The following is a 112,609-nucleotide window of genomic DNA, read 5'->3' as shown; positions in this document are numbered from 1 at the left end:
AGCGCGACCCGATACTTCTCCAATACATCGAGATCGGGCGAGAAGCCTATCCCGACGGACTCGGGCACGACGATCTTCCCCCGCTCCGGCAACGGCGTCGCCACGCCGATCCAGGCCTCAGGTTCAACATAGAGAAACTCAAACAGGCCCGCATTGGCTGTTGCCGCCGTGAGCTGGACCGTGGCGTGATATCCCGGTCCGAAATAGGGTGAGTGCGGCATGATCGTTTTTCGGCGGATTGCCGCCGCATCGGCGACCTTCCTGAACTCACTGACACCGCCCACTTTCGTCACGCTCGGTTGCGGGTAATCGACCACTTCGATCAGGCGCGAAAACTCGACGGCCGTGCAGGCATTTTCGCCCGCCGAGAGGCCGACGCCGTGCGATTGCAGCGACTTCATCGTCGCATAGTCTTCCGGCGGGAAGATCGGCTCCTCCAGCCAGAGCGTGTCGAGGGATTTCAACTCAGGCAGGCGTTCATTGGCCTGATCGGTCGTCCACGTGCAGTTGACGTCGACTGTCAAGCGCATGGCCGGATCTATCGCCGCGCGGGCGGCCCGTATCTCCGGCATGGTCACTTCATGGAGCTTGAGTGTCCCGTACCCCTCCTTGCAGGCTTTTTCAGAGAAGCGGGAAACCAATGCGCTGTCGCCGTAGCGGACGAGGCTGGCATAGGCATCGATCGCCGGCTTCGGGCGGTCAGACAAAAGTGCGGCGAGCGAAGTGCCTTCCGCCTTGGCCTTCAGGTCCCACAAGGCGATATCGACACCGGACAGAGCGAAAATGGTGATGCCATAGCGGCCGAACAGCGCGAGCTTGCGCTGTATTTCGAGATTGAGCGCGACAGGGTCATCGATCGTCCGGCCGATGAGGATGGGAGCGATCATGTCGCGCACCGCATAGGCGACCGGGCGGTAGCAGAAATAGCTGAAAGCCTCTCCCCATCCCGTGAGGCCGATATCGGTCTCGACCTTCACCAGGACGATGTCGAGCGTATTCCAGCTTTGAGGCGTGATGCCAACGCCTGTTCCACCGTCGCGGAACGGGATACGCGCAATGATCGGCTCTATCGAGGTGATCTTCATCCTCTGCCCTACGACTTGAAGAGTCGGCCGATCGGCCCGACGAACTCGTTGTTGGCGAAATGCCCGCCGATGACGTGACTGCCGACGAGTTCGGGATTTTCAGGCGATTGCGCGAGAACATCCCCGGCAAACGTTTCGGCATTGTCCTGCGGCTCATAGCCCAGGCGGAACGCCGCGCTGTTGTCGAAGAACGTCCGCTCGTTGTTCGACACGCCATAGACGATTGAATAGCGCAGGTTGGGGTGCTCGAAGCCAATGCGCACGAGCTGCGCGAGATCCCTCCAGCTTACCCAAATGGACATCCGCCGGCGGTCCTCCGGCTTGTCATGAGCGCGTCCAATACGGATGCACAGGACCTCGAGGCCATATTTGTCGGCGTAAAGCGCGCCCACCTGCTCCCCGAACGCCTTGGTGAGACCGTAACGGCTGTCGGGACGCAGAATCGCATCGCTCCCGATGCGCCGGTTGCGCGGGTAGTAGCCGACCACGTGATGCGAACTCGCGAAGACAACGCGCTTCACGCCAACCTGTCGAGCCGCCTCGAAAACGTTGAAAGCGCCGCGTACGTTGCCTTCGATCTGCTGGTCGATCGCTGCGTCCGTCGTACAGCCCGCGAGGTGCAGGACGCCGTCGACGCCGGACATTGCGGCTTTCAAGAGCTCGAAATCGCCGATGCTGCCTTGCACCACATCGTCGGCCTCGGAGAAGCCATCCGTCCTCAGGTCCAGCAGGCGAAAGTCGAAATGGCGCGCCAATTCCCGCCTGATGCCCGTGCCGACTTCACCCGCCGCTCCAATGATCAAGATCTTCATTTTGCTCGACTGCCAATGCTGAGATGCAATGATCGCGAGGCCGAACACCCGTCGTTCGGCCTCGCGATTTCGATTACTTCAGGGCCGCTTCCTTGACTCCCGCCGGCAATTCGATGCCCTGGTACTTCTGGTAGACCTCGTTGAGGACGCCATCCTGCATGTTCTTCTTGATCCACGCGTCGATCCAGCCGCGAAGCGCATCCTCGCCCTTCTTCATCCCGATGCCGGCCAAGTTTGTACGCAGTGCGATCTTTGGCTCGAGGGCCCTGGACGGATTGCGCTTCTTGATCGTCTCGTTGAGACTTACGGATTGTGCGACGATGTCCAACTGTCCGCTCAGAATTGCAGTGACGGTTGTTGCTTCGTCATCGAAGCGGACGATTTCCACGCCCGCGGGCGCGACCTTCGTGAGATCAGTGTCCATGATCGTTCCTCGAGCGACCGCCACCTTCTTCCCGACCAGATCTTCGATCTTGGAGATGTTCATGCTCGCCAGAGCAGACACGGCGGTCGACGTTCCCGAATAGGGCAGCGAGAAATCGATGACCTTCTGGCGCTCCTCGGTGATCGTCATTGCGGCCACGACGATGTCCGCCTTGCCCGTCAGCAACAGCGGGATGCGATTCGCACCGTTAGTCTCCACCACCTCCATCTGGACCCCAAGATCCTTTGCAAGGAGCTTGGCCGTCTCATATTCCGAGCCGGTAAGCTGGAGATTGCTGTCCTTGTAGGACCACGGCGGCAACCCCGGATCGATCGCGACTCGAATCTTGCCTGCGGCTTTTATTCTCTCGAGCGCGTCGGCTTTTGCGACGTCGACGCTTGCCAAAAGCGGAAGCACGAAGAAAGCTGCGGTCATAAGGCGTCTGCTGATTTTCAATTTTTCCTCCCTCTTTAAATGGCGAACAACATTCGCTCAGAGATCGTGATCGACGAATGCCGCAAGTTCGGGCGTGGCCGGCTGTTTCAGTATGTCCGGACCGCCCATCTCGTGGACGCGCCCGTCGCGCATGTAGACGACCTTGTTCGCCACGTTGCGCGCGAACTGCATTTCGTGAGTGACGAGAACCATCGTCATGCCCTCACGTGCAAGACCTTCCATGACACGAAGGACTTCGCCGGTGAGTTTCGGATCGAGCGCCGAGGTCACTTCGTCGAACAGCATGAGCTTCGGCTGCATGGCGAGGCTTCGTGCGATAGCCACGCGCTGCTGCTGGCCGCCGGAGAGCTGCTCCGGATAGGAGGCTAGTTTCTCGGACAGGCCGACTTTCGCGATGACGGAGGCCGCAATTTCCTTCGCCTCGCTTTTCGAAAGGCGTTTGACGAGGCGCGGTCCCAGGGTGACGTTTTCCTCCACCGTCAGGTGCGGAAACAGGTTGTAGCTCTGAAATACGATCCCGACATCACGCCGGAGCTGATTGAGATCGACGTCCGGATCCTGCAAGGCATGCCCGCAGACGATCAACTCGCCGCCATTGATCTTTTCCAGGCGGTTCATGCAACGCAGCGCGGTCGATTTTCCAGACCCCGACTGGCCGATGACGGCGACGACTTCTCCCCGCTCCACCCCGAAGGTCACGCCCTTCAGGACCTGAAGCCCGCCGAACGATTTCTCGACGTTCCTGAGTTCAACGATTGGCGACATTGAGTCTCTTCTCCAGGGCACGTGATTTCAGAGATAGCGGATAGCAGATGAGAAAATACAGAAGCCCGGCGAGCCCGAAGTACAGGAACGGCTCGAACACCGAATTGTTGATGACCTTGGCGTTGTAGGAGAGCTCCGTGTAGCCGACGACCAGCGAGGACACCGAGGTGTTCTTGACGATGATGACGAGAAAGCCGACGGTCGGCGGCGTGGCTATTCGCAAGGCTTGGGGCAGGATGACGCGGCTCATCCGCTGCCAGCGCGACAAGCCGATGCATTCGGCGGCTTCCCACTGAGCCTTCGGAACGGACAGCAGGCAGCCGTACCAGATCTCGCCGAGATACGAGCTCGCGAAGATCGTCATTGCGAGTGTCGCGGCAACGAGCGGCGGCGTTGATCCGAAACCCAACAGGCTCGGGCCGAAGTAGCAGAAGCCCATCAACACGAGCAACGGAATGCCCTGCACGGTCTGTGTGTAGACGCCGGCCAGCGTTGAGATCGTTCGCACCGGTGAAATCCGCGCCAGGCTCACGATAAAGCCGACGATTCCGCCGAACAGGAACGTCAGGGCGCTCAAGACAACGGTGCCCAGAAGGCCATACACCAGAAAAATCAGAAACTGAGAGTTCATTTGCCGATCCCGTCACAAAGGCGTGCCAAGCTTGCGGCGACGCGTGAAGATCGCCAGGCCGAGCATGTGAAAACCGAGCCGCAGCATGCCCGTGAGCGCCAGATAGAGGGCGCCAAGCACCACGAAGACCTCGAAATTCCGGTAAGTCTGGCTCTGGACCCGGTTCGAGATACCGAAGAGCTCTTCGACACCTACCGCCGACAGAACGCTAGAACCGAGCATGAGCAGCACGTACAGGCTCGTGAGACTGGGATAGACCCGCTCCATGGCCGGGCGGAGAACGACGTGCAAAAATATCTGGGAGCGGGACAGGCCAATACACTCGGCAGCTTCGATCTGACCCGGCTTGATGGATTCGATACCCGCCCGCATGACTTCCGTCGTGTAGGCACCGACATTGACAACAAGTGCGATCACCGCCCCCACCATGATCGGAAGCTTCAGGCCGGCGCTCGCAAGTCCGAAAATCAGAAAGTAGCTCTGGATCAGCAGCGGCGTGTTGCGGATCACTTCGACGTAGCCACCGACGATTGTCTTCAACCATTGCGGCCCGCCCGTTCTGGCAACTGCGCAGAGGGTGCCGACCAGAAACCCGGCGATGGTGGCCCAGAATGTCAGGACGAGCGTCGTCCAGGCGCCGCGCAACAGCAGAGGCCAATAGGTCAAGACCGACGAAAAATCGAAGGTGTAACTCATCGCGAATGCCCCCCAGGGGCCGTCGCGGGCCAAGTCGCAGCCACGCAATACGCACTCTCTGCCTGCGGCATATACGCCACTGTCATTCCTCCCCATTTTTTTAACCATTTCCCATATTATGGGAAGTACGTCAAGGATGTTGAGTGCAGGCTGAAAGGGGGAAGCGGAATCGGCTCCACACCTCAGGTTGATAACCTCGTTAATAAGTTGATTTTATTGCTAGTTTCCGGAGCGAGCGAATTGACCGGCCAGACAGATTTCTCATGGGATTCAACTTGAAAGATCCATGTTGCGGGAAATAGGATCCCATATTGTGGGAATTTGAGAGCAGATGAAAGCTACGAAGCCGCCGCGTATCGCGACTGAAACCTGAAGTGGGTCAAATCGGGCGTCTCGGGCGTCACAGTATAGAGCGCCGGCTACCCGCGTCCTTTGAGTGCTGACGAGTGAGTGCTTCGAGCTCCGTCCAAGCGGCGTTAAAAAGCTTGCCACTTGCAACAGGCCCGCCTCAACTCGAACGCGCGATCACGGCAGCTTCCGCCAACCGACGAGCACAAGAAGCTGATTGCGATCTCACTGCCCTATGCCGACGCCACCACACACGTCGCTGCACCGACCAACATCAAGGCGTTTGCGGATCGCGAGAACAAACCGATTTCATCTCTTCGTACAGGGCCTCGGCGGCGGGTGACAAAGGCCGGTCCCTATAGCGAATTAAGGCGAACGCAGGAAAGATCAGGCTGGATAGTGGGTTCGTGGCAAGCCTGCGGAAGGGACCGTCGGCGCCAATAACGTCAAGAACCGACGCGCTAACGGCGCCGATGGCGCTGCTTTGCTTGACGGCTGCAAGCGTGACGAGGAGCGATGAACTGCTGAGCACTTGAGCAGGTCCCACTAGCTGTCTCGCACGGAATTCTGCTTCAACGCGCTGACGCAACAAGCTGCCGCTCGGCTCCATGGCCCATGGGAAATCGGCCATCTCCCGCAGCCCCACATTCGCCTGCCCCAGCAGCGGATGCTGCGCGTTCACCAGGAAGATGACCTCCTCCTCCTGAACGTCGTGAATATCGAACTGATGCGGATCGATTTCCATGGGAACGCGGGCGAACACAAAGTCAAATCGGCCCTCGATCAAACCTCGCACCAGCGGCTCGCTGGTGCCAACCTCCAGCGTTATCTTCGATCTCGCGTGCCGCTCCTGAAGGATACGGATGGCGCGCATCGCGTGATCAACCGCCGGCGTGGTTACGGCCCCGACGTTCACGATGCCGCCATAGCCCGATAACAGGTCCTGTATCTCTTCCCCTGCCTGGTCGAGTTCGGCCAACGCAAGCCTGGCCCGTCGGATGATGACCTCGCCTAGACTATTCGGGGTCAACCCCTTCCCCAGTCGCTCGAACAGAGCGGCACCGGTGATCTTCTCTATCTCGCTCAGGAGTCGCGAAGCGGCAGGTTGCGAGATCGACAGGAATTCCGCTGTCCTGGTCAGGTTTCGCGAACTTCCCAACGAAACAAGCAGGCGCAAGTGGTTGAACTTCAACCCCGCTTGAACAAGAGAGCGTCGTCGCGAGTCCCGTTTCGTTATCAAGTCAGCCTGAATCCATATCTTTCTCGATATGCCAAGGCATCTGATTGATATTGGACGGTCAAGCGTTTTCTTCCTGTCGGTGACGAAAATTCAGACCAAAGACATGCCGACAGGAAGAGATCATGTCACGAGCGCGAGCGAATGGCGCGGTCTTTCACAGCTTGCGAGCGAGCAAAAACCTGGCGCGTCATCCTCAGATCGCGCAAACGTCGGCCTGCCCTCTGGCCACTTGCGGGGCAGCGGTTTTCGATACAGCAACCGAGGTAGCTCGCTAGGGCAAGGCTTATCCGGATGCCGCATCGATGCCCTTGATTGCGCCGTTCGAACCGCGACGCGCTGCTTCGCCGATGAGGAGTTCGCCTTTGATCGCCATCGCTTGAAAACCATTGAGAGAGATCGAGTAAGGTTGTCGCGCACTCAAGCGCGCAACGGCGTCACGTCGATCTTGGTCTGAACGTCATCGGCGATCAGCTTGTTGCGAAGCGGATGCCCGAACAGCTCCTGCGAGACTTCCATCTCGTCTCCCGGCAACGCTTTGATCTGGGCGCCGAAGCTGAGAACGCTCGCTCCAAAGAAATAGACATGCACGTCGCCCGGACGACGGAAGCCCGCGTACTTGAAATGATGATGCTCGAGATTTCCGATCGTGTGGCACATATGGGCCTCGCCGGAGAGGAAGTCGTCGGCCCAGATTTCCTTGCCGTCTCGGAGGATACGCACCCTGCCCTCGACCTTTTCCGGAAGTTCCCCGATGAAGACTTCCGGCCCGTAGGAGCATTGCCGCAACTTGCTATGAGCGAGATAGAGGTAGTTGCGCTGCTCCATCACGTGATCGGAAAATTCATTGCCGAGCGCATAGCCGACGCGGATGACCTCACCGGCATCGCCGATGACATAGAGGCCGACGACCTCGCCCTCGTCGCCGCCGTCCTCGCCATAGGCGGGAAGTGTCAAAGGCTGTCCCGGAGCGACCACCCAGTCGCCGTCGCCCTTGTACGCCCACTCGGGCTGTACGCCGATCTTGCCGGGCGCGGGCTTGCCACCCTCCACGCCCAACTTGAACATCCGCATGGAATCGGAGAGGTCGTCGCTGTTGAGCTTGGCATGCATGGCGTCGCGAGACGCAGCGCTGCCGAGATGCGTCAGGCCCGTGATGCCGATGACGCAGCGCGCCGGGTCGGCATGATCCAGCGGCGGGAGCAAGCGTCCGTCCCGTTCCAGCGCCACGATTTCCACTTCATTGCCGAGGCCGCGATCGGCGATCAAATCGCCAACGGCGCGCTTAGCACGATGGGCGTCGAGCGCCAGATCCCGCACGAACTCGGTGTTCTTGACCACGCGCGGAGATGCTGCGCCTGGCAAGGTCACTGCAACCGCCCGGCTTCCGTCTTGTTGCTTGAACTGAATCAATCGCATGATCGTCCTCCAGAATCTTTAGTGGCTGTCGCGCGCAATGTGAGACCCGCGTTTTCCGACGCAGAAATCGAGATCGGCTCCGGTATCCGCCTGCATGACCGTCTTGGCGTAGAGACCGCCGTAGCCGCCGACGAGCGGTTTAACCGGCGATACCCATGCCTTGCGTCGCTTCTCAAGTTCATCGTCGCTCACATTCAGCGTGACGGACCGCGCGGACACGTCGAGCGAAATCGTGTCGCCGTTCTGAACGAGCGCGAGCGGGCCACCGTCGGCCGCTTCCGGGGCCGTGTGCAAGATAACGGTGCCATACGCGGTCCCGGACATGCGCGCATCCGAGATGCGGATCATGTCGGTGATGCCCTTCTTCAGGATTTTCGACGGCAATCCCATATTACCGACCTCGGCCATGCCGGGGAAACCTTTCGGTCCGCAGTATTTCAGAACCATGATGCAGGTTTCGTCTATATCGAGATCGTCCCGATTGATCCGCGCGTGATAGTCCTCGATGCTTTCGAACACGACGGCTCGCCCGGTGTGCTTCATCAGGTGAGGTGAAGCGGCGGACGGCTTAAGGACGGCGCCGCGCGGTGCAAGATTGCCGCGAAGGACTGCGATGCCGCCCGACTTCGTCAGCGCCTTCTCGGGTGGCAGGATGACGTCGTCGTTGTAATTCACGACGTCTTTCACGCCGTTCCAGATGGTGTCGCCGGTGACCGTCAGAGCATCCTTGTGCAGGAATCCCATATCGCCCACGGCCTTGATGACCACCGGCAGTCCACCGGCGTAATAGAACTCCTCCATCAGGTATTTGCCCGATGGCTGCAGATTGACAATCGTAGGCACGTCGCGGCCCAGCCGATCCCAGTCGTCGAGGGAAAGCTCGACACCGACCCGTCCGGCCAATGCCAGCAGGTGGATAACGGCGTTGGTCGAGCCGCCAACCGCGCCGTTCACGCGAATGGCGTTCTCGAAGGCTTCTTTGGTCATGATGTCGGACGGTTTGATGTCCTCCTTGACCATATCGACGATGCGACGACCGGAAAGTTGTGCGATCACGCGGCGCCGGGCATCGACAGCCGGGATCGCGGCGTTGCCCGGCAAGGTCATACCAAGAGACTCCGCGACCGATGCCATCGTCGAGGCCGTTCCCATGGTCATGCAGCTTCCGGGAGACCGCGCCATCCCCTGCTCCGCATCCATGAATTCCTCGAGCGACATCTCGCCCGATTTCACCATTTCGGAGAACTGCCAGATGGCCGTTCCGGAGCCGACGTCCTTGCCGCGCCATTTGCCATTCAGCATCGGCCCGCCGGACACCAGGATCGCCGGAACGTCGACCGAAGCAGCACCCATGAGAAGGCTCGGGGTCGTCTTGTCACAGCCGCCCATCAGAACCACACCATCGACCGGGTTGGCTCGGATCGCTTCTTCGACGTCCATGGCCACCAGATTGCGGAACATCATTGCGGTCGGACGAAGCGTGCTTTCGCCGGTCGAGAAAACAGGAAATTCGACCGGGAAGCCGCCTGCCTCATAGACACCGCGCTTCACGCGCTCGGCGAGATCGCGCAGATGAGCGTTACACGGCGTGAATTCCGACCACGTGTTGCAGATGCCGATAACGGGCCTGCCATCGAAGTTGTCGGCAGGAATGCCTTGGTTGCGCATCCAGGAACGATGCATGATGGCATTCTTGCCTGTGCCGCCGAACCATTCGTAGGAACGGAGACGGCGGGGCCATTCGGGTTTCTTCTTCACGTGGTTGCCTCCTCGTCGTGTTTCAGGATTGACGGGTCAGGTGACCCGTCGGATGTTCACTCAGCCGACCGCATCGGCGGTCACCTTGGGGGCCGCCTGGGTCGAGCGAACGAACCGCCCGCACCAGGCGGCGATCAAGACTCCCGACAGCGCCATGCTGACGCCGAGGAAGATCAGGCCGTAGTGGGAGGAACCAAGAGATCCGGAAAGGAAGCCGAGGATATAGGGACCAAGGAAGCCGCCGAGGTTCCCGAATGAATTGATCGAAGCGATACCGGCCGCGACAGCGACGCCCTTGAGGATCGCTCCGGGGAAGCTCCAGAACAAAGCGGATGCGCTCATACTGCCAGCGACGGCCACTGCCACCCCGAAAGTGGTGATCACGAGGTTGTCGTGGAAGAACGCACTCAGGATGAGGCCCGCTCCGGCTGCGATGGCAGCCCCTGCTGCGTATCTGTGCCGGTTACCTGCCCGCTCCGCATGCCGCGTAACGAGGAGCATCGCGACAATGCCGATCGAATAGGGGATCGCGGTGATGAAACCGATCTGCAGGAGCGAAGTGACCCCAGTGGCCTTGATGATGGTCGGGAGCCAAAAGTTCACTCCGTAGATTCCGATCACCAGGAGCAGATAAATCAGCGTCAACCCCCAGAGGACCGGGTGAGAGAACAGCTCCCTGAAGCTCGGATCTTCTTTTTCGCGGCTTTCCTCTGCGAGACGTCGCTTCAATTCGGTCTTTTCGTCCGACGCCAACCAACGGGCGTCGTCGATTCCGTTGCTCAGGTAGAACAGCAGGAAAACGCCCAATGCGACGGCAGGCACGGCTTCGATGATGAACATCCACTGCCAGCCATGCATGTGCGGAGATTGCGAGAAAGCCTGCATCAGGCCGCCGGAAACCGGCGCGCCAAGAATGAACGACACCGGTTGTGCCATCAGCAACAATGCCATGATCCGGCTGTGCATCGGCGACGTGTACCAATAATTGAAGTAGAGAATGATGCCCGGGAAGAAGCCCGCCTCCGCAACACCAAGCAGGAAGCGCAGCGTGTAGAAGGTCGTCTCATGCGAGGCACCGACCGCATTGGCAATCGGTCCGGTAAAGGCCATCGCGCCGGAGATGATCCCCCAGGTTACCATGATGCGCGCAATCCAGATTCGCGCGCCGATCTTGTGCATCAAGAGGTTACTCGGGACCTCGAAAAGGAAATAACCGAGGAAGAAGATGCCCGCACCGAAGCCGTAGGCGACTTCGGAGATGCCGAGGTCCGCGCTCATTTCCAGCTTTGCGAAGCTGACATTGACGCGGTCGACGTAGGAAATGACGTAGCAGACGATGATCAGCGGCAGAATCCGCCACGTCACCTTCAGATAGAGGCTGTCAAAAACCGAGCCATTTCCCCGCACAAGCGGCATGTCGTTTCTCCCCAGAGACATTGCTTAATTGCTGTTGCAAATCTGATAGGAAGAACCCTTTGGTGCGTCCAATATCAATCAGCGGGTGCGTTATATCAAAAACAATATGTGCGGATTCCGATGCAGACTTGGACTTCTGCTTCGGCAAGCGAGGCTCGCACGTCGCGCGCAATAGCCACTGACCAGGCTTGGAGCGGGCCCCGCGATCCGCGCAAGAGCTCGGCACGAAGCCACACCTTCCAAGGATATCAAAATTGATATCACGGGCCGAGAGCTTGGTATTGGACGCTGTCGTCCGCTTTGTGCAGATTCCAGAAAAATAACTCGGAAATGGGAGGAGCTCCGAAAGTTGGCGCTCAGTCGCGATCCGATCTCGCGCGACTGAACCGTACCGACTTCAGCTTCCTCCTTCGGGAGGTTTCATGATCGAATACACATTCGATTTCTCGGTCCTAAGAACCAACTGGTCCGACCTGCTGCTGGGCGCGTGGCTCACGCTACGCATAACGATGATATCGATCACCATCGGCATGGTGATCGCTGTCTTTGCGAGTTACCAACTCTGTCTTGGATCCCGAGCGGCACGCGCCTTTTGGACCGCTTACATCGAATTCGTGCGCAATACGCCGCTTCTCGCACAACTCTTCTTCGTCTTTTTCGGCCTACCATCCCTCGGCTTGCGCCTGGACGCGAACACCGCGGCAATCATTGCCCTCGCCTTCAACTTCACTGCCTACGCTTCCGACATCCTGCGATCGGGAATTGCGGGAATTCCCAAGGGACAGCAGGAAGCGGGTTTCGCGCTCGCGCTAAACCGCCGCCAGGTATTTCAGCGCGTGTTGTTGATGCCCGCCATCGCACTCGTGTACCCGGCGCTTGCGTCCCAATGCGTCCTGGTTCTCCTCGGCGGAGCCGTAATCTCCACCATCTCGGCCAACGACCTCAGTTCGACGGCAGCAGTTCTACAGTCGATTACGTTCAAGCCGTTCGAAGTCTATCTTGGCGTCACGGCGATCTACATCACGATGGCGCTTGGCATGCAGGCCACTCTCGACGGCATCGGACGCTTTGCCTTCACGTGGTCATCGAGGAACGCGAGATGACGCCATTTGGGATCGACCACTTCTACTATTTGCTTGCTGCAGCTCGGTGGACCGTCGCGCTGTCGGCGGTGGCCTTCATAGGTGGCGGCGTGCTTGGCGCCGTGCTCATGCTTTTGCGCGTGCAGACCGTCAGCCGCTGGCTACGACTCGCGACGTTCACGGCAATGAGATTGCTCCAGGCCACCCCGCTGCTGATGCAGTTGTTCCTGCTGTATTTCGGCCTCAGCATCGTTGGATTTGACCTGAGCGCCTGGACCTCGGTCAGCATTGCGATGATCCTCTATACGGGCGTCTTCCTGGGAGAAATCTGGCGTGGCTGCGTCGAGGCTGTTCCACGCGGCCAAACCGATGCCGCCAACGCACTCGCATTGTCCTGGATCCAGCAAATGCGGTACGTCATCCTGCCTCAGGCGGCCCGCATCTCCTTCGGCCCTACCGTTGGTTTCCTCGTCCAGGTCGTCAAAAGCACGTCGCTGGCTTCGATCGTGGGATTCACGGAGATCATTCGGGCAAGCCAGATGATCAACAATGCGACATTGCAGCCACTCACGGTCTACGCCTTTGTGATGCTGATTTATTTCGCACTTTGCTGGCCTTTGTCTCTTCTCAGTCGATACCTCGAGAAACGTACCACGACGCCGCACCGCGCGCCCGCGGCCTCGGGCCGGCTGCTGAAGGCTCGGCTCTCGTCCGCCACCTGATCTGGCTAATCCGCAACCCGAACTTGAGGAGATCCCGTGTCCGAAGAACATTATGCGGTTGCCGTTCACGATGTAGGAAAGTGGTACGGTACCCTTCATGCGCTCAAGAGCGTTTCCTTCAATGTGAAGGCTGGCGCACGCCTTGTGATCTGCGGTCCTTCAGGATCTGGCAAATCGACGTTGATCCGCTGCGTCAATGGCCTTGAGGACTTCCAGGAAGGCTCCATCACCGTTGACGGCTTCATCCTGGACCAGGAGAAGAAACATCTGAATGCCGTTCGTCAGAACGCAGGCATGGTATTTCAGCAATTCAACCTCTTTCCCCATCTCACTGTCCTGGAAAACTGCATCCTGGCACCGAAGCTCGTCAAAAAGCTTTCGGACAAGTCAGCTCGCGAAATCGCGATGAGCTTCCTGGAGAAGGTCAAAATTCCCGAGCAGGCGAACAAGTTTCCCGGCCAGCTATCCGGAGGCCAGCAGCAGCGGGTGGCGATCGCGCGGGCACTCTCGATGCAGCCGAAGATCATGCTGTTCGACGAACCGACGTCGGCCCTCGACCCCGAGATGGTGAAGGAAGTTCTGGACACCATGGTCGGGCTCGCCAAAGACGGCATGACCATGTTGTGCGTGACCCATGAAATGGGATTTGCCCGCGAGGTCGCCGACGAAATCATGTTCATGGATCACGGGGCGCTGGTCTTCTCAGGTACGCCGCAGGCCTTCTTTACCAACACCGACAACCCGCGCGTTCGAACGTTCATCGGCCAGATTACGCACTGAGCCCTCTCCGGATGGACATGTCATGATGTGGGACGGCCCGGGCGGCCTCAAGCTGAGACACCTCCGCCTGTTAAGCGCCATAGATACGACCCGGAATATGCATGCGGCGGCGGAAATGCTCTCGACTTCGCAGCCCGCCGCATCGCGCTTGCTGTCCGAGATCGAGCGGATTGTCGGGGAGCCGGTCTTTGTCCGCCATCCGAAGGGACTGACGCCGAATGTCTACGGCGAGATCTTGATCCGGCGTGCGAAATTTGTGCTGGCGGAGATCAGGCAGGCTTCGAAGGAGGTGGCTCAAATCAAGTCTGGCCTCGGCGGCGTGGTCTCCATTGGAGCGCTGACATCGCCCGCGGTCGGCGTCGTCGTCGACTCCGTCTTGACTTTTCAATTATCGCATCCGTCGGTGCGCATCGACTTCGAACACGACATCAGCCCGCCGCTCGTCCGAGGGCTTCTGGACGGAAGGCTCGATTTCGTATTGAGCCGCGTGCCGGTCGAGGTCAACTCCGACGCCCTTCGATACGTGGAGGTTGATTCTGAAGAGTTTATCTTTCTGGTCCGAAAACACCATCCACTCCTGACGGCGCAACAGCCCTCCTTGAAAGACGCTCTCGACTATCCATGGATCCTTCAGGCTCCCGGCACCCTTCTGCGACAACGGTTCGATGCTGAGCTGCATGCCCGCGGATTGAAAACGCCCGGGTCCATCGTCAATACCTCATCCGTGCTCTTTGGACTGGCCCTTTTGTCCCGGAGCGACAGCATCGCGGTCGTCAGCACGCAGGTTGCGGACCTTTTTTCGTATACTGGTCAATTTCAACGTCTGTCGAATCTGCAAGACGAGCCGCGGCTCCTCTTCGAGCCCTTCGCTCTGATAAGGCACCGATATCGAGACTTGTCGCCGCCGGCCCAGGCGCTTTTCGACGTCGTCGTAAAATCGATCTCCACCAGCAAGACCATCACTTCGCAAGAACGCGCGAGCGCATGATGACCTGGCGAAAGCACGCTGCGATATCAGAGTCGTCATCGCCACGGTCGAAGATGATATTAGATGTCACAGTTCGTTTTGCTAATTTGAACGCAAGATGACGCATCTACAACAAGAGGAGTACAGCATGGATACCCGCCCCACACCGGACAACTCCTCCAAGATCGGGGACAAGGTCATCTTCAGAACGGAAGGCGAGGCATCCTTCTATATCCCCTCCAATTCATTCCGCTACAAGCAACGGGAAGTGCCGACGCACCTCTTCGAGAACGAGCTGAACGAGATTTTATCCGACGACAAGACGAACCGCGTGATCACGCTCGATCTCTCCGGAGAGATGGAGATCGACTATCCGGCAACAACGCCCAATCTGCTTGCTCGCTACATCAGGATCGCTGCCGGCTCCCACGAGGCACTCGCGGTAAAGGCGGCCAGCGAGATCTACTATGTTCTCAGGGGCTCGGGTCTTTCGAAATCTCGCGACACCTCATTCGAATGGAAGACCGGTGACGTATTCATGTTTCCGGCCGGAGATGAAACCGTCCATCGCGCCGGTCATGACGGTGCGTTGCTGCTCCAATTGACCGATGAACCCGTGCTGAGTTTCGCAGGTCTCGCTTCAGCCTCCCAAGCGGATGCGGTTATCAAGGCGGCCTACTTCCCGGCCGAAGGGATCGATCGATATCTGCAGGCTGCATATGATCGAGCGGATGATCCCGATGAGACGGCAAAGACCGTCGTGCTCGTCACGCGGCAAACCGAGAAGCTGCGAACGACCACTCCCTGGATTACAACCAACATCAACACGCTTCCGGCTGGAGCCGATCAGAGAGCCCACAGGCACAATTCCGCTGCGCTTACGCTCGTCATCGATGGCGAGGGCGTCTATTCGAAGATCGATGGCGTCGACGTGCCATGGCAGAAATTCGGCGTCATGGTCACCCCGCCGCAAGCGCTGCATTCACATCACAATCGCGGGCCGCGCATGATGCGGAGCTTCGTGATGCAAGACTCCGGCATCTACTACTATTCGCGGACCGTCGGCTTCCGTTTCGACGACTGACCGCTCGAACATCATTTTCGCGGGGCACGCTCTGCCTGCGAACAACGGTTCGCTCCGCTCTCGTCTATCGACCCCTTGGGCGGGGCCAAATTGGGAGAGAAACATGACAAAATATTTTGGAAGGGCGGTCGCTGCGGCGATCGTACTGCTCGCAACTGCTGTCGTAAGCGATGCCAACGCACAGAGCCTCCAGGACATCAAGTCCAAGGGCAAACTTCAAGTCGCCATGGACACGACCTATCCACCCTACGCGTCCATGGGAGCCGATATGAAACCCGTTGGATTCGAGGTCGAGCTCGCAACATCAATTGCGCAGGGCCTCGGAGTCGAGCTCGAAATTGTACCGGTGACATCGACAAACAGACTGCCCTTCCTGCTCACGAAGAAGGCGGATCTGCTGCTGTCGACCGTGACGATCAATCCGACGAGAGCAGCACAGGTGATGTTCACGAATCCTTATACCAATGTCGGCTTCGACATCATCGCGGAAAAGACGAAGTCGATCAAATCTTCCGCCGACCTTGCCGGTCTCAAGGTCGGTGTCATCCGCGGCGGAGCGGCGGATCCGCTCTTGGCGGCGATCGCCCCCAAGGATGCGACAATTGTACGTCTCGACGACGTATCGGGCTGCATGCAGGCGCTCATAGCCGGCCAGGTGGACGCCATTACCGAGGGGTCGCTCCTGCCCGCGAAACTCAACGCGTCCGCGAAAGCCGAGAAATACGAGAAGAAATTTGCCCTCGCCGAATCGCACCTGGGGATGGCGGTTAGGCCCGGCGCATTCGAATTCCTGCATTGGCTGAACACGTTCCTGTATGTCTCAAAGCAGAACGGGCAGCTTGCTGCCCTGCATGAAAAGTACATGGGATACGCGTTGCCGCAGCTTCCGACGTTTTAATTGGCAACTGGCTGGGGGCGGTCTTGGAATCGGCGACTGATCGCCCGATCAAGCGGCTTGCGCTGCAACAAACGGCAGGTTCCCGATGTCTCGACTTGCCACCAGGGGCATCGCTACTCTTCGGCGAAAATACTGACGTGACGCGATCACCGCGGATCCGCGAAGGCGCGCAATTGCGCGCCTTCGCCACGACGTCATTTTGAGATCTTCGGCAAGCACCACCCAAGCTTCGATGGGATGTACTCGCTGCAAGTACTACGCTTAAAGCGATCGGCAACGGCGATGGTGCTCGCTCGCGGTGCTGTCCTTCTTAAGGCGCGACAGAAGCGATTTCTCTCCTTCGGCTGGGCTATCGGCGAACTCTCCCGCAGGGACCGGCTGCTCGACTTCCTGGTCGAGCGCCGCGGCAAAGCGCCGGATGGTGCTCTGGCTCCAGCGCTCGTGGGAGGTCAAGAACCAGCTGGCCGTTTGGAGTAGCGGCCGATCATAGAGGATCGGTCCCTCACCCTTGGGGAGTTCGCGCATGCACTGTCCCACGAGCCGGCTGGCCTCACGCTGGTAATCGGCGATCGTTTCAATGCTCTTCTGGGCTTCCGCGAACATGGGTCCGTCATCACGTTAGTCGATACGACCCAAGATCGATTCCAAAGCTTCAAGCCGCAACATTGGGGAGAGCCCTGAATGAGCTGTTTGCACCTTGCCGAGCGAGAGCGGAAAACAGTGTCGCGGGCGGGTAGAGCCCGCTTTTCAGCGAAAGGAGACCAAATGCCCCCTATCCAGGGATATGAAGCGACCGTCGAGGCCGCTAAGCGCGCGCTTGAGGCAGCGCAGAACGCGCTCGCGCGGGTGAGGGTGGGATTTTCAAGGATTTACGGGGAATGTGGTAGCGGGGGGCCGACTCCCCCAACTCCACCCCCCAAAATCACTGGGGTTTTCACTACACGCCGCCAAGGTAGCCTAGCACAAACACCCGTCAAGTCACGTTCCAGCGGCCCCGATCGGGGCCGTTTCCTTTAGGTAGTGTCCGACATGACTGAGACTACAAACGGGGGCCTCCCGGAGGCCGCCGCAAAACGCGTTTCCCACGATGTGCCGCCGCACGAGCAAATCGCGGACTGGATCGAATCCACCGACACCGACTTGTCGGCCGCCGCCGACACATCTGAGCCGGGCGCCGGGCGGGAGGGAGAACGCGGCGATAGGAGCGCCGTGGATGAGCCAAACGCGTCGCCGCGCTCTGGGGGCTTCGACGTTGAGGAAATCAACCGTAGCTACGCCGTGGCCATTTGGGGTGGTAAAACCGTCGTGGTGAACGAACAGGCTGGCGGCCCGGTCAATGACCGTGTGCGGGTGATGTCGTTCGAGTCTCAGAGTTTGTGGTTTGCGAACACATCCACGGAAATCAGGGGCTCGGACGGTAAGATTCGGGCTGTTACCTGGGCACAGGCTTGGCAACGGCACCCCGATCGCCGGCAGTATGAGGGGATCGAGTTTTTCCCAAATCCGGATGGCGCCAAGGGCACGCCGAACTATCTCAACTTCTGGCGCGGCTTTGACGTGATGCCATCGCCGGCAGGCGGAACGTACAAAACCTTTCGTGACCATCTACTCAATCAGGTGTGCGACAGCGATCCCGAGCTTTTCAAGTACGTGTTCGGCTGGATGGCGCACATCGTCCAGCGCCCGCGAGAGCGGCCCGGTACGGCGCTCGTGCTGATCGGCCGACGGGGAACGGGAAAGAGCAAGGTCGGTGAAGTGCTGGGATCGTTGTTTCCGGCGCACTACTTTCAGGTTGATGACGCTCGATACATCACCGGACAATTCAATGAGCATATGGCGAGCTGCTTGCTGTTGCAGGCCGAGGAAGCGATTTGGGCTGGCGACAAGGCAGCCGAGGGACGGCTCAAGGGCTTGATCACGAGCGAAACGCAGATGATTGAGTCCAAAGGCGTCAATGCGATCCGTATGCGCAATTTCGTTCGTGTGATCATGACGTCAAACGAAAGTTGGGTTGTGCCCGCAGGCATGGACGAGCGCCGGTTTGTCGTTCTCGACGTAAACCCTCGGTGCGCCCAAGATCACGCTTATTTTGCCGAGATGGATGATGAATTGGACAAGGGTGGCCGTGAGCTATTGCTGCACGACTTGCAGACGTTCGACCTGTCTCAGGTGAACCTGAGACATCTCCCGCAAACCCAAGCGCTGCTTGAACAAAAGATTCGGTCACTAGATACGATCGATGACTTTTGGTTCAATCGCCTTCACGAGGGCGGCGAGTGGCCGAGCCGGATCGTGTGCGAACAGTTGTACACGGAATACCTCAAAGCCATCGGTGTTGGTCGCAAACGTGGCACTGCCGAGTTTGGCAAACGCCTCGCGAAGCTTGTGCCTGATCTTCGCAAAATTCGACCCGCAATGGAAACTGAGCCCGGCGTGATGAAACGTGTGTGGTGTTACGAGATGCCGTCGCTTGACGAATGCCGCGCGGCATTCGACGATCTGGTCGGCCAGCCTGTCCCCTGGCCGGCGCTTCCCGCGGGAGAGGGCGAGCGAGCGCAGCAGTCGGCTGATGATGTCGTTCCGGTCTAGGTGCGTCCAAGGGCGTCCAAGCTGTTGAAAATTCAAAATAGCCTGCAAATTACGGCACGCGTCCAAGCTGTCTAGGGAGTCTAGGTCGCGCGCGCGTAGGTGAAACAAGCCGGTCGGTCTCAGACTTGAGGCCGGTTTTGTTTTTACCTCAACCTCTCAAAGTCCTTGGACTCCTTGGACACCCTAGACCAACCCGCAAAATCATAGACGTTTCTCGCAGTCCGAGTGCCTTGCCGGTGCTTGGACTGCTTGGACATGCCTACAGAGTATCCAATGGCCAAGTTGACCAAAGACCAAATCGAATTCGCAAAGTCGATGACTATCAAACAGCGCCACGTTCTGCGGGCGCTCGCGATCTATCCGAATGGGTGGTTCATGAGCGTGAGCGAGCGCGCCGATCCGGAGTTGCGCGAGCTATTCAGGCACCGGCTCGTGCAATGCCATCATGTGTGCGCGACCGGCGGTCTTCCGTCATGGGGCGTCACCGAGTTTGGGAAGCGCATCGCTGACCGTCAGGCGAAGGGCGTCTACTAGACGGGCGGGTCCTTCCCGGGCCCCCACCCCCTACGGCCCAAGCGCGCCCCAAAAAGTCACCAGCCACGATTTTTGAATCCTGGGTTGACACGGTTGACAAGTTGTCAACCGGGCGCGCCGCTAACTCTTTGAAAGGAAAATCGAAATGGGGACTATCCTAGAGGCTCTTGCCGTCATCAAGGGCAAGGACGCAACCGGCAACGCGTTCGATGCGGTGGCGCAGAAAATTGCGCGCATCAGCCGCGCCGCGAACGCGCTCAATCGCGATGTGCAAAAGCAACTCAGCCTCGCCGCCGGCGCCCAGGCCGCTGCAACGCGGATGGAACGCGCCTCCTCAGTGCTCGGGCGTGGCGCCAAGATCGCCGCCGGCGCCGCTGCCGCGTATGGCGGCGGCCATGCTGTTGCGGCCGTGGCGCGCGAGACCGCGCGCGTGGCCTCCGACCGCGCCCACGAGGAAACCCGCATGGCGGCCTCGGGCATGACGGCGGACGAGATCAAGGAGGCCGGCGAGCTGGCGGCCAACATCTCGAAAAAATACCCCTCGCTGTCGCAAACCGAGATCATGCACACCGCGCGCAACGTGCGCTCGATGGTGGGCACATTCGAGGAGGCGAGCAAGGTGCTTGAGCCGCTGGCGCAACTGCGCGTCGTCGCGCTCGGGGCGCATCCCGAGCACGCCGCCGAGCTGAACGAGGATTTCGACAAGCTCGCCAAGGGTATGGAGATCAAGGGCGTCACCCAGGACCTTGCTAAGTTCAACCATTACATTGACGGCATGTCCAAGGCGCTCAACGTGTTCGGCGACACGCTCAGGCCGACCGACTATTACGAGATGTTCAAATATGGTCGCGCGGCGACCAATGCCTTGAGCGATGATTTCATGCTCAAGACCGCGCCGACGCTGGCGCAGGAGTTGGGTGGCTCGTCGGCCGGTAAGGCGCTGTCGAGCTTCTACACCCAGTTCGTCGGCGGCAAGATGTCCAACAAGGCCTTGGAGCAGTTGCAGCAATATGGCCTGATCACCGATCCGTCGAAGGTGATCAAGACATCAACCGGCAACGTCAAGGGCGTGTTGCCGGGCGCGATCGCCGGGCAGGAATATTTGCAGCCGGGCGCGACCGATCCCTATGCCTGGGTCAACAACGTGTTGATCCCGGCGCTCGCCAAGAAGGGCGTCACCGATCCGGCGAAAATCCAGGAGGTGATTGCCGCGATGGCTTCGCAGCAAACCACCGCTCAAATGATGTCGATCTTTGCAACTCAGCAATCGCGCATCATGAAGGATCAGCATCTTGTCGAGGGCGCCGAGGGCGTCACGGCCGCCGATCGTTTCCAAAAGAACGATCCGAAGGTGATCGCCAAGTCGATCGGCTCGCAATTCGACAACCTGTTGAGCAACACCGCCGCGCCGATGATGCCGGCGGCCAATACTGGCATGAATTGGCTGTCGAGCGGTCTGTCCTGGGCCGCAGAGCACGCCAAGGAGAAGCCGGGGCACATGGCGGCCGCCGGCGGTTGGCTCGCGGCGATGTCGGGTGCACTCGGGACCGACGCCCTCAGGGCGGGCGCCGGGAGCTTCGGTTTCGGCGGTGGTTCGAATTGGATGTTGAGCAAGGTGGCCGCCTCAATGGCGCCGATGCTCGCGATCACACAACTCGCAAGCGATACTGTTACAGACGGCGACATCGAACGCCTCAAGCGGTACGAGGCCGGTCCGCGCTATCGGTTCGATCAGTTGAAAGAGATCGACGATAGTGAACGCGCGGCCGACATCTACGGCCACGACGATCCCACCTATGATGCGCAACTGAAGGCGCGCAACGCCGAGAAGCGGGCGCGGCTGGAAAGCGAGCTTGCCGGCATGGGCTATGCCGGGCCGGACGTCGGCCCGCGCTATGCCGGCCAGGGCGCGCCCAACTGGACGGTTGACGATATTCGCAGGGCAACCGGCATCGGTTCGACCGGGCCTGCCAAGGCCGAGGTCGTCGGTAACGCCACGCTCGACACCACGGTCACAGTGAAGCCGAGTTCTGAATTCTGGGCGACGGTCGAGCAGAAGATTAACAACGCCATCAACGCGTTTCGATCGACCAATGCGCCAAGCTCGGGCACCTCGGGCTCAACTGGCCGATCGATGCCGGAAGTGGGGCCGCCGCAGTAGCACACCACAGGGCCCCTAGGCTTCACAGCCGCGGGCGGGCATGCGCCGAAACAGTATGGCCGCCCCCAAAGCAGCCCAACACGTGGAAACGGCGGCTTAAGCGAAGTCCGGTCGCTTCTCCAGTATTGTTTGGCGGACGGCAACCACGATCGCGCCGGCTGTGAAGCCCTTGCCATCGGCGAGCGTGCCCTCGTACGGATATCTCATGTCCACAAACGCCTCGCTACTTGTGGCCATGGCCTCATCGAAGGTCTGTGTAGGACCGAAAGTGAGGGGTTTGTATAGTTCACGGATGCGCACCTGCGTTTCCGCCGTGAGGAGCCCGAAGAGTTCGATAAGCCGGTGTTCGCGCTTGTAGGTGTTACCGTCGATGATGATGAGCGCCTTTAGGTAAATCTCAAGCGCGATCGCGGCGCAGAGGACAGCGGGCCATATCAGTCCAGGCTGGTGGGCGGTCTGGCCATTAAGCGTTCTGCCGCCAGCTGCGTACAGATCGGCGAAGCCAAGCATCCTTTTGGGGTCGTTCGGTTGGCGGTCGTCGAGTTTGCTCATGCTAATGCTCCCCCTGCTGCAAGGGCAGACTGTGTAGCACGAGTCGGCTTCGGCATCCGAAGGCGTCCGCTCCCTCAGGGTGGCTCGTCAAAAAAAATTGCTCGCGAACCAGGAAACTAGCGCATCGCGCTAGTTTCCTAAGCCTTGTCGAGTTGCGTGGAAAGCTTGGATCGGGAATGGTTCTGAGCGTGGCAAACCGAGGGAGTCGCACATGACCAAGCATCACCGGCGCGTTCGAGCGGGCATTTTTGTAAATGAGGATACGGGAGCAAGAGGTTTGAGTTTCGTCTGCTTGCGCGGTTATTCGCACGAGGATATCGATGCTGAAATTGACCGTTTAATTCGTACGGATGTCGGCCGCTTTTGCGTCAGGTGGCGGGACCTTGAGATGTGGCGCGCCAGCCTGCACCTGAACCTTGCGCGCTCGCCGTCCGAGTCGCGTGACGAAAATCGCAACGCGGCATCGCGACGCGCAAAAACTGGAAACGCAGAATCACCTACAATCTAAGGAGTTTCTGCAATTCATGTAGGGGGTGTTTGACGGTGAATGCGCGCCCAATTCCACATTGATCTCAATGTTTTGTCTTCACACTGCCTAGCGGCGCCTTGCTCGCGCGATGCGAGCGGAAGCAAAATTACACAAAAGAATCGCCTGTTAAGCCTCTGTTACAATAGGTATTTTTTCAATACTTGGAATTAAATTCTGACGGGTGTCTTTGACTGGAAGGGAAGATCGAAATACCAAATATCCAATTCATGTAAGTTGCCATCAAAGGCCCTAGAACGTGAAAATCAAAATCGACATCGAAAAATTGGTGCAATGGACGATCCGTGATGAATTGCCGAAAGGGCAACCGGTCTCGGTTGACATCGGCTTTGCGATCAGGCGACGCCCCAGCCGCCCAGGCAGCATCGCGCGCAGCTTCGATCGGTTGCCCAATGGCGATACCGGTGGAATGGGCTATGTGCCGGGCGAACCGTGTGCCGACGCGTGGCGTGTGGCGGATGCGATCAATAGGCTTAATACTGAAGCGCGGTTTGTCGATCGCGTCGAGGTGTTAGGGTTGTTCGGCGAACTCGCCAGCATCGCGGGCGATGCCACAACCGCGATCCTGTCGTCAGTGTTCAATCCGCAAGCCCTTGTCGTCAGCAATGCTGCGCAGGGCAAGCGGCCCGACTGGCATTTTGGTGCGCCGACGCCGCGTCAAATGCTCGTGCCTACCAAAGGTCGGTCGCGTCCGTTGGTGTACGGCTTCGATGCCGCTGATGATCTCGTTGAGATGAAACGCAACGAGGGCCGTGCTCGCAAACGCGACGGGGAATATACGATCGAGATGTCGCCACGATCGCCGATCGAGTGGTGCGATCCATCACCGCTCGCGGTTGCCGAGGCGCGAGCTGAATACGTCGCGTGGCGCAAGGGGCTCGACGCGCTTGTGATCGACCTCGCCGGCAAGCTTGATGCGTTTGAGGCGCTGCCGCCGGCTGTCGCGCCCGCGCCGTGGCTGTCGTCACCGCCGGTCGTTTCGCGTGTGATTCAGGGACTGGGACGGTCGCAAGCGACTTTGAGAGATCACGCGGAGGAAAGCGCAGAAGCCGCTTAACCCTCCCGCCACTTCGTTTGGAGCCCGCCCACAACGGCCGGGCTTTTAGTTTAGCCGAATCGCTCCACGCAACCGCCGTTGCGTTGGGGCTTTTTTTTGGCCCGTTCGCCGCCACAACTACACATCAACAGAGGATACCATAGACATGCTGAAAGAATATTCACCGCACGCGACCGCCTACGCGGCGCGCTGTGAACCGCACACTCTGCGCAACTGGCGCACTCAGGGCCTTCTTGAAGGTCTCAGCGAACGGAAGGGAAAGGGGCACCTCTTTACCTTATCCGACGTCGCGAGGATCGCTGTTGCCGCGTTTATCGCTCGCAACGGCGCAACGTTGCAGGCGGCATTCGATATCGTCGAAAACCGCGGCCGCCTGATTGATTCGATCATTGCGGCAGAGCGAGACGTGTCGGGAGTCGGCGTCGATTACTTCCTGACCTTCGTGGTCGATCCCGACCTAAGTTTTCCGGCCAGCATCACCTCTGCACCGATCTCGAATATTGAATTCGATGGTGAGCCGGTCGGTGTGCTGCAAGTGAATGTCTCGCGCTTGATCCGCTCAGTGGCGGATCGCCTCAACACGTTCGAAGAAAACAGCGCAAAGCGCATCGCCTGATCAACTGCGCGGCGGCGCCCAAGCGCCGCGTCATACCCAACACCTCCAACCAAATTCCATAACGAGGGCACAGATCATGTCCGCGAACGATATCCCCTTTCTGATTCCCGCCGACATCGAGGAGCGATCACGCGAGACACATGCGCGTCTCGCCGCCGGCGAGGAGATGACCCCTGAACAGATTGCCGCCGCGCTGGGTCTTCCCCTCGAATTCTTCGCGGCCGCTGTTGCGGTCTATGCCGCGCTCATGGGGCGCAAGCCCGTTTTGATCGATCCGGCGATGGGGTCACCACAAGCGAAACTGAACTAGGAGTTCTAATGGAAAGTCTCGTTATCAACGGACAAATTTACCTCTACGGGGACGTTGGCGATCCCTGGGGGTGGGGCGACGGCTTCACTGGCGAGCAGGTCGCAAAAGCGATCGTCGAGGTGGGTGGAGCGGACATCACGGTTCGCGTCAACTCCGGCGGTGGCATCGCGACTGAAGGCATGGCGATCTACTCGCTCCTCAAGGCTCATCCCGGCAAGGTGACAATCGCGATCGATGGCGTTGCCGCCTCGGCCGCGTCGCTGATCGCAATGGCGGGCGACGAGATCGAAATGCGCACCGGCGCGATGATGATGATCCACGACCCGTCGGGGATCACGCGCGGGCCAGCGAAGGTGCACGAAGATGCCGCGGCCTTCCTGCACAAACTCGCGGACAACTATGCGTCGGTCTACGCGCTGCGCGCCGGTATGAGCGCGACGGACGCTCGCAAGCTGATGCTCGCGACAACGTGGATGACGGCTGAGGAGGCCGTCGAGAAGAAATTTGCCACAAGGCAAATCGACGAGCCGGCCGGGGCGATGGCCGCGTTCGATTATCGAATTTACGCCCATGCGCCCGAACGGATGCCTGTTCGCGTGCGCAATGATCAAACGCCGGTAGCAGCCATTGCCGCCGCAAACCTTGGAGTTATCAAAATGTCTGTGCCGAATCCCGCCGAGCCAAAACCCAAATCCTGGGCGGCCGGCTTCTACGCATCTGCCGGCTCTGCCGACATTGAGCTTTCCGTACTCAATGAGATTGTCGCCTCATCGGAAAGCCTCGATCAAGCGAAGGATGCGCTGATCGCCAAGTTGGCCGAGAAGCGCAATTCTGTGCTTCCGAGCCCGCAGTCGAGGGCCCCGACGCAGGGGAGCCCCGACTTTCTCGCCAAGGCCGTCGAGGGTGTGATCTTCGCTCGCATGAGCGGCACTGAACCTGAGGGCGCTTCCCGCGAATTGATGGCCAAATCTTTGCTCGAACTCGGCGCGATGTATGTGCATCAGTCGAGGGGTGAGCGCATTTCGTTTGCGAACCCAAACAACGTTGTCGATCGTGTCCTGATGTCCGGGGGCGCGAACAGCACGTCGGACTATCCGAACCTCCTGGTGAGCGCCTCTAACCGAGTCTTGCTGTCGGCATACACCGCTGCGGAATCCGAGCTTAAGAAAATCTCCAGGCGTCGCGATGCCGCTGATTTTCGCAAGCTGACGATGATCCGCCTGTCGGAGGCGCCGGCGCTCAAGTCGGTTGGCGAGGGTGAGGAGTTCACTCACGGCTCCCGGGCCGAAAGCACGCAGTCGTTCCAGCTTGCCACCTATGGGCGCATTTTCGGCCTGACGCGGCAGGCGCTGATCAACGACGATTTGCACGCGTTTGCTGACGCATCAGCAGCGTTCGGCCGCGCCGCGGCGAGTTGCGAGTCCGATCTTATCGCGGGGCTTTTCACTGCAAACAGTGGAAGCGGTGTCAATCTCGATGACGGCAGCCCGATCTACGGAACTGGCGCCACGCGATTGAATATGGCCGGCGCCGGCGCCGCCTTGAGCGTGACGACGCTCGGGACCGCCCGGCAGGCAATGCGCGATCAAAAGGGCCTGGATGGCGTGACGCCGCTGAACGTCGTGCCCAAGCATCTTGTGGTTGGCTCGGCGCTTGAGACCGTGGCCGAGCAGGTTCTCCACACCCTGTCTGCGGTGCAGGTTTCGGAGGTGAACCCGTTTGCCAACAAGTTGACCCTGCATGTCGAGCCACGGTTGCCCGGCAACGCCTGGCGCTTGTTCGCCGATGCGGGCGAGCTCCCGACCATCGTGATCGGCTATCTCAGCGGGACCAATGGTCCGGTTGTGACGCACCGCGAGGGCTGGGAAGTCGATGGCCTCGAGGTGAAGTGCCGACTTGATTTCGGGGCAGGGATCGAGGGTGCAAAGGGCACTTACTTGAATCCTGGCCCCTAACAACTTTGCCCGCCGCGCAAATTAGCGCGGCGGCGCACTCTACTGCATGCAAGCTAATCCTAGAGGGTGTCGCGGCCCATCCAATAGCGACAGCCGGCCTCCCCGCTTGCTTGCAGGAGTCATAGGGGACAAGGCCGGCAAGGCCGCACCTGTTTTTTCCACAGAAATCGCCATGTCCAAGAAACGTTCGGATCACACGATCGCGCGCGCGATCGGCGCTGCACGTGTATCCGCGCCCCATGACGATTTTCTCGCTATCGTCCGGGCGCTTGCCAAAAGGCACGCGCGCGAGGATCATGAGGCCGAGATCGCCCGTCACGCGTCCCAAACCGCGATCAGAGTAGAGCCATGATCCGCGCCGCCATTTACGCCCGATACTCCTCCGACCGTCAAAAAGATCGCTCGATCGAGGACCAAATTGCCATGCTACGCGAGATTGCCTCGCGTGAAGGCATGGCCGTTGTTACCATTTTCGAGGATCGCAAGGTTTCGGGCGCGGGCGCAGTCAACAGGCCTGGCTTCCAAGCTATGATGCGTGCGGCCGAGGCGCGGGCTTTCGATGTCATCCTCGGCGAGGATATGGATCGCCTGTTTCGCAATCAGGCGGACTATCACAATGCGAGTGAAAAGCTCGACTTCCTCGGCATCAAGATTCACACCGCGAGCGATGGGCACGTTACCAAGCTAAGCGGATCGTTGCGAGCCCTTATGGGCGAGGTGTTTATCGAAAACCTCGTTGTGCACACCCGGCGCGGCATGGAGGGTGTTATTAGAGACGGCCGCCACGCTGGCGGGCGGGCTTATGGTTATCGCGCCATCCCCGGCAAGGCTGGTGAGTTGGAGATCGTGGAGGCCGAGGCCGAAATCGTGCGGCGCATCTTCGCTGAATACGTCGCTGGCAAGTCGCCGCGCGACATCGCGCACGACCTTAACAACGCCGCGATCGTCCCACCGCGAGGCGCGGGCTGGAACGCCTCGACGATCAACGGCAATATGCAGCGCGGGCATGGGCTGCTGTTGAACGAAATCTATATCGGCCGGATCGTGTGGAATAAGGTCCGCATGATCAAGGACCCGACGACGAAGAAGCGCATCTCGCGACCTAACCCGCCGGATCAATGGCGCGTCGCCGAGGCGCCGCACTTGCGGATCATCGGCGATGATCTTTGGAAGGCTGCCCAGGCGCGCAAGATCGCGAACCGGCCCGAGCCGAGCGGCGAGCACGCACCGCGCCCGAACAAGCGGCGGCGCATGCTGACCGGTTTGCTTCGCTGCGGATACTGCGGCAGCGGCATGACCGCTGCCGGCGAAAAAAAGGGAACAGCTCGACTGCAATGTTCGGCGTTCCGCGAGAGTGGCCGATGCACCAACGGACGCAAGGTGAAGCGCGAGGATGTCGAGCATCTGGCGCTTGATCGGCTTTCCCGCGAGTTGGCCGAGCCGGTCTATCTCGTCGAGTACGTCAAGGCCTATAATGAGGAACGCAAGCGACTTGCGCGGGACGCAGGCAACGAGCGCGGCAAACTAGAAAAGCGCAAGGGCGAGATCGACCGCGAATTGAATAGGGCGAGCGAGGCTATCATTAAGCATGGCGTCGATCCGGCGCCGCTGGCGCCGGTGATGAACCGGCTCAAGGCTGAGCGGGACGAGATCGAGGGCAAGCTCGCCTCAATCGAAGCGAGTAAAAACGTGATCACACTGCACCCGGCCGCCCTGGAGCGCTACCGCAGGGATGTCGAGGAACTGGCAAGCCTCTTGCCCCGCCCCGATCTTAGGGATTGCGACGAGTTGGGCGAGTCTGTTCGCCGGCTCGTGTCGGCCGTGGTCATCACCGCGCCGGCGAACAGCGAAAAGCTCGAAATTGAGATCAAGGGGCGTCTCGACGAATTGCTGTCAATTCCGTCGCCGTTCTCTAGACGTTCTAGGGGGGTGGATTTGTTGGTAGCGGGGGAGGGACTCGAACCCCCGACCCCAGGATTATGATTCCCGTGCTCTAACCAGCTGAGCTACCCCGCCACAGGGCTCGCGGGGCCGAAACGGCCGATCTCGCGAACGCGCGGCATATAAGGAAGGGGGCGGCGGGCTGTCAAGCAAGGTGGCCGCCAGGGGCGCCCTTTTCGGCGCCAGACTCGGACGAGGGTCCGCCTCACCTTAAATTCGCGGCCCGTGCGCGTTTTGCTCTCCCCGCACGCGGGGAGAAGCGAAGAAAAGGAACCGGGCCTATTTCGGCCGGATCGTAGGATCGCCGCCGGGGCTGCCGGGCGGCGGGATCACCGGGGTTTTGCCGACATCCGGCGCCGGGGCGCGCATTTCGGGATCGACGCCTGTGGGCGGGCAGAGCACGCCGTCGGATTGTGCTAGCTTGTCGCCGAGAGGTTCCCGGGCCTGGCCGGTGGTCGAGCCATTCGGCGTCACCGTGCCGCGCGGGCGATCCGTCTGGGTCGGTGTGCAGTCGCTGGCACGCTGCGGAGGCGGCGGCGCAGTCGCCTGGGGCGGCGTCGTCGGACTGGGCGGAGCCTGCGCGATCGCGCTGCCTGAGGCAGCGATCACGAGGCCAGCAAGGATGAGTTTCGGTATCGTGCGCATGGGGTGGAAACGCGCCCCGGCGGGCACGTGTTCCAGCCAGCTGCGTTCACGATTTGCGGTAGCGGATCAGCGAAAAGTGCCCCATCGGCGGCATCGGGCGCCGTTCGGCGAGCGTGATGCCGCCGTGGCGCTTCTGCCAGTTGACGAGACGGTCCCAGGGAAACTCGGGGCGCCAGCCAAGGCGGCGCGCGAGCGGTGCAAAGGCGAGCTCGAACAGTTTTCGCGGTCCGCTCTCGGCACCGATATGATTGACGAGGATGAGCTCGCCGCCGGGTTTCAGCACACGCACGAATTCGTCGAGCGTGCCTTCGGGATCGGGCACCGCGGTGATGACATATTGCGCGACCACAGCGTCGAAGAAGGAACTGGGGAATGCGAGATTCTTCGCATCCATCACGCTGAGCACCTCGACATTGCCGAGCTTTTCCGCGCGCACGCGCGCCTGCGCCTTGCGCAGCATCGGCTCGGAAATGTCGACGCCACAGATTTTCGTCGAGCGTGAATAGTCCGACAGCGACAGGCCGGTGCCGACGCCGACGTCGAGGATACGGCCGCCGATCTTGTCGGCCTCCGCGATGGTCGACTGGCGTCCCGCGTCGAACACCTTGCCGAACACGAGATCGTAAACCGGCGCCCAGCGGCCGTAGGCCTTCTCGACCCCGGCGCGCGAGATATCTGCTGCCATGCCCCCTGCCCTGTAAAAATTCTAGCCGCGCACCGCTTCCGCGAGCGGCCGCGCCGCATCGCTTGCGACCTTCGCGGCCGCGCTCTGGATGAAGCCGCCGCCGAGCACGCGCGCCTGCCCCGATGGCGCGTCGTAGAATACGCAGGCCTGACCCGGCGAGACGCCCTCTTCGCCCGCAACCAGTTCGACCTCGTAATGGCCGTTGCCGCCGCGCAGCCATGCCGGCTGCGGCGCGCGGGTCGAGCGCACGCGCACGAACATCTCGAGGCCATTGCCGATGGTGCGATCGATATCGCCATCGCCGATCCAGTTGACGTCGCGCAGCACGATACGGTGCATCTTCAAGGCATCGCGCGGGCCGACCACGACACGGCGGGTCGCGGCCTCGAGCCGCACCACGTAGAGCGGCGAGCCGGAGGCGATGCCTAAGCCCCGGCGCTGGCCGACGGTGAAATTGGCGATGCCGTGATGCTGGCCGATGACGCGGCCGTCGAGATCGACGATGTCGCCGGGCTCCATCGCGTTGGGGCGCAGCCGGGTGATGATGTCGGTGTAGCGCCCGGTCGGAACGAAGCAGATGTCCTGGCTGTCGTGCTTGTCGGCCACGCTGAGGCCAAAGCGGCGGGCAAGCTCGCGCGTCTCGGTCTTGGTCATGTCGCCGAGCGGAAAGCGCAAATAGTCGAGCTGCTCGCGCGTGGTCGCGAACAGGAAGTAGCTCTGGTCGCGCTCGCTATCTGCGGCGCAAACCAGCGCGCGCGAGCCGTCGGCGAGGCCGCGCGAGGAGACGTAATGGCCGGTGGCAAGCGCGACCGCACCAAGCTCGCGCGCGGTCTTCAGCAGATCGCGGAACTTGACGGAGCGGTTGCACTCGATGCACGGCACCGGCGTTTCGCCGAGCGCGTAGCTGTCGGCAAAATTGTCGATAACGGACTCGCGAAAACGGTCCTCGTAGTCGAGCACGTAATGGGGAATGCCGAGCTTGGCGGCGACGTCGCGCGCGTCGTGAATATCCTGCCCAGCACAGCAGGCGCCCTTGCGGTGGGTCGCCGCGCCATGGTCGTAGAGCTGGAGCGTAATGCCGACGACGTCGTAGCCTTCAGCCTTCAGCAGCGCAGCCGTCGTCGAGGAGTCGACGCCGCCCGACATGGCGACGACGACCCTGGTGTCCTGCGGACGGCCTTCGAGATCCAGACTGTTGCGCATGGTTCCGGCTGCTGAATGCGACTTGCTTCGGAAGTGTTCCGCTGGCCCCGCGTTTACCGGCTGGGAAAGGGGCGGTCTCAGGGAACGGAAATAGTTCCACGAGATCCGACTTGCCCGGTCGAAAGCGGCTGAGAGCTAGTCTTTAATATAGGCCGTATTCCCGCGAAGCAATCGCAGGGGAGGCCTTCGCTACCCGCTTAGGGCAATTCTTGCCGGGAGGCAGAAATGGGCCGTATCTCCGAGGCCTTTTCCGGCGCCCTCGATATCAACCAAGTAATTGATTTTAATATACAAAACATCTTTTGGCCTGACTGGCCCGCTCCTTGCTCACCTCCTGTCCCGAGTTCATTGCAAGGGGCGTGTCCGTGGTCAGCGTGACGTCAGATGTAGCTGCAAGCGTGTCGGTCCAGACCGCACCGCCGAAACCTGCCCGCTCGCAGGGACCGACGGCGGACGACCAGTTCGGCGCGCTCGTCGACAGCAACACGGCGGCTGCCAGCAGTACGCCTGGCCAGACCTCGGATTCCGCACCGCGCCGCACCGACAACGCGTCCTCGTCCTCCTCCGACAAGGGCCCACGCGACACCTCGTCGACGGATTCCTCGTCACAGAGCAAATCGACGGATTCGACCGACAGCTCGACGTCTGCGACGACCGACACGCCGACCGATCCCGCCAAGGCGACCGACAAGACCAAAGGTAAGTCGGACGCCTCCACGAAGTCGACCGAAAAATCCGACGACAGCAAGGGCGACAAGACTGAAGATACCGACGGTCTCGCCGCGGCCATTCAGGCCGATCCAACGCAGGCAGCCGCAGCGCCCGGCGCAACGCCGGATACGAACGCCATCGTTGTCCCCGCCCCGATCGTGCCGGTCGATCCCAATGCGGCCGCAAGCCAGGCTGCCAGCAATTCAAACTCGCCACTGGCGATCGCAGCCGCCGGCATCGCCGCGAGTGCCTCGACCGCAGCGCAGATCACCGCGCCGTCGATCAAGACCGCCGCAACGGGCGACAAGACCTCGGCGACCGCTGATGCCGCCACTGCCGCCAAGGCCGCGCTGACGGATGCGGCCGCCACGACCGAGGCTTCGCCGACCGATCCAAAAACTGAGGGCGCGCTGACCGCCGCTGTGGCCCAGGCGACGCCCAAGACCTCGTTCAAGGCGGCGGCCACCACGCAGCAGAACACCGACGTTTCCGATCTCGGGCAGGATACGAGCAAGACGAGTTCGACCGGCACGACAGCCAACCAGGCAACGGCAAACGCAACCGCCACCACGGCTGCACATCCACAGGCCGCCAAGCCGCAGATCGAGGGCGGTACGGCCGAGGCCAAGGCCGACGTATCGGACAAGACCGCTCCGGCGGCCCCCTCCACGGCATCGACGCATGATCACACGGCCAGCACTCAGGCGCTGACGAGCACAACGGACACCAGCTCCCAGGCCGCCGCCGCGGTGCAGGCTCCGCAGACCACGACGACCTCGGTCGCGGGCGCATCGACGGCCACCCTGACCGCAACTGCGGCCACCGCGACCGCCGTGCCGATCAGCGGCCTGCCTGTCACGATCGCCGCGGCCGCGCGCAGCGGCAAGACGCAGTTCGATGTCAGCCTCGATCCCGTCGACCTCGGCCGCATCGACGTGCGCATCAACGTCGACCGCAACGGCCAGGTCACTTCGCATCTCACCGTCGAGAAGCCGGAGACGCTCTCGATGCTGCGGCAGGATGCGCCGCAATTGCAGCGCGCGCTGGACGATGCCGGCCTGAAAACCGGCAGCAACGGCCTGTCGTTCAGCCTGCGCGACCAGAATTCATCCGGTCAGAACTCGAGCAGCAACAACGACAACGGCAGCAATGCCCGCCGGCTGATCATCAGCGACGAGGACACTGTTCAGGCCGCGCCAGTAGGACGCGGCTACGGCCGCATGCTCGGATCGAGCAGCGGCGTCGATATCAGAGTGTGAGGAGTATTCGCTTAATGACCACCACGAATGCCGCCACCGCCCCTTCCGTCGTCTCTGGTACGACGCAGACGTCGTCATCATCGTCCTCCTCGTCGAGCTCGAGCCTGAGCTCGACCACGGGAACGACGCTCGCCGGCAACTTCCAGACCTTCTTGACGCTGCTGACGACGCAGCTGCAGAACCAGAACCCGCTCGATCCGCTCGACACCAACCAGTTCACCCAGCAGCTGGTGCAGTTCGCCGGCGTCGAACAGCAGCTCAAGACCAACGATTCGCTGTCCCAGCTCGTCACCCTGCAGCAGACCACGCAGGCAACGCAGGCGCTGGGCTTCGTCGGCAAGACCGCCGTGGTCGACGGTACCACCGCGACCATGACGAGCTCGTCGGCGACCTGGCACCTCAACGTGCCCTCCAGCGCCACGGTCGATATTTCAATCGCCAATTCCAGCGGCCAGACCGTGTTCACCGGCAAATACACCGCCGGTGCCGGCTCCGACATTCCCTTCACCTGGAACGGCCAGGGCAATGACGGCACGCAATGGCCGGACGGCAAGTACACGATCTCGGCGACCGGCAAGGACGCTTCGGGCAACAATGTCGGCGTTGCCGCGCAGGTCCAGGGCACGGTGTCTTCGGTCGACCTGACGCAGTCGCCGCCGCTGCTGACGATCGACGGCGACAGCTACACGTTGAGCCAGGTGAAGAGCATCGTCGCGACCAGCAGCAACTAAAGCCGCGCGCGATCGCCACACACTCGGTGTCATCCTGGCGTTCGCCAGGACGGCGTCGAGGGGCTTTGCGACACCGTGCGCGGGCCTCGTTTGTTAGTAAAGTATTTACGAAGTCCTCGCTTGGCGGGCTGAAAACGTGTTTTCAGCCTGCCGGGCCGATCCTGTTCCAGCCATTTTCAACGAGAATTGTATTGAACCCTTAGGCTTAGCCAATTTTTAAGCCGACCGGCGTAGGGTTACGGCGTGAGTTCAGTGGTTGAGAGTTTGTGAGTACGCCATGACAGAACCCCATCGCCCGAGGGTGAAATACGTCATCGGGCCGGACGGCAGCCCTTTGACGATCGCGGACCTGCCTGCACCGGGGACCAAACGCTGGGTCATCCGACGCAAGGCTGAAGTCGTTGCCGCCGTTCGAGGAGGCCTCCTTTCCCTCGAGGAAGCCTGCAGCCGTTACACCCTGACGGTCGACGAATTCCTCTCCTGGCAGTTTTCCATTGACCAGCATGGTCTGGCCGGACTGCGCACTACGCGCATCCAGCAGTATCGCCAGTAAGCGATCTGGAAATTCGCCAATTTGACGCAAATCGGCCTCGCTCTGCGAGGCCGATTTTTTTCATGTCACGACTTTTGTCCCACCTCTTAATCTTCGTTAACCATATCGAAACCATCCCCTAGGCAATAATTGCCCAGTCGGCTTGCCAGTTGCAGGCCGAATCTGGCGGGGCGATTGCTTGCAAGGTCTGTTGGACTTCCTGAAAGGTATCGGCGCCGCCCGGTTCGGGGCGATGATCGCGGTCACTGCCGCGCTCATCGGCTTCTTCGCCTTCGTCATCATGCGCGTGACCACGCCGCAGATGACGACGCTGTTCACCGACCTCAGCGTCGAAGATTCCTCCAGCATTATCAAAGACCTGGAACGCCAGGGCATCCAGTTCGAGCTGCGCAATGAAGGCACCATCATCATGGTGCCCAAGGACAAGGTCACGCGGCTGCGCATGAAGCTTGCCGAAGGCGGCCTGCCCAAGGGCGGCGGCGTCGGCTACGAGGTGTTCGACAAGTCTGACGCGCTCGGCACCACCAGCTTCGTCCAGAACATCAATCATCTGCGCGCGCTGGAGGGTGAGCTCGCCCGCACCATCCGTGCCATCGACCGCATCCAGGCCGCGCGCGTCCACCTCGTCCTGCCGGAGCGCCCGCTGTTCTCGCGCGAGGCGCCGGAGCCGTCGGCCTCGATCGTGGTGCGAGTCCGCGGCTCGCTCGAAGCGCAGCAGATCCGCGCCATCCGCCATCTCGTCGCCTCCGCCGTCAACGGGCTGAAGCCGCAGCGCGTCTCGATCGTCGACGAGGCCGGCCAACTGCTCGCCGACGGTGCTGCGACCGATCCGGAGCAGGCGGTCGGCGACGAGCGGCGCATCGCCTTCGAGAAGCGGATGCGCAAGCAGGTCGAGGATATCGTCTCCTCGGTGGTCGGCTCGGGCCGCGCCCGGGTGCAGCTCTCCGCCGACTTCGACTTCAACAAGATCACCCAGACTTCGGACAAGTTCGATCCCGAAGGCCGCGTGCTGCGTTCGAGCCAGACTCGCGAAGAGCAGAGCATGACCGCCGACAACAACGGCCAGGTCACCGTCAACAACGAGCTCCCCGGCAACCAGCAGGGCAGCGGCGTGGTCGCCAAGGACCAGAGCAAGAAGACCGAAGAAACCAACAATTACGAGATTTCCCGCACCACCAAGACCGAGGTGACCGAGGCCGGCCGGGTCAACCGCATCTCCGTCGCGGTGCTGGTCGACGGCATCTACACCAAGAACGACAAGGGCGAGCTCGCCTACACGGACCGCACCAAGGAGCAGCTCGACCGCATCGCCGCGCTGGTGCGCTCGGCGATCGGCTTCGACCAGAAGCGCGGCGACCAGGTCGAGGTCGTCAACCTGCGCTTTGCCGACGCGCCCTCGACCGCCCCGATCGCCGAACCATCGGGCTTCCTTGGCGCGCTCCAGTTCACCAAGGACGACGTAATGTACTTCGTCGAGCTCGGCGTGATGATGCTGCTCGGCCTCGTCGTGATGTTCATGGTGATCCGCCCGCTGGTGAAGCGGATCCTTGCCTCCGACGAGGTCGCGGCCTTGACCAGCGCGCTGAGCGCCCCTGCGCTGACCAACGAATCCGCTTCCGCCTCGGGCGGCGGCCACGCGCTGGTTCCGAGCGGCAACGCCACCACGAGCGCGATCGACGTCGCCACCATCCAGGGCCAGGTCCACGCCCAGTCCGTTCATCGCGTCGGCGAGCTCGCCGAGCGCAACCCCAATGAAACCGTCGCCATCATCCGCCAATGGCTGAGCGAACCGGCGAAATGATTCGAGAAGTGAACTGACATGGCCGCCTCCTTGCAAAACGCCAACTCGAACGACATCACCAGCGTGATCTCGACGCTCGCACAGCGCGCCGGTAACCGAGCCAAGGACGGCAAGTCCGAGGCGCTGGCAGGACCGAAGCGCGCCGCAATCCTGATGCTGGCGCTCGGCGAGCAATATGGTGGCAAGATCTGGTCGCTGCTCGACGACGAGGAGGTACGCCAGCTTTCCCTGGAGATGTCCACCCTCGGCACGGTCGAGGTCGACACGGTCGAGGACATGCTGCTCGAATTCGTCTCGCGCATGTCGGCATCCGGCGCGCTGATGGGCAATTTCGACGCCACCGAGCGGCTGCTGCAGCAATACCTGGCGCCGGAGCGCGTCAACGGCATCATGGACGAGATCCGCGGCCCTGCGGGCCGCAACATGTGGGAGAAGCTCTCCAACGTGCAGGAAGAGGTGCTCGCCAACTACCTGAAGAACGAATACCCGCAGACCATCGCGGTGGTGCTCTCGAAGCTCAAGCCGGAGCACGCCGCGCGCGTCCTCGGCATCCTCCCCGAGGAGCTCGCGCTCGACGTCGTCAACCGCATGCTGAAGATGGAGGCGGTGCAGAAGGAGGTCATCGAGAGCGTGGAGAAGACGCTTCGCGTCGAATTCATGTCGAACCTGTCGCAGACCCGCCGCCGCGACGCCCACGAGGTGATGGCGGAAATCTTCAACAATTTCGACCGCCAGACCGAAACCCGCTTCATCACCTCGCTGGAAGAGGAGAACCGGGAATCGGCCGAGCGCATCAAGGCCCTGATGTTCACCTTCGACGACCTCGTCAAGCTGGACTCCGGTTCCGCGCAGACGTTGATGCGCAATGTCGACAAGGACAAGCTCGCCGTCGCACTGAAGAGCGCCAACGAGGACGTCCGCAACTTCTTCTTCGGCAACATGTCCTCGCGCGCCGCCAAGATGCTCCAGGACGACATGGCGGCGATGGGGCCAGTCCGCCTGCGCGACGTCGACGAGGCGCAGGCGCTGCTCGTCAACCTCGCCAAGGATCTCGCGGCCAAGGGCGAGATCATGCTGACCAAGAACCGCGCTGACGACGAATTGGTGTACTGATGGCGGCGCCCGCGAAATTCCTGTTCGACAACGACTTCTCAGCGCCCGACCGGACGCGCGAGAAGGCAGCGAGCGCAGCCGAGATCGCGCAGAAGATCGCGGCCGCCGAGGCGCGCGCCTACCAGGCCGGTTTCGACGCTGGACAGCGCGAGGCCAAGGCCGAGAGCGACCGCCGCGTCGCGCTCGCCATGGAGGAGATCAACATCTCGGTCAGGGGCATCGCCTCGGGCATCGGCAATATCGAGGCCAGGATGGAGACCGAGGCGGTCGACGTCGCGGTCGCGGTGGCGCGCAAGCTGTGCGCCGACCTGATCGCCGCCGAGCCGCTCGGCGAGATTGTCGCGCTGGTCAAGGACTGCTTCTCGCACCTGGTCGCGACGCCGCACCTGGTCGTCCGCATCAACGACGCGCTCTACGAGAGCGCACGCGAGCGGATCGAGCGGCTCGCCAAGCAGAGCGGCTTCGAGGGCCGGCTGGTGATCCTGGCCGAGCCGGAGATTGCGACCGGCGACTGCCGGATCGAATGGGCCGACGGCGGTGTCGTGCTCGAGCGCGGTGCCATTCTCGGCAAGATCGATGAACTCGTCGGACGCTATATCGCGTCCCGCAAGGGGAACTAAGCCATGAGCGACACCGACGGGCAGGTCCCGCTTCCCGACCTCAACGGCCCGATGCCGCCGACCGGTACCGATGTCGGCTACAACGAGGACGAATACGCGGCCCGCGTCGCCGCCGACCTCGAGGCCGTGTTCGACGTGCCGGTGCAGGTCTCGGCCGTGCTCGGCCGCTCCAAGATGGACGTCGGCGAGCTGTTGAAGCTCGGTCCCGGCACCGTGCTCGAGCTCGACCGGCGCGTCGGCGAGGCCATCGACATCTACGTCAACAACCGCCTCGTCGCCCGCGGCGAAGTGGTGCTGGTCGAGGACAAGCTCGGCGTGACCATGACCGAGATCATCCGGACCGAACGCAGCTAATCAGGGAATGACGCGCGGCAGCGCGAACAGACGGACAGGAGACTGACATGCGGCTTCTCATCGTTGGCACACTGAAGGGCCAGCTCACCACCGCCACCAAGATCGCGATGGAGAACGGCGCCACCGTGACCCACGCCGAGGACCACGAGCAGGCGATGCGCGTGCTGCGCGGCGGCAAGGGCGCCGACCTGCTGCTGGTCGACGTCGCCCTCGACATCCGCGACCTCGTGATGCGGCTGGAAGCCGAGCACATCCACGCTCCCATTGTCGCCTGCGGCATCACCAACGACGCCCGCGCGGCGGTCGCCGCGATCCACGCCGGCGCCAAGGAATACATCCCGCTGCCGCCGGATCCGGAGCTGATCGCCGCCGTGCTCGCCGCGGTCGCCAACGATTCCCGCGAGCTGATCTATCGCGACGACGCCATGGCGCGCGTGGTCAAGCTCGCCCAGCAGATCGCGGGCTCGGACGCCTCGGTGATGATCACCGGTGAATCCGGCACTGGCAAGGAGGTGCTCGCGCGCTACGTCCATACGCGATCGGCCCGTGCCAAACGCCCCTTCATTTCCATCAACTGCGCCGCGATCCCCGAGCATCTCCTGGAATCCGAGCTGTTCGGTCACGAGAAGGGCGCCTTCACCGGTGCGGTCGCCCGCCGCATCGGCAAGTTCGAGGAGGCGACCGGCGGCACGCTGCTGCTCGACGAAATCTCCGAGATGGACGTCCGCCTGCAATCGAAGCTGCTACGCGCGATCCAGGAGCGCGTGATCGACCGCGTCGGCGGCACCAAGCCCGTCCCCGTCGACATCCGCATCATCGCGACCTCGAACCGCAACCTGGCCGAGGCCGTGCGCGAAGGCACCTTCCGCGAGGATCTGCTGTTCCGCCTCAACGTCGTCAACCTGAAAATCCCGCCGCTGCGCGAGCGTCCCGCCGACATCCTCGAACTGGCCCAGCATTTCGTGAAGAAATATGCCGAGGCCAATGGCGTGCCGCTGCGCCCGATTTCGGCGGAAGCGCGCCGGGTGCTCTCGACCAACCGCTGGCAGGGCAACGTCCGCGAGCTCGAGAACACCATGCACCGCGCGGTGCTAATGGCGCAGGGCGACGAGATCGGCGCCGACGCCATCATCACGCCGGACGGCGACCGCCTCGATGTCGCCAGAACCGCGCCGGCGGTGGCACACGCCACGATGGCGGCCGAGCAGGTGACGCGGGCGCTGGTCGGACGCACCGTCGCCGACGTCGAGCGCGATTTGATCCTGGAAACGCTGAAGCATTGCCTCGGCAACCGGACCCATGCCGCCAACATTCTGGGCATCTCGATCCGCACGCTGCGCAACAAGCTCAACGAATATGCCGACGGCGGCCTCCCGATCCCGCCGGCGGGCACGCCGGGCGAGTATCCGCGGATGCCGGCGATGGGGGCGTGAGGGGACTCCAACGACGATCGAAGGATGTGAATGCCCGGGCCAGTCCCGGGCATTTTCTTTTGGGTGCAAGGCAACCCGCGCGCCACGCGCGCAGTGTCGTCCTGGCGAAAGCCAGGACGAGACTGGGGTGAGACCGCGCTTCAATCACCGCCATCATGGCGGGGCCGCGTTCTCCGACTAGGTCATCGGTGCGACAGGCCCTATAAGCGCGGGCGAGAACCACCCGAGGTGACAATGTCTGAGGCTCAAATCATCGATTGGCTGGCATCGCAGAAGCAGGCGATGATCGACCTGTTGCGCGAGATCGTGAACATCGATTCCGGATCCTACGACAAGGCAGGCGTCGACGCAGTCGGCGCGCGGTTCGAGCGGCATTTTGCCGAACACGGCATTTCGAGCTGGCGGGAGCCGAACGGGACCTATGGCGACGCGCTTCATGCGACCGTGGCCAAGCCCGGCAGCAACGAAAAGCCGGTCCTCCTGATGGGGCATCGCGACACCGTGTTCGGCAAGGGCGAGGCGGAGCGCCGGCCCTTCACCATCAAGGACGGCCGAGCCTATGGCCCGGGGGTCGCTGACATGAAGGCCGGCCTCGTCATGAACGTGTTCGTGGCGACGGCCTTCCAGAAGTTCGGCGGCAGCCCGCATCCGATCAAGGTTCTGATCACCTCGGACGAAGAGATCGCCTCGCCCTCGTCGCGGCCGGTGATCGAGCGCGAAGGACGGTCCGCGCGCGCCGTCTACAATTCAGAGCCGGGGCGGCCGACCGGCAACGTCGTCACGAGCCGCAAGGGCGGAATCTTCATGCACCTGGCCGTCACCGGCAAGGCCGCGCATTCCGGTGCGAATTTTGCGGCCGGCGTCAGCGCGATCGGCGAGCTCGCGCACCAGATCGTCCATATCCATGCGCTGACCGATCTGTCCAAGGGGATCACCCTGAATGTCGGACTGATCTCGGGTGGACAGTCCGTGAATACGACGGCGCCCTATGCCGAGGGGCAGATCGATCTGCGCTATGTCGAGCCGAGAGATCGCGAGGCGGTGATGGCCGCGATCGAACAGATCGTCGCTACCTCTTACGTGCCGGGCACGAGCGCCACGCTGACGATCAAGGGGGAATTCGTGCCGGCGGTTCAGAGCGAGGCCTCGAAGACGCTGTTCGAAGCTTACCAGGGCGCCGCCCGCGACGTCGGGCTGACCACGCTCACCGGCGAGTTTTCCGGCGGCTGCGCCGATTCAGGCTTCACCGCCGCCGTCGGTACGCCGACGATCTGCGGCCTCGGACCGGTCGGCGGACTTGCACATACGCCGGAGGAATATCTCGAGATCGACAGCATCGTCCCACGCGCGCAGGCGCTGGCGCTGGCGATCTTGCGCAGTTGATGGTTGCGTAGCTAGCTCTCGTAGGGTGGGCAAAGCGCAGCGTGCCCACCACTTCTATCGCACCCTGGAGAGATGGTGGGCACGGCGCAAGAGCGCCCCTACAGCAGTGCACAACAGTCACGAATAGCTCGGCGCGTCGGGATTGCGGAAGATGTGGATGGGGTCGCCAGGTACGATGTGCCGGCCGGTGAACATCGCATAGGCGTAGAGCGCGAGATAGGCGATCGCGAGCGCGCCGACGGCGTAGAAGGCCCAGGTCGCAACGCGTTTCATGCCGGCTCCATCACCTCCTCCGGGAGGCTCTGGCGGCGCTTCTAGATCGAACGAAACGAAAAGGCCAGCCCGGAAGGCTACCCGGCGGTCAGATGACGCGCCGGCCCTGAATGGGAACACTGACCTCGGCGAGCCTCGCCGCATCCTCATCCTGATCGACTGCGACGTACTGTCCGTGCCAATAGGCCAGCGCCGCACTACGTGTCGAACTCCGGACATCGCGCACGCGGCCGATGACAATGCCATGCGAGTGACGCTCGACGATCTCCTCGACCTCGCAATCTAGCGCGGCCAGCGCGCCGGCGAGCAGCGGGACGCCGGTGACAGCCGTCACCCAGTCACTGGCGGCAAAACGATCGGCGCCCTTCAGCCCGCCCTTGCCGGCAAAGCGCTCGGCGATGTCGAGCTGGTCGGCGTTGAGGATGTTCACGCCGAAGGCGCCGTGACGCTTGATCAGCGGGAACGAGGAGGCGTCGCGGTTGATGCTGACGAGCAGCGTCGGCGGATCGACCGACAAAGACGTCACCGACGTCACCGTCATGCCGGTGATGTCCCTGCCGCGGCCGGCGGTGATGACGCTGACGCCACCGGTGAGATGGCGCATGGCGCCGCGAAAATCGGCGGAGGAGATGGTGGTATCGGTCATGATATGGCGGGCAATCACGTTCATGGCATGCTCCCTGAAATCAGGGCTCCTGTTATCTAGGTACGATCATCCGCCGAAAGAAGATGGCGCAGGATCGAGCCTTCGAGGCCCGCAAGCTCCACTGAGCCGCGCTCGCGCGGACGCGGAGCGTTAACCGTCACGTCATGAGCGATGCGGCCCTCCTCGATCACGAGCACGCGGTCGGCGAGCGCAACGGCCTCGGCGACGTCGTGCGTGACCAGGATCGCCGTAAAACCCTGGTCGCGCCAGACGCGCTCCAGGAGCCGCTGCATCGAGATGCGGGTCAGGGCGTCAAGCGCGCCGAGCGGCTCGTCGAAGGCGAGCACGCGGGGCTGGCTGACGAGTGCCCGCGCCAGAGCCACGCGCTGTTTCTGACCGCCGGACAGCACCGAGGGCCACTGGTCTCGTTTGTCGGCGAGCCCGACCTCGGTCAGCGCCTGCTCGGCGCGCGGATGCGCATCCGAGGTGGCACGATCACGCCCGAGGCCAACCTCGACATTCGAGAGCACCCGCGCCCAGGGCAACAGCCGCGGCTCCTGGAACATCACCCTGATATCCTCGGGCCGCGCCGCCTCGCCGAAGCTGATGGCGCCGGCATCGATCTTGTCGAGACCGGCGATCAGCCGCAGCAGCGTGCTCTTGCCGCAACCGCTCTTGCCCACGATCGCGACGAACTGACCGGCAGGGATGTGCAGATCGATGCCACGCAGCACCTCATTGTCGCCGAACGATTTGCGCAAGCCTCGGATGGTGAGCGACAGGCCGGGCTGGTCCTGACGCGCGACGCGTGCCTGCGGGGCGAAGCTGGTGCGCTCGGCGCGTTCAGTCTCGGGAAGGAGAAGGGCTGTCTGCATGTCAGTCTCAACGTTTCTGGAAGGCAGGGTGCCAGGCGAGCGTCAACCGCTCGAGCAGGCGCGAGGCGCTGTCGGCAAGCTTGCCGAGCAGAGCGTAGATCAGGATCGACAGCACGACGACGTCGATCAGCATGAACTCGCGCGCCTGCATCGCCATATAGCCGAGGCCGGAGGACGCCGCGATGGTCTCGGCGACGATCAGCGTCAGCCACATGATGCCGAGCGCAAAGCGGATGCCGACGAAGATCGAGGGCAGCGCGCCCGGGAAGATCACCCGGCGAAACAATTCGCCGTCGCTCATGCCGTAGATGCGGCCCATTTCGATGAGCTGAGGGTCGACGGTGCGAATGCCGTGCAGCGTGTTGAGATAGATCGGGAAGAACACGCCGAGTGCGACAAGAAAGAGCTTTGCGCTCTCGTCGATCCCGAACCACAGGATCACCAGCGGAATCAGCGCCAAATGCGGCACGTTGCGCACCATCTGGAGCGTCGTGTCGGTCAGTTTTGACGATAGCTGGGACAGGCCGTTGGCGAGACCAAAGGCAAAGCCGATGCTGCCGCCGATCAGGAAGCCGATCGAGGCGCGCCAGAAGCTGACCCAGATGTTGCGCACGAGCTCGCCGGAGAGCAGCAGCTTCCAGCCTGCCAGTGCAACGTCGCTCGGTGCCGGCAGAACCCGTGTCGGGACGAGACCGGCAACGCTGGCGATCTGCCAGACGATGATGATGGCGAGCGGCACGATCCACTGGATCAGGCCGTCGACGCGCGGCAGGCGGAAACTGCGCGGAAGGGGAATGCTGTCGATAAGGCTCATGACTGGGACACCTGCTTCTGCGGGCGGAAATCGCTGCCGACGGTTTCGCCGAACGGACCGCCGTTGAAGTGAAGCTTCGTCACGTTGCTCGGCAGCTCGAGCGAAAGCAGCGGGAACACCAGCTCCGCGAAGCGATAGGCTTCCTCGAGATGCGGATAGCCAGACAGGATGAAGGTATCGATGCCGAGATCCTGATATTCCTTGATGCGGGCCGCGACGGTCTGGGCGTCACCGACCAGGGCCGTTCCGGCGCCGCCGCGCACGAGGCCGACGCCGGCCCAGAGATTCGGACTGATCTCGAGCTTGTCGCGCCTGCCGCCATGCAGCTGTGCCATGCGCTGCTGGCCGACCGAATCCATCCGCGCAAAGTTCTTCTGCGCCAGCGCAATGGTCTCGTCGCTGACATGCTTGATCAGCTCGTTGGCAGCCCGCCAGGCCTCTTCATTGGTCTCGCGGACGATGACATGCAGGCGGATGCCGAAGGACAGCTTGCGCCCGCGCTGAGCCGCGACCGCCTTCACCTTGGCGATCTTCTCGGCGACCTGCGCCGGCGGTTCGCCCCAGGTGAGATATTTGTCCACGGCATCGACCGCGACGTCGATGCCGGCATCCGACGAGCCGCCGAAATAGAGCGGCGGCCGCGGCGACTGCACCGGATGGAACAGCAGCTTGCCGTCCTCGATACGGATGTGCTTGCCCTCGACGTTCACGGTCTTGCCGGCAAGCAGGTCGCTATAGACGTTGAGGAACTCGCGGGTGACCTCGTAGCGCTCATCATGGGCGAGGAAGATGCCATCACCCTTGTTCTCGACGGGATCGCCGCCGGTGACGACGTTGACGAGCAGGCGGCCGTTGCTGACGCGGTCGAGCGTCGCGGTCATGCGCGCGGCAACGCTTGGCGATTGCAGGCCGGGCCTGACGGCCACGAGATAGCGCAGCCGTTCGGTGAACGGCGCGACCGCGGAGGCCACGACCCAGGAATCCTCGCAAGATCGTCCCGTCGGCAGCAGCACGCCGTAATAGCCGAGCTGGTCGGCCGCCTGCGCGATCTGGCGCAGATAGTTGAAATTCACCTCGCGGCCGCCAATGCCGGTGCCGAGATATCGGCCGTCGCCATGGGTCGGCAGGAACCAGAGGATGTTGGCGTTACCTTGCTTGCTCATGACCTTGTTCACGTTCCTGGCTTCCGCGCCACGTCGGAAATCCTGATTGCCTTGGGGATCAGGTTGAGCGCGAAAAACGCGTCCGCAACCTGCTGCTGATCGGCGATCACAGAGTCGGTGATCGGCTTGATGCCGTAGGACTGGCGCTTGAGCGCCAGCTCGACCACGGGCACCGACAATCCGATCGACGGTGCCAATTGCTCGGCCACCGCGTGAATATCGCCCTTGGCCCAATCGTCGACCGAGCGCAGTTCGTCGAGCACGGCGTCGACGAGCTTCGGATTGGCCTCGATGAACTTCTTCGAGGAGAAATAGAACTGATAATTCGCCACGATGCCGCTGCCATCGGCGAGCGTCCGCGCCCCCGTTGCGGCTTCGGCTGCGGACTGGAACGGATCCCAGATCACCCAGGCATCGATCGAACCGCGCTCGAAGGCGGCGCGCGCATCGGCCGGCGCCAGGAACACCGGCTCGATCTCCGAATACTTCACGCCGGCCTTCTCCAGCGCCTTGACCAGGAGATAGTGCACGTTGGAGCCCTTGTTGAGCGCGACCTTCTTACCCCTGAGGTCGGCGACCGATTTCAGCGGGCTGTCCTTCGGCACCAGGATCGCCTCGCCCTTCGGCGCCGGCGGCTCATAGGCGACATACTGGATCGGGGCGCCGGCGGCCTGCGCAAAGATCGGCGGGGCTTCGCCAGTGTTGCCGAAATCGATCGCGCCGACATTGAGCGCTTCCAGCAGCGGCGGACCGGAAGGGAATTCCGTCCACACCACCTTGTAGCCTTCAGCCGCAAGCTTCGGCTCGAGCGTGCCCTTGCTCTTCAGCAGCACGAGCTTGCCGTATTTCTGGTAACCGATGCGGACGACCTTGTCCTGGCCGTAGGATGTGCCGACGGCAGCCGCCACGATGCCGAGCGACAGGACGATGGCCGCGATCACGCGTTGAACGATGCGCCTCATGTTCAGACCTTTTGAAATGGGAAGGCTGGTCGGCACGGTCAGGCTGCCGTGTTGCGCCAGACGATGTCGCGGATGGTGATGGGCTTCGGGATCAGGCCGAGCTTGTAGAAGCGATCGGCGACCCCCTGCTGGGTCGCGACGATATCGTCGGTGACGGGGCCGATCACGAAATTCGCGCGGTCAGCCGCGACGGCCTGGATGTCCAACGGGACGCCCGTGATCGCGGCCAGCGACTTGGCAACCTCGTCGCGGTGCTGTTCGGCCCATTGACCGGTCGCCGTCGTCACGTCGACGATCTGTTGCAGGATCGGACCATGGTTCTTCGCGAACTCGCGGTTGGCGATGTAGAAGGAATTGGTCTTGGTGACCTCGCGCGCGTTGATCAAAATACGGCCGTTCTGCTTGGTCTCGCCGATCGCAAAATAAGGATCCCAGACTGCCCAGGCCTCGATGCTGCCATTGGCAAAGGCGGGACCAGCATCCGGCGGCGTCAGATAAACCGGTGTGATGTCGGCGTAGGTCAGGCCGGCCTTCTCAAGTGTCTGCACCACGACGTTGTGGGCGCTGGAGCCCTTGGTGAAGCCAACGCGCTTGCCCTTCAAGTCAGCGATGGAGCAGATCGGCGAATCCTTCGGCACCAGAATGCCCTGGCCGTTGGTGATGGGCTGGCCTGCCGCATAAACGATCGCGGCGCCTGCGGCCTGGGCAAATACCGGCGGGGAATCGCCGACGGCGCCATAATCGACGCTCCCGACGTTCATCGCCTCCATCATCGGAGGGCCGGAGGAGAACTCGACCCATTTCACCTCGATGCCCTGGGCCGTGAAATGTTTTTCCAACGCGGCCTGCTGGCGCGTGATGACCAGCACGCCATTCTTCTGGTAGCCGATACGAATTTCCTTCAGCGCCCCTTGCGCGCTCGCGCGCGGCGAAAAGGCGGCCAATGCCGCTGTTCCAAGGGAGAATTTCAGGAAATTCCGACGCTGCATTCCAAACTCCCGACCGCGTGCGGCCGTGCATTCCATTGCGATGCGGGAATGATGGTGCGCCTTACGGAAGCTGTCGAGACACCTGGAAAAATAGCGACACGCGCACTGCGCTTGCGGCGATGCGCGTGATTAATCTTTCAATTGCCGAGGGGAATGCAGAGAGAATTTTTCCGCACGCCGATGTGAAATCGCACCCAGCCGCGCGCGTTCTCACGTGCTAGTGACTCCACCGCACCGGCAGGTTCAAGAGACCGCGGAACGCCCAGCCGCCGATCCGCACCGGTTCGTCATCGACGATCTGCAAGTTCCTGGCTTTCGCGAACACGGTCGGCAGCGCGACATCGGCGATCATGGCGCGCGAGGCCCAGGCGCCGGCACAGAAATGCGGTCCCGCGCCGAAGGCGACGCTCTTCGTCACGTCGCGGCGCACGTCGAATTCATCGGCTCGCTCAAAATGCTTCTCGTCGCGATTGGCCGAGCCGAACATCAGGAATACGCGCTCATCGGTCTCGAACGCGACGTCGCGGATGGTCCACGGCTTTGCGATGCGTCGCGGCGACATGCCGATCGGCGAGATCCAGCGGGCATATTCCTCGAAGGCCTGGAGCCAGGACACTTCGCCACGCCGGACAAGCTCGAACTGCTCAGGATGGGTAAGGAGCGCCCAGACGGTGCCAGCGATGGCCTTGCGCGGCTCGTTCTGACCACCGGAGATCGCCAGCTTGACGTTGGCGCGCACGCTCGGCATCGGCATGCCGGACGCCAGCATCACGCCCAACAAACTCTGGTCCGGATTTTTCTGCATGACCGGCAGCATGTCATCGATCGCCGCATCGATGCCGGCGGTCGCCGCATGGCAGCGCGCTTCCACCGCGGGATCGCCGGCATAGTTCGCAATGCCGTCGATCATTCCCCGCGACCAGGCGTCCATATCGGCAAAGCCGATATTGGTGAGACCGGTGATCGATTTCAGGCATTCGCCGGAGAACGGCAGCGCGAAGTCGCGCATGAAATCGATCCGCGTGCCCTGCTCGAGGCCATCGATGATGCGATCGGCGTGAGCCTGGAACCGCGCAGTCCAGTACTCCTTCACCGTCCTGGGCGAGACCGCCGGAAACAGCGCGCGGCGCTCGACCTGGTGCGCCTCGCCGTCCTTGCGCATCATGTTGTGGCCCATCAGCTTGTTCATGAGCCCTTCGGGCTGGTGCGAGGAGAACACGTCGATCTGCTTCTCGGAGATCGAGATGTCGTCGCGACTCACGAGCAGCGTCGAGCCGAGCTGCGGCACGAAGGCGATCGGCGCCTCCTTGCGCATTTTCGCAAGCATCGGATAGGGGTCGGCCCAGAACGATGCAGGGTCGATGTCAACGCGCGGCGCTGTGCTCAAGGCGGTCTTCCCTGTGTTCTCGTTTCCTCCAGGCCAGACTAGCGAAATCCGGAGCCGTCGTCCGTCCCTAGCGATAGGGACGGACGGCATCAGGACGCGTCGTCACAAGTCTGATGCTCGCTGCAAAGGATCGGCTAACCACGTTGCAATGACCACATGCGCGGGTGCATGGGAAGGTCAATCAACCAATGATAGCATGAATTTCCTTAGACCAACCAAAGGGAACTTCTGTGACTGGAATGACCAAGCCTCGCTTTCGGTTTATGTCCGTTGCCTTGTGGGTCATTCTCGTCGGCGCTCTCGTCGTTTTGTTTACGTTCACCGGCAGATCAAGCGGAAGCGGTGGTTCGCCACCCTGGGTGATCAGTCTGATCGTATCCTGGTTACCATTCTTGGTGCTGATGGGCATCTGGCTGTGGCTCTCGCGCAGGAATCTGCGCGGATCGTCCGGGACGAACTGGATCGATCTCTACGAGCAGCAGGTCGCCGAATCGCGGCGTACCAATGCATTGCTGGAGAGGATCGCAGCGGCTCTGGAAAAGCCGTCTGCGGGTTAGCTCGAACGCCGGCGCATCGCGGGGGAGGATATGCACTCAGGAATTTCCGCGCGTGTCTGGCTGATTGCCTTGATAGTTGCAACCGCCGCCGCTGTCAGCCGACCGGCGGCAGCCGACGATCGACAGACGTGTTTGAAAGGATCGAAGGAAGCCGCTGCCGCGACTATCGATGCCTGTACGCGCGCGATCCAAAGTGGAGACTACGGAGGTCAAGCACTGTCCGGCTTGTATCATGCGCGCGGCTGCTCCTGGTCGTGGACAAGCTTCGCCGATCGCGTCGAGCGCGCCATCAAGGACTACAACGAGGCGATCCGGATTGACCCGAAGGCCGTCGGCTCGCTGCTCAACCGGGCCCACATCTACAATCAACGGCACGACTACGACCGGGCGATAGCAGACGCCAACCAGGCATTCGAAGGCGGTTTGTCGGACTATGGAAAACGGGTCGGATACGGCGAGCGCGGCTATGCCTATCAAGCCAAGGGTGACAACGACCGTGCCATCGAAGACTATACAGCCAGCATCCAGCTGGACGCGAGCAACGAGGTCGCCCTCACGGCCCGAGGCTACGCTTACTTCGCCAAAGGCGATCTTGATCGCGCCGTCGCCGACTACGACCAGGCGATCGCGCTCGACCCGAAATATGCGCTTGCCTACTTCAATCGCGGACTTGCGTACGGGAGGAAGGGCGACCTCGATCGCCTCATCGCCGACTGTAGTCAAGCGATCGCGCTCTATCCGAACTACAGGGACGCCTACTTCAACCGCGGCTACGCCTATCAAATGAAAGGCGACCTCGACCGCGCCATCGCCGACTACGATCAGATGATCGCGCTCGATCCGAACGATCGGGACGCCTACAGCAATCGCGCCAACGCGTACCTGTCCAAGGGCGATTTTCGCCGCTCCATCGCGGATTTCGGTCAGGGCCAGGCGCTATTATGGCTTGCTGCTATTGTCTTATTAGCGGCAGCGGGCTGGCTTTATTGCAGAACAGGCTCGCGTGCGCGCGGACGGTGGTCCGGACGGACGATGATTGAGACATGCGAGCAAGACATCGTCGAAATACAGCGCAAGAACGCCGCCCTGGAGAGGATCGCCGCCGCTCTAGAGAAGCAATCGTAGGGTTAGCTCGGGTCCCGGACGTCTGGCCGCGTCGAAGTGTACCAGCTTTGCGCGACGACCGTCCGCGCCGCGATCATCGCACCAAAACACCGGCTATTCGTCGTGTGAACCGGCGGAATCCACGGCGTAGATCTCTCACCCTGAAGAGTAGAGCTATGGCCCATTCTGGCGTTCCCAGATGACGGAGGGTCTCCGCGGTCCCCTCATCCATTCTGTGCCGCATATTCAGGTCGGTATAGAGTGTACTTCCGTCACGGCACCAATCGAGCCTCTGAGCGATCTGTTCTCGCAAGGCCTCGACGCCCGACAGATGCCGGATAAAATCGAGCTCTCTTCCAATGCAGATACGTTCGATCCGTAAGCGGACGGCTTCGTCGTAACGAATGCCCCAGTTCTCGAGCCTCGCATGGGTCGCCTCATGGACGATAGCGGATGCGATCCACTCGACCGTTGTGCTTTCAGAGACGACGGCACGCTCGTCAAGCAAGCAGGCATTCAATGAATGCTGATAGCATCCAGCTCCGTGAGGAACCAACTGCACCCAAATTCGAGAAAGACTCGCCTTGATACGTCGGTAGTGAAGCGGAGCAGACCGTTCGATCAGCCGAAGCGCGGCTTCAACGCGTTGCAGGGCTGGCTCTGGATCATCCGATTGAGCGCTTCCGATCCAGAGGCCGTCGACAACGCGGCTTTTCGACAACCACAGCTCGATTTTCTCACCAAGCGAAGGTCTTCGCACTGAGGGGCCGCGAGACATGGTGACCAAGATCTCTTCCGACCAAGTTAGCATATCTCCAAACTGATACCGGGCCTCCCCTTCGGCGGGTTTAACGATTTAATTCGAACCCTATTGATTGCTTAAGCACGTCCGCTACGGATCAACAGACGGTCGTCCCGAAGGCCACACGTGTTCACATTCTCTTGGAAACAGAGATCCGCGCCCTTAGTTCAGGCCACTCGGGCCGGCGAGCAGGCGCAGCACGATCGCAAACAATTCATTCTGCGAGGAGATGCCGAGCCGCTCATAGGCACGCTTGCGGTAGGTCAGGGTCGAATGCCGGCAGATGCCCAGCGCCTGCGAGATCGCCTCCGAACTGAAGCCAAGCAGGATGCGACGGCAGATCTCCTGCTCGCGCGGGGTCAGCGCGGCGAGCGCGTCAGCGCGAACACCATGCAATGGCCGACGCCGGCCTGCCGGCGCAACGTGTCGATCAGCATGAGCACGTTACGCGCGTATTCGATGCGCTATGGCGCTGCTGAGCCGGAGCCCGTGCCAAACGGCGAGTTGCTCGCGACCCCCTACCCCGCCGCCACCTTCGCCGGCGCCACGTTGATCGCGAGCTTGCCGTAGCGGTCGGTGAAGGCTTGCGTGTCGATCTCCTCGAGTTCGATCTCGCCGCTCATCACGCTCCTCTTCCAGGCCTCCTGCTCCGGGTCGTTCTGGAACTCCGGCATCACCTCGCGCGCAAACAATTCGAGCGACTCGCAGATGTGCTCATGACTATTCTTGCCGGCCTGGTTGAGCAGGATCACCTGGTCGATATGGGAGGTGCGGAAGCGGCGAAGCTTTTTCCGGATCGTTTCCGGCGATCCGATCAGGCCGCCGCGCAGCGCGGCCTCCTGCGCTTCCGGGTTGTCGCGCTTCCATTTGTTGTACTCGTCCCACATGTTGACGGTGCCGGGCGCCGGCCGCTGGCGATTTTGCGAGGCGCCGTAGAAGCGTAGCGCGAACTGGAAGAAAGTGGCGCCGTCGGCCCGCGCACGCGCTTCCTCATCGGTCTTGGCGCACATGAAGAACGACACCAGCGCCATGTTCGGGTTGATCTCGTAGTCTGCCAATTTGTGCAGCCGCTTGGCCATCGCGTTGTAATAGGCATGCACCCAGGCGTGCGCGGCATCCGCACTGACGAACTGGAAGCCGAGTGCGCCAAAGCCGTGGCGGCCGGCGCGCTCGATGGTCGGAAGCTGCGAGCACGCCATCCAGAGGGGCGGGTGCGGCTTCTGCACCGGCTTCGGCACGACGTTGCGCAGGGGCATGTCGAAATACTTGCCGTGATGCTCGCAGCCGCCATCTCCAAACATCGGGAAGATCGCGCGCACCGCCTCCTCGAAGATCTCCTTCTTGGTCTCCATGTCGCGGCCGAACGGCTCGAGCTCGGTGATCGAGGCGCTCTCGCCCATGCCGAACTCACAGCGGCCGTTGCTGAGGAGATCGAGCACCGCGACACGTTCGGCGACGCGCGCCGGATGGTTCGTGGTGAGTTGGAGAATGCCGTGGCCGAGGCGGATCTTTTGCGTGCGCTGGCTCGCGGCGGCGAGGAAGGATTCCGGCGACGGCGAGTGGGAATATTCCTCCAGGAAATGGTGCTCGACCACCCAGGCGTGGTCGTAGCCGAGACGGTCGGCGAGTTCCATCTGCGTCAGGGCGTTCTGGTAGAGCCGAAGCTCGTCGCCCGCCACCCACGGACGCGGCAATTGCAGCTCATAGAAGATGCCGAACTTCATGACGCCTCTCCCGAGATTGTTTTTATTGCGGACATCTTATTGAGCGGGGCCGCCCTGTCCATGCCGGGTCAATTCCGCCCGACGGGAGGAGAGCACGGCGAACGCAAATTGCCGAAAACAACCCCATGCAAAGTCGCCGATAGCTTCCCGTCCCGCTCGTCGCAGCCGTGCGGCGAAGTGCCCGCAGACGCGAACCGTTGATTCAGATCAAGGCCAACCGGCCCCCGGATACCTACGGTGCGTGGAGGTAACGGCCCGGAAGCCGTCCGATTCCTGAATTTCAGAGAGACCGAATATGTCGGCCGCTGACGACACGACTGGGCGCGTGCGCCGCAAGCGCATGGAGATCTTTGCGTTCCTGTTCCTGACCGCGGTTGTGATGCCCGCCCTCGCGGTCGGAACGGTCGGCAGCTACGGGCTCGCCGTGTGGATCTACCAGATGTTCGCAGGCCCTCCCGGCCCGCCTCCCCCACATTGAATCCCCATAGCGAAAGATCGAGATCATGGCCCCAGCCAAACTCAACCGCCGCGCATTGATCACCGGCCAGGTGCTCAGCGCGGACCGCATCATCCCGCCGCCCGGTGGCGAGATCGCCAGCATTCTGGTGCAGGCGCGGCCCGAGCGCCTCGCCGAGCTCGAGGCCGACATCGCGGCACTGCCCGGCTGCGAAATCCACGGCCGCGATGCGCGCGGCAAGCTCGTCGTCGTGGTGGAGGCGCCGGATGCCGGCAGCCTGGGCGCCATGCTCAACGACATCCAGTCCATGCCGCACGTCTATTCCGCAGCGCTCGTCTTCCACGCCATCGAAACTGCCTGAGACCGCGTCGTAGACGCCGGGAGAACCGTCATGACCTCACCGAAGATCGACCGCCGCCAGATGCTGAAGCTGGAGGCCGCTGCGATCGCAGCAGCGGCCGCCGGCATGCCGGCACCGGCGCTCGCCGCCAATCTCGTCACCGAGCGCGACGACAGCGAACTGAAATGGGACAAGGCCGCCTGCCGCTTCTGCGGCACCGGCTGCTCGGTCATGGTTGCGACCAAGGACAACCGCGTCGTCGCCACCCATGGCGACATCAAGGCCGAGGTCAATCGCGGCCTCAACTGCGTCAAGGGCTACTTCCTCTCCAAGATCATGTACGGCCATGATCGCCTGACCCAGCCGATGCTGCGCAAGACAGGCGGCAAATATGACAAGAACGGCGAGTTCACGCCCGTGTCGTGGGACGAAGCCTTCGACATCATGGCCGAGAAGTGGAAGGACGCACTGAAGAAGCGCGGACCCAGCGGCGTCGGCATGTTCGGCTCCGGCCAGTGGACGATCTGGGAGGGCTACGCCGCCTCGAAACTCTACAAGGCCGGCTTTCGCAGCAACAACATCGACCCCAATGCGCGGCACTGCATGGCCTCGGCGGTTGCCGGGATGATGCGCACCTTCGGCATCGACGAGCCTGCCGGCTGCTATGACGACATCGAGGCCACCGACGCCTTCGTGCTGTGGGGCTCCAACATGGCGGAGATGCACCCCATCCTGTGGACACGCCTGGCCGATCGCAGGCTTTCCGCGCCGCACGTCCGCGTCGCCGTCCTCTCGACCTTCGAGCATCGCTCGTTCGACCTCGCCGATATCGGCATGGTGTTCGTGCCGCAGACCGACCTCTACATCCTCAACGCGATCGCCAACCACATCATCAAGACCGGCCGCGTCAACAAGGATTTTGTCACGGCGCATACCATCTTCAGGCGCGGGCAAACCGACATCGGTTATGGCTTGCGGCCCGATCATCCCCTTCAGAAGAAGGCGGCCGGCGCGGCGAAGGCCAACGACTCCACCGACATGAGCTACGACGAGTTCGTAAAGTTCGTGTCGGATTACACGCTGGAGAAAGCGGCGAAGATGTCCGGCGTGCCCCTCAACCGACTGGAGGCACTCGCCGAGCTCTACGCCGACCCCAAGACCAAGGTGGTCTCGTTCTGGACCATGGGCTTCAACCAGCACACCCGGGGCGTCTGGGCCAACAATCTCGTCTACAACATCCATCTGTTGACCGGAAAGATCTCATCGGCCGGCAACAGCCCGTTCTCGCTGACCGGCCAACCCTCGGCCTGCGGCACAGCGCGCGAGGTCGGCACGTTCTCGCACCGCCTGCCCGCCGACATGGTCGTGACCAACAAGGAGCATCGCGACAAGACCGAGCACATTTGGCTGCTGCCCGAGGGTACGATTCCCGACAAGCCCGGCTATCACGCCGTGCTGCAGAGCCGGATGCTGCGTGACGGCTTGCTCAACGCCTACTGGGTACAGGTCAACAACAACCTGCAAGCAGGACCCAACATCAACGAGGAAACCTATCCGGGCTTCCGCAACCCCGACAATTTCATCGTGGTCTCGGATGCCTATCCGACCGTGACGGCGCTCGCGGCCGACCTCATCCTGCCGACCGCGATGTGGGTTGAGAAGGAAGGCGCCTACGGCAATGCCGAGCGGCGCACGCAGTTCTGGCATCAGCTCGTCGCGGCCCCTGGCGAATCCAGATCCGATCTCTGGCAGCTCATGGAGTTTTCAAAACGTTTCAAGATCGAGGAGGTCTGGCCCGAGGAGCTGCTCGCCAAGAAGCCGGAATATCGCGGCAAGACGCTGTTCGACATCCTGTACAAGAACGGGCAAGTCGACAAGTTTCCGACCTCGGAGATCGAGGAAGGCTACGCCAACGACGAATCCAAGGCGTTCGGCTTCTACGTGCAGAAGGGACTGTTCGAGGAATACGCCGCGTTCGGCCGCGGCCATGGCCACGACCTCGCGCCGTTTGAGACCTATCACCACGAGCGTGGCCTGCGCTGGCCCGTCGTCAACGGCCAGGAGACCAAGTGGCGTTTTCGCGAGGGCAGCGACCCCTATGTGAAGCAGGGGACCGACGTGCAGTTCTACGGCTACCCCGACGGCAAGGCGCGCATCTTCGCGCTGCCCTACGAACCGGCGGCGGAGTCGCCCGACGATGAATACCCATATTGGCTCTCGACCGGCCGCGTGCTCGAGCACTGGCATTCCGGCACCATGACGCGCCGCGTGCCCGAGCTCTACAAGGCCTTCCCCGAAGCCGTCTGCTTCATGCATCCCGATGACGCGCAGGAGGCGAAGCTGCGCCGCGGCGACGAGGTGAAGGTCGTATCCCGCCGCGGCTACATCCGCGCCCGCGTCGAGACGCGCGGTCGCGACCGTCCGCCGCGCGGGCTGGTGTTCGTGCCGTGGTTCGACGAGTCCAAGCTGATCAACAAGGTGACGCTGGACGCCACCGACCCGATCTCGCTGCAAACCGACTTCAAGAAATGCGCCGTGCGCATCGAGCGGGTATGACCATGATGAAACGATCCGGAATCGTCCTTCTGGCGCTCGTCATTGCCGCGGGCGCGAGCTCGCTGACCGCGCAAACGGTGACCTCGGGCCTTCGCGGGCCGACCCCGCTCAACGACGAAGGGCCGGCGCCGCCGATGCTGCCGAACCGCAACACCTCCGAGAGGGAGGCGCGCAACTATCCGGAACAGCCGCCGGTGATCCCGCATTCGATCGACGGCTACCAGATCGACCTCAACAGCAACAAGTGCCTGTCCTGCCATGCACGCTCGCGCACGGCGGAATCACAGGCACCGATGGTCTCGATCACGCATTTCATGGATCGTGACGGCCAGTTCCTGGCCTCGATCTCGCCGCGGCGCTTCTTCTGCACGGAATGCCACGTGCCGCAGAACTCCGCCATGCCGCCCGTCAGCAACGACTTCACCGACATCGACACGCTGCTCTCGCGTTCAAGCCCGGGTGGCCGCAGATGACGACAACCGCCGACGATCCCAACGTAGACCCCAACGCAGATCCGAAGACCAAGCGCGGCTTTCTCGCGCGAAGCTGGGATTTCGCCCTCGAGCTGTGGGGCGTGCTGACGCGGCCGAGCACGGTGTTCGCATTGGGCACGCTCGTGCTCGCGGGCTTCGTGGCCGGCGTGATCTTCTGGGGCGGCTTCAACACCGCGCTGGAACTGACCAACACGGAGAAGTTCTGCACGAGCTGCCACGAGATGAAGGACAACGTGTTCGCCGAGCTGAAATCGACGATCCACTTCAGCAACCGCTCCGGCGTGCGCGCGACGTGCCCGGACTGCCACGTCCCGCATAATTGGACCGACAAGATCGCGCGCAAGATGCAGGCCTCCAAGGAGGTCTGGGGCAAGATTTTCGGCACGATCGACACCCGCGAGAAATTCACCGACCGCAGGCTCGAGCTGGCAGCTCACGAATGGGCTCGCTTCAAGGCCAATGACTCCCTGGAATGCCGCAACTGCCACAGCGCCGATTCCATGGACATCACCAAGCAGTCGCCGCGGGCCTCCGTCGCGCATCAACGCTTCCTTTTCACCGGCGAGAAGACCTGCATCGACTGCCACAAGGGCATCGCCCACCACCTGCCCGACATGCGCGGCGTTCTCGGCTGGCAATAGGGCAAAGCGCGATGTCATCGCGCTTTAGTTGTTGTTTGAGCATGATCTCCGCGCAAACGCGTTCCGCGCTTGTCGCGAGGGAAAACGGCTGCCCACTTTTCCGGATCATGCGCTCCCGCTTGAACCGGCGGGGAGAATGGTTAGTTTTGGGGACGGGCGAATCGATCGTTTTCGCCTTCCCTCAAGACGCAAATGCCGACATTTACCCCGCATCAGGATGCCGCCCTCAACGCCGTTGCCGACTGGCTCAAGGCAAAGCCCGGCCGAGGCGGCACACCGCCGATCTTCCGCCTGTTCGGCTTTGCCGGAACCGGCAAGACCACCCTGGCGCGGCACATCGCCGACGGGGTCGACGGCGAGGTCAAGTTCGCCGCCTTCACCGGCAAGGCAGCTCTGGTCATGCGCAACAAGGGTTGCGACAACGCCTCCACCATCCATTCGCTGATCTACCGCGCCCGCGAATCCGGCGAGGAGCAGCCGAGCTTCGAGCTGTGGGACGATGCACCGGCCTCGAAGGCGAAGCTCATCGTGATCGACGAATGCTCGATGGTCGATGCCGAACTCGGCCGCGATCTGATGTCGTTCGACTGCCCGCTGCTCGTGCTCGGTGACCCCGCACAGTTGCCGCCGATCCAGGGCGGCGGCTTCTTCACCAATACCGAGCCCGACGCGATGCTCACCGAGGTGCATCGCCAGGCGCAGGACGATCCGATCGTACGGATGTCGATGGACATCCGCGAGGGCCGCGAGCTCGAGATCGGCCGCTACGGCGAGAGCGAGGTGGTGTCGCGCAAGGAGCTCGATCCCGACCGCGTCATGAGCGCCGACCAGATCCTGGTCGGCCGCAACAACACCCGCCGCGCCTACAACATGCGCGTGCGCCAGCGCCAGAATATCGAGGACCAGTTTCCGGTCGCCGGCGACAAGCTGGTGTGCCTGCGCAACAACCGCAAGAAAGGCCTGTTCAACGGCGGCCTCTGGCGCGTCAAGTCGCGCAACACCTCGCGCTCGAAGTCGCGCATTCTCAGCATGCGGCTGTCGCCGGACGAGGATTTCGGCCACAAGGTCACGAAGGTCTCGGTGCGCGCCGATTGCTTCGAGGGCGGCATCGAGCAGATCGCCTGGGAGCAACGCAAGCCCTATGACGAGTTCGACTACGGCTATGTGCTGACCGTGCACAAGTCGCAGGGCTCGCAATGGGACGATGTCGTGCTGTTCGACGAGAGCTTTGCGTTCCAGGACAGCCGCGCAAGGTGGCTGTACACGGGGATCACGAGGGCGGCGAAAAGGCTCAGCGTGGTGGTTTGATCGTTTGATGAGGGAGTTTGTGGTAACGTCCCAGCGTCGACCTCCACTCGTCGTCCCGGGGCGCGCGAAGCGCGAGCCCGGGACCCATAACCACAGGATTGGATTTGGCGAAGACTCGTAACCACCAGCTCGCGCCGCAACTGCTCCCTGGGGTTATGGGTCCCGGCCTTCGCCGGGACGACATCGAATTTGGGACCGATGCCTCGTCCCATCGGCCACCGTCACTTCCCCGCGACAAAATAAAAATCCTCGCTGCCTGGCGGCGAGCCGTAGGTGAAGGGCTGCTGCACGTGCCTGGTCTGGAGCCAGACGTCGTCGCGGACGATGTCGAAGAGCTTGCGGACCTCGACGTTCGGTTGCCGTACGTCGCGGGCGAGCGCGAGCGCGAACGGGCTGTCGTTGCCGTCGCCATCCATCGCGGTCTCGCCATGCTTGGCGGCGTAGACCACCATGAAACCGACACTGGGCTCAATGTTGGAAAATCCCTTGTCGACCAGCTTGAGCGCCAGCGTGTGCTGCATGGTCGGCGCAAAGGGATTATCGCGACAGGCATCGAGGATCACGAGCCTCAGCTTGTGCGCGCCGCCGACCGCAGCGATCACCTGCTCCAGCGCCACGGCTTCGGTCTCCGCGTCCTTGTCGATCGCGAGCTTTGCATCGACCGGCACGAGGTAGTTCACGCCACCGATCTCGAAGCCATGGCCGGCATAATAGACCACGGCCCAATCCGCCTTCTCCGCATCTGCCGCGAAGCCGCGCAGCGTCTCGAAGAACTGGTCCCGGGTCAGATCGTTCGAGATCGTGACGGTCTGGAAGCCGACGTCGCGCAGCGCGCCGGCGATCAGCTTGGCATCACGCGGCGGATTGGCGAGCGCATGGACGTTGCGGTAGGCGCCGTTGCCGATCACCAGCGCCACACGGCGCAGCGTCGAGCGTGTCGAAGGCGTCTTGGACTCGAGCACGGCCAGGCGGCTTCGCGCGCCGGTGCGCGCCATCGCGACGTCGATCTCGTCGAACGGGGTCAGCGCGAAAGCGGCGGCGCGATAATCGGCGCGCGCCTGCGCGAGGTCCTGCTTGCGCTCGAACACCTGGCCGCGACCGGCATGGGCGCGGACGTTGTTCGGATTCATCTCGAGGATAGCGTTGTAGTCGTTCAGCGCGGAATCGAGGTCGCCCTTGGCGAGGTAGGCATCGGCGCGGTTGGCGAGCGCATACTGGTTCTTCGGCTGCTTCCCCAGAATGCTGTTGCAGTCGGCGAGCGCCTCATCGAAGCGCCGCATCGCGGCAAAGGTCACGCAGCGATGATTGGGAATCTGCAGCGCGTTCGGATCGATCTTCAGCGCGTCGGCAAAGTCGGCGAGCGCGCCCTCATAATTCTTCATGAAGGTCCGCGTCCGCGCGCGGTTGGTGTGACCGACCAGCAGATTGGGCGTGTATTTGATGGCGAGATTGAAATCGTCGAGCGCGCTCTGGAGCGCGCCCTTGCGCAGGTACAGGGTGCCTCGGTCGTTATAGGCGCCACCATAATTTGGACGCTTCTGCAGGGCGAGGTTGTAGTCAGCCATCGCCAGATCGTCCTGGCCCTTGCGCTGGTGGGCCTGGGCCTGGCCGTCGAGCGCGACCATGTTGTCGCCATCGGCGTCGCGCGCCGCGGCGAACGCGTCGAGGGCATGGTCGAAGTCGCGTTTGTTCAGTAGCGAGAAGCCTCGCACGGTCAGCGCAACTGACTTGTCCTTGCCGGTCACGCGATCCGAGCCGAGCAGATTTTCGCAGGCCGCGAACCGCGCCGGCAAATCGAGCTTGCGTTCGCGGCAAGTCTCGAGATCATCGCCAAGCTGGGGGTCGGCCAGGACGGCTGGAGCAGATGACAGCAGGACGAGAAGGATCAGGGAGACCACGCGCAGCATTTTCGTCGAACAAGCTCCAGCGCCACTCATTCTATGTCGGCACTCCAGGGCAGGGGTTCATCCCGGCCCGATTTTCGGTTCCGGCAGCGCCGGCATGCTTTCTTCACGGGCACGTGTCTGGCAGCGCGTAACATCCGGCCTGCAGGCTCGTATCTTGACCAGACCCGAATGCGGGCGTCGGCCGGGCTGTTCGCCCGGCCCCAACCACCCTAGACTGTCGCACCGACCGAACGAGGATCCGCCATGAGCCGACATTCCCTCCCTCTCCTCGCCGCCACCGCCGCGCTGGCGATGGCCTTCGCTGCGCCCTCATGGGCTGCGGAAGATGCGGTGGTGATCCCCGCTCCCACCGTCGACGCTGCGCCCGCGACCGGCATCCAGACCGCGGTCGTCGCCGGCGGCTGCTTCTGGGGCGTGCAGGGTGTGTTCCAGCACACCGCCGGCGTCGTCAACGCGGTCTCCGGCTATGCCGGCGGCACCAAGGCGACGGCCGACTATCACACTGTCTCGTCGGGCACGACGGGCCACGCGGAGTCGGTCGAGATCAAATACGATCCGAAGAAGATCTCCTACGGCAAGATCCTCCAGATCTTCTTCTCGGTCGTGCACGATCCGACCCAGCTCAACCGCCAGGGTCCCGACACCGGAACGCAGTATCGCTCGGCGATCTTCACCACCTCCGACGAGCAGAAGAAAATTGCGGACAGCTATATCGCGCAGCTCAACGCCGCCAAGGTCTTCAGCAAGCCGATCGTGACCAAGGTCGGCGCGCTGGATGCGTTCTATCCGGCGGAAGGCTATCACCAGGACTATCTGACGCTGCACCCGAACCAGCCCTACATCGCCTACAACGACATCCCGAAGGTCGAGAACCTGAAAAAGCTGTTCGCGGATAACTATATCGAGAAGCCGACGCTGGTCAGCGCCAGCAAGGTCACCAACTGATCGCAAAGTCACCAGCTGAGCGGGAGATCCATGCCCGACACCAAGTCACCAACCAACGAAACCAAGGTCACCAAGAGCGAGGAGCAGTGGCGGCGCGAACTGACGCCGATGCAATATGCGGTGCTCCGCGAGAAGGCGACCGAACGTCCCTTCTCGGGCGAGTATGAGCACGACCACCGCGCCGGCACTTACGTCTGCGCCGGCTGCGGCAACGTGCTGTTCGAATCCGACGCCAAGTTCGATTCCGGCTGCGGCTGGCCCAGCTTCACGCAGCCGGCGGTCGAGAGCCATATCGACGAGGAGACGGACCAAAGCCACGGAATGATCCGCACCGAAGTGCTGTGTTCAAAGTGCAGCGGCCACCTCGGCCATGTCTTCCCCGACGGCCCGGCGCCGACGGGGCTGCGCTACTGCATCAATTCGGCCGCGCTGAAGCTCAAGCCGAGATGATGGCAAGTGCCGGGTTCCGGTGTGGAACCCGGCAGCCGGATGTGCTTTTCTCTCCTGACGGTGCGGCCGGAGGGCGCATTCCGGCCGACCGTCAGGGAGGACGCCATGACCCTCGGAACCATCCTGATCATTCTCGTGATCATCTACCTCCTGGGCGGCATGTCCGGCCGGTTCGGCGGCTATGGCTATGGCATGGGCCATTCGGGCATGGGGATCGGCGGCGTGGTCCTGGTCGTGCTGATCGTGCTGCTGCTTCTTGGCAAGCTGTAAACCACGCAAGGCATTGAATTAACTAAACTTATTTCCATTGCGGGGCTGCCATGCGCGGATTCATCATCTCCGTTCGCAGGGGTCGCATTTTTGTCAAATCGGCCTATATTAGAGGGCGAAAAGGACATGGCCGCCCGGTTGCGGCCCTCGCTCAAAAAACCCCACACGCGCCTGAAACCGAAGAAGATCACGAGGTCTTTGACCATGCGTCCACTGCGTCCGTTCAACTTCAATACCTCCGCCGAACTTTTCCCCGCCGCGATCCGCAAGAAGAAGCGTGCGGGCTTCACCTATCGGCGGTTCGGCACCGCGGCCGAAGCCGTGCGCTTCGCGATCGAGGAATTGCCGACGGACTCGCTGAACGGCGCGTACCTCCAGGTCGAGGAAGCTCGCTTCGACCAGAACGGCATTCGCTCGCTCTATGAAAGCGAAGCATTCCCGCTGCCGCGCCGCCGCAAGCCGGCCGCGAACACCGACGCCGACGCGGCGTAAGCTCTTTTCATCCTCCGATGCGCAATGAGCGCGGTAGCCGAAAGGCTACCGCGCTTTTCGCTTTTGATCTCTCCCTCTCCCCGTTCTTACGGGGGAGAGGCGAAGAGACGAGCCTCACAAGCGCGGCTGCTTGTCCAGCCAGCGGCGCAACAGGCGCACGTTGCGCATGTTGGCGCGGAACATGACGTCGAAGGCATCGCCTGCGAACGGCACCATGCCGACCACGCCGTCGACTGCGACATTGCCCAGCATGCGCGCCGTGATGTACCAGGGCGCGCCCAGCGCGCGGGCCTCGCGCACCAGCCACAATGAGATCGCTGTGGTGATGATGTCGCCGATGACGGGGATGAGGCCGATCAGGCCGTCGATACCGTATCGGATGTTCGTGCCGGGCAGGATGAAGGCGACGTCGAGCAGCTTTGCGATCGCCTCGAGCCGCGCCAGCCGCTGCTCGCGCGTCAGCTTGCCGAAAGGGTTGGCGCCACCGAACTCGAAACCGAATTCGCGAAAACCCTCTCCAAGCGTCTCGGGACGGATCTCGCGGCCGTCCTGGTCGATGATCGGTCCGCGCGCCTCATCGCCCGAGAAGGCCGCGCGCGAGGTCCTCCCCGAACCGGGACGCCGCGTTGCAAGAATATCGTCGTCAGACATCGTCATTTGTCGATCGTCATCGCATGGGGCAAGGCCTGGAGCAAACGCGTACGCGCCGCTTCGGTTGCTGCGCCGCGCCCAAACGCCGCCCCTGCCCTCAGGTCGGCGCCGGAGCCGCTTGCGGCTCCTCGACATATTTATGCACGAGCCAGGACGAAATCACGCTCGGCACGAAACCGACGAGGCCATAGAGAACCCACTGCACCGCACCGGAATCCGCCCCGCGCGAGCCATAGGTGATGGCGGCGAGAATGAACGCGAACAGGCCGACCAGCAGCATCCGCAGTACCGGCCCGATACGCCTGACATGAAACAGGATGTCGTCGACCGCACCGATCATCAGCGACGGCAGGAAACCGAACAGATAGCTGTATTGCAGGGTCTTGAAGAACACCACGAACAGCTTGCCGACCTCGCTCAAATTGGTCTGGGCCCAATAGCCGGACTGGTAGGTCGTCGTCAGCAACAGCAGGAATCCACCGACAAACGGGCCCACCAGCGCAAAAACCAGATAGCGTTTCATCAAGCACCCCTCACCTCGAGACCCGCCCCGTTATAGCAGCGCCTTGAGAAGCTTGGATAGCCGGGTCGGGGCGGCCGGGGAACAAGTGGCAGGCCGAAGGGTTCTGTGAACGGCTCTCGCGTCATCCCTTTCCGGAGATTGGATTTGGCCATGCGTTGGACGACGACCCTTTTCCTGACGACGATCACACTCACCGCATCCGGCCTCGCAAGCCTGCCGGCGTTTGCACAAGGCCATGCCGGAACCCAGTCGGAGCAGCAGGCCTGCTCACGCGACGCCGAGCGCCTGTGTCGCAAGGATCTCGGCAATGATGGCGCGGTTCAGTCCTGCCTCCAGGCCAACCGGGCCCGGCTCTCGCGCTCCTGCCGGAAGGTGTTCGAGAGCCACGGCATGTGAGGCGCTTGCGGCGCCGCAAGCATGATCCGGACCCGGAGGGCCGCGTTAGCGCAAAGTGCGAAGCGGTTTTCCGAAAAGATCATGCGCAAACAAGAACTAAAGCGCGATGACCGTTCACCCTGACTCATCGCTCTTTGCGTCGGAGATGTCACCATGCTGCGCGATGAACAGCTCGCGATCCTCAAGGACATCAGCCAGTCCATTGCCTTCGCCGACGACCGCCATGGCGAGGTCGAGGAACTCATCATCGAAGGCTATGTCGTGAAGGACGGAGACCTCTTCGAGCTGACGTCCAAAGGCGTCACGGCGATCGAGGAGCATGCCGCGGCTCTCGCTGCTGCGCCCTCGACGCGCGCGTGAGGCGACGCTTGCCGTGACGAACGCGCAACAATCGTGAAATCGTTCACACGAAGCATTGAAGCTTCGCGGCATTCGCGCATAATTGAATCGGGGCGGCGCAGCACTTTCGATTCGAAATCTCAAGCGTAATCGAGCAACCACACCGGGGGCATCTCCTCGCGTGACGGATCTGACGTGCGGCAGCGCAAGCCGCGTGCGGCGCCTCCAATACACAAGCGGCCAACACCGCAAAATCCTTGGGGATGCATCTCACATGTCTAGCCACAGTACCGGGAAGATCGCCACTCTCGCCGCCATTGCCGCAACTGCCGCCGTGCTTCATGCCTCACCCAGCCTCGCCTTCTCATCCGAGGCGCAACAGATGTGCACCGGCGACGCCATGCGGTTGTGCGCCAGCGAAATCCCCGACATCTCGCGGGTCACTGCCTGCATGGTCCGCAACCGGCACCATGTCAGCCCCGGCTGCCGTGCTGTGATGGATCGCGAGGCCGCTGCCGCGCGCAAGCGGGAAGCCGCCGCGAACTGATCGCTCGCGCGCACTGCAAGTTGAGCGGCATCCTGCCGCGATCGACGCTATGCTGAGGCCCGGCCAAAAGAGCTGGAGCAACAGACATGGCGACGATTTTGGCGAGGATTTTTGCGAAGATCGCGGGTGGCCAGCGGCAATCCGTTATCCCGGCGAGCGCAGCCGCCCTGCTGGCGCTGATGCCTTGCGCGGCGCCCGCCCAGCAGGTCGGCGTCAACTTTCCGGATGGCCCCGGCAAGAGCACCGTGGTCGGCATCTGCGGCTCCTGCCACGATATCGGCCGGCTGACGGCAGGCTACACGCCCGAAGGCTGGCACACCGTGATCCGCATGATGCAGAATTTTGGCGCGCCGATCCCGCCGGACGAAGCCGCCGGGATCACCGACTATCTCATCAAGAGCTTTCCGGAACGGCCCCGCCCCGCAGCAGTGCTGATCGCCGGCGACACGCAGATCGACATCAAGGAGTGGCCGGTCGCGACCGAAGGCTCACGGCCGCACGATCCGCTGGCCGCCCACGACGGATCGTTGTGGTATTCGGGCCAGCTTGCCAACGTGCTCGGCCGCCTCGATCCCGCCACCGGCGCGATCCGCGAGTACAAGCTCAATCCGCAGACCGGGCCGCACGGGCTGAAGGAGGACAAGGACGGCAACATCTGGTTCACCGGCAATTTCGCCGGGTTGATCGGCAAGCTCGATCCGAAGTCCGGCGACGTCAGGGAGTACCGGCTGCCCGATGCATCGGCCAAGGATCCGCACACGCTCGTCTTCGACCACAATGGCATCATCTGGTTCACCGTGCAGGCGGGGAACAAGGTCGGGCGCCTCGATCCGACAAGCGGCGAGATCAAGCTCGTCACGCCGCCGACGGCAAATGCGCGGCCCTACGGCATCGTGGTGAACGCGAGGAACGCCTTGTGGTTCGTCGAGTTCGGCGCGCCGAAGATTGCGACCATCGATTCGAAGACCATGGAGATCCGTGAGTATCTGTTGCCGGATGCCGCCGCCCGGCCCCGCCGGCTCGCCATCGGTCCCGACGATGCAATCTGGTATGTCGATTTCGCTCGCGGCTTTCTCGGCCGGCTCGATCCGACGACTGGCACGGTGAAGGAATGGGCATCACCGAGCGGGCCGAAGTCACAGCCCTACGGCATCGTCTTCACCAAGGGTGCGGTCTGGTATAGCGAGTCCGCCGCAAAACCCAACACCATCGTCCGCTTCGATCCCGCAAGCGAAAAATTCCAGAGCTGGGCGATCCCCGGCGGCGGCGACATCGTCCGCAACATGGACATCGATCGCAACGGCAACCCCGTGATGGCCAACAGCCTCGTCAACAAGGTGGGGGTGGTGGAGATCGGCGGGACCACGCATTGATGGTCTCAGTCATTCCAGGTTCGCGTTTCGCGTGCACCGGAATGACGAGAGCAATGAAAGCGTGTTTAGTCCCCCCACTGCGCGAACGCGTCGTTGAACGCGCGCTCGCCGGGAGCGCCCTTCTCGATGGCGATGATGGCGCGGCGCTGGTTGGTGTAGACCAGCGGCACGTCGAACCAGGAGCGCTCCTTGAGGAGCTGGACGTTGCGCGCACGGTCGGCATCGACGTTGGAGAGGCCGACCAGGAAGAAGCCGTCGGTGACCTTGACGGCGAGACCCGCGAGCGGGGTGCCGCGCGCCTGCTCGTTCGACTTCATCAGGATGCCCGGCACGTTGGCCACGCCGCCACCGGGAAAGTCCGGCGGCAGGATGAACGTCAACTCCGCGGTGTGGCTTGCCGGCAGCGATGAATCGGTGTTGCGGCGGAACGACATCGTCATCTTGAACTTGCGGTCGGGAATGTCGATGTCGGCGCGTACGGCGACGTCGGCCTTCTGGTTGCCCGAGGCCTTGATCGGCTCGGTCCGCCAGACCACCGAGCCGACATATTGCTTGCCCTTGGGATCGGACGGATCCTCGTCATAGAGCACGACCTTCTGCGCCACTGGCGCTGCCGGCTGCTCGGTCGACGAGGGCTGGCCGACGCGATCCGGGATCTTCGGCTTTGGCGCCGGCTGCGACGCATCCTTCGGCGCCTCCACGACCTGCGTCGTAGCGGACGGCTTGAACAGGCCGCTCACGATCTGCACTGCCTGCTTGCCCCAGAGGATGCCGGCACCGACCAGGATCAGCACGATGCCGACGGCGATCGCACTCTTGAACGGGAAGGTGGAGCGACGTTTCTTGGTGTCGCGGTCGAGGACGGGGATGTGCGGGCGCGGCGCCTGCGGCCGCGGCGCGTAGCGCTCCGCCTCCTCTACCGACTCGTCATAGGAATACGGAACGTCCGGCGGCTCGCCGCCGCGGTTCTCCAGATTCGGCTCGAGCCGGTCGAATTCCGGCGAGGGTGACGGCACGTTGGCGTAGGTCCGGCGCGCGGCACGGTTGGCCTGCGCCGCGGCGCGGCCGAGGTCGTCGGCATCCGCGGTGATGTCGCGAAAGCCGCGAACGCCCGGCGCCTGTGACGGCGGTGGGGGACCTTCAGGCGGACGGCGCGATGCGGAACGATCGCGCGCTGCAGGCGGCTCCGGCATTGGAGGCGGCGGCGGTGCCTGCGGACGCGGAGGACGAGCCTGACGCTGGACGTCACGATCCCCGAGATCGTCCCCGCCAAGCGGGGGACGGTCATTGCGCGACTGCGGCGGCACGGCAGGACGCGCGGGCCGCGGTGCGGGCGGTGAGGCCGAAGGCGGCGCGGCAGGCGGAGCACCCTCGGCGGCGCGGGCGCTGGCTCGGCGGAAGGCATCGCCACTGCCGCTACCGCCCGCACTGCGGGCGCCGCCGCCGGGACGCGAGGCCTCACGGGCACGCTGGGCTGCTTCAGACTCGACCTTGCGGACGGCCTCTTCGAGCGACAACCGCTCGCGGGTGATCTCGGATTCGGAGAGCGGCGGCTGCACACTGCGGAGCTGCGCGATCAGCGCCGTGCGCGCCCGTTCATAGAGCGCGCGACGGCTTTCGCCGGGAGCATTGGGGTCCAGGGCGGCAATAGCGCGGGCGATCAGCGGATAGTAATCAGCCATTTCAACTCAACTATGCGCCTGTCCCGGTAAGATATCGTTAAGCCTCAAACGGGTTTTGCACCAGAATAGTATCTTCACGTTCGGGGCTCGTGGAAAGAAGCGCGACCGGGCAGCCCACCAGTTCCTCGATCCGGCGCACATATTTGATGGCCTGAGCCGGCAGATCCGCCCAGGAGCGGGCGTTCGCGGTCGGCTCCTTCCAGCCTTCGATGGTCTCGTAGATCGGCTCGACCCGGGCCTGCGCGCCCTCGCCGGCCGGGAAATGGTCGATCTCCTTGCCGTCCAGCCGATAGCCGGTGCAGACCTCGATCGAATCGAAACCGTCGAGGATGTCGAGCTTGGTCAGCGCCAGCCCGTTGATGCCGCAGGTCCTGACCGCCTGACGGACCAGCACGGCGTCGAACCAGCCGCAGCGGCGCGGGCGGCCGGTGTTGGTGCCGAATTCGCGGCCACGCTCTCCGATCTTGCGGCCGATCTCGTTGTCCTGCTCGGTCGGGAACGGCCCCTGGCCGACGCGGGTCGTGTAGGCCTTGCACAGGCCAAGCACGTAGCCGACCGCGCCGGGTCCGAGGCCCGCGCCGGTCGCGGCCTGCGCCGCCACGGTGTTGGACGAGGTGACGTAAGGATAGGTGCCGTGGTCGACGTCGAGCAGTGCGCCCTGCGCACCCTCGAACAGCATGCGCTTGCCTTCCCGGCGCTTGATGTCGAGCAGCCGCCACACCGTTTCGGCATAGGGCAAAAGCTGCGGCGCCAACGCGCTGAGCTCGGCGAGGATGGCCTTGCCGTCGAACTCCGGCAGATTGAGGCCGCGGCGCAAGGCGTTGTGGTGCGCCAGTAGCCGGTCGATCTTGTGCGGCAGCGTGTCGAGGTCGGCGAGATCCATCAGGCGGATGGCACGGCGGCCGACCTTGTCCTCATAGGCGGGACCGATGCCGCGGCGGGTGGTGCCGATCGCGGTCGCGGCGTTGGAGGATTCACGCAAGGCATCCAGCTCGCGATGCAGCGGCAGGATCAGGGTGACGTTCTCGGCCACGCGAAGATTGTCCGGACTGACCGCGACGCCCTGCGCCCGCAGCTTGGTGACCTCGTCGAGGAAGGCCTGCGGATCGAACACCACGCCATTGCCGATCACCGACAGCTTCTGGTCGCGCAGCACGCCAGAGGGCAGCAGCGCGAGCTTGTAGGTCTTGCCATTGATGACCAGCGTATGGCCGGCGTTATGGCCGCCCTGGAAACGGACGACGATGTCGGCCTGCTCCGACAACCAGTCGACGATCTTGCCCTTTCCCTCGTCGCCCCACTGGGCGCCGACGACGACAACATTGGCCATTCGCGGGTATTCCCTATGCAAGATTGCTCTTCAGTTCGCATGATCCTGGCGGAAAACCGGTGTCCACTTTTCCCAAGATCATGCCTGTGCCCAGCCCAATCCACGGCCGTGGCCGCTCGCATGCGAGGCAGCCAACCGGATAACGGAAGCAGCCTCTCTAGGCAAGCAAGAACGGGGCCTTTTCAGGGCCTAAAGCGCGATCCAAGCCTTTGATATCCCCTTAAAATCCGGAAAGGTTCGAGGCCGCACCGGCAAGCTTTGGAACCGTGGATTTGATACGCATCAACTACGCCGTTCGCCGGTCGCCTAAGGGATGGCTGTCACCTCCACCCCTTACCTTCTGCGGGTCGCAAGACCCTTTTCGGACATGCCGTGACCGAACCCTCGGGAAACCGGGCCAGCCAGTTCTGGCGCCTTTCAGCCGACGCGCTCGCCCGGCAGCTCGGCTGCGGCCTGCAGGGATTGACCGCGCATGATGCCACCGAGCGGCTCAGCCGCTTCGGCCCCAACAGCGACGCGCCGCCGCGCATCGAGGGCGCGATGCGTGCGATCCTGCGACGGCTCTTCGAACCCTTGTCGCTGATCCTCTTGGTCGCCGGCATCATCTCGATGCTGACCGGCGATGACATCGGCGGCCTGATCATCGTGCTGATCCTGACACTGTCGATCGGGCTCGACACCATCCAGGAAGGGCATGCGATCCGGGCCGCCGAAATCCTCCGCCGCTCGGTGGCGCTCAAGGCCGAGGTCAGGCGCGATGGCGCGTTCTGCCAGATCGACGTCGAGCAGGTCGTGCCCGGCGACATCCTGCGCATCCGCGCCGGCGACATCATCCCCGCGGACGCGCTGATCCTGGAGAGCACGGCCTTCACCGCCGGCGAAGCGGCGCTCACCGGCGAGCCCTATCCGGTGCAGAAGCGCGCTGGCGCCGCCGATGCTCAAGACGGCACTTCGAACGCATTGTTTCGCGGCGCGGTGGCGCAGACCGGCGAGGCGATCGCGCTCACGGTGCGCACCGGCCGCGATACGGTGTTCGGCGCCGCGGCCTCTGCACTCACGGAAGCGCAGGTGCCCTCGCCGTTCGAGCGCGACCTGCGCGAATTCGGCCTCGTCATCGCGCGCGCGACGCTGGCGCTGGTTGTGGTCGTGCTGACCATCCGCGTGCTGTTCGGCCGCCCGGTTCTGGACTCGCTGCTGTTTGCGGTGGCGCTCGCGGTCGGGCTGACGCCGGAGCTGCTGCCGATGATCACCACTGTGACGTTGTCGCGCGGCGCGCTGCGCATGGCCCGCCGCAAGGTGATCGTCAAACGCCTCGCCGCGATCCATGATCTCGGCGCCATGACCGTCCTGTGCACGGACAAGACGGGCACGCTGACCTCGGCCGAGATCACGTTGGCGAAAAGCCTCGATGCCGAGGGCAAGGAGCATCCGCGCGCCGCAAAGCTCGGCGCCATAGCTGCTGCGCTCGGCGGCGACCGCGGCTCGCTCGATGCGGCGCTGGTCGCAGGCTGCGCGGGCGCTGCGCAAGGCTGGACACTCGCGGGCCGCCAGGCGTTCGATTTCTCGCGGCGGTTGGGCTCGGTGCTGGCGAACGGCCCCGAAGGCGCGCTGCTGATCGTCAAGGGCGCGCCGGAATCGGTGCTCGAACTCTGCACGATCAACGACGACGCGCGTGCGGCCGCAATGGCGCGCGTAGGTCAGCTCGCGACCGAGGGGCTCCGCACCGTCGCCATCGCCTCACGCCCGTGGACGGGAGCAACGCGTGAGGTGGAGACCGAGGACGAGACCAGCCTCATCTTCGAGGGTCTTTGCGCTTTCGCCGATCCGCCGAAGCCGACCGCCGCCGCGGCTATCGCCGATCTCGCAGCGAGCGGCGTCCGGCTGAAAATCCTGTCGGGTGATGATCCCGTGGTGGTGAAGCGGCTCGCGGGCCTCGTCGGGCTGAACGCCGGGCGCGTGCTCTCCGGACCTGACATCGCCGAGCTCGGCGACGAGGCGCTGGCCGTGCGGGTGCAATCCGCCGACGCCTTCGGCCGGCTCGCGCCGGACCAGAAGTCGCGCATCGTGAAGGCGCTTCAAGCAAGCGGCGAGGTCGTCGGCTTCCTCGGCGACGGCATCAACGACGCGCCGGCGCTGAAGGCCGCCGATATCGGGCTGTCGGTCGAAGGCGCCACCGGCGTGGCGCAGGCCGCCGCCGACATGATCCTGCTCGCCTCGGATCTCGAAGTCGTCGCCGATGGCGTCGAAGAGGGCCGGCGCACCTTCGCAAACATTCTCAAATATGTCCGCATGGGCGCGAGCTCGAATTTCGGCAACATGCTGTCGATGGCGATCGCCTCCATCGCACTGCCGTTCCTGCCGATGCTGCCGACGCAGATCCTGCTCAACAACCTGCTGTACGATCTCTCCGAGCTCGGCATCCCCTTCGACCGCGTCTCGGCGCAGGCAACCGCGCAGCCGCAGGTGTGGAGCATGTCGCGCCTCGTGCGCTTCGCCGCGATCATGGGGCCGCTGTCGTCGGTGTTCGACTTCCTGACCTTTGGCGCCCTGCTTTACCTATTCAGCGCCACGCCTGACGAATTCCGCACCGCATGGTTCGTCGAATCCATGGCGACGCAGATCCTCGTGATCTTCATCATCCGCACCAATGGTCGCCCCTGGCACAACTGGCCCGATCCCGTGCTGTCGGCTTCCTCGCTGATCGCGCTCATCGTCGCGATGGTCGTGCCGCTTACGCCGGTCGGTGCCTGGTTCGGCTTCATCGCCCCGCCGCCGCTGATGCTGGCCGGCATCGCAGTCCTGGTTGTCGTCTATCTCGCCTGTGCCGAACTGTTGAAGCCGTTTGCGATCCAAGCGGGGCGTAAGACCTAGATTGCGGTTCCCCGCCGCATTGAAGGCGCGCATGGACGCGATGCGTCACGCCCCATTGATATCAGGCCGGTTTCCGTGTCTGTGGGCGAGCCGGATGCGAGCTGGCCCGGGTGCAGCCGGGTCAGACGCCTCGGTGCATGAACCGGGGCCATAACGATCACAATGTCCGCCGCCGATCAGACCACGCGCCTTGCCACACCCGGCCGGCACTGGATCGCCAACCAGCCTTATCTCCTGCTCAGCATCACGGCGCTGTGCTGGGCCGGCAACGCCGTTGTCGGGCGGCTCGCCGCCGGTCACATTCCACCGGTGACGCTGTCCTTCCTGCGCTGGTTCTTCGCCTTCCTGCTGGTGCTGCCGTTCGCCTGGAAACATCTGGTCAAGGACTGGCCCGCGATCCGCAGCAAGCTCGGCCTGATGATCGTGTTGTCGATCACCGGCATCGGCGCGTTCAACACGCTGCAATACTGGGCCCTGGAGCATACCCAGGCGCTGAACACGCTGCTGCTGCAATCGGCTGCGCCGCTGGTCGTGGCGCTCTGGTCGCTGATCATTTTGGGCGTCCGGCTCACGGTGATGCAGGCCCTGGGTGTTTTCATCTCGCTGTGCGGCGTGCTGACGATCCTACTGCATGGCGACCTCACCACGCTCTCCAACATCGAGTTCAACAAGGGCGACCTGATCTTCATGGTCGCGCTGGTGATCTTCGCGCTCTATTCGGTGCTGACGTTGAAGCGTCCTGCGATCCACGGCCTGTCGTTTCTCGCTTTCACCTTCGGCTGCGGCGCGGCGTGCCTCATTCCGCTTGAGATCTGGGAGTTGTCGGCCCGTCCCGTGATGAAGCTCGATCTGCCGAACGTTCTGACGCTGGTCTATGTCGCGGTGTTTCCCTCGACGCTCGCCTATCTCTGCTTCAACCGCGGCGTTGCGCTGATCGGCGCCAATCGTGCCGCGCCGTTCTTCCACGTGGTGCCGGTGTTCGGCTCGATCATGGCGATGATCTTCCTCGGTGAACTGCCGCAGGCCTTCCATTTCATCGGCTTTGCCCTGGTGCTGTCGGGCGTGTTCGTGGCCTCGCGCAAGCAGGCGACCTGAACGGCGCATTCATCCGAGCCGCCGCTCTCTTCCCTTCTCCCTTGCAAGGGGAGCGGGGAAGCGTCGATGTTCAACATATTGACCGTCAAAGCAGCCTGCCTGATCTCCGTTGCATTGTAGCATTGCGGCGGCAGGCCTTGTCGTGCACCAGCGATCCGGCGCAAGCTTCGTCACGAAACCAATGACGATCGCATCGCCCGCGCCACCGGCCTCGAATCCGGCCGGCTGGCTCAACAACCAGCCCTATTTGCTCCTGAGCCTGAGCTCGCTGTTCTGGGCCGGCAACATCGTGCTCGCGCGACATGTCGGCGCGCATGTGCCGCCGCTCACGCTGACCACGATCCGCTGGTTCGGCGTGTTCCTCATCCTGCTGCCGTTTGCGGGACCGCATCTGAGGCACGACTGGAAGGCGTTGCGCGCGCATCTGCCGCTGATGCTGTTCCTGTCGCTGGTCGGCTTCGCCTTCAACAACGCAATCTCGTTCTGGGCGCTGCAATATACCGAGGCGCTGAACGCGCTGCTGATCCAGTCGGCCGGACCCTTGTTCGTGGCACTATGGTCGCTGGTGCTGTTCGGCGTCCGCCTGACGGCCGCACAATTCGCCGGCATCGCAATCTCGCTGCTCGGCGTCCTCATCATCATCCTGCGCGGCGATCTCGCGGCGCTTGCCGGCATCAGCTTCAACCGGGGTGACGTCATGTTCGCCTCCTCGCTGGTGGCCTTCGGGCTCTATTCCGCCTTCATCCCGCGCCGGCCAAGAATCCATCAGCTCTCCTTCCTGTCGTTCACCACCTGCTGCGGGGCGATGATGCTGCTGCCGGCCGCAGTGTGGGAATTTTCAGCGGGCAACGTCTTGAAGCCGGATGCGACGACGCTGGCGACACTCGCCTACATCCTGATTTTCCCCTCGACTCTTGCCTATCTTTTCTTCAATCGCGGCGTGGCGCTGATCGGGCCGAATCGCGCCGCGCCGTTCTTTCATCTGGTGCCGGTGTTCGGCTCGGCGATGGCGATCCTCCTGCTTGGAGAACGGCTGCAGCTCTTTCATCTCGTCGGCTATGCGCTGGTGCTCGCCGGCGTCGTGATCGCGTCGCGGCAGGGCTCGGCGGTAAAGTGATTCAACGCTGCGGGCGCGCGGCCAGTTGTGACGCTCTCGTAGGGCGGGCGCCTTTTGCCCACCCAACGGATTCATCGCGGAAGTTACGCCGCCCGCACCTTGGCGAGGAAGCCGTCGACGGCGCTGCGCAGTGCGCCCGACTGGTTGTCGAGCTCGCGGGCATTCGACAGCACGTCGGAAGCTGCCGTACCCGTCGCCTCGGCCGCCGAGGTCACGCTGCCGATATGAGCATTGATCTCGCTGGAGCCGGCTGCGACCGACTGGATGTTGCGGGCGATCTCGCGCGTCGCCTCACCCTGCTGCTCGATCGACGCGGAGATGCCGGCCGTGATGTCGCTCATCTCGGCGATCGTCTGGGCAATGCCGGCGATCGCGGCAACCGCGTCGCTGGTCGAGGTCTGCATTGCCGCGACCTGGGCGGAGATTTCCTCAGTCGCCTTCGCGGTCTGGTTGGCGAGCGCCTTGACCTCGGAGGCGACGACAGCGAAGCCGCGGCCGGATTCACCGGCGCGCGCCGCTTCGATGGTGGCGTTGAGCGCCAGCAAATTGGTTTGCGCCGCGATCGAGTGGATCAGCTTGACCACCTCGCCGATCTTCTCGGCGCCGGACGACAGCACCTGCACCGTGGCGTTGGTACGCTCGGCATCGCTGACCGCCTTGCTTGCAACTTCCGTTGAGCGCGTCACCTGACGAGAGATCTCGTTGACCGAGCTCGACAGCTCCTCAGCGGCGGCCGCGACCGTGCCGACATTGCCGGACGCCTTTTGCGAGGCCGCGCCGACGGTGGCCGCACGCGCGCTGGCATCGCTCGCCGTCGCGGTCATCGACTGCGCCGTGGTCTGCATGCCGGCAGCAGCCGAGGAGACCGACCGCACGATGCCGTTGACGCTGCGCTCGAAGTCACTGGCGATGCCTTCCATCGCGCTGCGACGCTCCGCAGCGGCGCGCTCCTTGGCAACCGCCTCGGTCGTCTCGAGGTCACGGATACGAACGGCGTTGTCCTTGAAGATCTGCACGGTCGAGGCCATCGCACCGACCTCGTCGCCGCGGCCGACGCAGGGAATGTCGCCTTCGAGCTTGCCGTCGGCGAGCTCCTTCATGCGGGTGCTGAGCATGTTCAACGGCAGGCTGATGCTGCGGCCGAGCAGCCAGGCCACGCCGCCGGCGACGATGACGATGCCGAGCATGGACAGGCCGAGCAGCCAGTAGACCGGCCCCATCTTCTCATCGATATCCTCGAGATAGGCGCCCGTGCCGAGATACATGTCGAAGCCAGGGACCGCGACGGCATAGCCGAGCTTGCGGATCGGCTTCTCCTGACCGGGCTTCACATATTCATAGAACAGCAGGATGTCGCCATTGGTCTTCACGCCATCCATCAGCTCCTTCGACAGCTTGCGGCCGTTGGTCTCCACCTCCATGCGGTTCATGCCGATCTGCTTCGGATCGGGCGCGAGCTGCGTGATGCCGTCATAGGTCGTGCCGAAGAGATAGCCGGAGCCCTTGTCGTAGGTCATGGCGTTGCCGTAGCGGCGCAGCTCGGCCAGCGCGGCCTCCTTCGTCATCTCGCCGGCATTCACGCGCTTCATCAGGGTGGCTGCATAGTTGCGGGCCAAATCGACGATCGCCTTGGTCTGATCGATGCGCGCATCCACCATGCTGCGCTTCATCAGATATCCGGCAAGAACCCCGGAGATGCACAGCCCGAGCAGGGTGACGGCAACGAGAATGCCGAGCTTCGGGGCGATTTTCAGATTGCTCAACTTCACGGGGCGGCTCCGGCTACGAGGGATTACGGACACGCGAGTGCGTCGATCGAATTTGAATCAATTTTTAGTGTGGGACCCATTAGCAACTTGTTACGATGTCTCCGTAGAAGCCCGTAGAGGAACGCGAAAACCCGCAAGCGCCGCAGTCTGCGACAACCGTCGATTGTACGCATCAAGCTCGATTTCGCGTAAAAGACGCAAAGACCCGGCGCCCCAGGCCGGGTCAGACAACAAGAACCGACAAACCAAATCGGAGCAGGAAATGCCGAAATTCAGGGTGGTGACGCCGAAGGGCGCGAGCTTCACGGTGGCTGGAAGCGATTATTCATTCGAGCGCGAGGCGCTCGACCCGATCGACGCGGAGATCGTCGAGGCGCCGGCCAACGAGGCCGAGTTCATCGCCGCGGCCAGAACGGCTGACGCGATCTACGCCAAGGGCATCCCGATCACCAAGGCCATCATCGACGCGCTGGAAAACTGCAAGGCGATCACTCTCGGCTCCGTCGGCGTCGACAGCGTCGACGTGAAGGCGGCAACCGCCCGCGGCATTCCCGTGACCAACATCCCCGACACCTTCATCGAGGAGGTTGCCGACCACGCCATGATGCTGCTGCTTGCGGGCTTCCGCCGCCTGGTCGAGCAGGACCGGATGGTTCGCGAGGGGCGCTGGGCCGAGGGCCGGCCGGCACTTCTGAAGATTCCGCGGCTGATGGGACAGACGCTCGGCTTCATCTCCTTCGGCCGCGTGGCGCGCGCCGTCGCCAAGCGCGCCGCCCCCTTTGGCTTGCGGATGATGGCCTTTGATCCCTTCATTCAGGAAACGCTGATGTACGATCACGGCGTGATGCCGGCGACGCTGAACGAGGTGCTGTCGCAATCGGACTTCGTCTCGATGCACGCGCCGGCCCGGCCGGAGGTCCATCACATGCTGACCGAGAAGCATTTCCGCCAGATGAAGAAGGGTTCGATCTTCATCAACACCGGCCGCGGCGCCACCGTGGATGAGGAAAGCCTGATCAAGGCCTTGCAGGAAGGCTGGATCGCACATGCCGCGCTCGACGTGCTGGAGAAGGAACCGCCGTCGCACAACAATCCGCTGCTCGGCATGGAGAACGTCACCCTGACCGCGCACGTCGCCTCCGCTTCGGCACGGTTCGACGAAGCGCGCAAGCGGCGCGTGGGCTACGAATTGTCACTGGTGCTTCAGGGGATGTGGCCGGTAAGCTGCGTCAATCCGTCGGTGCTGCAAAACACTGCGCTGCGACGCTGGCAGCCCGTCAGCATGGATCGCGGTCCGAACAGCTAGGCCGGACAGGCGCCCTCGGATGAAATGGAGACGGTTCGCGTGAAAGAATAGACCAGATCGAAGACCCTTCACCGGCGATCAACGCCGGGAAGGGATAAAAGGGAGGAACTGATGAGGAACGACATCACCCGTCGTGATGCCTTGGCGCTGGGCCTTTCCGCGGCGGCGCTCGCCGCAACCAGCGCACCGGCGAATGCCCAATCTGCGATCAAGGCCGCCGACGTGCCGGCGCCCAAGCTGCCGATCGAAAAAGGCGCATCGCTAAGCATGCTGCGGCCCGTCCGCTTCGTCCAGGCCGACGAAGACGTGTTCCGCGCCAACGCCGCCAAATTCACCAAGGAGACCGGCGTCGAGGTCAAGGTCGATTTCGTCGGCTGGGAGGACATCAGCCAGCAGACCGCGGTCACCGCCAATTCCGGCGCCGGCCCCGACATCATCATCGGCTTCTCCGATGCGCCGCACATCTACATCGACAAGCTGATCGAGCTGACCGACGTGGCCGACTATGTCGGCAAGCGTTATGGCGGCTGGCTGCCGCTGGCGCTACGCTACGGCAAGAAAAACAAGAGCGACACCTGGATCGGACTGCCGTTCGGCGCCACCGCTGGTCCCCTGATCTATCGCAAATCGATCCTGCAATCGGTTGGCTTCGACAAGGTGCCGGAAGACCATGCCGGAATGCTCGACCTGTGCCAGAAGCTCCACAAGGCCGGCAAGCCCGCCGGCTTTGCGCTCGGCAACGCCAAGGGCGACGGCAACGGCTTCGCGAGCTGGGCGCTGTGGTCGCACAATGCGTCCCTGCTCGACGAAGATGGCAACGTCACCATCAACAGCAAGGAGACGATCGCCGCGCTGAACTGGGTCAAGCAGCTCTACCCGACCTTCATTGCCGGCACGACGTCGTGGAATGACGTCAGCAACAACCGTGCCTATTCCTCGGAGGAGATCTCGCTGACCGCCAACGGCGTCTCGCTGTATTTCTCGCTCAAGAACGATCCGGCGACCAGGGCGATCGCCGAGGACAGCGAGCATCAGTTGCTGCCGAAAGGCGTGGCCAAAGTCTCTCCGATGGCAGGCCTGACGCTGAACGCCATGGTGTTCAAGCACAGCCAGTACCCCAATGCCGCAAAAGCCTTCCTGCAATACATGCTCGAGAAGGACCAGTACGAGCCGTGGCTCAACGCCAACAGTGGCTACTGGGCACAACCGCTGGCGGCCTATGCCGAGGCTGCCGTGTGGTCGCAGGATCCCAAGGTGAAGATCTTCAAGAACACGATGAACAGCACTTATTACGACGGCTACAAGGGCCCGATCTCGACGGCGACCGGTGCCGTCAGCGCCGACTACGTGCTGGTTCAGATGTTCGCGTCCGTGGCGACCGGCGCTGCCACGCCGGAGGCCGCGGCCGCGGAAGCCGAGCAGCGCTGCAAGCGTTACTTCCGCCGGCAGAAGTAACGCCGAAAGAACGTCCGTCATTGCGAACGAAGCGAAGCAATCCGGAGCGTGTCCGCGGAGACAGTCTCGATTGCTTCGTCACATCGCTCCTCGCAATGACGGTGAGGTTACAGCCCAGAGCAGGACAACGCTCCAATGTCCGTGACCACGGTTTCCTCCCCCCTACTGGCTCACCGGCAGCCATCCTGGCTAATCCGCCTATTCGACTACAAGCCGCTCCTGATCGTGATGTGCCTCGCGCCCGCGATAGGACTGCTCGCCGTATTCCTGACCTATCCGCTCGGCCTCGGCATCTGGCTCGCCTTCACCGACACCACGATCGGCCGAAGCGGCGTCTTCGTGGGCCTTGAGAATTTCCAGTATCTGCTCACCGATCCCTTGTGGTGGAACGCGGTGTTCTACAGCGTGGTCTACACGGCCCTCGCGACGTTCGGAAAATTCGCGCTGGGCTTCTGGCTGGCGCTGCTTCTCAACAACCACTTCCCGTTCAAGAGCCTGCTGCGCGCGATCGTGCTGTTGCCCTGGATCGTACCGACGGTGCTCTCGGCGCTGGCGTTCTGGTGGATCTACGATCCGCAATTCTCGATCATCTCCTACCTGCTGGTCGACGTGCTGCATTGGCGCACCACCAACATCGACTTCCTCGGCACGCCCTGGCCGGCGCGCTTCTCGCTGATCGCCGCCAACATCTGGCGCGGCATTCCCTTCGTCGCGATCTCGCTGCTCGCGGGCCTCCAGACCATCTCGCCCTCGCTCTATGAGGCCGCGATGCTCGACGGCGCCAGCGGCTGGCAGCGCTTCCGCTACATCACCTTCCCGATGATGATGCCGATCCTCGCCATCGTCATGACCTTCTCGATCATCTTCACCTTCACCGACTTCCAGCTCGTTTACGCCATCACCCGCGGCGGTCCCGTGAACTCGACGCATCTGCTGGCGACGCTGGCCTTCCAGCGCGGCATTGCCGGGGGCGAGCTCGGCGAAGGTGCGGCGATCGCGGTCTCGATGATCCCGTTCCTGATCTTCGCGACGCTGTTTTCCTATTTTGGCCTCGCGCGGCGCAAATGGCAGCAGGGAGAGGCCAATGACTGACGCTGTCGCCCAACCGGCAGCCGTTGCGAACGCAGCGCCCGACACCATGGCCTGGGATTCCCGCGCGCGGCGGGTGATGATGATCTATCTGCCGCTCAGTTGCTTCGTGCTGATCCTGCTGTTTCCGTTCTACTGGATGGCGATCACCGCGTTCAAGCCGAACGCCGAGCTGTTGAACTACAAGGCACATAATCCGTTCTGGATCACCTCACCGACGCTGGTGCATATCAAGCACCTCCTGTTCGAGACGGCCTACCCGCGCTGGCTGAAGACGACGATGTTCGTTGCGATCGGCGCGACCACGCTGTCGCTGTTCGCGAGCACCCTGGCGGCCTATGCGATCGAACGCCTGCGCTTCCGTGGCAGCCCCTATGTCGGCCTCGGCATCTATCTCGCCTATCTGGTGCCGCCGTCGATCCTGTTCATTCCGCTCGCCACCGTGGTGGTTCAGTTCGGCCTGTTCGACAGCCCGCTGGCGCTGATCCTGGTCTATCCGACCTTCCTGGTGCCGTTCTGCACCTGGCTCCTGATCGGCTATTTCAAGTCGATCCCCTATGAGCTCGAGGAATGCGCGCTGGTCGACGGCGCCACGAGGCTACAGATCCTGCGACGGATCACGCTGCCGCTCGCGGTGCCCGGCCTGATCTCGGCCGGCATCTTTTGCTTCACGCTGTCCTGGAACGAGTTCATCTACGCGCTCGCCTTCATCCAGAGCGGCGCCAACAAGACGGTGCCGGTCGCGATCCTGACCGAGCTCGTCACCGGCGACGTCTATCAATGGGGCGCGCTGATGGCGGGATCGCTGCTCGGCTCCCTGCCGGTTGCGATCTTCTACTCGCTGTTCGTGGATTACTACGTGTCCTCGCTGACCGGCGCGGTGAAGGAGTAGCAGCTCTCTCCACCATCACGCCGTCAAGACGAAGTGAAGAGCGGCGGACCTGTCAGCCCGCCGGCACCATGACGATGCCCTTGTCCTTGGGCCAGCGCACGCGCCAGCCGAACTTGATCTCCTTCACTTCGCCGGGCTTGGCGTCGAAGGCCCATTCCATCACGCCGCGCTTGTCGCGCAGGTTGGTCGACGTGGGCGGCGTGGTCGCGGGCAGCATCTCGACCGCGATATCCTCGTTTTCGCTGACCGGAAGCTGGTCCTCGATCGAGATGCGGATTGGGAAATCGTGACCGTTGCGCACGGTGGTCCGGAACGAACGCGTATCGGTCTTTGAGGACGAGATCACGCCCGCCGTGCCTTCGTTCTGCCGGATCACCGAACGCTCGATCTTGATCTTGTCGTCGGCGCCGAAGCCGAGGCGGATCGCCTCGGTCCGCGCGGCAGTTGAGAACTTGCTGCGGCCGACGAACACGCCGTCGCGGAAGATCGCGACCTTGCCGGGCAAAAGGTTGGTGTCGTCGGAAAGCTTGAACGAGGCCTCGAGATAGGCGGTCGGATCCACCACCGGCGCGGCGCGGATGGCAAGGTCCGGCGTCACCGTCATGCTGGAGATGAGCAGGCTCTTGGCGCCTTCGTTGGCCCCTAGGCTGACGCGGCCTGCGATCTGATAGACCGCCTGGAAATCGCCGATCTCGGCGTTGGCTTGCTGCTCGTCGGCACGGTATCGCGGCTCCGGGGACTCCGCGTCCTTCTTCGCCAATACCTCCGGCACCGCCTCCCGCGTCATGGACGGCGCAGGCATCGCCGCGTCGGACCGCCCCCCCAATGCCAGCGGCTTCGGAAGCTGCGGATAGCGGACGACCAGCGAATTCAGCTCCGGCGCACTGCCGCCGCGGCTGACGCGAACGGTGGAGACGCCGAGGCTGACATTCGACCAGTCCTCGCCGGTCGACTGCGTGATTTCCGCGCGGCGCACCAGTTCGAGTTGAGGCTTGTGGTCCCTCGCGCCGGTGTCGAGGCGGGCGTCGTAGAGCGGCGCCCAGCGCGCATTGCGCACATTGTAGGTGACCCGCAGCGTCGCTTTCGTCGCGGCCGCGGATGCGATTTCGACCCGCACCTCCAGCTTGCTCGGCGGCTTGGCCGCGCGATCGGCTTCGAGCTGGGCGATCTGGCGATCGATTTCGCGCTGCTTTCGCATGGCATCGCGGATCGCGGTGTCGGCGGTGGCGATCTCCTCGGCCACCGCGGAAAAAGCCGTGCGCCACTCGGCGACCGGCCGGGCTTCGCCCTTCTCGCCGATGCCGGCAGGGGAGGCTTCGGCAAAGCGTTCGGCAAACTTGCGCCGAGCGCCCGCTGCTTCGATGTCGCCTTGCAAATCGGCGCGCTGGTCTTTCAGCGCCTCGATGCGCTTGTCGAGCTCCGGCAGATTGACCGGAGCTGCCACGCGCGGCGGGCGCGCGTCGATGGTGCCGATAGTGAGCTTTGCACCCCCCACGCCCTCGACCCGCAAGGAGGAGGTATCGAGGCCGAGCGGAAAATCCTTCGCGACCAGCGTCGAGTCGCCCGACGGCAAGTCCAACGTGATGACTCGCGTGACGCTGGCACCATCCGGATAGACCGTGACGGCGTCGATGGCCGACGTCGCATCCAGATCGGCCGCCCATGACGGCGGCGCGATCGCCACCGTGATCAGCACCAGGCTCGTCGTCGCCAGACTCCTCGCGATCGTTCGCATCAATTTCCCTCCTGCCAATGTCGCCGCATCGCCAGCCGGATGCGGCAAAAACGCCTCGCCATCGTGGTGAGACGCAGCAGGTAAGGAACCGGTTCGATTGAGGTTTCCGTGCGGCGGCAGCACGGCCGCCCCGTGGCCGCGGAACGCGTCATCTGGCCGCGTCAGCACGCAGCTCCGGTTCAGCCAAGGTTCACGCTTGCTTCACCCTTGGCCGTAGATCCGGCGAAGCATATCCGTGACGTTCCTCGCTCCAGCTTTTTTCAGGATGCTGGCGCGATAGCCTTCAACCGTTCGCGAGCTCAGCTGCATCAGCCGCGCGATCTCTTTATTGGTGCAGCCGGCCGCCAGATGTACCAGCACCTCGCTTTCGCGCTCCGTGAACGGCTCGCAACCAGCAAGCCAGCGCTGCCGGCTCGAGTCCGGCTGAGCGAATTCGTCGATGGCGGCATCGATCCGGCCGACGATCTCGTGGCTCTGGAACGGCTTCTCGATGAAATCGAACGCACCGCTCTTGATGGCATCGACCGCCATGGCGATGCTGCCATTGGCCGACGTCACCAGGACCGGCGCCATGCAATTTTCCTCGCGCAGCCGCTTCAGCACGTCGAGGCCGGATTGATCCGGCGCCTGCATCTCGAGCAGGACGCAGGCAGGCATGCGCACCTTCGCCTCCGACAAGAGAGAGTCGCCGTCGACAAAGCAGATGACCTCATAGGCCTTCTGCTCGAGCGCCATAGAAAGTTGTTCGCGGGAGGACGCGTCAGTATCGATGACGAATACCTCACCCTTGGAAAGCATGTTTCCCGGCATCATCCTGCTCAGCAATGTCTTGGTCAAATGGGCCGAGACGGCGTCGGGGCTCCATCGCCCGGCCGCGCCGTCGTGAACCGGCATCCGCGCCGGTGCTTCGGTTTTCGATATGTATGTCCAGCCCGGTTCCGGGATTTGACGGATCGGGACAGAAATTTTACATTTCGGGACAACTGCGGGAATGGCTGGCAGGACGGTTCGCATGACCGATCTCATTCGCAGCGCAGGCCTTACCTACTATCCGGAGGTCGCCCGGTCGGTCGGGCTCGACCCCAAGCAGATGATGCGCAAGGTCAGGCTTCCGCTGGCCTGTCTCGAAAGGCCCGACGTTCGCATCGCCGTTGCCGGTCTTCGCCGCCTGCTCGAAACATCGGCAGAAGCGTCCGGTGCCGAAGATTTCGGCTTGCGCCTCGCCGAGCTCGGCGGCCTGACCAATCTCGGCCCGGTCGGACTGATCGTTCGTGAGCAGGCCACCATTGGCGATGCGATCGAGGCGCTGTCGCGTTTCATCCATATCCATCACGAGGGCATGCGGCTCGACGTCACACGCGACAAGAAGGTCGTGACCATCACGATGCATCTGCGCGGGCGGCGTCCGCGTGCGCCGCGACAGTCCATCGACATGGCGCTCGGCAGCGTCCACCGCATCATTCAGTCGCTGTTCGGCAGCGACTGGCGGCCGCTGGAGGTTCACCTTCACTATCCCCCGCCACGCGACCGCAAGCGCTATCGCGAGTTCTTCGGCTGCCCGGTGACCTTCAATGCCGCGACCGACGCGCTTCTGCTGTCAGCCCACGACATGGACCGTCGGATTCCAAGCGCACATCCCCTTGTCGCAAGCTATTTGCGCAAGCGCATCGAGGCGCTCGATACACGGCCTGCAAGCTGGGACGAGAAGGTCGACGAAGTCGTGCGCTCGCTGCTGTCGAGCGGCGAATGCACGGTCGAGCGCGTGGCCGAGCATCTGGCGTGCACTCGCCGTACCATCCATCGGCGCCTTGCCGAATGTGGCACCACTTTTTCCGAGATCCTCGACGCGCAGCGCGCCGATCTCATCACCCAACTGATCGAAGAACCCGGCCGGCCCCTTTCGGCGATCGCCGAGCAGCTCGGCTTCTCCGCGCAAAGCGCCATGGCGCGCTGGTTCCGTCATCGCTTCGGCTGCACCATCACCGACTGGCGCAAGGGCGTGCGGCCGGCGACGCATGAAAAAGGCACGGCGCCCGGCAGCGCCACGCCTTCGTCGTCGCGTGCCGCGGTGTCTGCTTAGCTAAAGCACGATGAGATTAGGGTGAATCGTCATCGCGCTTTAGGTTATTGTTTGAGCATGGTCTTTTCGGAAAACCGCTCCACGCTTTTCCGGATCATGCTCTAGTAGATCTCGAACAGGCCGGCGCCGCCCTGGCCGCCGCCGATGCACATCGTCACCACGCCCCACTTCGCCTTGCGGCGATGGCCTTCCTGCAAGAGGTGACCCGTGAGACGCGCGCCGGTCATGCCGAAGGGATGGCCGATCGCGATCGAGCCGCCGTTGACGTTGTACTTGGCGGGGTCGATGCCGAGCTTGTCGCGGCAGTACAGGCACTGGCTGGCAAAGGCTTCGTTGAGTTCCCAGAGATCGATGTCGTCGATCTTCAGGCCGGTGCGCTTCAAGAGCTTCGGAATGGCGAAGACCGGGCCGATGCCCATCTCGTCCGGCTCGCAGCCGGCGGTCGCCCAGGCCACGAAACGGCCGAGCGGCTGAAGCCCGCGCTTTTCCGCATCCTTGGCTTCCATCAGCACGACGGCGGCTGCGCCATCCGAAAGCTGGCTGGCGTTGCCGGCGGTGACGAACTTGCCGGGGCCCTTGACCGGTTCGAGCTTGGCAAGGCCTTCCATCGTGGTCTCCGGCCGGTTGCACTCGTCGCGATCGACGACGTAATCGACGATCGACTCGGCCTTGGTCTGCTTGTCGACCACCTTCATCCTCGTCTTCATCGGGACGATCTCGTCCTTGAACTTGTTCGCCTGCTGGGCGGCTGCCATGCGGCGCTGCGATTCCAGCGAGAACTCGTCCTGATATTCGCGGCTGAGCCTGTAGCGCTCGGCGACGATGTCGGCGGTGTCGATCATCGCCATGAAGATGTCAGGCGCGACCTTCAGGAGTTCCGGATCAATCGATTCCTTCGGCGAGCCGCCGCCCGGAATCGAGATGCTCTCGACGCCGCCGGCGACGATGCAATCGGCACCATCGGAGCGGATCGAGTTGGCGGCCATCGCGATGGTCTGGAGCCCCGAGGAGCAGAAACGGTTCACCGAGACGCCGGCGGTCGTCGTCGGCAAACCGGCGAGAAGCGCAGACTGACGGCCGATGTTCGGCGCACCGTGCGCGCAATTGCCGAGATAGCAATCCTCGACATAGTCCTTCTCGACGCCGGCGCGATCGACCGCGTGGTGGATGGCGTGGGCCGCGAGAGACATCGGCGGAGTGATGTTGAACCCGCCGCGAGCGGACTTCGCCAGCCCCGTACGCGCATAGGAAACGATGACGGCTTCGCGCATTGTTTTCTCCCTGTTCCGACGACCTGAAATGCTCGTTGTTGCGACATTGGTACACAAACTTGGCCATCGCAGGGAAGATAAAGGACGGCGTGCGGCAAAGAAAAACGCCGCCTCCGGAGACGGAGGCGGCGTTTGTTCCGCGGATCGGAATATCTACGTCGTCAGAACGTCAGCGCCTTGACCTGCTTGACCTGCGGCAGCGCCTGCACCTTGGCGAGCAGATCCGCCGGCACCGCACCGTCGACCTCGACGAGCGCGATGGCATCGCCGCCCTGCTCGACACGCCCGAGATGGAAGGTCGCGATGTTGATCTTGGCATCGCCCAACAGACTTGCGAACTTGCCGATGAAGCCCGGCTTGTCCTCGTTGGTGACGTAGATCATCGACTTGCCGAATTCGGCATCGACGCGGATACCCTTGATATCGACCAGCCGGGGCTTGCCGTCGTGATAGACGGTGCCCGAGACCGAGCGCTCCTGTCGCTCCGTCGCGACCGCCACCGTGATCAGGCTTTCATAGTCGCTCTGCGCGGCGCGCGTCACTTCGTCCACCACCATGCCGCGCTCCTTGGCGACGACAGGGGCGGACACCACGTTGACCTCGCCCAGCATCGGCCGCAGCAGGCCGGACAGCACGGCGGAGGTCAGCGCCTTGATCTTCATCTCGGCGACATGGCCCTCATAGGTGATAGTGACCTTCGAGATGCCGGTCTCGGTGAGCTGGCCGGCGAACGACCCGAGCTTCTCGGCGAGCGCGATGAAGGGCTTCAGCTTCGGCGCTTCTTCGGCGGTGATCGAGGGGAAGTTGATGGCGTTGGAGATCGCACCGGACAACAGATAGTCCGACATCTGCTCTGCGACCTGAAGCGCGACGTTCTCCTGTGCCTCGGTGGTGGAGGCGCCGAGATGCGGCGTGCAGATCACGTTGGGATGGCCGAACAGCACGTTCGAGGTCGCGGGCTCCTCGATAAAGACGTCGAAGGCAGCGCCGGCAATGTGCTTGGCATTCAGCGCATCGACCACCGCCTGCTCGTCGACCAGGCCGCCGCGGGCGCAGTTGATCAGGCGTACGCCTTTCTTCATCTTGGCGATCGCGGCCGCATCGATGATGTTCTTGGTCTTCTCGGTGAGCGGGGTGTGCAGGGTGATGAAGTCGGCGCGCTTGAGCAAGTCATCGAGGTCGACCTTCTCGACGCCGATGTCCTTGGCGCGCTCCGGCGACAGGAAGGGATCGAAGGCGACGACCTTCATGCGCAGGCCGAGCGCGCGGTCGCAGACGATCGAGCCGATATTGCCGCAGCCGATGACGCCCAGCACCTTGCCGGTGATCTCGACGCCCATGAAGCGGTTCTTCTCCCACTTGCCGGACTGGGTGGAGGCATCGGCCTGCGGAATTTCGCGCGCCAGTGCCAGCATCAGGGTGATCGCATGCTCGGCGGTCGTGATGGAATTGCCGAACGGCGTGTTCATCACGATGATGCCCTTGGCAGTGGCCGCCGGGATCTCGACGTTGTCGACGCCGATGCCGGCGCGGCCGATCACCTTCAGGTTGGTCGCCTTCTCGATGATCTTGGCGGTCGCCTTCGTCGCCGAACGAATGGCCAGGCCGTCGTAGTTGCCGATGATCTCGGCCAGCTTGTCCTTGTCCTTGCCGAGATTGGGCTGGAAGTCGACCTCGACGCCGCGGTCCTTGAAGATCTGCACGGCGGCGGGCGAGAGCGCGTCGGAAATGAGAACTTTCGGTTTGGTCATGGGAATGATCCGTGGTGCGAGCTGCATTTACGGAGCGTCGCCCGCGGGCTCGACCCGCGGGTCCATCTTTCTTGATTGATGGATGGCCGGGTCAAAGCCCGGCCATGACGAGAATGAGTTAAAGAAAGCTCACGCCGCCTTCGGCAGCGCGGCCTTGGTCTCGGCAAAGGCCCAGTCGATCCACTGGGTCAGGAGTTCGACGTCCTTGGCTTCCACCGTGGCGCCGCACCAGATGCGCAGACCGACGGGCGCATCGCGATAATACGCGAAGTCGAAGCCCGCATTTTCCTTCTCGACCAAGGCGACGAGCTTCTTGCAGAACTCGGCCTGCGCGTCGGACGAGAGCGAGGTGATCGCGGGATCGGTGAACTTCAGGCAGACCGACGTGTTGGAACGGATCGCCGCGTCCTTCGCCAGGAAGTCGATCCAGGGCGTCCTCGCCTTCCAGTCGGCGAGCACCTTGGTGTTGGCGTCGGCCCGCGCGATCAGCGCCTTGAGGCCGCCGATCGACTTCGCCCAGTTCAGCGCGTCGAGATAGTCCTCCACGCAGAGCATCGACGGCGTGTTGATGGTCTCGCCGACGAAAATGCCTTCGTTGATCTTGCCACCCTTGGTCATGCGGAAAATCTTCGGCAACGGCCAGGCCGGCTTGTAGGTCTCGAGACGTTCCACCGCGCGGGGCGAGAGGATCAGCATGCCGTGTGCGGCCTCGCCGCCCAGCGCCTTCTGCCAGGAGAAGGTGACGACGTCGAGCTTGGGCCAATCGAGAGCTTGCGCGAACGCGGCCGAGGTGGCGTCGCAAATGGTCAGGCCTTCGCGGGTCGCGCTGATCCAGTCGGCGTTCGGCACGCGCACGCCGGAGGTGGTGCCGTTCCAGGTGAAGACGACGTCGCTGTTCTGATCGACCTTCGAAAGATCCGGGATTTCACCGTAAGCCGCGTTGAGCTTGGTGACATCCTTGAGCTTCAGTTCCTTGACGATGTCGCTGACCCAGCCCTCGCCGAAGGATTCCCAGGCGAGCGTGGTGACGGGGCGTGCGCCAAGCAGCGACCACAGCGCCATCTCGACCGCGCCGGTGTCGGAGGCCGGAACGATGCCGATGCGATAATCGGCCGGCACCTCGAGCACTTCGCGCGTCAGATCGATCGCGAGCTTGAGCTTGGTCTTGCCGATCTTCGCACGATGCGAACGGCCGAGAGCTGCGTCCTTGAGATTTTGGGCGGTCCAGCCGGGGCGCTTGGCACAGGGGCCGGAGGAGAAATGCGGCACGTGAGGCCGCGAAGCGGGCTTCGCTGCAGTCATGATCTACCCTTCCAGATAGTAAGCCTCCCGTTGGGGGGAGGTGTCCCGCGGCGGCTAATACGGGAAACGGGCAGAATCGTCAAGGAAGTTTGGGCGTCTCACGGTGGAGTGATGCCGTTTCCGCAGTCTTGTCAGGAGCTTCCGCGGCATTCAGCAAGCCCGTCGCCTCGCTGATCAGCTGCGCAGCTCGGCGCCGGCTGGCGACCTTCAAAATGCGCTTGTCATCGGCCTGCACAACGTAGTCGTTGCCGACCTTGATCAACGAATAGCTTGTCATTGAAATCCCCGAACCGACCGAGCCCGGTGTGCAGACGCAACCTAGCACCGATCGTTCCCAGGCGAACATGAACGAACGTCCGGTAGTTTATCAGCCCTTAACCGGAACGCATGCGCAGGCGGATTTGGCAGGCGATGCAACGGCCGCGCGGAAGGTGCGTCAAAAGCGGACAGTCATGCCGACATGGCTCGCGGTGAAGCCGAGCCGCTTGTAGAAGCGCTGCGCATCGACGCGGCTCTGGTGCGTCAGCAGCTCGACCAGGTTGCAACCCTTCGCGCGAGCTTCCGCGACGGCCCATTGTACGAGCTGCTCGCCGATGCCGCGGCTGCGGCAGTCGGAGGCAACGCGCACGTCCTCCAGAAGACCGCGCGAACCGCCTTGCGAGCTGAGGCCCGGCAGGATGGCGAGTTGCAGGCAGCCGACCACCCTGCCCGCGCCGTCGACCGCGACCACGAGCGTCAGGCCGGGATTTTTGTCGACCGCATCGAACGCTCTGAAATAGGACTCCGGCAACGGCTGCTCCAGGCGCTCGCGCGCACGGCCGAGATGATCGTCGGCAAGCATCGCCACGATCGCGGCCACGTCCTCACGCCGAGCGCGGCGGACCGAGATGATATCGGCAGTCATGACGGGCTCCGAGCTCAGCGCGCCGGCGGAAGACCAAGATAGCGCTCAGTCTCCGCAATCCACCGGCGGATCGCAACATGGCGGCCGAGATCAAATCCGCCCTCATGGGCGAGACGAGTATAGGCCAGCAGCGAGACGTCGGCGAGCGAGGTCGCCTCGCCGACGAAGCAGCGGCTGGTGGCGAGATGCTGCTCCATGCGGTCAAGCGCCGCATACCCGCGCTTGACCTTTTCCGGGTCGAGCTCGGAGACGCCCTTGCCGAGATAGACCATGAGGAAACGGCACACCGCGACATAGGGCTCGTGGCTGTACTGTTCCCAGAACAGCCATTCGTCCATCTTGGCCGCGGCAAAGGTATCGCGCGGAATGAGGTCGCTGTCGCGGGCGAGATAGCGGATGATCGCATTGGACTGCGCCAGCGTGCGGCCGTCGTCGAACGCGATGGTCGGCACCTGACCGGCGCCGTTCATCTTCAGGAACTGCGGCGTGCGCGTTTCGCCCTTGCGCGTGTCGATCTCGATCCACTGATAAGGCAGCTTGAGCCTGTCGCAGACCCACTTCACCTTCAGGCAATTGCCGGAATTCGTATCGCCGTAGATCTTCATCGCCGCTGCTCCCTTCGCAGCGACAAAAGCATCAGGGCGGCGCGGTCCTGTCAACCGGCGCCATGCACTGCGTTCAGAACTTGTAACCGAGACCGGCGCGGACGGTGTTGATGCTGGTGTCGACCTGGCTGGTAAAGCGGATGTATTCCCACTCGGCGCGCATGAAGAGACCGCCCATCAGGTTGACGTCCACGCCAAGACCGCCCGTGTACCCGTAGATCAGGTGGTTGTGCACGGCGTCCGTCGCAGACAGCGGCATGAGCGTGGTGAACGGCCCCGTCTGTGCCGAGGCGATCGCGTCATTGACGGTGACCGAACGCGTGATGTCGGCGTTGCCGAGCGCGAAGCCGCCAAACATGTAGGGCAGGAAGCATCCCCAGGCATAGGCGGCGCGGCCGCGGAATGTTGCCATGTCCTTGATCTTGATCGAGGCCGACGACGTCACGGCGACGTCGTGGAAGTTGCCGTCCGATAACGCGCCGCCGCTGACGAGCTCCTTGAACGCGTTGGACGAGCCGCCGAACGAACCGTGCAGATAGCTGACCTCAAGACCCAGAACGACGTCGTCCCACTGCCCGTTGTATCCGAAGAAGGCCCCGTAGCCGCCGGCGCGACTCGAGTTCTTGCCGAGCCCGAGATTCCAGTTGGCGACGTCCATCTCCTGGATGACGTTGTGGTCGAGGAGGGCGGCGAGCATCGTGGCGTTCGAGCCGCTGAAGTTCTCGTCTGAGCTGCCGTAGCCGCCCTGGCCGCCGATGTAGAAGCCCTGCCAGTTGACGCTGGTTCTGCTCAGACCCTCGGTCAGGCTGCCGCGCAGGATCGGAAGATCCGGCATATCGGCCGCCTGCGCGGCGGACACCACGCCCCACATCGCCGCCGCCCACAAAAGCCTACGCATCGCAACGCTCCATTGAACTTGTCGCGAATGATGATGGCTCGTTAACCTTAACCAATGGTTGCGTTGCGTGATTTCGGCACGATCGCGCCATGAATTTTACGCAAAGCAAAACGGCGCGGGATGATCCCGCGCCGTTAAGACCTCTTAACCGAGTGGAGCTGCGATCAGCCCTTGGTGACCAGCGGCGGCGGCGCATAGACCGGCGGGCTGTCGAGATTCCAGCGCACGCCGAGCTTGAGGTCGTGCGAGGTGATGTCCTTGAACTGGAACGGCGCGTGCGTGGTGTTGGTCACGCCGTCAAACGAGTAGCTCGCACCGGTGATGCCACTGCCCATGTCGACGTAGCTGTAGGCCAGTTCGAGGGTGAGGCTCGGGTTGACCTTGTAGGCGAGACCGGCGTGCGCGGCCCAGGCGAAATTCCACTTCGAGGCGGCGCCGGCATAATTCAGGCTGCGGCTCTGGACCAGCCCGTTCGTGCTGTCACCGGAGTCGATGAAGTCGCCGACGGTAACGCGCGCCGTACCGACACCTGCACCGATGAACGGCGTGATGCACCACCAGGTGCCGAGATCGACGTAGGCGTTGGCCAGGAAGAGCAGTTCCGACTTGGTTGCGGTGTAGCTGTTGGTGCCTGCAAAACCGGCGGCCGGGCCCACACCGGTCACGACATCGAGGCCGTTGAACGTCGTCTTGCCGCGATACTGGCCGGTGATGTCGGCGCGGAACCAGCTGTTGAAGCGATAGCCGGCGCCGAGGTCGAAGATGCCACCGCTGCTGAAGCTGCCAGTCTGCGCAACGTTCACGTTGTTGTAGGCGGCCGCGTTGGTGTCGAGCACCCGATCAACGCGCTGGTTGCTGAAGCCGACGTCGCCGCGCAGATACCAGCCGCCAAAATCGGCGGGCGGAGCCGGGGGTGCGTACATCGGGGGCGGCGCAATCGGCATATCGGCGGCAAACGCCATCGACGAGATCAAAGTTGCCGCACCCGCGGCAAGAAGAGACTTAACGCTACGCATTGGCTTCGTCCTTTTGGCCGGTGAGGCAAAAAACGGACGCCCCACTTTCTGGAAACTCACGGGCGGACGATGGCACGAAATGCTTAAGCGCCACTTAACCCTAATTTTTAAGGTTGATTTTTTCTCACCATGCACGCGCCTGCAGTGGAAGCGTTGCAAAAATGCGGCGCCTGCGCGCCTCAATTGCTAACGATCCATGAAGATGCGACGCAACGAAAGCGAACGCGTCAACGCGCGTGCTGCGGCAATTTTGGCAGGAACACGGCCAGCAGACCGATCGCCGGCAGATAGGCGCAGACCTGATAGACGAACTCGATCGAGGTGTGATCGGCGAGCTTGCCGAGCACCGCGGCGCCCAGCCCTCCGATGCCGAAGGCGACGCCGAAGAACACGCCGGAAATCATGCCGAACCGATGCGGCACCAGTTCTTGCGCGAACACGATGATGGAGGATGTCGTCGAGGAGATGATCAGCCCGATGAACACGGTGAGGACGGCGCTCGCATAAAGCCCGGCATAGGGCAGCGCCAGCGTGAACGGCAGCGCGCCGACGATCGAGATCCAGATCACGATCTTTCGGCCGAAACGATCACCCAGCGGTCCGCCGAGAAACGCGCCGACCGCGTTCGCCGCAAGGAAGATGAAGAGATAGATCTGGGCGGCCTGCGTCGACACGCCGAAGCGGTCGATCAGGTAAAAGATGTAGTAGCTCGACAGGCTCGAGACATAGAGCTGCTTGGAGAACAGCAGCGCCACCAGCACCAGAAGCGCGACCGCGACACGCCGCGAGCTCGGCCCGTCCGGATGCGCATGGATCGGCTTCTCCTTCTTCGTCGTGATCTGCGGCGCGTACCAGCGGCCGATGCGCCAGAGGATGACAATCGCGAGAAATGCGATCGAGGAGAACCAGGCGATGCTGCCCTGGCCGAACGGCACCACGATCAGCGCCGCCAGCACCGGGCCCATCGACGTGCCGAAGCTGCCGCCGAGCTGAAAAACCGATTGCGCAAAGCCGTAGCGGCCGCCCGAGGCGAGCCGCGCGATGCGCGCCGACTCCGGGTGAAAAACTGCCGAGCCAAGGCCTACCAGCGCGGCCGCAACCAGGATGATGAGATATTGATGCGCGGCGCTGAGCAGCAGCAGGCCGAAGAAGGTCGAGGCCATGCCGACCGACAGCGAGTAGGGCTGCGCCTTCTTGTCCGTGTAGAGCCCGACCACCGGCTGGAGCAGCGAGGCCGTGAACTGGAAGGCCAGTGTGATCATGCCGATCTGCGTGAAGTCGAGCGCGTAGGTGTCCTTCAGGATCGGATAGACCGACGCGATCAACGACTGCATGGTGTCGTTGAGGAAATGCGAGAAGCTGATGCCGGCGAGCACGACATAGGCCGGCCCCGCGCTCGTGATCTTCGCGACGGGCGCGACATCGGTCACGACGACCGGTTCGGTCAACGTTTCATCGGAGACGACGACAGGCTTGTTCAATACCGCAACCCCTGCGCGGCAGATTGCCGCGATCTCACAGGTACGATGCTAACGGCGGCCGAACCACCGCCAATCGCCCATGGCTGGGATGCGTGGGTTTGACTCTGTCCGCGAGTCCGGAATCGTAGGGTGAGCAAGGGCGCACTTGCGCCGTGCCCACCATCTATCCTCGAATGAAATGAAGCGGTGGGCACGCTTCGCTTTGCCCACCCTAAGATACTTGCGCGCCACCTTCTCCCACAAGGGGAGGAGGAAGGGAGCTGCGCCTAGGCTGCCGCCTGTCCGAGTGCGGAGACGATCGTGTCGACGACTTCCTCGACCAGGATGCGATCCTCGCCCTCGCCCATCACGCGGATCACCGGCTCGGTGCCGGAGGAGCGGATCAGGAGCCGGCCGTGGCCGTTGAGACGCTTCTCGCCGTCCGAGATCGCCGACTTCACGTCGCTATCGTCGAGCGGCTTACCGTTCTTGTAGCGCACGTTCTTCAGGATCTGCGGCAGCGGATCGAAGCGATGGCAGACCTCGGAGACCGGACGGCGCAGCTTCTGCACCACAGCCAGCACCTGCAATGCGGCCACGAAGCCGTCGCCGGTGGTGGCGTAGTCGGACAGGATGATGTGGCCGGACTGCTCGCCGCCAAGATTGTAGCCGCCGCTCAGCATCTGCTCGAGCACGTAGCGGTCGCCGACCGGCGTGCGCACGAGATCGAGCCCCTGCCCTTTCAGGAAACGTTCGAGCCCGAGATTGGACATCACGGTCGCGACGATGCCGGGCCGCGCCAGCCGTCCGTCTTCCTTCCAGCTCTGGGCGATCACCGCGAGCAGCTGATCGCCGTCGACGATGTGGCCGCGCTCGTCGACCAGGATGACACGGTCGGCATCACCGTCGAGCGCGATGCCGATGTCGGCGCGCATCTCGCGCACCTTCTTCGACAGCGCTTCCGGCGAGGTCGAGCCGCATTCCTTGTTGATGTTGAAGCCGTCGGGCTCGACGCCGATCGGCACGACGTCGGCGCCCAGCTCCCACAGCGCTTCCGGCACTACCTTGTAGGCGGCGCCATTGGCGCAATCGACCACGACGCGCAGCCCGTCGAGCGACAGATCGCGCGGCAACGTGCGCTTGGCGAATTCGATGTAGCGGTCATGCACGCCGTCGATGCGGCGGGCTCGGCCCAGGCTCGCACTTTGAGCGAGCTTCTTGTCGAGCGATTCGTCGAGCAGCTGCTCGATCTGCCTCTCGACGTCGTCGGACAGCTTGAAGCCCTGCGGGCCGAACAGCTTGATGCCGTTGTCCTCGAACAGGTTGTGCGAGGCCGAGATCATGACGCCGAGATCGGCGCGCATCGACTTGGTCAGCATCGCCACCGCCGGCGTCGGCATCGGGCCGACGAGCAGCACGTCCATGCCGACGGAAGTGAAGCCCGCGACCATCGCATATTCGATCATGTAGCCGGACAGGCGCGTGTCCTTGCCGATCACGACCCGGTGACGATGGTCACCGCGCTGAAATGCAAGGCCGGCGGCCTGGCCGACCTTGAGCGCGAGCTCCGGTGTGATCAGTCCGTTGGCGCGACCTCGAATCCCGTCGGTCCCAAAATATTTGCGGCTCATATGAGTCCCCCACGCGGCAACCAGGATTCCCCAATACAACTACCGGATGCCTCGCACGGCTCCGCCATTCCTGATTTCGCTGGCGTTCTTATAATGCCATCACAGCTAAAATGGCTTCAAGAAATATAATGAATCGTTACGGAACCCGGTCCGCCGCCAGCCCAATAACCTGTTGTTAACACAGGAACTCTTGCCAGAGCGGTCCCGAGGGCTGGAACCCGCCCTTAATTTGAACGCTTCACGTGCTGGTCGCCGCGAGTCGGGGCAGGCTGGGTGACGTTGACGGGATCGGAGGCAGGAAAGGTCTCCTCCAATCCTTCCTCGAGCGCCTCATCGAGGCGATGCTTCTCGTCGGCAGCAGTGGATTTCGGAGCGGGTTGCGGTCTGGTCATGACGGCCTCTTCGCAAACAATTTGGCTGTGCACCCATCCATGCTAGATGACCCCTAAATCCGTCAACGCAAGGACGGGTCGGGGAACGTCATGAAGCATATCACCTGCATCGAAGACCTCCGTGCGCTGCACAAGCGGCGCGTGCCGAAAGCGTTCTTCGACTATTGCGACCGCGGCTCCTATGCCGAGGAGACGCTGCGCGCCAATCGCGACGATCTTCAGCAGATCAAGTTTCGTCAGCGCATCCTGGTCGACGTCTCCAAGCGCGACACCTCGACCACGATCCTCGGCGAGCCCTCGACCATGCCGCTGGTCCTCGCGCCGGTCGGCCTGCTCGGCATGCAGCACGGCGACGGCGAGATCCACGCCTGCCGCGCAGCGCAAGCTGCAGGCATCCCGTTCACGCAGTCGACGATGTCGATCTGCTCGATCGAAGACATCGCCGCCAATGTCGAGAAGCCGTTCTGGTTCCAGCTCTACGTGATGAAGGATCGCGGCTTCATCAAGGACCTGATCCAGCGCGCGATCGCCGCCAAGTGCAGCGCCCTGGTGCTCACCGTCGATCTCCAGGTGATCGGCCAGCGACATGCCGACATCAAGAACGGCATGACGGTGCCGCCCGAGTGGTCGCTGTCGAAGCTCATCGATTTCGCGACCAAGCCGACCTGGGTCTCCGGCGTGCTACGCGGCAAGCGCCGCACCTTCGGCAACATCGCCGGCCACGTGAAGAACACCGAGGATCTCAATCGTCTGGCGGAATGGACCGCTTCGCAGTTCGACACATCGTTGAACTGGAAGGACGTCGAGTGGGTCCGCAGCATCTGGCCGGGCAAGCTCATCATCAAGGGCATCCTCGACGTCGAGGATGCCGAGGAGGCAGCGAAGACCGGCGCGCAAGCCCTCGTCGTCTCCAACCATGGCGGCCGGCAGCTCGACGGCGCGCCGTCGTCGATCGAGGTGCTGCCCGAGATCGCGGATACGGTCGGCGACAAGATGGAGATCATGTTCGACGGCGGCATCCGCTCCGGCCAGGACGTGATGCGCGCGCTCGCGCTCGGCGCAAAATCCTGCATGATCGGTCGCGCTTATGCCTATGGGCTTGGCGCCGGCGGCCAGGCCGGCGTCGCCAAGGCGATCGACATCATCCAGAAGGAGCTGCTGACGACCATGGGTCTGTGCGGCGTCAACAGCGTGAACGAGATCGACGATCACATCATCGCGGTTTAGAGCACGATCCGGAAAAGTGTGAAGCGGTTTTGCCTCGCGACAAACGCGGATGCGTTTGCGCGGAGATCGTGCTCAAACAAGAACCTAAAGCGCGATGACGATTCATCCTCATCTCATCGCGCCTTAGGACGACCGGCGCGCGACGTACCGCGTCCTACCACCAGCCCTGTTGCGGCTGCCAGTACTGGCCGCCGCCGCGCCGGCGCAGATTGCCGGGCTGCGGATTGGGATTGCGCTGGAAGAAGAAGCCGAAGCCATTGTCGTCCCAGCCGTCCTGGCTCGCGATAACATCCGGGGCCGTGGGCCGGCGCGTGATGAAGCCGCCCTGGGGCTGGTTGTTCAGCACCGCGACGAACTCGGTGCGATAGTTGGTCTCGCTGCTCAGCGGCTCGTCCGAGATGATGATCGAGGATCGCGGCACTGCGGTCGGCGCGATACGGTCGAGCACGTCCTGCGGAATGGTGATGCGGTCGAGCGCATCCTTGGCGTCATCGCCGCTGTCGATCGTGACCACGCTCCAGCGCAAGCCTGAATCGCTCTTCGCCATTGCCGTGAAAATATGAGTGCCGAGCGGCCTGTCGGGATTGCGGATCGAAATGGGAACCTCGATGCTCGTATCGAACACCTCGCCGCCGCCGTCCGGCGCCGGCTTATGGGTATTGCGCCGCACGTAGAGTTTTTGCGTCGATCGGCTGATGTAGACCGAGACCGGTTCGAGCGCGAGCTTCGCCTCGGTCGCTGCCTTGACGGCGTCGGCCTTCCTGGTCGCCGCCGCCTTGGCGGCATCCTTGGCGGCAGCAGCGGCGTCGCGCTTCGGCTGCGCATTCGCCTTGGCTGTGTCGAGCTGCGTTGCTGCGTCCGCAGCCTTGGTGGCGGCTTTCTGCTTCACCTCCTCGGCCCGAGCTTTGGCCTGATCCGTCTTTGCAGCGGCGAGCACCTTGTCGGCGTAAGCGAGCTCCGCGTCGGCGCTCTTCTTCTGCCGTTCCAAATTGCGCAGCGTTACCGGGAGCGAAGCGGCCTCGCGTGCCGTCGTCGCGGCGGCTTTCTTCGTCTCGTCGGCTGCCCTGATGGCCTCCTCCGCCTCGCGGGACAGCTTGTCGGCTCGCGCCGGGACCGCCGCAATAGCCTCCTGCCTGGGCACGAACAGCGCCGGATGAGAGAAATCGACCGGTGCGGCGTCGTTCGGCGAGATGATCACCCGCATCCCGATATTCGTCTTGTCGAACAGATTTTCCGCGAAGCCGTAGGGCATCCGCACGCAGCCATGCGAGGCCGCATAGCCGGGCAGCGGACCGCCATGCAGCGCGATGCCGTTCCAGGTGATGCGCTGCATGTTCGGCATCCAGGCATCGTCATACATGGTCGAGTGATGATCCTTGTCCTTCTCGATCACCGCGAAGACGCCGGCCGGCGTCTCGCGTCCCGTCGTTCCGGTCGACACCGGCGCGCGCAGGATCCAGCCATCGGCGTCGTAGAAAGTGACCTGCTGGCTCCTGATCGACACGATCGCCATGATCGGCTCGCCCGCCGCGCGCGGCGCAACCGCCTCGACTGCAGGCCGCGCCTGCTTCGCCGCGTCGGCGTCGGCGGTCAGCGCCATCAGGGCGGCCATCGCCGCAATCGTTACGAGGCCGGCAGGCCGCCAACGCCGCATCGCCAGAGTGGATTGCGCCGTCGTCGATCGATTTGCCATGCCGTACCCCGGTTGAAATAGTCGTCTGCGCTCAGCGTCGACTAAAGGTCAGATTGCGATCTTTGGATTAAATAACTGTCGCCATCGCAATTGGCTCCCGAGCATTATCGGCAGGTTCGATGGCAAATCTCTGATATACGACGGCCCGCGCCGGAGGAAGGGTGGTTTCGGCCAAAATGGCCCCGACCCGGCAGCGCGAAAGGCTGCCGGCGCGCCCGTCCGGGGCGATCGGGCGTGACTCGGCTGAATATCTTGACGGCCCCCTGAAACCCAAATCCGAACGACCTCGGAAATGACGCCGGCAGTCACATCGGGGGCGTCACTCCGTCGCGGCCTACATTGACACGGCCCGCTTCGAGCGAACCGTCCTCCTTCTTGGTCGCGCCGAAGATGATGAGCTTGGCACCCTGTTTCACCTCGGATTTGTCGCTGGCGACAAAGGTGACGATCGGCGTGTCCGGCGGCACCACGATCTTCTTCTCGCCGTCCTTGTATTTGAGCAGGATGTTCTGGCCGTCGGTGCCCTTGACCGTCTCGGCCACGGTCGCATTCGTCATGGTCGAGTTGGCGCGCGCGTCCCATGGTCTAAAACCTTCGGCCGCGCCACGCTGGTTCTCGGGGAAGATGTGCACGGCAATCGCCCGCTGCGACCCGTCGGGCTCGGGCATGCCGGTGACGCCGATATAGGAGCCCCCCTTGATCTCCGACAGCGCGGTCTTCACGACCGCGAACACGGCGACGTTGTCGGTCATGCGCACCTTCACGTCACTGCCTTCGCGGGTCTTGATGTCGAGCATGTTGCCGTCGACGGCCTCGATGGTCCCGCGGATACGAACCGTCGGCGCCTGCTGCGCGGACGCGATCGAAGACAAGATGGCAAAGCCGACGAGCGAGGCCACAAACATGCGTGGCCTCCAGGCGATCAGTTCCTGCATGACTGTCCCTCCAGGGCGGTTGCGCCGGTCAATCATCGCAACCCCGGGCTTGGATGCCTATTCCGCGTCCCGCGCTTGACCGTGATCACGAAATGCGACCAGCGCCGCTTCACATCGGCGGCGTCAGGCCATCGCGGCCGACGCTGACACGGCTCGTCTCGAACGAACCATCCGGCAGCGCCTTGATGAAGGCGATGATCTTGGCGCCCGCCTTCAGGTCCGATTTCTCTCCCGGCACGTAGGTGACGACCGGCGTCTCCGAGGAGACGAACACCTTCTTCTCGCCGTCCTTGTATTTCACGAGCAGCGTGTGACCGTCATTGCCGACCACGCTCTCGGCCACCGTCGCATTGGTCATGCTCGAATTCGGCCGCAAATCGTAGGGCCGCGAGCCTTCGCCGGTGCCGCGCATGCTTTCCGGAAACACATGGACCTCGACCGCATTCTGGCCGCCGTCGGGTCCGGGCACCGTGGTCGCGCCGATGAAGGAGCCGACCTTGATATCGGAAAGGGCGATCCTGGTGATCCCCGCGACGCGCAGGTCGGATGCGATATGCAGCCTGACGTCCTCGCCGCTGCCTGACTTCACCGACAAGAGATTGCCGTCGACTTTTTCGATCGTTCCACGCACCCGCGTCGGCACGGGCGCCTGCTGCGCGACGGCGTAGAGCGTGGAGAAGCCCACCATCGCGACAGCGACGAGCGGACGTGTGAAAGTTGCACGTTGAACAGGCATGGCAGTCTCCGATTGTCCCACAAGGACAGGACCCCGGAGGCCGTGCCCTATTCTCTCAAGATTTTGTGAGATCGGCTTCGACCAGCGCGCGCAACTCTGCCGTCACCTGCGGCCGCTTGCCGAACCACAACTCGAACCCGCGCACGGCCTGGTGCAAGAGCATGCCGAGCCCGTCGGCGGTCTTCAGCCCGCGCGCCTGCGCTGCCGCAAGCAGCGGCGTAATCAGTGGAACATAGACGAGGTCGGCAACGACGGCCTGTTGCGGCAGGCGTGCAACGTCGAGTTCGAGCGCCGGCTGGCCGCGCATGCCGAGCGAGGTCGTGTTCACGAGCAGCCTTGCTCGCGGCAGCACGTTGTCGATCGCATCCCATGCGATCGGCTGCACGCGCGAACCGAACACCGTCGCAAGCGCCTCGGCGCGCGCAATGGTGCGGTTGGCGAGATGGACCCGACCGACGCCGCGTTCGAGCAGGCCGAACACGACCGCGCGCGACGAGCCGCCGGCCCCGAGCACCAGCGCCTCCTCGGCCGCATCCCACCCCGGCGCGCTGGCATCGAGATTGTTGATGAAGCCTTCGACATCGGTGTTGGTCGAACGCAGCTCGCTCCCCGCGAGCCACAGCGTGTTGGCAGCACCGATCGCCTTGGCACGCGCATCCGGCGTCGAGAGCGCGAGCACGTCTTCCTTGTGCGGGATCGTGACGTTGGCACCGACGAACCCATGCAGGGACAGTCGCAGCACGAAGTCGCGCAAGTTGTCCGGTGGCACCGCCTCGATCACATAGCCGCCCTCGATGCCGAGCATGCGCAACCAGTAGCGATGGATCAAGGGCGAGCGCGAATGCGCCGCCGGCCATCCGATCAGGCAGGCTACGGGCGTCTTAGACACGGTTTTCCTCGAAGGCGCGGGTTCGCAAAGGTCCCTCCCGGGAGTTTCTCGGCGATCCATTTCGCGTTCGGCCCGTGCTGTCAAGCGCGCGAGCGCCACCCGCGGCAAACCTGCGCCCAGGGAAGGCGTTCACGAAGTCCAATGATTTGCAAAGAGGAACGCTGACGGCCGGCCGCGAGGCCGGCCGTCAGGCGAGTGTCACCGTCACGCCGCGTCGCGATGCGCGGCGATGATCTGGTCGGCGGCACGTCCCGTCACCTCGGCCATGTGGTCGAACTGGCGGGTGAAGCTGCCGGAGCCTGCGGTTGCGGAGCGCAGTTCGACGATGAGCTCGCCGATCTCTGCCTCCGGCATCATGGCGCGCACGCAGTCCCAACCGCTCCAGCCGTCGCGGGTGTCGAAGCCGAGGATCTGGCCGCGCCGCGCCGACAGGATCGCGTTGATCTTGGCGGTGGCGTCCGTCGGGCAGACGATCTCGACGACGTGGATCGGCTCCAGCAGCACCGGCTGGCATTGCGGCAGGCCTTCGTTGAGCCCGACCCGCGCCGCCGTGCGGAACGCGAGATCGGAGGAATCGACGCTGTGATAGGAGCCGTCGGTCAACGTCACCTGCACGTCGGTGACGGGGAAGCCGAGCGGGCCGCGCGTCAAGCCGTCGACGACGCCTTCCTCCACCGCCGGGATGTAGTTGCGCGGCACCGCGCCGCCGACCACCTTCTCGGCGAACTTGAACCCCTCTCCGCGCGAGAGCGGCTTGATGTCGAGCACGACGTCGCCGAACTGGCCGTGGCCGCCGGACTGCTTCTTGTGCCGGCCACGCTGGACGATCGGCTTGCGGATGGTCTCCTGGTACCCGATCGCCGGCGGGTGAGATTTGACGTTGACGCCGAAGCGGTCGCGCAGCCGCTCGCTGGCGACGCGCAGGTGCATCTCGCCCTGCCCCCACAGCACGGTGTCGTGGGTCTGGGCATTCATCACGATGACGAGCGAGGGATCCTCCTCGTGCAGCCGGGCGAGTGCCTGGCCGAGCTTGACGTCATCCTTGCGGTCGGTGGCCGCGACCGAGATCGCAAGCACCGGCGGCGTCGGCTCGACCGCGATCAGCTGAGATGGCTGGGCCTTGCCGGTCGAGACCGTGTCGCCGGTCTTGACCGGATCGAGCTTGCCGAGCGCGATCGTGTCGCCGGCCTCCGCCGACGGGCGCTTGGTATCGTAGGCGCCATTGACGGCGAGGATGCCGGAGATGCGCCCCGCGCCACCAGAGGCGGATTGCAGCGTGGCGCCGTCGTCGAGATGGCCGGCAAGCAACCGTGTCAACGACAGCTTTCCGCCGTGCTGCGAATGCAGCGTCTTGAAGACGTAGCCGAGCGCATCCTTGGTGGCCGGCGCCCCAAGCCGCTTGGCGGTCTCGGCAATGCCGGGCGCCTCATGGCGCAGCGCCTTCATCAGGCGCAGCACGCCGTTCTCGCGTGCGGCGGCGCCAAGCAGCACCGGGCAGATCAGGCCTTCGCGCAGTTCGCGCGACAAATCGTCGAACACGGCATCGCGCGGCGGCTGGATGTCTTCGAGCAGTTGCTCCATCAGCGCATCGTCGTGATCGGCGAGCTTTTCCAGCATCGAGAAGCGGGCTTCCTTCTCCCGGTCGAGATCGCCGCCTTCGAGCGCGATGACCTCGGACGCCTTGTGCTCGCGATAGACGAAGGCGCGCTCGAGCGCGAGATCGACGAAGCCCTCGATCAGCTCGCCGTTCCAGATCGGAATCTGGCGCAGCACCAGCGGCACGCGGGAGGCCGGTTGCAACGTCTCGAGCGTCTCGCGGATGCGCTTGTTGGCGCGATCGATCTTGTTGAGAAACAAGAAGCGCGGGATCTTCATCTCCTCCAGCTCGCGCAGGATGATCTGAAGCTGCGGCAGCTTCTTCTCGTCGGCCTCGCAGACCACGACTGCAGCGTCGATCGCGGGCAGCGCCGCGCGCATGTCGTGGGCGAACTCAACGGAACCGGGACAATCGAGGAAGGTGTAGCTGTCGCCCATGAAACTCGTGGTGGCAGCCGTCAGGCCCACGGTCATCTTGTGATGGCGGGCCTCTGTCGTGGCGTCGCCCACCGAAGTACCGGCGTCGACGCTACCGGCACGCGGGATTGCGCCCGTTCGTGCCAAAATCGCTTCGAGAAGAGTGGTTTTACCGCTTTGGAAAGGGCCCACCAGTGCGATGCACCGTGGACCTCGGGGACTTCTGACGTCTTGTCCCATTCGCCGCCTCCTTCATGTGGAGCTCGGCCCGTGATTGGGTCGGCAAAGGTTGATGCTCTGCCCGTCCCTTCATTTTGGCAAGCGCGAAACGTCGCTGCGGTGCGTCGTCCGTGAACTCAAGTCTCAGCGATTGATACGATCAGGCAGGGCGCGGCGCATCGGGGCGTTCCACCTCGCGCCAGCAGGAAGAGGTCGGATTGCGCAGCAATCCGTGTGAGGGCCGCAGCATTCGGTGAGTCCGTAACCCCCCGATCGCATCTTTCGACGAGATGAGATCCGACCTCCCCCTTCGGGAGAAATGTACGGAGCGCCTCGGCTAGCGCTGTCTCAACTACAATTGACCGCGAGTTAACGGCCCGGCCGAAGTTCCAGGCTTTCGAGGCCGGCGGCGACGTTGAGTCCGACCTGGCCCTGCACGCTGAGCGGCTGTAGCGCGATCGAATTGTTGGAGCCGCCGACCAGCACGTTGCCTCCTAAGCCGACGCCGACCGATGCGCTGCCTTGCGCGCCGGCATAGTTGCCCGAGAGGTCGCCCGGCCCGAGGCGGTCGACCGGTGCGAATACGCCCCACGCCAATGCCGTCTCCTGGGTGATGCCGAGGTCGAGACCGACTTTGCGGATGGTCGCGACGTAGCGATCCTCCGGCACGCCCTCGGCCCGCAACACGCAGCCGAGATTGGTCACCGATCCCACCACGAAGCCGATGCTTGCGCCGCCGCGGCATTCAAGCACGCCGACCCGCACCATGCGCTGCTGCGCGCTCGCACCCGCGAGCGACGCGACCAGGCCAAACGCGGCAAGCCCGGCGAGGAGGAGTGAACGGCGCATGGAAAGTCTCCGGCTATGATGTGATGCGAGCAGGAAAGGCACGGCACACGCCGCGCGACGTTCTATGCCACAAGAGTTCCGCGTGTGCCAGATCGCGCATATCCAAAACCAAGCTTGCCGAGAAAGCCACTTACCCCACCCTCCCAGGGCGAGCTCTGCTCGTCCCGGCCCGTAAGAGCGAGGCGAGGGAGTGCGCAAGCAGTGCGCCCCTTACAAGTGAAAGGTCGCTTTTCGACCTCTCCCCGCCCTTCAAATGGGGAGAGGTCGGATTGCTCCCGGCGATGCGAAGCATCGTCCGGCGCAGTCCGGGTGAGGGGCAAGGCTCGATGCCGACCCACGCAAGGTCATTACGACTCCTGCGCCGAATGCATTTGCCCTGTCGTTCAAAGCACATAGAAAAGGCCCGCCGAAGCGGGCCTTTCGTATTCTTGTCGCGACGGCTTAACGCAAATTGCCGCAGAAGCGCTGGATGCGCTTGCAGGCGTCTTCAAGATCGGAGGTCTTGGTCGCGTAGGAGATGCGGAAGGCCGGACCGAGGCCGAAGGCCGAGCCCTGCACGACCGCGACGCCTTCGCTTTCGAGAAGCTCGGTGACGAACGCCTCGTCGTTTCCGATCACCTTGCCCGACGGCGCGGTCTTGCCGATCGTGCCGGCGCAGGACGGATAGACGTAGAACGCTCCCTCGGGGCGCGGACACTCGATGCCGTTCGCCTGGTTGAGCATGGAGACGACGAGGTCGCGGCGCTCCTTGAACACCTTGTTGTTCGCGGGGATGAAATCCTGCGGACCGTTCAACGCTTCCACCGAGGCCCACTGCGCGATCGAGCAGGGGTTCGAGGTCGATTGCGACTGGATCGTCGACATCGCCTTGATGAGCTGCGCCGGACCGCCGGCATAGCCGATGCGCCAGCCGGTCATGCAGTAGGCTTTCGAGACGCCGTTCACGGTCAGCGTGCGGTCGTAGAGCTTCGGCTCGATCTGCGCGACGGTGGTGAACTGGAAGTCGTCATAGACGAGGTGCTCGTACATGTCGTCGGTCATCACCCAGACATGCGGATGCTTGACCAGAACGTCGGTGAGCGCCTTCAGCTCGGTCTTGGTGTAGGCCGCGCCGGTCGGGTTCGACGGCGAGCACAGGATCACCCATTTGGTCTTCGGCGTGATCGCACGCTCGAGCGCTTCGGCCTGGAGCTTGAAGCCGGTCGCGGCGGTGCAGACCACCGGCACCGGCTCGCCGCCGGCAAGCGCAACCATCTCGGGATAGCTGACCCAATAGGGCGCCGGGATGATCACCTCGTCGCCCGGATTGATGGTCGCCATCAGCGCGTTGTAGAGCACCTGCTTGCCGCCGGTGCCGACGATCACCTGGTTCGGCTTGTAGCTGATGCCGTTCTCGCGCTGAAACTTCGCGATGATCGCTTCCTTCAGCTCGGGGATGCCGTCGACCGCGGTGTACTTGGTCTTGCCGGCTTCGATGGCACGGATCGCGGCCAGCTTGATGTTGGCGGGCGTATCGAAGTCGGGCTCGCCGGCGCCGAGGCCGATGACGTTGCGGCCCGCCGCTTTCAGCGCACGTGCTTTATCCGTGACCGCGATGGTTGCGGACGGCTTCACACGGTCGAGCGCAGCGGCAAGGAAGGACATCATCATCTCCTGGCGAGCGTCGTGAGCCCTTGGGCCTCACGACTCTGATTGTGGGAATGATGCACCCTAGGACGGGTGCCGCTGCATCGCAAGAAACTTCGGCCCGATCGGGCAAAAGTTTACGGATTCGCGCCGAAGAGACCCCGGATTCGCGCAATATTCCTAAACTTTGCTGCCGGGACGGCGTATATCCGGCAAAGATTGTCCTCCGAGCAATTTTGCTCCTTTGCCGAGCCGGGCCCGCTGCGAGGCCGTGCAACCTGACGATGCGAAGCGCCTGTGGATCGACCGCGCTTGTGATACCGCAACCATTCGATGCCGGCATGTCGTCGCCGGCGCGCGATCACAGCCTGACGCAAGCGTGATGCGAATTGTTCTGTCGTGTTGAAATGATTTTTTGCGGCGTTGCAATGCAGTAGCGATTTCAAGTTTTTCTAGCGCGCGGCCCTTGCGGCGGATTCGCAACGGCATCATTGTTTAGCCGCGTTGCGAGGCAACAAGCGGCGCGGCTTCCCGTCACCGGATCAGAACCTCTCGAATGTACAAGCTCTATTCGATGCAACGCTCCGGCAACAGCTACAAGGTTCGCCTTGCGCTGGCGCTGTTGAACGTGCCCTACCAGGCAATCGAGATCGACATTCTCCGCGGGGAGAGCCGCACGCCGGATTTTCTCGCGAAGAATCCTTCCGGCCAGGTGCCGCTGCTCGAGGTCGCCGACGACCGCTACCTCGCCGAGTCCAACGCCATCCTCTGGTACGTGGCGGGTGGCACGCCGCTCGCGCCGGAGCAACGCATCGACCGCGCCGAGGCGCTGCAATGGATGTTCTTCGAGCAGCACGCGCTCGAGCCCAATATCGGCGCCGCCTATTTCTGGTTGTCGCTGGTCAAGGGCGGCCGCGACCTCCAGACGCATGCGCTGGAGGACTGGATGGAGCGTGGCTATGGCGCGCTCCAGGTGATGGAAAACCACCTCAAGACAGCCGAGTATTTCGCGGCGCGCCAGCTTACCGTCGCCGACATCGCGCTCTACGGCTACACCCATCTTGCCGACCGCTGCGACTTCGACCTCTCGACCTTCCCGGCGATCCGGGCCTGGCTGAAGCGGGTCGAGCAGGCGCCCGGCTTCGTGTCGATGGACTGGCGCCCGGCCGATATCGACGATCCCGCGAGCATCGCGGCGAGCGCCTGAGCCGGCCGAGAATACCGGGCACTACATTAACCTTTGCCTCGATTTCGCCATGTTTGGCGCGACGCCGCCCCAATGTTGCCGGCTGAAATTGTGACATTCGTTTGTGTCGCGGGTGATTCGCTCGCGCGTTGAAGGATTTAGACCATGGTTCGGGCGTCCGGAATGGTCGGCTTTCAGGGTCGATCTGCCCCCGTCGTCTCTTCCCGGCTGACAGGTGCCGTCGTGGCTTCGCTCGCGATCGCGGCGGTATCGCTATGCCTGATCGTCACGCTGACGGTACTGACGACACGGGCGACCATGGCGATGGGATTTGCGGGCTGATCCGCGGCTCATCTTCGGCCACCACCGGCGCGGTCAGACCCGCGCTGACCGGTATCGCAGCAGGACATCGATGAAGTCACCGGTGATCATCGTTGCAGTGACCTTGACCGCGGCCATCCTGGTCGCGGCGTCGCTGTTGATTATCGGCGGCACGCGCAAGAGCACGGGCACTTCGACGCTGAACGTCCCGGCCGTACACAGCCGTGCGATGGTGTGAGGCGCGACGCTCGCGCTCGCTCAAACGTGCTGCAGTTTGGCCTAAAATCCGCAGAAAGCTCTGCGCGTCGCCGCAGCTTCGCCTTAAGCATCTGGGGCGAAATCGCACCGCAACCGCGTAACGATCGGCCAGTCTGAGGGCGTAAGCTCGTTCAGGGAGCGAGACAGGGCCATGCGGTTCGGATGGCGCACGATATCCGGTCCGGTGCTGACGGCAGCGACCACGCTGCTGGCGCTGCTGCTCGATCGCTATTTTCCCGTTCCCTCGCCCGCACCCCTGTTCGTCTGCATCGTCGCGTTCGCCGGCTCGCTGTCCGGCTTCGCGTCTGCCATGACCAGTGCGACGGTCGCGGTGATCGGCACGGCGCTGTTCTTCCTCAACCACAAGGCCGTTGCCGGCTACGCCACGACCGACCTCATCCGGCTCGGCCTGCTGGCGATCACGGCGGCGGCCACCGCGGGGATCACCGGGCTGATCCGCGAGCGCCTGCTCGATGCCTTTGCCCTGGAGCGCCGGCACTACGCCACGGCGGAGCGCCTGTCGGCGGCGCTCGACCAGGTCGACATCGGCATTGTTTTGCTCGATGCCGAAACCCGCGCCGAGTTCATCAACCGCGCCTTCCGCGATTATTTCTCACTTCCCGACGAGAAGGCCGAGAGCCGGCCGCCCTTCATCGCGCTGATGTATCACGGCCGCGACACCGGTGCCTTTGAGCTGCCCAAGGATGAATTGAGCGCCTTCATCGCCGAGCGGATAGAGATGGTCAGGATGGGCGACGCCACGCCGATCAACATCAAGCTCAGCAACGGCGAGGTGCTGCGCTTCGTCTGTGCCGCACTGCCCGACGGCGGACGCATGCTGAGCTACACGCCGGTGACCGACCTCGTCCGCCACGGCGATGCGCCCTCGCGCGCCGACTACTACCGCGCGCTGCGCGATCCCACCGCCCGCAAGCTGATCCGGTATTTGCGCGTCGCCGAATAGGTCACAATTGATCCGCGCGGCATTCATCCCGTATGAATGACGGCCCAGGCTTACCGCCTTGCGTCCCCTTGATCGCGGAATTTCCTCATGTCCCTTAGCATTCGCGCCGTCACCCGCGAGGATTACGATCAATGGCTGCCGCTGTGGGTCGGTTACAATGCGTTCTACGGCCGCTCGGGTGCGACCGCGCTCGCGCCCGAGATCACGCGCGTGACGTGGCAGCGCTTCTTCGATGCCTATGAGCCGGTGCACGCGCTCGTCGCCGACAAGGACGGCCAACTGCTCGGCCTGACGCACTATCTGTTTCACCGCTCGACGACCGCGATCGAGCCGTCCTGCTATCTCCAGGATCTGTTCACGGCGGAAGCCGCGCGCGGCCTGGGCGTCGCCTCGTCGCTGATCTATGCCGTGTACGAGCGGGCGAAGGCCGCGGGCTCGCCCCGGGTCTACTGGCAGACACATGAAACCAACCTCACCGCGCAGCGCCTCTACGACAAGGTGGCGGAGCGCTCCGGCTTCATCGTCTATCGCAAGCTCTTCTGATCCCGATTTGCAACCCTGTGGATAAGCGCGGCTGTCACCTGTACGTAACATTGCAGGACTAGGCTCCCACTTGCGTCTGATCAGGCCCCCCGTCACCGATCAAGCGCCCAAGCGGTCCCCGTCAGTCGCCGCGTCTGACCGGGGCCGCATTTTTTTGTGCGCATGGCAGCACCGCGGCCGTCGCCTTGCTGCTCGAGCGCAGGGCCGTCACAATGTGCCCTTGCCCCCCATGTTCCTCTGACAGGACCTCCCATGGAAATCCGTAATCTCGGCGCCTCCGGCCTGCGCGTCTCCGCCGTCGGCATCGGCTGCAACAATTTCGGCCAGCGCACTGACCTCGAGACCTCGCGCAAGGTGATCCACCGCGCGCTCGATCTCGGCATCACGCTGTTCGACACCGCCGACATCTATGCCGGCATGGGCGGCTCGGAGACCGTCCTGGGCACAGTGCTCGGTGACCGCCGCAAGGACATCGTGCTCGCGACCAAGTTCTCCAAGCCCATGTCGAGCGACGGCACCAAGCAGGGCGCCTCGCGCCGCTACATCATGAGCGCGGTCGAGGCGAGCCTGAAGCGGCTCAAGACCGACTATATCGACCTCTACCAGCAGCACGATTACGATCCGCTGACGCCGCTGGAGGAGACGTTGCGCGCGCTCGACGATCTCGTGCGCCAGGGCAAGGTCCGCTACATCGGCAATTCGAACTTCCCGGCCTGGCGCATCGCCGAAGCCGAATTCACCGCACGCGCGATGAACGCCAGCCGCTTCATCTCCTGCCAGGACGAATACAGTCTCGTGGTGCGCGATATCGAGAAGGATCTGCTGCCCGCCGCGCAGGAGTATAAGCTTGGCCTCCTGCCGTTCTTTCCGCTGGCGAGCGGTCTTCTGACCGGCAAGTACCAGCGCGGTGCGGCGGCGCCCGCCGACACGCGCTTTGCCAAGGCGCCGGCGCTGCGCGATCGCTACGTCACGCCGCGCAACGAGGATATCGTCGAAAAACTCCAGGCCTTTGCCAAGGCGCACGGCCACACCATGCTCGAGCTCGCCTTCTCCTGGCTCGCCGCACGCCCCCAGGTGGCGAGCGTCATCGCCGGCGCCACCCGCGTCGAGCAGGTCGAGGAGAACGTCAAGGCGATCGCCTGGAAACTCAGCGCGGATGACCTCGCGGAGATCGACAAGATCACCAAGGGCTGATGCTTGCAGCGCCGCGCGCTATTTCGCGCCGCGCCCCACCGTCTGCATCACCTCAAACCCTTCGAACTGGGGATGGCCGAGATAGAGCGGCTTGTTGTCGCCGGCCCGATGATGCGCCGCGCGAAACGCCTCCGACTTGGTCCAGGCCTCGAACGCCGCGTAATTCGCCCACACCGTGTGCGAGGCATACAGCGTGTGGTCCTCGGCTTCGGGCCCTCTCAGCAGATGAAACTCGATGAAGCCCGGCACCTTGTCCAGATGCGTGTCGCGCGTCAGCCATACCTGCTCGAAGGCCGGTTCCGACCCCTTGGCGACGCGGAAGCGATTCATGGCGATGTACATGATGTTGGTCTCCTTACGTTAGGGGAGCCCTGGTCTCTCACTCCCTCTCCCCGTCCTTACGGGGAGAGGGAGTGGTGAGGGCCTGCCTCCACGAGTTCGGTTTGAATTACAATCAGAACACCCTCGATATTGCCGAGGACATCATTGTTCCAGAAACGAAGGATCTTGTAGCCCTTCTCTCTCAGGCGTTCATCTCTGGTAGCGTCCGTCGCCGATTCATTGTGCTGTCCGCCGTCGACCTCGACGATGAGACGCTTCTCGCGGCACACAAAGTCACAGACAAGGATCGGTTTTTGTCGCACGAATTTGTTGCCGTTGATCCTTCGATTGCGGATGCGATTCCACAGGACTGTCTCTGCGTCGGTCTGATTGGCCCGCAGCCGTCGCGCGAGTCGGATGGATTTCTCGTCTTGGCCACGCATTGCCTTGCCCCTCGCCCGGATTGCACCGGACGATACTTCGCATCGCCGGGAGCAATCCGAGCTCTCCCCGCAGAAGAGCGGGGAGAGGTTAAACCACGAGCCCTTTCATCGGTCTTGCGCTGGCGCTCTCCGGGAACACTGTCTCGGCCAGCACGCGATCGTTGAGGCCGAACTGGTCTTGCAGCACGCCTTTGATCACTGAGCGCAGGTCGGTCGTCGGCTTGAGGTCGCGGCCTTCGTAGAGGTTGGCCAGCTTCAATCCCGGCCAGTCGCAGATCACGCGGCCGCCTTTCACGGCGCCGCCGGCGAGCAGCGCGATGGTGCCAGTGCCATGGTCGGTGCCCTCGGTGCCGTTGATGCGAGCGGTGCGGCCGAATTCGGTCGCGACCACGACGACGGTGTTGCGCCAGCGATCCCCCAAGCCGCTTTCGAATTCGGCAAGCGCGCCGTCGAGGCCGCCGAGCAGGAATGCGAGCCGCCCGACTGGGCCGCCTTCATTGGCGTGGGTGTCCCAGCCGTCGAATGCGAGTGCGGCGATGCGCGGGCCGTCGTCGGCCGCCATCAATTTTGCGGCGCCCTTTGCGACCAGCCGCATTTGCGCAACCGCGTTGCCTGCCTTCGGCTTCATGTCATCGCTGCTTGCCGCCTTCTCGAGCTGCAAGCCCTGCGACAGTGCCGAGGCCAGGGCTGGGTCGCGATGGCGATAGAGATCGACGAGCCGCATCGCAGTGTCGTCATCGGCCTGCGGCAGCGCGACCGGCGCCCAGCCGACGGTCGGCGCGGAACCGCGCAGCACCAAGGGCGTGGTCGGACCGACCGCGAGCCCGCTGGAGACACGCTCGCCGCGCGGCAACGCCTCCAGCGCGCGATTGAGCCAGCCCGACTGCACGCGGCCGGGACCCGCATAGCCGCTTTCGAGCACGTCCTGGCCGTCGAAATGCGAGCGGTCGCGATAGGGCGTCGATACTGCGTGAATCACCGCGGCGTGCTTGTCGCGATACATGCGCGCGAATTCCGGCATCGAGGGATGCAGCGCGAAGAACGAGTCCAGCATGAGCGCAGGGTGCTCGCCATCGCGCCTCAGCGCGATCGCGCCGTGCAGGCCGGCATAGTCGGGATCACCGACCGGAGCTACGGTGGCAAGACCGTCGAGCGCGCCGCGCAGGATCACCATGATCAGGCGCGGATCGCGACCGTCGGCCGCGCGCGCGAATTTCGGCAAA

109 protein-coding genes, 1 tRNA gene and 1 pseudogene (2 of these 111 only partly in view) are annotated in these 112,609 nt (G+C 63.1%); 55 read left to right on the top strand and 56 right to left on the bottom strand.

The window, feature by feature from the left end:
* The 11 genes from ACV1FX_RS12665 to ACV1FX_RS12615 all read right to left on the bottom strand — a co-directional run.
* Positions 1–1,085, bottom strand: partial view of a mandelate racemase/muconate lactonizing enzyme family protein gene (locus ACV1FX_RS12665; RefSeq protein ID WP_473117880.1) — the 5' portion only. 4 nt of this gene lie to the left of the window's left edge; the window shows 1,085 of its 1,089 coding nt (coding positions 1–1,085); the start codon lies at positions 1,083–1,085; the stop codon falls past the left edge of the window.
* An 8-nt stretch (positions 1,086–1,093) separates the two neighbouring features.
* Positions 1,094–1,897 carry an NAD-dependent epimerase/dehydratase family protein gene (locus ACV1FX_RS12660; RefSeq protein WP_473117879.1) on the bottom strand — a complete coding sequence of 268 codons (804 nt, stop codon included), beginning with the start codon at positions 1,895–1,897 and terminating at the stop codon, positions 1,094–1,096.
* Positions 1,898–1,970: 73 nt separating this feature from the next.
* Positions 1,971–2,756: a transporter substrate-binding domain-containing protein gene (locus ACV1FX_RS12655; protein WP_473117878.1), complete on the bottom strand. Its 786-nt coding sequence runs from the start codon at positions 2,754–2,756 to the stop codon at positions 1,971–1,973.
* A 57-nt stretch (positions 2,757–2,813) separates the two neighbouring features.
* On the bottom strand, positions 2,814–3,542 hold the full coding sequence (locus tag ACV1FX_RS12650; RefSeq protein ID WP_473117877.1) for an amino acid ABC transporter ATP-binding protein: 729 nt from the start codon (positions 3,540–3,542) through the stop codon (positions 2,814–2,816).
* Entirely contained in the window at positions 3,526–4,173 is a 648-nt protein-coding gene (locus tag ACV1FX_RS12645) for an amino acid ABC transporter permease (protein WP_473117876.1), read from the bottom strand. The genes ACV1FX_RS12650 and ACV1FX_RS12645 overlap by 17 nt, the downstream gene beginning before the upstream one ends.
* Before the next feature lie 12 nt (positions 4,174–4,185).
* On the bottom strand, positions 4,186–4,869 hold the full coding sequence (locus ACV1FX_RS12640) for an amino acid ABC transporter permease (RefSeq protein WP_473117875.1): 684 nt from the start codon (positions 4,867–4,869) through the stop codon (positions 4,186–4,188).
* Positions 4,870–5,491: 622 nt separating this feature from the next.
* Entirely contained in the window at positions 5,492–6,394 is a 903-nt protein-coding gene (locus tag ACV1FX_RS12635) for a LysR family transcriptional regulator (protein ID WP_473117874.1), read from the bottom strand.
* A 480-nt stretch (positions 6,395–6,874) separates the two neighbouring features.
* Complete coding sequence (araD1, locus tag ACV1FX_RS12630; protein ID WP_473117873.1) at positions 6,875–7,873, bottom strand: AraD1 family protein; 999 nt, start codon at positions 7,871–7,873, stop codon at positions 6,875–6,877.
* 18 nt (positions 7,874–7,891) lie between these two features.
* Positions 7,892–9,631, bottom strand: a complete 1,740-nt coding sequence (gene araD / locus ACV1FX_RS12625; RefSeq protein WP_473117872.1) for an L-arabinonate dehydratase — start codon at positions 9,629–9,631, stop codon at positions 7,892–7,894.
* 60 nt (positions 9,632–9,691) lie between these two features.
* Complete coding sequence (locus ACV1FX_RS12620; RefSeq protein ID WP_473117871.1) at positions 9,692–11,047, bottom strand: MFS transporter; 1,356 nt, start codon at positions 11,045–11,047, stop codon at positions 9,692–9,694.
* On the bottom strand, positions 11,013–11,195 hold the full coding sequence (locus ACV1FX_RS12615) for a hypothetical protein (RefSeq protein WP_473117870.1): 183 nt from the start codon (positions 11,193–11,195) through the stop codon (positions 11,013–11,015). The genes ACV1FX_RS12620 and ACV1FX_RS12615 overlap by 35 nt, the downstream gene beginning before the upstream one ends.
* Positions 11,196–11,469: 274 nt before the next feature.
* Between ACV1FX_RS12615 and ACV1FX_RS12610 the strand changes: the two genes are divergently transcribed.
* The 6 genes from ACV1FX_RS12610 (at position 11,470) to ACV1FX_RS12585 (ending at position 16,580) form a co-directional block, all read left to right on the top strand.
* Positions 11,470–12,150 (top strand): amino acid ABC transporter permease, encoded by a 681-nt coding sequence (locus ACV1FX_RS12610; protein WP_473117869.1) that lies wholly within the window; start codon positions 11,470–11,472, stop codon positions 12,148–12,150.
* Positions 12,147–12,851 (top strand): amino acid ABC transporter permease, encoded by a 705-nt coding sequence (locus ACV1FX_RS12605; RefSeq protein WP_473117868.1) that lies wholly within the window; start codon positions 12,147–12,149, stop codon positions 12,849–12,851. The genes ACV1FX_RS12610 and ACV1FX_RS12605 overlap by 4 nt, the downstream gene beginning before the upstream one ends.
* A 36-nt stretch (positions 12,852–12,887) precedes the next feature.
* Positions 12,888–13,631 carry an amino acid ABC transporter ATP-binding protein gene (locus tag ACV1FX_RS12600; protein ID WP_473117867.1) on the top strand — a complete coding sequence of 248 codons (744 nt, stop codon included), beginning with the start codon at positions 12,888–12,890 and terminating at the stop codon, positions 13,629–13,631.
* Between the two features lie 22 nt (positions 13,632–13,653).
* A complete protein-coding gene (locus tag ACV1FX_RS12595) occupies positions 13,654–14,619 on the top strand; it encodes a LysR family transcriptional regulator (RefSeq protein ID WP_473117866.1) in 966 nt (321 codons plus the stop codon).
* 127 nt (positions 14,620–14,746) lie between these two features.
* Positions 14,747–15,682, top strand: a complete 936-nt coding sequence (locus tag ACV1FX_RS12590) for a cupin domain-containing protein (RefSeq protein ID WP_473117865.1) — start codon at positions 14,747–14,749, stop codon at positions 15,680–15,682.
* Between the two features lie 103 nt (positions 15,683–15,785).
* A complete protein-coding gene (locus ACV1FX_RS12585; protein ID WP_473117864.1) occupies positions 15,786–16,580 on the top strand; it encodes a transporter substrate-binding domain-containing protein in 795 nt (264 codons plus the stop codon).
* Between the two features lie 261 nt (positions 16,581–16,841).
* Here ACV1FX_RS12585 and ACV1FX_RS12580 read toward each other — a convergent pair whose 3' ends face one another.
* Positions 16,842–17,183 (bottom strand): hypothetical protein, encoded by a 342-nt coding sequence (locus ACV1FX_RS12580; protein ID WP_473117863.1) that lies wholly within the window; start codon positions 17,181–17,183, stop codon positions 16,842–16,844.
* Between the two features lie 426 nt (positions 17,184–17,609).
* Between ACV1FX_RS12580 and ACV1FX_RS12575 the strand changes: the two genes are divergently transcribed.
* The 3 genes from ACV1FX_RS12575 (at position 17,610) to ACV1FX_RS12565 (ending at position 21,864) form a co-directional block, all read left to right on the top strand.
* Complete coding sequence (locus ACV1FX_RS12575) at positions 17,610–19,169, top strand: primase-helicase family protein (RefSeq protein ID WP_473117862.1); 1,560 nt, start codon at positions 17,610–17,612, stop codon at positions 19,167–19,169.
* A gap of 273 nt (positions 19,170–19,442) precedes the next feature.
* Positions 19,443–19,703 carry a hypothetical protein gene (locus ACV1FX_RS12570; protein WP_473117861.1) on the top strand — a complete coding sequence of 87 codons (261 nt, stop codon included), beginning with the start codon at positions 19,443–19,445 and terminating at the stop codon, positions 19,701–19,703.
* A gap of 145 nt (positions 19,704–19,848) precedes the next feature.
* Positions 19,849–21,864 carry a hypothetical protein gene (locus tag ACV1FX_RS12565; RefSeq protein WP_473117860.1) on the top strand — a complete coding sequence of 672 codons (2,016 nt, stop codon included), beginning with the start codon at positions 19,849–19,851 and terminating at the stop codon, positions 21,862–21,864.
* A gap of 96 nt (positions 21,865–21,960) precedes the next feature.
* Here ACV1FX_RS12565 and ACV1FX_RS12560 read toward each other — a convergent pair whose 3' ends face one another.
* Positions 21,961–22,416 (bottom strand): HEPN domain-containing protein, encoded by a 456-nt coding sequence (locus ACV1FX_RS12560; protein ID WP_473117859.1) that lies wholly within the window; start codon positions 22,414–22,416, stop codon positions 21,961–21,963.
* 211 nt (positions 22,417–22,627) lie between these two features.
* Here ACV1FX_RS12560 and ACV1FX_RS12555 point away from each other — a divergent pair, with 211 nt between their 5' ends.
* From ACV1FX_RS12555 to ACV1FX_RS12530, 6 genes are all read left to right on the top strand, one after another.
* The gene (locus tag ACV1FX_RS12555; RefSeq protein ID WP_473117858.1) at positions 22,628–22,924 is read left to right on the top strand and encodes a hypothetical protein; all 297 of its coding nucleotides are present in this window, start codon (positions 22,628–22,630) and stop codon (positions 22,922–22,924) included.
* A 277-nt stretch (positions 22,925–23,201) separates the two neighbouring features.
* Positions 23,202–24,020: a hypothetical protein gene (locus tag ACV1FX_RS12550; protein ID WP_473117857.1), complete on the top strand. Its 819-nt coding sequence runs from the start codon at positions 23,202–23,204 to the stop codon at positions 24,018–24,020.
* A 145-nt stretch (positions 24,021–24,165) separates the two neighbouring features.
* A complete protein-coding gene (locus ACV1FX_RS12545; protein WP_473117856.1) occupies positions 24,166–24,636 on the top strand; it encodes a MerR family transcriptional regulator in 471 nt (156 codons plus the stop codon).
* Between the two features lie 76 nt (positions 24,637–24,712).
* Entirely contained in the window at positions 24,713–24,946 is a 234-nt protein-coding gene (locus tag ACV1FX_RS12540; protein ID WP_473117855.1) for a hypothetical protein, read from the top strand.
* Positions 24,947–24,954: 8 nt separating this feature from the next.
* Entirely contained in the window at positions 24,955–26,901 is a 1,947-nt protein-coding gene (locus tag ACV1FX_RS12535; protein ID WP_473117854.1) for a head maturation protease, ClpP-related, read from the top strand.
* Between the two features lie 348 nt (positions 26,902–27,249).
* Positions 27,250–28,884 carry a recombinase family protein gene (locus ACV1FX_RS12530; RefSeq protein ID WP_473117909.1) on the top strand — a complete coding sequence of 545 codons (1,635 nt, stop codon included), beginning with the start codon at positions 27,250–27,252 and terminating at the stop codon, positions 28,882–28,884.
* Here the strand turns inward: ACV1FX_RS12530 and ACV1FX_RS12525 are convergent.
* The 4 genes from ACV1FX_RS12525 to mnmA all read right to left on the bottom strand — a co-directional run bounded on the left by ACV1FX_RS12525 (position 28,841) and on the right by mnmA (position 31,375).
* A tRNA-Met gene (locus ACV1FX_RS12525) sits at positions 28,841–28,917 on the bottom strand. The two genes, ACV1FX_RS12530 and ACV1FX_RS12525, sit on opposite strands and share 44 nt — an antisense overlap.
* Positions 28,918–29,121: 204 nt before the next feature.
* Positions 29,122–29,487: a hypothetical protein gene (locus tag ACV1FX_RS12520; RefSeq protein WP_473117853.1), complete on the bottom strand. Its 366-nt coding sequence runs from the start codon at positions 29,485–29,487 to the stop codon at positions 29,122–29,124.
* A gap of 46 nt (positions 29,488–29,533) precedes the next feature.
* A complete protein-coding gene (locus ACV1FX_RS12515) occupies positions 29,534–30,172 on the bottom strand; it encodes a class I SAM-dependent methyltransferase (RefSeq protein WP_254098142.1) in 639 nt (212 codons plus the stop codon).
* A 21-nt stretch (positions 30,173–30,193) separates the two neighbouring features.
* A complete protein-coding gene (mnmA, locus tag ACV1FX_RS12510) occupies positions 30,194–31,375 on the bottom strand; it encodes a tRNA 2-thiouridine(34) synthase MnmA (RefSeq protein ID WP_473117852.1) in 1,182 nt (393 codons plus the stop codon).
* Between the two features lie 365 nt (positions 31,376–31,740).
* Between mnmA and ACV1FX_RS12505 the strand changes: the two genes are divergently transcribed.
* The 9 genes from ACV1FX_RS12505 to ACV1FX_RS12465 all read left to right on the top strand — a co-directional run bounded on the left by ACV1FX_RS12505 (position 31,741) and on the right by ACV1FX_RS12465 (position 41,333).
* Positions 31,741–33,345 carry a flagellar hook-length control protein FliK gene (locus ACV1FX_RS12505; protein ID WP_473117908.1) on the top strand — a complete coding sequence of 535 codons (1,605 nt, stop codon included), beginning with the start codon at positions 31,741–31,743 and terminating at the stop codon, positions 33,343–33,345.
* A gap of 14 nt (positions 33,346–33,359) precedes the next feature.
* Entirely contained in the window at positions 33,360–34,076 is a 717-nt protein-coding gene (locus ACV1FX_RS12500) for a flagellar hook assembly protein FlgD (RefSeq protein WP_473117851.1), read from the top strand.
* 277 nt (positions 34,077–34,353) lie between these two features.
* Complete coding sequence (gene sciP / locus ACV1FX_RS12495; RefSeq protein ID WP_002714638.1) at positions 34,354–34,629, top strand: CtrA inhibitor SciP; 276 nt, start codon at positions 34,354–34,356, stop codon at positions 34,627–34,629.
* Between the two features lie 178 nt (positions 34,630–34,807).
* On the top strand, positions 34,808–36,430 hold the full coding sequence (gene fliF / locus ACV1FX_RS12490; RefSeq protein WP_473117850.1) for a flagellar basal-body MS-ring/collar protein FliF: 1,623 nt from the start codon (positions 34,808–34,810) through the stop codon (positions 36,428–36,430).
* A gap of 18 nt (positions 36,431–36,448) precedes the next feature.
* Positions 36,449–37,543: a flagellar motor switch protein FliG gene (gene fliG, locus ACV1FX_RS12485; RefSeq protein ID WP_473117849.1), complete on the top strand. Its 1,095-nt coding sequence runs from the start codon at positions 36,449–36,451 to the stop codon at positions 37,541–37,543.
* Positions 37,543–38,163, top strand: coding sequence for a FliH/SctL family protein (locus ACV1FX_RS12480; RefSeq protein ID WP_473117848.1), 621 nt, complete (start codon positions 37,543–37,545; stop codon positions 38,161–38,163). Before fliG ends, ACV1FX_RS12480 begins: the two co-directional genes overlap by 1 nt.
* Before the next feature lie 3 nt (positions 38,164–38,166).
* Positions 38,167–38,517: a flagellar motor switch protein FliN gene (gene fliN / locus ACV1FX_RS12475; protein WP_449377945.1), complete on the top strand. Its 351-nt coding sequence runs from the start codon at positions 38,167–38,169 to the stop codon at positions 38,515–38,517.
* Between the two features lie 47 nt (positions 38,518–38,564).
* The gene (gene flbD / locus ACV1FX_RS12470) at positions 38,565–39,950 is read left to right on the top strand and encodes a sigma-54-dependent transcriptional regulator FlbD (protein WP_473117847.1); all 1,386 of its coding nucleotides are present in this window, start codon (positions 38,565–38,567) and stop codon (positions 39,948–39,950) included.
* A 234-nt stretch (positions 39,951–40,184) separates the two neighbouring features.
* Positions 40,185–41,333, top strand: coding sequence for a M20 family metallopeptidase (locus ACV1FX_RS12465; RefSeq protein ID WP_473117846.1), 1,149 nt, complete (start codon positions 40,185–40,187; stop codon positions 41,331–41,333).
* A gap of 117 nt (positions 41,334–41,450) precedes the next feature.
* Here ACV1FX_RS12465 and ACV1FX_RS12460 read toward each other — a convergent pair whose 3' ends face one another.
* The 8 genes from ACV1FX_RS12460 to ACV1FX_RS12425 all read right to left on the bottom strand — a co-directional run bounded on the left by ACV1FX_RS12460 (position 41,451) and on the right by ACV1FX_RS12425 (position 48,442).
* A complete protein-coding gene (locus ACV1FX_RS12460; protein ID WP_027523194.1) occupies positions 41,451–41,606 on the bottom strand; it encodes a hypothetical protein in 156 nt (51 codons plus the stop codon).
* An 88-nt stretch (positions 41,607–41,694) separates the two neighbouring features.
* Entirely contained in the window at positions 41,695–42,276 is a 582-nt protein-coding gene (locus ACV1FX_RS12455) for a flavin reductase family protein (protein ID WP_473117845.1), read from the bottom strand.
* Between the two features lie 32 nt (positions 42,277–42,308).
* Entirely contained in the window at positions 42,309–43,127 is an 819-nt protein-coding gene (locus tag ACV1FX_RS12450) for an ATP-binding cassette domain-containing protein (RefSeq protein ID WP_473117844.1), read from the bottom strand.
* 7 nt (positions 43,128–43,134) lie between these two features.
* The gene (gene ssuC, locus ACV1FX_RS12445; protein WP_473117843.1) at positions 43,135–43,941 is read right to left on the bottom strand and encodes an aliphatic sulfonate ABC transporter permease SsuC; all 807 of its coding nucleotides are present in this window, start codon (positions 43,939–43,941) and stop codon (positions 43,135–43,137) included.
* On the bottom strand, positions 43,938–45,104 hold the full coding sequence (gene ssuD / locus ACV1FX_RS12440; RefSeq protein ID WP_473117842.1) for an FMNH2-dependent alkanesulfonate monooxygenase: 1,167 nt from the start codon (positions 45,102–45,104) through the stop codon (positions 43,938–43,940). The genes ssuC and ssuD overlap by 4 nt, the downstream gene beginning before the upstream one ends.
* Before the next feature lie 8 nt (positions 45,105–45,112).
* Positions 45,113–46,066, bottom strand: coding sequence for a sulfonate ABC transporter substrate-binding protein (locus ACV1FX_RS12435; protein WP_473117841.1), 954 nt, complete (start codon positions 46,064–46,066; stop codon positions 45,113–45,115).
* Positions 46,067–46,104: 38 nt separating this feature from the next.
* Positions 46,105–47,055 carry a sulfonate ABC transporter substrate-binding protein gene (locus ACV1FX_RS12430; RefSeq protein ID WP_473117840.1) on the bottom strand — a complete coding sequence of 317 codons (951 nt, stop codon included), beginning with the start codon at positions 47,053–47,055 and terminating at the stop codon, positions 46,105–46,107.
* A gap of 217 nt (positions 47,056–47,272) precedes the next feature.
* The gene (locus ACV1FX_RS12425; protein WP_473117839.1) at positions 47,273–48,442 is read right to left on the bottom strand and encodes a cytochrome P450; all 1,170 of its coding nucleotides are present in this window, start codon (positions 48,440–48,442) and stop codon (positions 47,273–47,275) included.
* Positions 48,443–48,705: 263 nt separating this feature from the next.
* On the opposite strand from ACV1FX_RS12425, the gene ACV1FX_RS12420 reads away from it, so the two are divergent.
* A complete protein-coding gene (locus tag ACV1FX_RS12420) occupies positions 48,706–48,999 on the top strand; it encodes a hypothetical protein (RefSeq protein ID WP_473117838.1) in 294 nt (97 codons plus the stop codon).
* A gap of 30 nt (positions 49,000–49,029) precedes the next feature.
* On the top strand, positions 49,030–50,124 hold the full coding sequence (locus ACV1FX_RS12415; RefSeq protein WP_473117837.1) for a tetratricopeptide repeat protein: 1,095 nt from the start codon (positions 49,030–49,032) through the stop codon (positions 50,122–50,124).
* A 943-nt stretch (positions 50,125–51,067) separates the two neighbouring features.
* On the opposite strand, the pseudogene ACV1FX_RS12410 reads toward ACV1FX_RS12415, so the two are convergent.
* Positions 51,068–51,277, bottom strand: a pseudogene (locus ACV1FX_RS12410) (helix-turn-helix domain-containing protein); the annotation flags it as partial.
* A 146-nt stretch (positions 51,278–51,423) separates the two neighbouring features.
* Positions 51,424–52,629: an LLM class flavin-dependent oxidoreductase gene (locus ACV1FX_RS12405; protein ID WP_473117836.1), complete on the bottom strand. Its 1,206-nt coding sequence runs from the start codon at positions 52,627–52,629 to the stop codon at positions 51,424–51,426.
* Between the two features lie 295 nt (positions 52,630–52,924).
* Between ACV1FX_RS12405 and napE the strand changes: the two genes are divergently transcribed.
* The 6 genes from napE (at position 52,925) to ACV1FX_RS12375 (ending at position 58,425) form a co-directional block, all read left to right on the top strand.
* Positions 52,925–53,107, top strand: coding sequence for a periplasmic nitrate reductase, NapE protein (gene napE / locus ACV1FX_RS12400; protein WP_284273558.1), 183 nt, complete (start codon positions 52,925–52,927; stop codon positions 53,105–53,107).
* Between the two features lie 25 nt (positions 53,108–53,132).
* Entirely contained in the window at positions 53,133–53,447 is a 315-nt protein-coding gene (locus tag ACV1FX_RS12395) for a chaperone NapD (protein WP_473117835.1), read from the top strand.
* Between the two features lie 30 nt (positions 53,448–53,477).
* Positions 53,478–55,982, top strand: coding sequence for a nitrate reductase catalytic subunit NapA (gene napA, locus ACV1FX_RS12390; RefSeq protein WP_473117834.1), 2,505 nt, complete (start codon positions 53,478–53,480; stop codon positions 55,980–55,982).
* Between the two features lie 2 nt (positions 55,983–55,984).
* A complete protein-coding gene (locus ACV1FX_RS12385) occupies positions 55,985–56,455 on the top strand; it encodes a nitrate reductase cytochrome c-type subunit (protein ID WP_473117833.1) in 471 nt (156 codons plus the stop codon).
* Positions 56,452–57,117, top strand: a complete 666-nt coding sequence (locus tag ACV1FX_RS12380; RefSeq protein WP_473117832.1) for a NapC/NirT family cytochrome c — start codon at positions 56,452–56,454, stop codon at positions 57,115–57,117. Before ACV1FX_RS12385 ends, ACV1FX_RS12380 begins: the two co-directional genes overlap by 4 nt.
* Before the next feature lie 192 nt (positions 57,118–57,309).
* A complete protein-coding gene (locus tag ACV1FX_RS12375) occupies positions 57,310–58,425 on the top strand; it encodes an ATP-dependent DNA helicase (RefSeq protein ID WP_473117831.1) in 1,116 nt (371 codons plus the stop codon).
* A 221-nt stretch (positions 58,426–58,646) separates the two neighbouring features.
* Here ACV1FX_RS12375 and ACV1FX_RS12370 read toward each other — a convergent pair whose 3' ends face one another.
* Positions 58,647–60,332 carry a caspase family protein gene (locus ACV1FX_RS12370; protein WP_473117907.1) on the bottom strand — a complete coding sequence of 562 codons (1,686 nt, stop codon included), beginning with the start codon at positions 60,330–60,332 and terminating at the stop codon, positions 58,647–58,649.
* Between the two features lie 291 nt (positions 60,333–60,623).
* Here ACV1FX_RS12370 and msrA point away from each other — a divergent pair, with 291 nt between their 5' ends.
* The 4 genes from msrA to ACV1FX_RS12350 all read left to right on the top strand — a co-directional run bounded on the left by msrA (position 60,624) and on the right by ACV1FX_RS12350 (position 62,489).
* On the top strand, positions 60,624–61,277 hold the full coding sequence (gene msrA / locus ACV1FX_RS12365) for a peptide-methionine (S)-S-oxide reductase MsrA (RefSeq protein ID WP_473117906.1): 654 nt from the start codon (positions 60,624–60,626) through the stop codon (positions 61,275–61,277).
* Positions 61,278–61,307: 30 nt separating this feature from the next.
* A complete protein-coding gene (gene msrB / locus ACV1FX_RS12360; protein ID WP_473117830.1) occupies positions 61,308–61,727 on the top strand; it encodes a peptide-methionine (R)-S-oxide reductase MsrB in 420 nt (139 codons plus the stop codon).
* A 105-nt stretch (positions 61,728–61,832) separates the two neighbouring features.
* Positions 61,833–61,997, top strand: a complete 165-nt coding sequence (locus tag ACV1FX_RS12355; protein ID WP_080586674.1) for a DUF3309 family protein — start codon at positions 61,833–61,835, stop codon at positions 61,995–61,997.
* A gap of 204 nt (positions 61,998–62,201) precedes the next feature.
* Positions 62,202–62,489 (top strand): hypothetical protein, encoded by a 288-nt coding sequence (locus ACV1FX_RS12350; RefSeq protein ID WP_027523175.1) that lies wholly within the window; start codon positions 62,202–62,204, stop codon positions 62,487–62,489.
* Between the two features lie 114 nt (positions 62,490–62,603).
* Here the strand turns inward: ACV1FX_RS12350 and ACV1FX_RS12345 are convergent, their stop codons facing one another.
* Entirely contained in the window at positions 62,604–63,146 is a 543-nt protein-coding gene (locus tag ACV1FX_RS12345) for a DUF4112 domain-containing protein (protein ID WP_473117829.1), read from the bottom strand.
* 91 nt (positions 63,147–63,237) lie between these two features.
* Positions 63,238–63,663, bottom strand: a complete 426-nt coding sequence (locus ACV1FX_RS12340; RefSeq protein WP_473117828.1) for a DUF5413 family protein — start codon at positions 63,661–63,663, stop codon at positions 63,238–63,240.
* 150 nt (positions 63,664–63,813) lie between these two features.
* Between ACV1FX_RS12340 and ACV1FX_RS12335 the strand changes: the two genes are divergently transcribed.
* The 4 genes from ACV1FX_RS12335 (at position 63,814) to ACV1FX_RS12320 (ending at position 66,318) form a co-directional block, all read left to right on the top strand.
* Entirely contained in the window at positions 63,814–64,059 is a 246-nt protein-coding gene (locus ACV1FX_RS12335; RefSeq protein ID WP_473117827.1) for a hypothetical protein, read from the top strand.
* Between the two features lie 153 nt (positions 64,060–64,212).
* Positions 64,213–64,419, top strand: a complete 207-nt coding sequence (locus ACV1FX_RS12330) for a hypothetical protein (RefSeq protein ID WP_473117826.1) — start codon at positions 64,213–64,215, stop codon at positions 64,417–64,419.
* A gap of 253 nt (positions 64,420–64,672) precedes the next feature.
* Complete coding sequence (locus ACV1FX_RS12325; protein WP_473117825.1) at positions 64,673–64,945, top strand: hypothetical protein; 273 nt, start codon at positions 64,673–64,675, stop codon at positions 64,943–64,945.
* Between the two features lie 86 nt (positions 64,946–65,031).
* A complete protein-coding gene (locus ACV1FX_RS12320) occupies positions 65,032–66,318 on the top strand; it encodes a Vgb family protein (RefSeq protein WP_473117824.1) in 1,287 nt (428 codons plus the stop codon).
* A gap of 65 nt (positions 66,319–66,383) precedes the next feature.
* Here ACV1FX_RS12320 and ACV1FX_RS12315 read toward each other — a convergent pair whose 3' ends face one another.
* Together ACV1FX_RS12315 and ACV1FX_RS12310 are read right to left on the bottom strand one after the other, a co-directional pair.
* Complete coding sequence (locus tag ACV1FX_RS12315) at positions 66,384–68,000, bottom strand: hypothetical protein (protein WP_473117823.1); 1,617 nt, start codon at positions 67,998–68,000, stop codon at positions 66,384–66,386.
* A gap of 37 nt (positions 68,001–68,037) precedes the next feature.
* A complete protein-coding gene (locus ACV1FX_RS12310) occupies positions 68,038–69,330 on the bottom strand; it encodes an adenylosuccinate synthase (RefSeq protein WP_473117822.1) in 1,293 nt (430 codons plus the stop codon).
* A 372-nt stretch (positions 69,331–69,702) separates the two neighbouring features.
* On the opposite strand from ACV1FX_RS12310, the gene mgtA reads away from it, so the two are divergent.
* From mgtA to ACV1FX_RS12295, 3 genes are all read left to right on the top strand, one after another.
* Positions 69,703–72,201, top strand: a complete 2,499-nt coding sequence (gene mgtA, locus ACV1FX_RS12305) for a magnesium-translocating P-type ATPase (RefSeq protein ID WP_473117821.1) — start codon at positions 69,703–69,705, stop codon at positions 72,199–72,201.
* Between the two features lie 162 nt (positions 72,202–72,363).
* Complete coding sequence (locus ACV1FX_RS12300) at positions 72,364–73,296, top strand: DMT family transporter (protein ID WP_473117820.1); 933 nt, start codon at positions 72,364–72,366, stop codon at positions 73,294–73,296.
* 181 nt (positions 73,297–73,477) lie between these two features.
* Positions 73,478–74,413, top strand: coding sequence for a DMT family transporter (locus ACV1FX_RS12295; RefSeq protein ID WP_473117819.1), 936 nt, complete (start codon positions 73,478–73,480; stop codon positions 74,411–74,413).
* A gap of 83 nt (positions 74,414–74,496) precedes the next feature.
* Here ACV1FX_RS12295 and ACV1FX_RS12290 read toward each other — a convergent pair whose 3' ends face one another.
* Positions 74,497–76,182 carry a methyl-accepting chemotaxis protein gene (locus tag ACV1FX_RS12290; RefSeq protein WP_473117818.1) on the bottom strand — a complete coding sequence of 562 codons (1,686 nt, stop codon included), beginning with the start codon at positions 76,180–76,182 and terminating at the stop codon, positions 74,497–74,499.
* Between the two features lie 262 nt (positions 76,183–76,444).
* On the opposite strand from ACV1FX_RS12290, the gene ACV1FX_RS12285 reads away from it, so the two are divergent.
* The 4 genes from ACV1FX_RS12285 (at position 76,445) to ACV1FX_RS12270 (ending at position 80,924) form a co-directional block, all read left to right on the top strand.
* On the top strand, positions 76,445–77,488 hold the full coding sequence (locus ACV1FX_RS12285; RefSeq protein WP_473117817.1) for a C-terminal binding protein: 1,044 nt from the start codon (positions 76,445–76,447) through the stop codon (positions 77,486–77,488).
* A gap of 111 nt (positions 77,489–77,599) precedes the next feature.
* The gene (locus tag ACV1FX_RS12280; RefSeq protein WP_473117816.1) at positions 77,600–78,943 is read left to right on the top strand and encodes an ABC transporter substrate-binding protein; all 1,344 of its coding nucleotides are present in this window, start codon (positions 77,600–77,602) and stop codon (positions 78,941–78,943) included.
* Between the two features lie 135 nt (positions 78,944–79,078).
* The gene (locus ACV1FX_RS12275) at positions 79,079–80,035 is read left to right on the top strand and encodes a carbohydrate ABC transporter permease (RefSeq protein WP_473117815.1); all 957 of its coding nucleotides are present in this window, start codon (positions 79,079–79,081) and stop codon (positions 80,033–80,035) included.
* Positions 80,028–80,924 carry a carbohydrate ABC transporter permease gene (locus ACV1FX_RS12270; protein ID WP_473117814.1) on the top strand — a complete coding sequence of 299 codons (897 nt, stop codon included), beginning with the start codon at positions 80,028–80,030 and terminating at the stop codon, positions 80,922–80,924. Before ACV1FX_RS12275 ends, ACV1FX_RS12270 begins: the two co-directional genes overlap by 8 nt.
* Before the next feature lie 52 nt (positions 80,925–80,976).
* Here ACV1FX_RS12270 and ACV1FX_RS12265 read toward each other — a convergent pair whose 3' ends face one another.
* On the bottom strand, positions 80,977–82,659 hold the full coding sequence (locus ACV1FX_RS12265; protein ID WP_473117813.1) for a mucoidy inhibitor MuiA family protein: 1,683 nt from the start codon (positions 82,657–82,659) through the stop codon (positions 80,977–80,979).
* Positions 82,660–82,860: 201 nt separating this feature from the next.
* Complete coding sequence (locus ACV1FX_RS12260; RefSeq protein ID WP_473117905.1) at positions 82,861–83,469, bottom strand: response regulator transcription factor; 609 nt, start codon at positions 83,467–83,469, stop codon at positions 82,861–82,863.
* A 202-nt stretch (positions 83,470–83,671) separates the two neighbouring features.
* Between ACV1FX_RS12260 and ACV1FX_RS12255 the strand changes: the two genes are divergently transcribed.
* Positions 83,672–84,739 (top strand): AraC family transcriptional regulator, encoded by a 1,068-nt coding sequence (locus ACV1FX_RS12255; RefSeq protein ID WP_473117812.1) that lies wholly within the window; start codon positions 83,672–83,674, stop codon positions 84,737–84,739.
* A 101-nt stretch (positions 84,740–84,840) separates the two neighbouring features.
* Here the strand turns inward: ACV1FX_RS12255 and ACV1FX_RS12250 are convergent, their stop codons facing one another.
* The 11 genes from ACV1FX_RS12250 to ACV1FX_RS12200 form a co-directional block, all read right to left on the bottom strand.
* The gene (locus tag ACV1FX_RS12250; RefSeq protein WP_473117811.1) at positions 84,841–86,010 is read right to left on the bottom strand and encodes a thiolase family protein; all 1,170 of its coding nucleotides are present in this window, start codon (positions 86,008–86,010) and stop codon (positions 84,841–84,843) included.
* Positions 86,011–86,171: 161 nt separating this feature from the next.
* Complete coding sequence (gene serA / locus ACV1FX_RS12245; protein ID WP_473117810.1) at positions 86,172–87,761, bottom strand: phosphoglycerate dehydrogenase; 1,590 nt, start codon at positions 87,759–87,761, stop codon at positions 86,172–86,174.
* 129 nt (positions 87,762–87,890) lie between these two features.
* A complete protein-coding gene (locus ACV1FX_RS12240; protein WP_473117809.1) occupies positions 87,891–89,063 on the bottom strand; it encodes a phosphoserine transaminase in 1,173 nt (390 codons plus the stop codon).
* A gap of 79 nt (positions 89,064–89,142) precedes the next feature.
* Positions 89,143–89,409 carry a hypothetical protein gene (locus ACV1FX_RS12235; RefSeq protein ID WP_473117808.1) on the bottom strand — a complete coding sequence of 89 codons (267 nt, stop codon included), beginning with the start codon at positions 89,407–89,409 and terminating at the stop codon, positions 89,143–89,145.
* 90 nt (positions 89,410–89,499) lie between these two features.
* A complete protein-coding gene (locus tag ACV1FX_RS12230) occupies positions 89,500–89,967 on the bottom strand; it encodes a GNAT family N-acetyltransferase (protein ID WP_473117807.1) in 468 nt (155 codons plus the stop codon).
* A gap of 14 nt (positions 89,968–89,981) precedes the next feature.
* Positions 89,982–90,572 (bottom strand): glutathione S-transferase family protein, encoded by a 591-nt coding sequence (locus ACV1FX_RS12225; RefSeq protein WP_473117806.1) that lies wholly within the window; start codon positions 90,570–90,572, stop codon positions 89,982–89,984.
* Between the two features lie 73 nt (positions 90,573–90,645).
* Positions 90,646–91,470, bottom strand: a complete 825-nt coding sequence (locus ACV1FX_RS12220) for an outer membrane protein (RefSeq protein WP_473117805.1) — start codon at positions 91,468–91,470, stop codon at positions 90,646–90,648.
* A gap of 164 nt (positions 91,471–91,634) precedes the next feature.
* On the bottom strand, positions 91,635–92,486 hold the full coding sequence (locus ACV1FX_RS12215) for an outer membrane protein (RefSeq protein ID WP_473117804.1): 852 nt from the start codon (positions 92,484–92,486) through the stop codon (positions 91,635–91,637).
* 227 nt (positions 92,487–92,713) lie between these two features.
* A complete protein-coding gene (locus ACV1FX_RS12210; protein WP_473117803.1) occupies positions 92,714–93,967 on the bottom strand; it encodes an MFS transporter in 1,254 nt (417 codons plus the stop codon).
* A 266-nt stretch (positions 93,968–94,233) separates the two neighbouring features.
* Positions 94,234–95,577 (bottom strand): phosphoglucosamine mutase, encoded by a 1,344-nt coding sequence (glmM, locus tag ACV1FX_RS12205; protein WP_473117802.1) that lies wholly within the window; start codon positions 95,575–95,577, stop codon positions 94,234–94,236.
* A gap of 224 nt (positions 95,578–95,801) precedes the next feature.
* Complete coding sequence (locus ACV1FX_RS12200; RefSeq protein ID WP_473117801.1) at positions 95,802–95,969, bottom strand: hypothetical protein; 168 nt, start codon at positions 95,967–95,969, stop codon at positions 95,802–95,804.
* 90 nt (positions 95,970–96,059) lie between these two features.
* Here ACV1FX_RS12200 and ACV1FX_RS12195 point away from each other — a divergent pair, with 90 nt between their 5' ends.
* Positions 96,060–97,196 carry an alpha-hydroxy acid oxidase gene (locus ACV1FX_RS12195; protein WP_473117800.1) on the top strand — a complete coding sequence of 379 codons (1,137 nt, stop codon included), beginning with the start codon at positions 96,060–96,062 and terminating at the stop codon, positions 97,194–97,196.
* Between the two features lie 154 nt (positions 97,197–97,350).
* Here the strand turns inward: ACV1FX_RS12195 and ACV1FX_RS12190 are convergent, their stop codons facing one another.
* From ACV1FX_RS12190 to ACV1FX_RS12160, 7 genes are all read right to left on the bottom strand, one after another.
* Positions 97,351–98,889: a L,D-transpeptidase family protein gene (locus tag ACV1FX_RS12190; protein WP_473117799.1), complete on the bottom strand. Its 1,539-nt coding sequence runs from the start codon at positions 98,887–98,889 to the stop codon at positions 97,351–97,353.
* A gap of 305 nt (positions 98,890–99,194) precedes the next feature.
* On the bottom strand, positions 99,195–99,794 hold the full coding sequence (locus tag ACV1FX_RS12185) for a single stranded DNA-binding domain-containing protein (RefSeq protein ID WP_473117904.1): 600 nt from the start codon (positions 99,792–99,794) through the stop codon (positions 99,195–99,197).
* 139 nt (positions 99,795–99,933) lie between these two features.
* Positions 99,934–100,560: a hypothetical protein gene (locus ACV1FX_RS12180; protein WP_473117798.1), complete on the bottom strand. Its 627-nt coding sequence runs from the start codon at positions 100,558–100,560 to the stop codon at positions 99,934–99,936.
* A 55-nt stretch (positions 100,561–100,615) separates the two neighbouring features.
* Positions 100,616–101,449 carry a shikimate dehydrogenase gene (locus ACV1FX_RS12175; RefSeq protein ID WP_473117797.1) on the bottom strand — a complete coding sequence of 278 codons (834 nt, stop codon included), beginning with the start codon at positions 101,447–101,449 and terminating at the stop codon, positions 100,616–100,618.
* Between the two features lie 204 nt (positions 101,450–101,653).
* Positions 101,654–103,702, bottom strand: a complete 2,049-nt coding sequence (locus ACV1FX_RS12170; RefSeq protein ID WP_473117796.1) for an elongation factor G — start codon at positions 103,700–103,702, stop codon at positions 101,654–101,656.
* A 348-nt stretch (positions 103,703–104,050) separates the two neighbouring features.
* A complete protein-coding gene (locus ACV1FX_RS12165) occupies positions 104,051–104,530 on the bottom strand; it encodes a DUF992 domain-containing protein (protein WP_473117795.1) in 480 nt (159 codons plus the stop codon).
* Between the two features lie 441 nt (positions 104,531–104,971).
* On the bottom strand, positions 104,972–106,174 hold the full coding sequence (locus tag ACV1FX_RS12160) for a pyridoxal phosphate-dependent aminotransferase (RefSeq protein WP_473117794.1): 1,203 nt from the start codon (positions 106,172–106,174) through the stop codon (positions 104,972–104,974).
* A gap of 538 nt (positions 106,175–106,712) precedes the next feature.
* On the opposite strand from ACV1FX_RS12160, the gene ACV1FX_RS12155 reads away from it, so the two are divergent.
* The 6 genes from ACV1FX_RS12155 (at position 106,713) to ACV1FX_RS12130 (ending at position 110,622) form a co-directional block, all read left to right on the top strand.
* A complete protein-coding gene (locus ACV1FX_RS12155) occupies positions 106,713–107,363 on the top strand; it encodes a glutathione S-transferase family protein (protein WP_473117793.1) in 651 nt (216 codons plus the stop codon).
* Between the two features lie 144 nt (positions 107,364–107,507).
* Positions 107,508–107,684, top strand: a complete 177-nt coding sequence (locus ACV1FX_RS12150; RefSeq protein ID WP_473117792.1) for a hypothetical protein — start codon at positions 107,508–107,510, stop codon at positions 107,682–107,684.
* Positions 107,685–107,754: 70 nt separating this feature from the next.
* On the top strand, positions 107,755–107,901 hold the full coding sequence (locus ACV1FX_RS12145; RefSeq protein WP_473117791.1) for a hypothetical protein: 147 nt from the start codon (positions 107,755–107,757) through the stop codon (positions 107,899–107,901).
* Positions 107,902–108,072: 171 nt separating this feature from the next.
* Positions 108,073–108,885, top strand: coding sequence for a PAS-domain containing protein (locus ACV1FX_RS12140; RefSeq protein WP_473117790.1), 813 nt, complete (start codon positions 108,073–108,075; stop codon positions 108,883–108,885).
* An 87-nt stretch (positions 108,886–108,972) separates the two neighbouring features.
* Entirely contained in the window at positions 108,973–109,428 is a 456-nt protein-coding gene (locus ACV1FX_RS12135) for a GNAT family N-acetyltransferase (RefSeq protein ID WP_473117789.1), read from the top strand.
* A gap of 252 nt (positions 109,429–109,680) precedes the next feature.
* A complete protein-coding gene (locus tag ACV1FX_RS12130; RefSeq protein ID WP_473117788.1) occupies positions 109,681–110,622 on the top strand; it encodes an aldo/keto reductase in 942 nt (313 codons plus the stop codon).
* Between the two features lie 18 nt (positions 110,623–110,640).
* On the opposite strand, the gene hmuQ is transcribed toward ACV1FX_RS12130, so the two are convergent.
* From hmuQ to ACV1FX_RS12115, 3 genes are all read right to left on the bottom strand, one after another.
* Positions 110,641–110,964: a heme-degrading protein HmuQ gene (hmuQ, locus tag ACV1FX_RS12125; RefSeq protein ID WP_473117787.1), complete on the bottom strand. Its 324-nt coding sequence runs from the start codon at positions 110,962–110,964 to the stop codon at positions 110,641–110,643.
* Positions 110,965–111,020: 56 nt separating this feature from the next.
* Positions 111,021–111,386: an endonuclease domain-containing protein gene (locus ACV1FX_RS12120; RefSeq protein WP_473117786.1), complete on the bottom strand. Its 366-nt coding sequence runs from the start codon at positions 111,384–111,386 to the stop codon at positions 111,021–111,023.
* An 88-nt stretch (positions 111,387–111,474) separates the two neighbouring features.
* A protein-coding gene (locus ACV1FX_RS12115) for a DUF1501 domain-containing protein (protein ID WP_473117785.1) crosses the window boundary here: on the bottom strand, positions 111,475–112,609 show its 3' portion. It continues 89 nt past the right edge of the window; the window shows 1,135 of its 1,224 coding nt (coding positions 90–1,224); its start codon lies beyond the right edge, outside the window — the gene reads right to left on this strand; it ends in the stop codon at positions 111,475–111,477.

Source organism: Bradyrhizobium ingae (assembly GCF_055791185.1).
The sequence above is the reverse complement of the archived record's forward strand: the minus strand, read 5'-3'. Positions and strand labels throughout refer to the sequence as shown.

What these genes read in the sequence shown, in the direction of transcription:
- ACV1FX_RS12660 (WP_473117879.1), bottom strand. Translation starts at nt 1,897, where the DNA reads ATGAAGATCTTGATCATTGGAGCGGCGGGTGAAGTCGGCACGGGCATC.
- ACV1FX_RS12655 (WP_473117878.1), bottom strand. Translation starts at nt 2,756, where the DNA reads ATGACCGCAGCTTTCTTCGTGCTTCCGCTTTTGGCAAGCGTCGACGTC.
- ACV1FX_RS12650 (WP_473117877.1), bottom strand. Translation starts at nt 3,542, where the DNA reads ATGTCGCCAATCGTTGAACTCAGGAACGTCGAGAAATCGTTCGGCGGG.
- ACV1FX_RS12645 (WP_473117876.1), bottom strand. Translation starts at nt 4,173, where the DNA reads ATGAACTCTCAGTTTCTGATTTTTCTGGTGTATGGCCTTCTGGGCACC.
- ACV1FX_RS12640 (WP_473117875.1), bottom strand. Translation starts at nt 4,869, where the DNA reads ATGAGTTACACCTTCGATTTTTCGTCGGTCTTGACCTATTGGCCTCTG.
- araD1 (WP_473117873.1), bottom strand. Translation starts at nt 7,873, where the DNA reads ATGCGATTGATTCAGTTCAAGCAACAAGACGGAAGCCGGGCGGTTGCA.
- ACV1FX_RS12620 (WP_473117871.1), bottom strand. Translation starts at nt 11,047, where the DNA reads ATGCCGCTTGTGCGGGGAAATGGCTCGGTTTTTGACAGCCTCTATCTG.
- ACV1FX_RS12610 (WP_473117869.1), top strand. Translation starts at nt 11,470, where the DNA reads ATGATCGAATACACATTCGATTTCTCGGTCCTAAGAACCAACTGGTCC.
- ACV1FX_RS12605 (WP_473117868.1), top strand. Translation starts at nt 12,147, where the DNA reads ATGACGCCATTTGGGATCGACCACTTCTACTATTTGCTTGCTGCAGCT.
- ACV1FX_RS12595 (WP_473117866.1), top strand. Translation starts at nt 13,654, where the DNA reads ATGATGTGGGACGGCCCGGGCGGCCTCAAGCTGAGACACCTCCGCCTG.
- ACV1FX_RS12590 (WP_473117865.1), top strand. Translation starts at nt 14,747, where the DNA reads ATGGATACCCGCCCCACACCGGACAACTCCTCCAAGATCGGGGACAAG.
- ACV1FX_RS12585 (WP_473117864.1), top strand. Translation starts at nt 15,786, where the DNA reads ATGACAAAATATTTTGGAAGGGCGGTCGCTGCGGCGATCGTACTGCTC.
- ACV1FX_RS12580 (WP_473117863.1), bottom strand. Translation starts at nt 17,183, where the DNA reads ATGTTCGCGGAAGCCCAGAAGAGCATTGAAACGATCGCCGATTACCAG.
- ACV1FX_RS12575 (WP_473117862.1), top strand. Translation starts at nt 17,610, where the DNA reads ATGACTGAGACTACAAACGGGGGCCTCCCGGAGGCCGCCGCAAAACGC.
- ACV1FX_RS12570 (WP_473117861.1), top strand. Translation starts at nt 19,443, where the DNA reads ATGGCCAAGTTGACCAAAGACCAAATCGAATTCGCAAAGTCGATGACT.
- ACV1FX_RS12565 (WP_473117860.1), top strand. Translation starts at nt 19,849, where the DNA reads ATGGGGACTATCCTAGAGGCTCTTGCCGTCATCAAGGGCAAGGACGCA.
- ACV1FX_RS12560 (WP_473117859.1), bottom strand. Translation starts at nt 22,416, where the DNA reads ATGAGCAAACTCGACGACCGCCAACCGAACGACCCCAAAAGGATGCTT.
- ACV1FX_RS12555 (WP_473117858.1), top strand. Translation starts at nt 22,628, where the DNA reads ATGACCAAGCATCACCGGCGCGTTCGAGCGGGCATTTTTGTAAATGAG.
- ACV1FX_RS12545 (WP_473117856.1), top strand. Translation starts at nt 24,166, where the DNA reads ATGCTGAAAGAATATTCACCGCACGCGACCGCCTACGCGGCGCGCTGT.
- ACV1FX_RS12540 (WP_473117855.1), top strand. Translation starts at nt 24,713, where the DNA reads ATGTCCGCGAACGATATCCCCTTTCTGATTCCCGCCGACATCGAGGAG.
- ACV1FX_RS12535 (WP_473117854.1), top strand. Translation starts at nt 24,955, where the DNA reads ATGGAAAGTCTCGTTATCAACGGACAAATTTACCTCTACGGGGACGTT.
- ACV1FX_RS12530 (WP_473117909.1), top strand. Translation starts at nt 27,250, where the DNA reads ATGATCCGCGCCGCCATTTACGCCCGATACTCCTCCGACCGTCAAAAA.
- ACV1FX_RS12520 (WP_473117853.1), bottom strand. Translation starts at nt 29,487, where the DNA reads ATGCGCACGATACCGAAACTCATCCTTGCTGGCCTCGTGATCGCTGCC.
- ACV1FX_RS12515 (WP_254098142.1), bottom strand. Translation starts at nt 30,172, where the DNA reads ATGGCAGCAGATATCTCGCGCGCCGGGGTCGAGAAGGCCTACGGCCGC.
- mnmA (WP_473117852.1), bottom strand. Translation starts at nt 31,375, where the DNA reads ATGCGCAACAGTCTGGATCTCGAAGGCCGTCCGCAGGACACCAGGGTC.
- ACV1FX_RS12500 (WP_473117851.1), top strand. Translation starts at nt 33,360, where the DNA reads ATGACCACCACGAATGCCGCCACCGCCCCTTCCGTCGTCTCTGGTACG.
- sciP (WP_002714638.1), top strand. Translation starts at nt 34,354, where the DNA reads ATGACAGAACCCCATCGCCCGAGGGTGAAATACGTCATCGGGCCGGAC.
- fliG (WP_473117849.1), top strand. Translation starts at nt 36,449, where the DNA reads ATGGCCGCCTCCTTGCAAAACGCCAACTCGAACGACATCACCAGCGTG.
- ACV1FX_RS12480 (WP_473117848.1), top strand. Translation starts at nt 37,543, where the DNA reads ATGGCGGCGCCCGCGAAATTCCTGTTCGACAACGACTTCTCAGCGCCC.
- fliN (WP_449377945.1), top strand. Translation starts at nt 38,167, where the DNA reads ATGAGCGACACCGACGGGCAGGTCCCGCTTCCCGACCTCAACGGCCCG.
- flbD (WP_473117847.1), top strand. Translation starts at nt 38,565, where the DNA reads ATGCGGCTTCTCATCGTTGGCACACTGAAGGGCCAGCTCACCACCGCC.
- ACV1FX_RS12465 (WP_473117846.1), top strand. Translation starts at nt 40,185, where the DNA reads ATGTCTGAGGCTCAAATCATCGATTGGCTGGCATCGCAGAAGCAGGCG.
- ACV1FX_RS12460 (WP_027523194.1), bottom strand. Translation starts at nt 41,606, where the DNA reads ATGAAACGCGTTGCGACCTGGGCCTTCTACGCCGTCGGCGCGCTCGCG.
- ACV1FX_RS12455 (WP_473117845.1), bottom strand. Translation starts at nt 42,276, where the DNA reads ATGAACGTGATTGCCCGCCATATCATGACCGATACCACCATCTCCTCC.
- ACV1FX_RS12450 (WP_473117844.1), bottom strand. Translation starts at nt 43,127, where the DNA reads ATGCAGACAGCCCTTCTCCTTCCCGAGACTGAACGCGCCGAGCGCACC.
- ssuC (WP_473117843.1), bottom strand. Translation starts at nt 43,941, where the DNA reads ATGAGCCTTATCGACAGCATTCCCCTTCCGCGCAGTTTCCGCCTGCCG.
- ssuD (WP_473117842.1), bottom strand. Translation starts at nt 45,104, where the DNA reads ATGAGCAAGCAAGGTAACGCCAACATCCTCTGGTTCCTGCCGACCCAT.
- ACV1FX_RS12435 (WP_473117841.1), bottom strand. Translation starts at nt 46,066, where the DNA reads ATGAGGCGCATCGTTCAACGCGTGATCGCGGCCATCGTCCTGTCGCTC.
- ACV1FX_RS12430 (WP_473117840.1), bottom strand. Translation starts at nt 47,055, where the DNA reads ATGCAGCGTCGGAATTTCCTGAAATTCTCCCTTGGAACAGCGGCATTG.
- ACV1FX_RS12420 (WP_473117838.1), top strand. Translation starts at nt 48,706, where the DNA reads ATGTCCGTTGCCTTGTGGGTCATTCTCGTCGGCGCTCTCGTCGTTTTG.
- ACV1FX_RS12415 (WP_473117837.1), top strand. Translation starts at nt 49,030, where the DNA reads ATGCACTCAGGAATTTCCGCGCGTGTCTGGCTGATTGCCTTGATAGTT.
- ACV1FX_RS12405 (WP_473117836.1), bottom strand. Translation starts at nt 52,629, where the DNA reads ATGAAGTTCGGCATCTTCTATGAGCTGCAATTGCCGCGTCCGTGGGTG.
- napE (WP_284273558.1), top strand. Translation starts at nt 52,925, where the DNA reads ATGTCGGCCGCTGACGACACGACTGGGCGCGTGCGCCGCAAGCGCATG.
- ACV1FX_RS12395 (WP_473117835.1), top strand. Translation starts at nt 53,133, where the DNA reads ATGGCCCCAGCCAAACTCAACCGCCGCGCATTGATCACCGGCCAGGTG.
- napA (WP_473117834.1), top strand. Translation starts at nt 53,478, where the DNA reads ATGACCTCACCGAAGATCGACCGCCGCCAGATGCTGAAGCTGGAGGCC.
- ACV1FX_RS12385 (WP_473117833.1), top strand. Translation starts at nt 55,985, where the DNA reads ATGATGAAACGATCCGGAATCGTCCTTCTGGCGCTCGTCATTGCCGCG.
- ACV1FX_RS12380 (WP_473117832.1), top strand. Translation starts at nt 56,452, where the DNA reads ATGACGACAACCGCCGACGATCCCAACGTAGACCCCAACGCAGATCCG.
- ACV1FX_RS12375 (WP_473117831.1), top strand. Translation starts at nt 57,310, where the DNA reads ATGCCGACATTTACCCCGCATCAGGATGCCGCCCTCAACGCCGTTGCC.
- ACV1FX_RS12370 (WP_473117907.1), bottom strand. Translation starts at nt 60,332, where the DNA reads ATGCTGCGCGTGGTCTCCCTGATCCTTCTCGTCCTGCTGTCATCTGCT.
- msrA (WP_473117906.1), top strand. Translation starts at nt 60,624, where the DNA reads ATGGCCTTCGCTGCGCCCTCATGGGCTGCGGAAGATGCGGTGGTGATC.
- msrB (WP_473117830.1), top strand. Translation starts at nt 61,308, where the DNA reads ATGCCCGACACCAAGTCACCAACCAACGAAACCAAGGTCACCAAGAGC.
- ACV1FX_RS12355 (WP_080586674.1), top strand. Translation starts at nt 61,833, where the DNA reads ATGACCCTCGGAACCATCCTGATCATTCTCGTGATCATCTACCTCCTG.
- ACV1FX_RS12350 (WP_027523175.1), top strand. Translation starts at nt 62,202, where the DNA reads ATGCGTCCACTGCGTCCGTTCAACTTCAATACCTCCGCCGAACTTTTC.
- ACV1FX_RS12345 (WP_473117829.1), bottom strand. Translation starts at nt 63,146, where the DNA reads ATGACGATGTCTGACGACGATATTCTTGCAACGCGGCGTCCCGGTTCG.
- ACV1FX_RS12340 (WP_473117828.1), bottom strand. Translation starts at nt 63,663, where the DNA reads ATGAAACGCTATCTGGTTTTTGCGCTGGTGGGCCCGTTTGTCGGTGGA.
- ACV1FX_RS12335 (WP_473117827.1), top strand. Translation starts at nt 63,814, where the DNA reads ATGCGTTGGACGACGACCCTTTTCCTGACGACGATCACACTCACCGCA.
- ACV1FX_RS12330 (WP_473117826.1), top strand. Translation starts at nt 64,213, where the DNA reads ATGCTGCGCGATGAACAGCTCGCGATCCTCAAGGACATCAGCCAGTCC.
- ACV1FX_RS12325 (WP_473117825.1), top strand. Translation starts at nt 64,673, where the DNA reads ATGTCTAGCCACAGTACCGGGAAGATCGCCACTCTCGCCGCCATTGCC.
- ACV1FX_RS12320 (WP_473117824.1), top strand. Translation starts at nt 65,032, where the DNA reads ATGGCGACGATTTTGGCGAGGATTTTTGCGAAGATCGCGGGTGGCCAG.
- ACV1FX_RS12315 (WP_473117823.1), bottom strand. Translation starts at nt 68,000, where the DNA reads ATGGCTGATTACTATCCGCTGATCGCCCGCGCTATTGCCGCCCTGGAC.
- ACV1FX_RS12310 (WP_473117822.1), bottom strand. Translation starts at nt 69,330, where the DNA reads ATGGCCAATGTTGTCGTCGTCGGCGCCCAGTGGGGCGACGAGGGAAAG.
- ACV1FX_RS12300 (WP_473117820.1), top strand. Translation starts at nt 72,364, where the DNA reads ATGTCCGCCGCCGATCAGACCACGCGCCTTGCCACACCCGGCCGGCAC.
- ACV1FX_RS12295 (WP_473117819.1), top strand. Translation starts at nt 73,478, where the DNA reads ATGACGATCGCATCGCCCGCGCCACCGGCCTCGAATCCGGCCGGCTGG.
- ACV1FX_RS12285 (WP_473117817.1), top strand. Translation starts at nt 76,445, where the DNA reads ATGCCGAAATTCAGGGTGGTGACGCCGAAGGGCGCGAGCTTCACGGTG.
- ACV1FX_RS12280 (WP_473117816.1), top strand. Translation starts at nt 77,600, where the DNA reads ATGAGGAACGACATCACCCGTCGTGATGCCTTGGCGCTGGGCCTTTCC.
- ACV1FX_RS12275 (WP_473117815.1), top strand. Translation starts at nt 79,079, where the DNA reads ATGTCCGTGACCACGGTTTCCTCCCCCCTACTGGCTCACCGGCAGCCA.
- ACV1FX_RS12270 (WP_473117814.1), top strand. Translation starts at nt 80,028, where the DNA reads ATGACTGACGCTGTCGCCCAACCGGCAGCCGTTGCGAACGCAGCGCCC.
- ACV1FX_RS12265 (WP_473117813.1), bottom strand. Translation starts at nt 82,659, where the DNA reads ATGCGAACGATCGCGAGGAGTCTGGCGACGACGAGCCTGGTGCTGATC.
- ACV1FX_RS12260 (WP_473117905.1), bottom strand. Translation starts at nt 83,469, where the DNA reads ATGCCGGGAAACATGCTTTCCAAGGGTGAGGTATTCGTCATCGATACT.
- ACV1FX_RS12255 (WP_473117812.1), top strand. Translation starts at nt 83,672, where the DNA reads ATGACCGATCTCATTCGCAGCGCAGGCCTTACCTACTATCCGGAGGTC.
- ACV1FX_RS12250 (WP_473117811.1), bottom strand. Translation starts at nt 86,010, where the DNA reads ATGCGCGAAGCCGTCATCGTTTCCTATGCGCGTACGGGGCTGGCGAAG.
- serA (WP_473117810.1), bottom strand. Translation starts at nt 87,761, where the DNA reads ATGACCAAACCGAAAGTTCTCATTTCCGACGCGCTCTCGCCCGCCGCC.
- ACV1FX_RS12240 (WP_473117809.1), bottom strand. Translation starts at nt 89,063, where the DNA reads ATGACTGCAGCGAAGCCCGCTTCGCGGCCTCACGTGCCGCATTTCTCC.
- ACV1FX_RS12235 (WP_473117808.1), bottom strand. Translation starts at nt 89,409, where the DNA reads ATGTTCGCCTGGGAACGATCGGTGCTAGGTTGCGTCTGCACACCGGGC.
- ACV1FX_RS12230 (WP_473117807.1), bottom strand. Translation starts at nt 89,967, where the DNA reads ATGACTGCCGATATCATCTCGGTCCGCCGCGCTCGGCGTGAGGACGTG.
- ACV1FX_RS12225 (WP_473117806.1), bottom strand. Translation starts at nt 90,572, where the DNA reads ATGAAGATCTACGGCGATACGAATTCCGGCAATTGCCTGAAGGTGAAG.
- ACV1FX_RS12220 (WP_473117805.1), bottom strand. Translation starts at nt 91,470, where the DNA reads ATGCGTAGGCTTTTGTGGGCGGCGGCGATGTGGGGCGTGGTGTCCGCC.
- ACV1FX_RS12215 (WP_473117804.1), bottom strand. Translation starts at nt 92,486, where the DNA reads ATGCGTAGCGTTAAGTCTCTTCTTGCCGCGGGTGCGGCAACTTTGATC.
- glmM (WP_473117802.1), bottom strand. Translation starts at nt 95,577, where the DNA reads ATGAGCCGCAAATATTTTGGGACCGACGGGATTCGAGGTCGCGCCAAC.
- ACV1FX_RS12200 (WP_473117801.1), bottom strand. Translation starts at nt 95,969, where the DNA reads ATGACCAGACCGCAACCCGCTCCGAAATCCACTGCTGCCGACGAGAAG.
- ACV1FX_RS12195 (WP_473117800.1), top strand. Translation starts at nt 96,060, where the DNA reads ATGAAGCATATCACCTGCATCGAAGACCTCCGTGCGCTGCACAAGCGG.
- ACV1FX_RS12190 (WP_473117799.1), bottom strand. Translation starts at nt 98,889, where the DNA reads ATGGCAAATCGATCGACGACGGCGCAATCCACTCTGGCGATGCGGCGT.
- ACV1FX_RS12185 (WP_473117904.1), bottom strand. Translation starts at nt 99,794, where the DNA reads ATGTTTGTGGCCTCGCTCGTCGGCTTTGCCATCTTGTCTTCGATCGCG.
- ACV1FX_RS12180 (WP_473117798.1), bottom strand. Translation starts at nt 100,560, where the DNA reads ATGCCTGTTCAACGTGCAACTTTCACACGTCCGCTCGTCGCTGTCGCG.
- ACV1FX_RS12170 (WP_473117796.1), bottom strand. Translation starts at nt 103,702, where the DNA reads ATGGGACAAGACGTCAGAAGTCCCCGAGGTCCACGGTGCATCGCACTG.
- ACV1FX_RS12165 (WP_473117795.1), bottom strand. Translation starts at nt 104,530, where the DNA reads ATGCGCCGTTCACTCCTCCTCGCCGGGCTTGCCGCGTTTGGCCTGGTC.
- ACV1FX_RS12160 (WP_473117794.1), bottom strand. Translation starts at nt 106,174, where the DNA reads ATGTCCTTCCTTGCCGCTGCGCTCGACCGTGTGAAGCCGTCCGCAACC.
- ACV1FX_RS12155 (WP_473117793.1), top strand. Translation starts at nt 106,713, where the DNA reads ATGTACAAGCTCTATTCGATGCAACGCTCCGGCAACAGCTACAAGGTT.
- ACV1FX_RS12150 (WP_473117792.1), top strand. Translation starts at nt 107,508, where the DNA reads ATGGTTCGGGCGTCCGGAATGGTCGGCTTTCAGGGTCGATCTGCCCCC.
- ACV1FX_RS12145 (WP_473117791.1), top strand. Translation starts at nt 107,755, where the DNA reads ATGAAGTCACCGGTGATCATCGTTGCAGTGACCTTGACCGCGGCCATC.
- ACV1FX_RS12140 (WP_473117790.1), top strand. Translation starts at nt 108,073, where the DNA reads ATGCGGTTCGGATGGCGCACGATATCCGGTCCGGTGCTGACGGCAGCG.
- ACV1FX_RS12135 (WP_473117789.1), top strand. Translation starts at nt 108,973, where the DNA reads ATGTCCCTTAGCATTCGCGCCGTCACCCGCGAGGATTACGATCAATGG.
- ACV1FX_RS12130 (WP_473117788.1), top strand. Translation starts at nt 109,681, where the DNA reads ATGGAAATCCGTAATCTCGGCGCCTCCGGCCTGCGCGTCTCCGCCGTC.
- hmuQ (WP_473117787.1), bottom strand. Translation starts at nt 110,964, where the DNA reads ATGTACATCGCCATGAATCGCTTCCGCGTCGCCAAGGGGTCGGAACCG.
- ACV1FX_RS12120 (WP_473117786.1), bottom strand. Translation starts at nt 111,386, where the DNA reads ATGCGTGGCCAAGACGAGAAATCCATCCGACTCGCGCGACGGCTGCGG.